The following is a 111,609-nucleotide window of genomic DNA, read 5'->3' on the forward strand; positions in this document are numbered from 1 at the left end:
GCAGGACCCCAGATCGCCGGGAACCAGGTCGCGGGCCGCGAGTCGCAGTACGACGTCGGTCAACGTCACCACCTCCGGCGGGCAAGGATTCCTTCCGGCCGGCGTCCCTGCCAAGCGGATTTCCCGGCCTGGGCGGCACCCCGGCCTCACTCGTTCGGCTGCGCCCGGGTGGCCGCCCCCGCACGTGCCCACCAGGGTCGGTCTGACGTGCAGTTCCACCGGCCAAGGAGTTCCCATGGCAGAGTCAGCGCCCAATCCGGGTACGTCCCGTTCGCACGCCTCCGACCCGGGGGGCGCCAACAACCCCTGGGCGGCCGGCGGGACCATGTTCGCCGGGGTCCTGCTCATGGTCGACGGTGTGCTGGAGGCGATCAAGGGCATCGCCGGGATCGCGACCGACGATGTCTACGCACGGGTCAACAACTACGTCTTCAAGTTCAACGTGACCACCTGGGGCTGGATCCACCTGGCCCTCGGCATCCTCCTCGTCCTGGTCGGCTGGGGGATCCTCCGGGGCTTCGGCTGGGCGCGCGGGATCGGCGTGGGGCTCGCGGCGCTCAACATGATCGCCAACTTCATGTGGCTGCCCTACCAGCCGATCTGGGCCGTGGTCTCGCTCGCCATCGACACCTTCGTGATCTGGGCCCTGTGCACGGACCGCTCGAAACCGGTCGTCTGACGGCCGCCGGGCGCGGTTGGTAGCCTCCACGGATGACAGTGATCTTGGAAGAAGCCGTCCGCGCCCGGCTGCGAGCCGCCAACATCTGGTACGTCGGAACCGTGTTCGCCGATGGAGCGCCGCAGGTCAGCCCTATGTGGGTGGACCTGGAGGGGGAGGGTGAGCTGGCGTTCAACACCTCGGCGGGCCGGGTGAAGGAGGAGAACCTGCGCCGCGACCCCCGGGTCTACCTCTCGCACGCGGATCACGCCGACCCCTTCGACCGGGTGCAGATCAGCGGCGAGGTGGTCCGCTTCGTGGAGGGCGACGAGGCGCACGAGCGGATGGACCGGCTCGCCCGTAAGTACCTGGGCTCCGAGCGGTTCGAGTGGACCATGCCGGGGGAGCGCCGGATCGCGGTGATCGTGCGCCCGCTCAAGGTGCGGCACATCGTCGGGGTGGAGCGGTTCCGGCCCGGGGGCCCCGTTCCCGCTTGACCGGCCCGCGCGGGCACCGGCGTCGCCGGGCGTGAGCGCGGGACGTTGTCAGTGGTGCGGTCCACACTTGACGTATGTGCCGCAGTATCAAGACCCTTCGCCCGCCGGCCCTCCCCGAAGAAGCCACCGAGGAGGACATCCGCGCCGCCGCCCTGCAGTTCGTACGCAAGGTGTCCGGCTTCCGCGCCCCGGCCGCGCACAACAGGGAAGTGTTCGACCGTGCCGTCGACGAGATCACCGCGTCGACCGCCGGACTGCTGGACGGTCTGGAAGTGCGGGGAGGTGTCAGGACGCCGTAGGGACCGAGGCAGGGCCGGCGGCGGTGGCAGCGGCCGCGGCGGCCGCCGCGGCCGGGCGCCGCATGAGCAGCGCGGCGAACGCTCCGGCGACGAACAGCGCGAGGACCGAGATCGCCGTGCCCAGCCAGCTCGCGCCGAGCCACTGGGCGCCGAAGTAGCCGAGCCCCACGCTGTACCCGGCCCAGGCCACACCCGCCACCGCGGACCACGGCAGGAATTCCTTCGCCTTGCGGTGTGCGGCGCCCGCCCCCAGCGAGACGACCGAGCGGCCGGCCGGGGCGAAGCGTGCGATGACGACGAGGACGCCGCCGCCTCGGCTCAGCGCGGCGCCGAGGCGCTCCTGGGCGGAGGTGAGGCGGCGGGAGCGGGCGATGGCCGCGTCCAGGCGTGCGCCACCGCGCCAGGCCAGCCGGTATGCGACGAGGTCGCCCAGCACGGAGGCGCTGGCCGCGCAGAGGACCAGGGCCAGGAGCGAGGGGACCTCGGTGACGTGACGGGCGGCGCCCGCGGCGTCGGCGGCCACCGTGGTGGTGCCCGCGGCGGCGGCCGTGGCGGCGGTGATCACCAGGACACCGCTGGGCAGTACGGGGAGGAAGACGTCAAGAAGCACCGAGAGGGCGACCACAACGTAGATCCATGGGCTGCCGGTCAGCGCGCCCACACTCTCTAGCACTTCTACTCCCCGATTCGTGACAACGCCGCGACGTCGCAGGGGAGCGGCAGGAGCGGCAGGGCCAGCTGTACAGCGTACGCCTGCCGTTCACCTGGAGATCCATATGCATGCGTGATGTTGGGCACCTCACCGGTGTGTCACATGAGCCTTGTGCGGCTCTTGCGTGTGCCTCGACGCGCAGGTGAGCCGCGGCCCGGCAGAGGTGGATCCGAGGACGGCAGCGCGCCGTCGCCTCGGGTACGCCCGGAAGCGGCATTCCCGGCGTACCCGAGGCGGCCCGGCGGTTCCGGGCCCGTCCGGCGCAGAGGTCAGACGGCGACCGGGGCGGCCGGCTCGGGTGCGCGCTCCTCGGCAGGGCGGGTGGCGGTGCGGGGCGTGAACAGCCGGTCCAGGGCCAGGGCGCCGGGCCCCGTGAAGACGAGCAGCAGGAACACCCAGCTGTAGACGGCCGAGGGCTCGCCGCCGTTCTGGAGCGGGAAGAGCGCCCCGGACTGGTGGACGCTGAAGTACGCGTACGCCATGGAGCCGGACGAGATCAGCGCGGCGATGCGGGTGCCGAGGCCCAGCACCACCAGGCCGCCGCCGACGAGCTGGATGACCGCGGCGTACCAGCCGGGCCAGGTGCCGGCGGGTATCGATCCGCCGCCCATGGCGCCGCCCAGGACGCCGAAGATCGAGGCGGCACCGTGGCAGGCGAAGAGCAGGCCTACGACGATTCGGAAGAGCGCGAGAGCGTAGGGCTGGGCCTGATTCAGGCGTGAGTACATGTGGGGAGGCTCCTTCGGTCTAGTGGGGACGTGAACCGACTGAGCGCCATAGGTTAGGTAGACCTGATCAGTACTTGCAAGTTCAACGTTTAGTTGACTGGCTGAAAGTCGATGGCCCGTCATTGGTCAGCGAGCGATCGAATACCTTCTGGAGCTGGGCCCCTGTCCTCTTTGACTTGGCCTGAACCAATGACAGCGCAGCTTTCCGGCCATGCAACGTAAGTGTCATCAGCTGATTGCCGAACCATGGCCCATCCGTCTTCTGCCACTGGACCGGAGCTGTACCAGTGCGTCCGTGCCGCGCCAGCAGCCGTCCGAACCTCCGCCCCGCCCGGCTCCAGCCGAAACGGAAGGTCGCCTTGAGCGGGCCCGGGATCGAGTTGTGCACGGGGGAGCAGGTCAGTTGCAGGACGCGCGCGTCCGGCCCGCCGCCGGAGGTCCCGGCGGGCCAGGCGGCGTCCGCGATGTACGCATGGTGCACATCGCCCGAGAGCACGCATATCGTCGCCGGGGCGTCCGGGCCGCTGCCCACCTCCCGAATGAGCTCCGTCAACTCCTCGAACGAATCGGGAAAGGCGGCCCAATGCTCCAGGTCGGCGCGCTGTCGCAGGTACTCGCCGACCCGCGCCCAGCGGCCGTCGGGCCCGCCCCGCTCGCCCCGGCACAGTGCCGAACTCCACTGCTCCGCTTCGTGTACCAATGGAGGCAGCAGCCACGGGAGCGATGTGCCGATCAGGACATGGTCGAAGGAACCGGGCCCGGAGAGCAGTTCCTCGCGCAGCCACCGCATCTCCTCGGGGTGGATCATCGCCCGCTGCGGCTCGTCGAGCACCCGGGCCGCCCGGCTGTCGACCATGAGCAGCCGTACTCGGCCGAAAATGCGTCGGTAACTCCAGCGGGCGGAGGTGGGGTCCGCGTCGGCCCCGGCCGCGAACCGGCGCACCGCTTCGGTGCCGTCCGGGGTGGCGTGCACCGCCGCGTAGAGCGGGTCCGCCGCAAGCTCGGCCGGGGAGAGGTTGCCCAGGTGCTGATAGACCCAGTACGACATCAGTCCGCTGACGATCCGCTCGTTCCACCAGGGCTCGGCGCGGATCTCGGTGAGCCAGGCGGAGCTGGTGTTCCAGTCGTCGATGACGTCGTGATCGTCGAAGATCATGCAACTGGGGACCGTCGAGAGCAGCCAGCGGACCTCGGGGTCGCGCCACGACTCGTCGTACAGGCAGGTGTACTCGTCGTAGTCCGCGACCTCCGCCCCCGGCGGCTCGTCCAGATCGCGCCGTGCGGCGAGCCGCTGCCGGGTCTCCCGCGAGGTCTCGTCCGCGTACACCTGATCGCCGAGCAGCAGCAGGACATCGGGGCGTACGGCGTCGGGATCGGCGGCGAGCCGGGCGGCGAGGGTGTCCAGCGCGTCCGGCCCGACGGGGTCGGACCGCACCGAGGCGTGTCCGCCGGCGGGGGGCGCCGCCCAGCGGCAGGAGCCGAACGCGACCCGGACCGGCGCGGGGCCGTCGCCGTCGGGGTCGTCGCCGGTGGACAGGGGTGGTGTGGTGATCGTGCTCGCCGGGAAGCGGTGGTTCTCGGGCGGCCACACCCGGCGGTCGTCGAGCAGTACCTCGTACGCCGTGGTGGAGCCGGGGGTCAGCCCGGTCACCACCACCAGGGCGTAGTGGTGCCCGGCGACCGCGAAGGTCCGGGACGAGCCCGACCCCCCGTCCGCGCACCGGACCACGGCCGTGCACGGCCGGTCCGCCTCGACCCAGACGGTCGCGGTGGAGGCGGTCTCCCAGTCGACGTACCGCAGTAGCGGTCCCAGGCGCAGCCCGGCTGCCATGTAGTGCTCCTCGCGTCGTTCCGTACGGAGGGTTCCGTACGCGTTGTTCGTGCGGCGGCTTCGTACCGTACGGAACGACGGGGGAGTGCGGGGCGGTTCCGGGAGCTGTAGCCGGTGGCCCGGGGCCCGGGGGCAGCGGGCCGGCCGCTGTTCAGCGATTGTTCAGCAGCCGTTGAGCACGGACTGCAGTGCGACCTGAACGTTTCCGGTTGCTCGTCCGTCATAGCGGGACCACTCAGAAGGGACGGTTCATGAGAGGACGCCGCACACCTCATGCCGCTGAGAGTTCGACGCCGGCGACGGCTGGCGCCGCTCGATCGGCGGAGGGGCCAGAACCGCCTGGCGACGACATTGACGTATCACGCGTGCGGGCGGTCCTGGCTCTGGGAGGCGTGCCCTGGGGCCACCTGGACGACGGGGTGCAGGAGGTTCGGCTGAAGATGCTGGAGCAACAGGCCGACCCTGGGCGCGCGGCAGTGCGCAATCCGTCGGCGTGGAGCAGCGTCGTCGCCTCCCGCATCGCAGCTGACTGGCACCGTTCGGGAAAGCGGGAGGGCGGTCTGCAGGAGCGCCTCGCCGCCCGCTGGGCGAGGCAATCGGCAACGGAGCGGGAGGATGAACAACGAACCCTCGCGCTCGCAGTAGCCGCCGGCCTCGCCCGTCTGCCCGCCCAGCAACGACAACTGTTGACCCTCCGCTACTACAGCGACCTGACGGTGCGTGCCATCGCTGAAGTGATGGACATACCCGAAGGCACGGTCAAAAGCCGTCTGCACAAGGCCGTTGACGCGCTGCGTACACAACTCAGCGAGACGAAGGTGATCCACGATGACTCGACCGACTGAGGACGAGGAGAGCCAGCTTCGCCGAGCGTTCGCGCTCATCGGCGAAGAGGCGGCCCGCCCGGAGTCCGCCGAAGAATCCGGGCAGGGCGCGATACGGCGCAGAGCCGTGTACTCCCGGCGGGAACGGAGAAGGGGGCGAGCGGCCCTCCTGGCCGCAGCGGCTGCCTGCGCGGCCACTCTTGTTGTTGGGGTGGCTGTAGCAACGAGCGGCGGCTCCTCCGTTCCCGATGCTGACGGGGCGACCCGTGGACAGACATTCCCTGAGCTCGTGGCGTGCTCGAGAACCATCGTGGAGGGCACGGTGAAGGATGTCCGTCCCGCAGGCAAGGCGCATGTGCGGGTGACTGTGTCGGTGGACCGATGGCTCAAGCCCGGGACGGGACCCGGCACAACCACCCTCGACCTTGCCGACCCCGCCGTGCGAGACCCGGCAGAGGCTTATGGCCGGGGCGACCACGTGCTCATGGTGATCCCGTCGAACCGCGACCTCATCGCTACGACCTTCCCCTTCCAGGGGCAGGAAATCCCGGCGACGCGGGACCTGATCATCCGCACGCTGCCGGGAGTAACCGACGCCGACTGCCCGACTGCCTTCCGCTGACCCGCGAACCCCGAACGATGGCAGAGCCGGGAAGGGCCTGAGATCGCGGAGTCGGGTGGGCGCCTGCGAGCGGCGGCGGGTGGCAGGTTCGCGATCGGCGGTGAGCTGCCGACCGCGAACGACGTGCCCCTGCGGCCGGTCTCAGCAGCCGTTGAGCACGGACTGCAGTGCGGTCTTCTCGGCCGCGTCGACGGTCAGGTCGTAGTAGTGCTTCACGTGCACCCAGGCGCGGGCGTACGTGCACTTGTAGGCGGCGCGCGACGGGAGCCACTTGGCCGGGTCCTTGTCGCCCTTGGACTGGTTGACGTTGTCGGTGACCGCGATGAGCTGGGGGCGGGTCAGGTCGTTGGCGTACGACTGGCGTTGGGCGGTGGTCCAGCCGGAGGCGCCGGAGCGCCAGGCCTCGGCCAGCGGGACCATGTGGTCGATGTCCAGGTCGGATGCGGCGGTCCAGGTGGCGCCGTCGTACTCCGAGTACCAACTGCCGCTGACCGCGCTGCAGCTGGAGTTCTGCGAGACGTTCGTGCCGTCCCGCTTCAGCACCACCTCGCGGGTGTCGCAGGCGCCCGACTGGGTGATCCAGTGCGGGAACTTGTCCCTGCTGTATCCGCTGGAGGAACCTTCCGCCTGCACGGTCAGCTCGCTCAGATAGGTACGGGCGGTGGAGGCGGCGACCGGGGTGGGCATGGCGGCCTGGGCGCTGGGAGCCGTGAGCAGCCCGGTGGTTGCGGCGAGGGCGGCTGATGCGGCGAGGACGGCTATGCGACGCGCGTAGATACCTGACATGCGAACTCCCTTGATGTGGGGGGACCTTGGGCGGGTCGTCCGAAACGGCCCGGCCATCGTGGCGGCGCCAGGTTTCCGTGGGGTGGGCGCCAGGTAACAGAGTGGCGACATGGGCACGTCACATCAAGGGTTCTGACGAAGAGGGTCGGGGTGCGGGGGCGTGCGCAAGTGAGTGCGCGGGCGTACGGAACTGATGAGACGGCAGGCCCGCGCCGGGCCCGGGGCGTGCCTAAGGTGGCCGCGTGCTGCTACCGGTCACCATCACGCTCGGGGTCGTGCTCGCCCTGCTGCTCGCGGCGGCCGCGGGCATCGCCGCCTCCGCCTCGCTCGGCCGGTCGCGTCAGATCGTCCTGGCCGGGCTGCGGGCGGCGGTCCAGCTCGCCGCGGTCTCCTCGCTCATCGGCTGGGTGGTGCACGCCTTCGCGCCGACGTTCGCGTTCATCGCCTTGATGTTCGGCGTCGCGGTGTGGACCGCGGGGCGCCGCGTCACCGGCAACCGCACCTGGTGGTGGGTGGCCGTGCCGATCGGGGCGGGGGTCGTGCCGGTGGTCGCGGTGCTGCTGCTCACCGGCCTGGTGCCCGTCCGGGGCATCGCGCTCATCCCGGTGACCGGCATCCTGATCGGGGGCGCGCTGACCGCGACGGTACTCGGCGGGCGGCGCGCGCTCGACGAACTGGCCACCCGGCACGGGGAGGTGGAGGCGGCGATGGCGCTCGGCTTCCCGGACCGCGACGCGCGGCTGGAGATCGCCGGGCCCGCCGCGTCGGACGCGCTGCTGCCGGGGCTCGACCAGACCCGGACGGTCGGGCTCGTCACGCTGCCCGGGGCGTTCGTCGGCATGCTGCTGGGCGGCGCCTCACCCGTACAGGCGGGCGCCGTGCAACTGTTCGTGCTGGTGGCGCTGATGGCGGTGCAGGCGGCGGCCGTCGCGACCGTGCTGGAACTGGTGGCGCGCGGGCGCCTGCACCGTGACGGGGTGGGGGCCTCGGCTACCGGGCGCTGATGTGCAGCAGGACCGATCCGTCGGCCGCCGACTCCACCCGGATCCGTGTCAGGTCCTCGACGTGCGCGTCCGGGGAGAGCGCCGCCGCGCGCGGGCCGACGCCCACGACGCGCATGCCCGCCGCCCGGCCGGCCGCGATGCCCGCTTCGGAGTCCTCGAAGACGACGCAGTCCGCCGGATCGAAGCCCAGCCCGGCGGCGCCCTTGAGGAAGCCCTCCGGGTCCGGCTTGCTGGCGCCCACGCTCTCGGCGGTCACCTTCAGCTCGGGCATCCGCAGCCCGGCCGCGGTCATCCGGGCCTGCGCCAGTGCCAGGTCGGCCGAGGTGACCAGGGCGTGCGGCAGCGCGGCGATCGCGTCCATGAAGGTGCCCGCGCCGCCCACCGGGACGACGCCCTCGGTGTCGGCGGTCTCCTCGGCGAGCATCACCCGGTTGTCCGCGTAGTTCTGCTCCACCGGGCGGTCCGGGAGGAGCACCGCCATGGTGGCGTACCCCTGCCGGCCGTGGACCACCTTGAGCGCGGCCTCCGGGTCCAGCCCGTTCCGCAGCGCCCAGCGCCGCCAGCAGCGCTCCACGACGGCGTCGGAATTCACCAGGGTCCCGTCCATGTCGAGCAGAAGGGCGCGGGCGGACAGAACGGTGGCCGGCATGGGCGGGCTCCAGGCGGGGTGACGGTGCGGGGCGCGTGAGGCCCCGGGAAAGAGATCAAGCGGCCCCCGCCCGCCGGTCAGGGAGTGCGGTTGGGGGCCACTTTGTTTCATCACGATACAAAAACCTGCCGGGGAAAGCGAATCCCTGGCGGAGGCGGCGGTGCGGCCGCGACGCAGGGGTGCGGCAGCCGCGTCAGTAGCGTCCCCGGCCCGTCGTGATCGCCTCCAGCGCCCGCCGGGTGTTCGGCCCGTAGACCCCGTCGTCGTCGCCCTGGATGTACATGTACCGCTGGTAGCGGTGCACGGCGTCCTCGACGCGGTCCGTGTAGTCGGCGTCGGCGGCGCTCATGAAGAGCCCGATCTCCTGGAGGCGGCGCTGCAGCTCGGCCACCTCCGGGCCGTGGTCGCCGCGCCGCAGCGTGCCGCCCTCCTCCGCCAGTGCGGGCGGGGCCGCCGACTCCGGGTCCTCGGCGCCCGCGGTGGACGCCGGGGAGGACTCGGCGGCCGGGGCCGAGGCGGCGGTGGATGCCGGGGAGGACGCCGAGGTGCTCGCCGAGGGTGACGTGGACGCCGATGCCGAGGCGGACGCGGACGCGCCGGATGAGGCGGACGGGGACGCCGGGGCGGACCGGGAGGGCGGTGCGGAGGCGGAGGCCTTCGTGGAGGCCGACGGCGGGGCGCTCTCCTCGGGGAGGCTGGTCACCGCGGAGGGCAGGACCGGGTCCAGATCGGCGTCCCCGTTGTTGTCCCCGTTGAACAGCCCGCCGACGAAGGCCGCCGTGCCGACCACCGCGACGACGGCCGCCCCCACGGCCAGCGCCGCGAAGGGCCTGCGGCGGCGCGGGCGCACCGGGTCCGGCTCCGCCGTCAGGACCGGGGCGCCCGGGTGACCGTCAACGCCGACCGGGCCGTCCCTACCGTCCCCTCCGACCGGGCCGTTCCCGCCGGCCGCACCGCCGAAGCCGCCGGGAGCACCTGAAGCACCTGAAGCACCCGGAGCGCCCGGCCCGCCCAGCGCACCCGGCCCGCCCTGCGCATTCGGCCCGCCGGACGCCGGTCCCGCCGGGTCCAGGAACAGGGGCATCGTGGTGGCCGCGTCCCCCGCATGGCCGTCCGCCGGGTATCCCGTCGAGCCGTCCCGGCCGGCCGCCGGCCCCTCGCCGCCGGTCCCGGTCCCGGCCCCCGCCGGCTCCTCGCCGCCCAGCGTCACGTACGGCCGGATGCGCAGCGGGTCGAAGTCCTCCGCCGCCGCGAACTCGGCGGTCCGTCCGGCGTGGTGCTCCTGGACGACGCGGTGCCGCTCGGCCACCCGCTGTTCCTCGGTGACGTGCCGCTGTCCGCCGTCCCGCCGCGGCCCGGTACTGCCCCGGGCCGCGCCTTCCGCGCAGCCGCAGCCCGGTCCGGCGCCGGGTCTGCCGCCCGTACCGCACTCCGGGCACATATGTCCGGTCATTGTGGGTCCCCTCCCCTTGAACTGCCTGCGATTATGCAGCCCGCCGCCGGGAAGCCCAATCGTGCGGCCCCTCGGCAGGCCATAACTGAGCAAACCGGACAGGATGGGTGTCCAGCGGATCCGAGGAGATGTCTCATGGCCCAGCAGTTGAGCCCCCCGGCCCCGGCCCCGGGCGAAAACCGCTCCACACGGTCGGTCCTGGTGGCGATCGGTGCCCTGCTTCTCGGCATGCTGCTCGCCGCACTCGACCAGACCATCGTCTCCACCGCGCTGCCGACCATCGTCAGCGACCTCGGCGGCCTGGAGCACCTGTCGTGGGTGGTCACGGCCTATCTGCTGGCATCCACGGCCGCGACCCCGCTCTGGGGCAAGCTCGGTGACCAGTACGGGCGCAAACGGCTCTTCCAGATCGCCATCGTCATCTTCCTGATCGGCTCCGCGCTCTGCGGCATCGCCCAGAACATGCCGCAGCTGATCGGTTTCCGCGCCCTCCAGGGGCTCGGCGGTGGCGGTCTGATCGTGCTGTCGATGGCGATCGTCGGCGATATCGTCCCGCCGCGCGAACGAGGCAAGTACCAGGGTCTCTTCGGTGCCGTGTTCGGCGCGACGAGTGTGCTCGGCCCGCTCCTCGGCGGCTTCTTCACCGAGCAGCTCAGCTGGCGCTGGGTCTTCTACATCAACCTGCCCATCGGGGTCATCGCCCTCGCCGTGATCGCCGCCGTGCTGCACATCCCGGTCCGCCGGACGAAGCACACCATCGACTACCTCGGCACCTTCCTCATCGCCTCGGTCGCCACCTGCCTGGTCCTGGTCGCCTCGCTCGGCGGCACCACCTGGCCCTGGGGCTCGGCGCAGATCATCGGCCTCGCCGTGCTCGCCGTGCTGCTGCTGATCGTCTTCGTGTACGTGGAGCGGCGCGCGGCCGAACCCGTACTGCCGCTGAAGCTGTTCCGGATCAGGACCTTCAGCCTCGTCGCCGTGATCAGCTTCGTCATCGGCTTCGCGATGTTCGGCGCGATGACCTACCTGCCGACCTTCCTCCAGGTGGTGCACTCCATCACGCCGACGATGTCCGGCGTCCACATGCTCCCGATGGTGTTCGGCCTGCTCCTCACCTCGACCGGGTCCGGCCAGATCGTCAGCCGTACCGGCCGCTGGAAGATCTTCCCGATCCTCGGCACCGGCATCACCGCGATCGGCCTGCTGCTCCTGCACCGGCTCACGGAGAACAGCAGCACCCTGGAGATGAGCCTCTACTTCTTCGTCTTCGGCGCGGGACTGGGACTGGTGATGCAGGTCCTGGTCCTGATCGTGCAGAACGCCGTGAGCTACCAGGACCTCGGCGTCGCCACCTCGGGGGCGACCTTCTTCCGCTCCATCGGCGCCTCGTTCGGCGTCGCCATCTTCGGCACCATCTTCACCAACCGGCTCACCGACAAGCTCGAAGCGGCGCTCTCCGGCCGCACCCTGCCGCCCGGGGTCGACGCGGGCAGCCTGTCCGCCGACCCGCGCGCCATCGGCCAGCTGCCCCCCACGCTCCGGGGACCGGTGATCCACGCGTACTCGACGTCGATCACCGACGTGTTCCTGTACGCGGCCCCCGTCGTCCTGATCGCCTTCGTCTTCGCCTGGCTGCTCAAGGAGGACAAGCTGCGGGGATCGGTGACCGCCCCCGACCCCAGCGAGACCCTGGCGTCCAACCCGGTCGAGCGCTCCTCGTACGACGAATGCGCCCGCGCGCTCTCGGTGCTGGCCACCAGGGAGGGGCGCCGGGAGGTCTACGTGAAGATCACCGAGAAGGCCGGCCTCGACCTGCTCCCCGCCGCGAGCTGGATGCTGCTGCGTATCAAACGGCACGGCACCGTGGAGCCCGCCCGGCTCGCCGAGATCGCTCCGGTGCCGCTGCGGGTGATCAGCGAGGCGGGCCGGCAGCTGGAGGAACGCGGGCTGGCCCGCCGGGTCGGCGTGCAGCTGGTGCTCACCGAACCCGGCGCGGAGGCCGTCGTGAAGCTCTCGCACGCCCGGGAGGAGTCCCTGGCCGAGCTGCTGGGCGACTGGTGGGGCCCCGACCGGCCGACCGACCTGGTCGCCCTGGTGTCGGAGCTGACCGCCGAGACGAGTGGATCGAGCAAGGAGCGGCCGCACAGCCCCGAGCCGAGGCGCGACCACCAGGCCTGAGTGCCGGCGCCCGTCACACGGTGGCGCCGAGCTCCTTGGCGAACCAGTGCTCGGCGTACTGGCGGTGGTGGAACGCCGGGACCTCCAGATAGCCGTGTTTCGCGTACAGCCCGCGTGCCTCGACCAGGTCGTTGCGGGTGTCGAGCCGGATCTGCCGGATGCCGAGGGCCCGTGCCCGGCTCTCGACCGCCGCGAGCAGCAGCCCGCCACCGCCCGTGCCGCGCGCCTGCGGCCGTACGAACACCCGGGTCAGCTCCGCGACCCCGTCGCCCTTCACGAGCAGCCCGGCGCAGGCGGCCGCCCGCCCGCCGAAGCGGCCCACGACGAACTCACCGGTCGGCGGGACCAGCAGCTCGGCGCCGTCGTCGGTGAGCCCCTCGTCGATCTCGTCGGGGGTCGCGGGCCGCTCCCAGTAACGGCTGGCGACCTCGTCGTAGTAGTCCCGGCGCAGCAGCGCGGCATCGGGGGAGTCGAAGCGTTCGGGCGTCACGGTCCACGTCATTGGTTCATTCTGTCTTCCGCACAACCGTGCGGAGAAGCGATTTTGGTGCAGGGGGCATCGGTGGCACAGGAGACGGGACCGACGACGGGGGCCGGGGCGGTCCAGCGGCTCGGCGAGCGGTGGATACGGGAGCTGGCCGGGCCGGGCGGCGGGAGCTTCGTCTGCTCGCCGGCCGGGCTCTGGCTGGCCCTGGCCGTGGTCGCGGCGGGGGCGCGCGGGGAGACCGCCGACGAACTGCGCGCGGTGCTGGGGGTGGCGGAGCGGCAGGCCGCCGACGCGGTGACGGCCCGGGTGCGCGAGCTGGCGGTCACCGACGCGCTGGGGGTGGCGACCCGGGTGTGGACCCGGGTGCCGGTCTACCGGGAGTACCGGGAGGCGCTGCCCGGCATCGGCTTCGGGCCGATGGACACCACCGGGGTCGACGCCTGGGTACGGGAGGCCACCGGCGGCCTGATCGAGCGGCTGCCGCTGGACATCAGCGACGAGATGCTGCTGGTGCTCGCCAACGTACTGGCGCTGAAGGCGCGGTGGGACGAGCCGTTCGATCCCGAGGAGACCTGCGACCTGCCGTTCACCGACGCGGCCGGGGCGCGGCGCGCGGTGCCGACCATGTACACCACACGTGCGCCGTGGGACGGCTGGACGGTGCGTGGCACCCAGGTCGTCGAGCTGCGCTGCCGCACCGAGCGCAGCGGCGGCGCCCCGGCCCGGGTCCGACTGGTGCTGGGGGCGCCGGGCGCGGGCGCGGCGGACGTACTGCCTGCGGGCTGGGCGCCGCAGGAGCTGCGCACCCCGCTGGAGACGGACGTCCTGAGTATCGCGGTCCCGCGATTCACCTTGCGTACGAACGTTCAGGTGACCGAGCAGCTGGCGGCGCTCGGGATCCGGGTCGCCACCACTCCCCTCGCGGATTTCGGGTGGATCTCGCCCGAGCCGCTGATGATCTCCCAGGTGGTGCAGGAGGCCGTGGTGAAGGTCGCGGAGGAAGGTGTGGAGGCTGCGGCGGTGACCGTCATCGCCGCGCCGGGGGGCGCGCCGCCCGTGCCGCGGCGCTACCTGCACATCGCCTTCGACCGGCCGTTCGGGATCGTGGTCCTGGACGGCAGCGGCGAGGTCCCGCTGTTCACGGGCTGGCAGGCGGACATCCCGGCCGAGGAGGACTGAGCCCGGCGGTGCCCCGCGCTCACCGCAGCGGTGGCGGCGCGAGGACGGGCGGCGGCGGTGTCACAGGGCGTCGCCGCCGCGCCCGCGCCACCAGCACCGCCGCCGCGACCGCCACCGCCACGGCACCGAGCAGCGTCAGTACCCAGGCCGGTACGGGCCCCGCGGTCAGCATCTCGTCGCGGTAGTACGTCGTCCGGTACGGGGTGTCGGCGGCCGTCGCCCGCAGGTGGTGGTCGCCGTCGATCAGCTCGGGCCGGGGGAAGGACTGGCTGATCGCCGTGAGGAACACCGGTTTCCCGCCCGTCAGCCTGTCCAGCACCGGGTGATCGCCGCCGTCCTGCCCGGCGCCGACCCGTCCCGCGTACGTCACCTGCGGCGCCGGCCCGCCGATCCGGCCGCGCGGCTCCATCCGGTGCGCCGCCAGCACGTAGAGCCCCAGCGACTGCGGCGTCGTGGCGAGCCGGGACAGCCGCATCGGGTAGACCGGCTCGTCGCTGGCGAAACGCAGCCGCAGTGGGTCGAGCCGGCCGAGCAGCGGGCCGCCCTTCTCCTGCGGGGCGAGGCGGATCGCCACGTACTCCCACTTCTGCTCGACGTAGGGCCGCAGCGCCGTCGACAGCCGGTCCGGGAGCTCGAAGCCGTTGTCCGTCAGCCAGCCCTCCAGGGCCGCGGGATCCGTCGCGGTCAGCCGGGCCACGTCGAACGGGCCGAGCCGCTCCCGGCCCACCACGCCGACGGGTGCGGCGGCCGAGGGGGCGGCGGAGTCCCCGGAGGAGTCGCCCGAGCCGCCGAACGGCCAGTCGTCGGCGTGTGGCCAGAAGTAGTGCCGGGTCTCGCGGACCGGCGCGGTGAGGGTTTCGAGCTCGGAGAAGAGAGAGGCATCACCCAGCTCGACCGTGGCGCGGTGCGGCACCGGCATGATCCACGCCGCGTCCGGCGCGTTCCCGCGGACCGTGAGCTGCATCACGATCTGCTCGGCGCCACCCGACCAGCTGACCACGGAGGTCTCCCGCTCGACCGAGACCTGACTGTCCCGGTCCACCACCATCGCCCCGCAGCCGCAGGCGTACGCCGGTGCTATCAGCGAGCCGATCTGCAGCGACACCAGCATCATGACCAGTGACAGCGCCCGGACCGCCCACGCACGCGATCCGGCCCGCACCCCTTGACCCGTCCCCGCCCACCGCATGCCGGCTCCTCCCCCGTAGGCACTGGATACGGGCTCAGACGTGGGGGCGGCCGGGCCGGTTCCGGCCACCCGGCACCGGTCCGGCCGGACCGCCGAGCATTCTTTCGGACAAAAGCCGGATGACAGTCAGGCGAAGAGGGGGTTGATTGTGTCTACCTCATAGCGCAATGCGAAGGTTTCACAGCATGCCCGAATCGAGGGCCGGCACAAGACGGCGGGAGGGTCGGCGCAGCGTGGCGAATGCGGAGCACAGTGTGCGCGGAGATGCGACGACAGAGGCGAGGACCGGGGCGGCCCGGGTGGTTCTCTGGCTGGTTGTGGCCGCGTTGGCCGTACGGCAGATGGCGGTGGTGCTGCGGCAGCAGCCTGGCGAACGGCTCACCGATCTGGAGACCTGGACCGGTGAGAACGGTGTGCTTCATGTGACGGGCTCGCTGTACGACACCGACCGGTTCACCGGAACCCCCTTCGCCGGGCTGGTGCTCAAGCCGCTCACCCGGAGCGCCGAACAGAGCCTCGGGGTCGCCTGGACCTTCGGCTCGCTGCTCCTCGTCGCCGCCCTCGGCGTCATCGTGGCACGCGCCCTGCCGGGCCCGGTCAACCGGCGCACCGCGCTGTTCGCGGCGCCCGTCGCGATCACCCTGCTGATGCTCTCGCTGCCGGTCCGCAACACCCTCTACCTGGGCCAGACCAGCATCCTGCCGGTCCTCCTGGTGCTCGTCGGCTGCTTCGTGGTCCGCGGGGAGCGCGCCTCGGGCGTCCTGATCGGCATCGCCGCCGCGCTCCAGCCGACCGTGCTGCTGTTCGCCGCGCTGCTCTGGCTGACCGGCAGACGCCGGGCCGCCCTGACCGGTGGCGCCGCGTTCGCCGCCTGCACGGCCCTGGCCTGGGCGGCGATGCCGCACGACTCGTGGACGTACTGGGTGCACCACGTCGCCGGGGCCGGCCTCGGCGACCAGGCCGACAGCCTCGCCAACCAGTCCCTGCACGGCGCGCTGCTCCGGTTCGGTCTTGAGGGCCCGCTGGAGATCGCGCTCTTCCTCGTCCTGGCGGCGGCCGTCTGCTTCGTCGGTCTGCGCCGCGCCGTTCGGTACGCGCACGACGGCCAGCTGCTGCTCGCCGTGGCCGTCACCGGCTGCGTCGCCGTCGCCGTGTCGCCGACCGCCTGGCAGCACCAGCTGCTGTGGGTGCTGCTCGCGGTGGTCGGCCGGGTCGGCACGCGCGCCTCGGACCGGATGGTGTGGCCGGCGGTCGTGGTCCTCGTGATCACGCTGCCCGGCAAGATGCTGCTGCCCAACATCGAGGCGATGTTCCCGGTGCGCGACAACGTGCTGCTGATCGCCGCGCTCGGTGCCGCGTGCGCCGCCCCGTTCCTGCCGCGCACCTCGCCGTACTGGCAGCAGCCCGTCCCGACCGACTACGCGGCCCCGGTCCCGGCCCGCTGGAGCCGGGTGCCGCTGGTGCCGTTCTGGCGGCGGGTGCTCAGCCGGCCCAACCTGCTGCTGGAACTCCTGCTGATCAGGGTCGTCTACTCGGCCTACCAGCACGTCAGGCTGGCCGCGACGGCCGGCCGCGCCACCGCCGAGCACCACGGCCGGCAGATCCACACGGCCGAGCAGTGGCTGCACATCGACATCGAGCACTGGGCCAACCACGCGGTCGTCAAGGTCGGCTGGCTGCGGGACTTCTTCGACTACTACTACTCGACGTTCCACTTCATCGTGCCGCTGTCGATCCTCGCCGTGCTGTACGTGCGCCGCCCCGCGGACTACCGCTGGGTCCGCAGTTCCATCGGGTTCGCCACGGTCCTGGCCCTGGTCGGGTTCTGGCTCTACCCGCTGGCCCCGCCGAGGCTGATGCCGGGGCTCGGCTTCATCGACACCGTCCACGGCGTCCAGGACTTCGCGAAGCCCGACTACGGCACGCTGACCGGGGTGACCAACCAGTACGCCGCGATGCCCTCGCTGCACTTCGGCTGGTCGCTGTGGTGCGGTGTGGTGATCGTGATGCTCGCCCCGAAGGCCTGGATGAAGCTCCTCGGGGTGCTGCACCCGCTGTTCACGGTCTCCGCGATCATCGCGACGGGCAACCACTGGGTGCTCGACGCGGTGGGCGGCGCAGCGGTGGTCGCGCTCGGCTTCGGGCTGACCCACGTGCTGTCCGGACCGCGCCGGCTCCAGGAGCCCGTGACGGCGGCGAACGCCGGGAGGGCGGGACGGGCCGGGACGACGGAACCGGACCCGGAACGGGAACCGCTCCCGGAGCCGAAGGTGGACGGCGGGGCGGTGGCCGGCAAGCCGTAGCCACCGGCGGCCGCCCGTACCGCAGGCCGAAGGGGCGGCGGGGACACGTACACGTCCCCGCCGCCCCTTCGGCAGGTGGATCGTCGCGCGAGCTGCATCCGTCCACCGGGCCCGCCCGCCACCGCGAGCTGCATCCGTCCACCCGGCCCGCCCGCCACCGCGAGCTGCACCCGTCCACCGGGCCCGCCCGCCACTCGGACGGCTCAGCGGCCCGGCCCCAGGGCCCAGGCGGCGAAGGACAGCGTGAGCATCGAGACCACCGTGGAGGCCACCACGGCATTGCGGGCGAGCGCGGTGTCCAGGCCGTACTCCCGGGCGTAGATGAAGGCGTTCTGAGCCGTCGGGAGCGCCGAGCAGAGCACCACGGCCAGCACCTGGTGGTCCGACAGCCCCAGCAGGGGACCGGCGACGAGGAAGGCGACCAGGGGCTGCGCCAGCGTCTTCAACGCGACCGCGACCCCGACCTCGGCACGTCCCGAGCCCCGTCCGCCCGCCTCCGGCACCCCTTCGCTCCCGCCTCGGGGGCCGCCGTGCAGCGACAGGCCCAGCGTGACCAGCGCCGTCGGCACGGCGGCGGCACCCAGCAGGTCGCAGGAGTGGGTGAGGGCGGCCGGCAGCCGCAGCCCGGCGGCGGAGACGGCGACCCCGAGCAGCGACGCCATGATGACCGGATTGCGGACCGGCATGGTCAGCATCCGCCGCAGACCGCCGCCGGGACGCCCGCCGCCCGGTCCGCCGGCCGCCCGGGTCCCCGAGTCCAGCAGGGTCAGGATCACCGGTGAGACCAGCAGCACCTGGAACAGGATGACCTGCGCGACGAACGAGGCGTCACCGAGCACCCGCACCGCCACCGGGATGCCGAGGTTGGCGGAGTTGACGTAGCCGGAGGCCATGCTGCTGACCGCCCCGTCGGCCCGCCCGCGGCCGAAGAGCCGCCGGGCCACCACGTACCCCAGGCCGGACACCAGCGCGGTGGCCGCCCCGAACGCCACCACCGACAGATGGGCGAAGTCGGCGGGCCGGGAACCCGACACCATCCCGAACAGGGCGGCCGGCATGGCCACATGGAAGACGAACCGGCCGAGTACCGCTTCGGCGTGCACCCCGAGCAGCCTGCTGCGGCCGACCGCGTAACCGGCGGCGGTCAGCAGCCAGATGGGCGCGAAGGCGGAGAGCAGGGCATGCATACCCGCCATGATCCCGTCACGTCCGTCCGGCACCCGTGCGGGGTGCGGACGGACGTTCGGGACGGTCTGACCGGGCCGTTCGGGGAGGTCGGGGCGCCCGGACCGCTGAGCTCAGGCGTTCGTGGTGCTCACCTGGAGCTGCTTGATGCCGTTCAGCCAAGCCGACCGCAGCCGTCGCGGATCGCCCACCAGGCGCAGGCCGGGCAGCACGTCGGCGATGGCGTTGAAGATCAGGTCGATCTCCATGACGGCGAGGGACTTGCCCAGGCAGAAGTGCGGACCGCCGCCGCCGAAGCCGAGGTGCGGGTTGGGATCGCGGGTGATGTCGAACTCCTCCGGGCTCTCGAAGACCTCGGGGTCGTTGTTGGCCGAGGAGTAGAACATCCCGACCCGGTCGCCCTTCTTGATCTGCTGCCCGCCCAGTTCGAGGTCCTGGGTGGCGGTCCGCTGGAAGGAGACCACCGGCGTGGCCCAGCGGACGATCTCCTCGGCGGTCGTCCCGGGCCGCTCGCGCTTGTACAGCTCCCACTGCTCGGGGTGGGTGAGGAAGGCGTGCATGCCGTGGCTGATCGCGTTGCGGGTGGTCTCGTTTCCGGCCACGGCGAGCAGGATGACGAAGAAGCCGAATTCGTCCGAAAGCAGGTTGCCCTCGCCCTCCGCGGCGACCAGCTGGGAGACGATGTCCTTGGCCGGGCACTCCTTGCGCGCCGCCGCGAGGTTCATCGCGTACGAGACCAGCTCCATGGCCGCCTCGGCGCCGATCTCCTCGGTGATCGCGTACTCCGGATCGTCGTACGAGGCCATCTTGTTGGACCAGTCGAAGATCCGGCTGCGGTCCTCCTGCGGTACGCCGATCAGCTCGGCGATGGCCTGGAGCGGCAGTTCGACGGCGATGTTGTTGACGAAGTCGAAGGAGCCGTCGTCGTCCGAGGCGGCCAGCGCCGTCTCGACGATCGAGCGTGCCCGGCTGCGCAGCGCCTGCTCCAGCGAGCGGACGGCGCGCGGGGTGAAGCCCCGCTGGACGATCTGGCGGACCCGGGTGTGCTCGGGCGGGTCCATGTTCAGCATGATCATCTTCTGGACGTCGATCTGCTCGCGGCTGATCGTCTCGTTGAAGCGGATGACCGCGGTGTTGGTGTTCGACGAGAACAGCTCGGGGTGGGTCGACACGTACTTGACGTCCGCGTGCCGGGTGACGGCCCAGTAACCCTCGTCGTCGAAGCCGGAGATGCCGGCGGGCTGGGTGCACCACCAGACCGGCGCGGTCTCCCGCATCCGGGCGAACTCCGGGTGCGGGATGCGGGATTGGAGCAGATCGGGATCGGTGAAGTCGAACCCTTCGGGCAGATGGGGGCAGGGCATCGGCAACTCCAGGTCGGTCCGAGAGCCGCCCGAGCGATGCCTGACGACCCATCAGAAGTTGCCCGAAAGGTAGTAACGAGTTCTACAACTGACAAGGGGTGTGGCCCGATCTGTTGCGTGAAGCATCCGTGAACCAGGCCGGTTTGTGGTGGGTGCTGGCAGTGAAGCATGGGCAAGGTCCGTGCAAGCCCCTTGCGTACCGGGGGTAATCCTCATAAGACTGCACGAAGAACTAGAACGCGTACTAGTTCCTTCCGTGGGCGCCGGGACGCCTCTGCGGAAGTGTGAGGAGAGGACGAGCTCATGGCCGCGGAACCCGTCATCGTCGAAGCCGTACGCACTCCCATCGGCAGGCGCGGAGGCGCGCTCGCCAACCTGCACCCCGCCTATCTGCTGGGTGAGACCTACCGTGAACTTCTCGGCCGGACCGGCATCCACGCCGACTGCGTCGAACAGATCGTCGGCGGCACCGTCACCCACGCCGGCGAGCAGTCCATGAACCCCGCGCGCAACGCCTGGCTCACCGTGGGGCTCCCGTACGAGACCGCCGCCACGACCGTGGACTGCCAGTGCGGCTCCTCGCAGCAGGCCTCCCACATGGTCGCCAACATGATCGCGGCCGGGGTCATCGACGTCGGCATCAGCTGCGGGGTCGAGGCGATGTCGCGGGTGCCGCTGGGCAGCGGCTCCAAGCACGGTCCCGGCAAGCCGTGGCCCGACGAGTGGAACGTCGACCTGCCCAACCAGTTCGAGGCCGCCGAGCGCATCGCCCGCAAGCGCGGCCTCACCCGCGGGGACGTCGACGCGCTCGGCCTCGTCTCCCAGGAGCGGGCGGCCGCCGCCTGGGCCGAGGAGCGCTTCAAACGCGAGACCTACGCCGTCCAGGTGCCCACCACCGAGGCGGAACAGGCCGCCGGACAGGGCATGTGGCGGCTGGTCGACCGGGACGAGGGGCTGCGCGACACCACGACCGAGGGGCTCGCCGGCCTCAAGCCGGTGATGCCCACCGCCATCCACACCGCGGGCAACTCCTCGCAGATATCCGACGGCGCCTGCGCGATCATGTGGGCGTCCAAGCGCATGGCGCGGGCCCTCAAGCTCAAGCCGAGGGCCCGGATCGTGGCCCAGGCGCTGGTCGGCTCCGACCCGCACTTCCACCTCGACGGCCCCGTGGACGCCACCCGCGCGGTGCTCGGCAAGGCCGGGATGTCGCTCAAGGACATCGACATCGTGGAGATCAACGAGGCCTTCGCCTCGGTGGTCCTGAGCTGGGCCCAGGTCTTCGAACGGGACCTCGACGGGCTCGCGAAGGTCAACGTGAACGGCGGCGCCATCGCGCTCGGCCACCCGGTCGGCGCCACCGGGGCCCGGCTGATCACCACGGCCCTGCACGAACTGGAGCGCAGGGACAAGGAGTTCGCGCTCATCACCATGTGCGCGGGCGGGGCGCTCGCCACCGGGACGATCATCCAGCGGTTGTAGCGCCCGGCCGCGCGGGGGCCGGCCCCCGGCCCGGTGGTGCGGTCAGGTGCACCCCGGTGCGGGGGCGTACGCGGATGTCGGCGGCGCCCCCGGCTGCCTAACTTCATGGTCATGGAAAACAACGCGAGCAACTCCGCCCGGACGACCGCCGCCCGACGCCTCCTGGCCGCCGCCACCGTGGTGGTCCTCGCCGCACTGGGCACGGTTCCCGCCTCGGCGGCCGGGCACTCCGGGTCCGGCCGCCAGGCCCCGGCGCGCCACACGCCCGCACCCGCCGCCGCCCACCACGACGAGCGCGGCGGACTCCTCGCCCTCACCCCGGTGGCCCGCGTCGGCCGGGCGGGCGTCGCGGACTTCCTCGCCACGGCGGGCATGGACACGGCCACCGTCCGGCACGGTGTCCTGGCCTACCGCCTCACCTACCGCACCGTCACCCCGCAGGGCGCTCCCACCACCGCCACCGGCCTCCTCGTGCTCCCCGAGGGCGGCGCGCACCGGCTGGACCTGGTCTCCGACACCCACGGCACGATGGTCCACCGCGACTACGCGCCCTCGGTCGGCGAGGACTCCGGCCGCTACGCCTCCTACCTCCAGGCCTCGGCCGGGCGGGCGGTCGCCGCGCCGGACTACCTGGGGCTCGGCAAGGGACCCGGATTCCACCCGTACATGGACACCCGGTCCGCCGTCACCGCGACGCTCGACATGCTCCGCGCCTCGCGCACCGCCGCCCGGCGGCTGGGCCGGCCGCTCACCGGCGACGTGTACGCGAGCGGCTTCTCGCAGGGCGGCCAGGTCGCCATGGCGCTCGGCAAGGCCCTTGAGGGCGGCGCCGACCGGCGCTTCACCCTGCGGGCCCTGGCCCCCGTCTCGGGGCCCTACGACATCGAGCACGCCGAGATGCCCGGCACCTTCGACGGCAGCATCAACGACACCAGCGCCCTCTTCTACATGACGTACTTCCTCACCGCGCAGAACCGGATCCACCCGCTCTGGAAGGACCCCTCCGAAGCCTTCCGGAAGCCCTACGCGGACATCGTCGAGGGCCTCTTCGACTCCGGCCACACGGAGGAGGAGATCTTCATGTCGCTGCCCGGGACGCTGAGGGAACTGCTCACGGACGACTACTACGAGGCGATCCGGCACCCGGCCGGCGCCCTGCTCGCCGCCGTCCGCGCACAGGACGGCAACTGCGCCTGGAAGCCGGACGTCCCGGTGCGGCTCTACTCCTCGTCGGGCGACACCGACGTACCCATCGCCAACGCCCGCAACTGCGCGGCCGACCTGGCGAAGCGGGGCGTCCGGGCGCCCGTGACCGACCAGGGCCCGGCCGGCCACAACGAGACGTACCTGAAGTCGGGTCCGCAGATCGTGCGCTGGTTCGACGCCGAGTCGGCCCGGCACTGATCCCGGGCGCGCACGCCGACAGCCCCGGCCGCGTTGCGGTCGGGGCTGTCGGGTTCACCGGCGGACGGAGTCCGGGCCGGCTCAGTACCAGCTGTTGGCCTGCCAGAACGACCAGGCGCCGCACGGGCTGCCGTAGCGGGAGTTCATGTAGTCCATGCCCCACTTGATCTGGGTGGAGGCGTTGGTCTGCCAGTCGGAGCCGGCGGACGCCATCTTCGAACCGGGCAGGGCCTGGACCAGGCCGTAGGCGCCGGAGGAGGCGTTGGTCGCGCTCGGGTTCCAGCCGCTCTCGTGGCTGACGATGTTGCTGAAGCACTGGAACTGCGACTCGTCACCGATCATCTGCCTGGCCGTGTCCTGGGCACTGCCGCCGGAGGACGTCGGCGCGGCGGACGGGGCCGCCATGGCTGAGGTCGCGCCCACGGCCACACCGCCGACGCTCAGGAGGACGGCGGCGCCGGCCATGACGGTCTTGCGACGGGCGTTGCGGGGCTTGGCGACAAGGGTGCTGGCGAACGACACATTGAACCTAACGTCGGGAACGGATGGGCCGCCTGCCGGTCCGAATCCTGCCTGGCCCGGTGCTCGTTGACCGCTGTCCGTATCCGGTGGACGCTGCGGTGCTCGGCGACGTCAACCAGTGTTAGCGGCGCCGTTCAGCCACCGCAACGACCCCCGTTACGACCCCGCATCGCACCCAGGACCGAAGGTCCCGAACCACCCCAAAACGCTTCATAGCAGGTCGGAGGGGATGCCAGGGAGGCCGCAGCACCTGCGCGACGGCTCCTATTCCGCTTCGTACAGGACCAAGGTCCTGTGGGTGCCCTCACTCGCCCGGGACGTCGAATGTGACCTGGGCCTCGAAGTTGGCGCGCCTGGTGGCCCGCCGCAGCGCCTTCAGCAGCGCCGCCCCGACCGTCAGCGTCAGTACGACGGTGAGCACGGCCCGGCCCAGGTCCCAGCCGGCCGAGGTGGCCGTGCAGTAGGCGAGGAAGCGCACCAGGTTGTCGCCCAGCGGGTCACCGGGGTGGAAGGAGATTCCCGAACCGAGGCCCGGCACGATGGTCCAGCCGTACAGATTCATGACCGTCCCGTACGCGAACGCCGCCACCGCCCCGTAGCCCGCCAGCATCAGCAGCTCGGCCCGCCCGCGCAGCCGGTCCGGTGCGGGCAGCAGGCCCGCGCCCATCGTGAACCAGCCCATCGACAGCATCTGGAACGGCATCCACGGGCCCACCCCGCCGGTCAGCAGCGCGGACGCGAACATCGTCACCGAGCCGAGCACGAAGCCGAAGCCCGGCCCCAGCACCCGCCCGCTCAGCACCATCAGGAAGAACATCGGCTCCAGCCCCGCCGTGCCCGCCCCCAGCGGCCGCAGCGCCGCGCCGACCGCGGCCAGCACCCCCAGCATCGCCACCGCCTTCGCGTCCAGCCCGGCGTCCGCGATCATCGCGACCACCACCCCGACCAGCAGCGGCAGCAGCGCGGCGAACAGCCACGGCGCGTCCTGCGCGTGCGCGAGACCCGAATCGGCCCCGGCCAGCAGCGGCCAGCCGAAGGCGACCACGCCGATCGCGCTGATCAGCACCAGCGCGGCGACGGCCCGCGGCCCGAGCCGCACCGGCCGGGCACCCCGGCCCGTCGTGCCGCTCACGCGCCACCCCCCAGCGCCGCGCCCACCTGGGACACGGTGAGCCACTCCTGCGGGGCGAGGATCTTCGAGATCTGCGGGGCGAACGCGGGGGACGACACCACGACCTCCGGGGTCGGCCCGTCCGCCACGACATCGCCGTCGGCCAGGATCACCACCCGGTGCGCCAGCTCGGCGGCCAGCTCCACGTCATGGGTGGCCAGCACGATCGCGTGGCCCTCGGCCGCCAGTGCGCGCAGCACCCCGACGAGCCGGGCCTTCGCCGCGTAGTCCAGACCCCGGGTCGGCTCGTCCAGGAGGAGCAGCGGGGGCCGGGCGGTGAGTACGAGGGCGAGGGCCAGGGCGAGGCGCTGGCCCTCGGAGAGATCACGGGGGTGGGTGTCGTCCGGTACGCCGGGCAGCAGCTCGGACACCAGGGCCCGGCAGCTGCCCGGCGCGGCGCCCGCGTCGGCGTCCGCCGCCGCGCACTCGGCGGCGACCGTGTCCGCGTACAGCAGGTCGCGCGGCTCCTGCGGTACGAGGCCGACCCGGCGCACCATCTCGCGCGGCGGCGTGCGGTGCGGGGTCCGGCCGCCGACCAGGACGCTGCCGGAGGTGGGCTCGACCATGCCCACGAGGGCGGCGAGCAGGGTGGACTTGCCGGCGCCGTTGCGTCCCATGAGCGCGACGGTCTCGCCGGGCGTGACGGTGAGCGTGACCCGGCGCAGCGCCTCGATCCGGCCGCGCCGCACCCCCAGGCGTTCGATCCGGGTGGTGGCGTCGGTGACCGGTCCGGGCGCGGCGGTCACCTGCGGGCCGCGCCCGAGGAGCCTGGCCAGGCCGGAGCGCCGGGCGGCGGGGCGGGGCGCGGGGCCCGTCCCGGCCGGCAGCCGGGGCCCGGCCGTGCCGGAGACCGGTCCGGGCCGCTCGCCCGCCAGCGCCTCGCGCATGCCGGCGGCCCGCCGCCGGGCGTCCCGCACCGAGAGCGGCAGCGGGTCCCAGCCCGCGAGGCGCCCCAGCGCCACGACCGGCGGGTGCACCGGCGAGAGGGCCATGACATCGGCGGGGGTGCCCATCACGGGGGCGGCGCCCGGCGCGGGCAGCAGGACGACCTGGTCGGCGTACTGCACGACGCGCTCCAGCCGGTGCTCGGCCATCAGGACCGTCGTGCCCAGGTCGTGGACGAGCCGCTGGAGCACCGCGAGGACCTCCTCGGCCGCCGCCGGGTCCAGCGCGGACGTCGGCTCGTCCAGGACCAGCACCCGGGGGTGCGGGGTGAGGACGGAGCCGATCGCGACCCGCTGCTGCTGGCCGCCGGAGAGCGTGGCGATCGGCCGGTCCCGCAGCCCGGCCAGGCCCAGCAGGTCGAGGGTCTCCTCGACCCGCCGCCGCATCACGTCCGGGGCCAGGCCCAGCGACTCCATGCCGTACGCCAGCTCGTCCTCGACCGTGTCGGTCACGAAGTGGGAGAGCGGGTCCTGGCCCACCGTGCCGACCAGATCGGCCAGCTCGCGGGGCTTGTGCGTACGGGTGTCGCGCCCGTCCACGGTGACCCGGCCGGTCAGCCGGCCCCCGGTGAAGTGCGGCACCAGCCCCGACACGGCACCCAGCAATGTCGACTTGCCGACGCCCGATGGGCCGACGAGCAGCACCAGCTCACCCTCGGGAACGGTCAGGTCGACCCCCGACAGGGCGGGGCGCCCGGCCCCCTCGTACCGCACCGAAACATCGTCGAACCGGATCACACCTGCTCCTCGAAGCCTGTGGGGGAAGGCGGGACGGGCGCGACCAGCGCGGGCAGCAGACCGATCAGCACCGCGGCGGCGGGCCACAGCGGCAGCACCGGTGCGGTCAGCGGTACGACCCCGGGGTGCAGCGCCGCCGGATCCACGGCGCCCGCCCGGATCATCGCCACCGCGACCGCCGCACCGGAACCCGCGACCAGCCAGGCCCGTACGCCCCACCGGTCGGGCCGGTAGCGGGTCCGCACCGAACGCGCCCCGCCGAGCCGCAGCCCGGCCATCGCCGCCACCAGCCCGGCGATCAGCAGCGGCAGCCCGTACACGGCGCCCTGCGCGGCCAGCAGCCCGTAGGTGCCGGCGCAGACCCCGAGCAGCCCGCCGAGGGTGAGGACGTTGGTGGTGTGCCGGACGGCGGCGGGCACCTGGGCGGTACGCCCGTAGCCGCGCGCGTCCATCGATGCGGCCACCGCGACCGACCGTTCCAGCGCGCCCTCCAGGACCGGCAGCCCGATCTGGAGCACGGCCCCGACCCCGCCGGTCGCCCGGCCCCGAAGCCGCCGGGCGGTGCGCAGCCGCACCACGTCGGCGACCAGGTTCGGCGCGAACGTCATCGCGACGACGACCGCCACCCCGGCCTCGTACAGCGCACCGGGCAGCGACTTCAGCAGCCGGGCCGGATTGGCGAGCGAGTTCGCCGCGCCGACGCAGATCAGCAGGGTGGCCAGCTTCGCGCCGTCGTACAGCGCGAACAGCAGTTGCTCGGCGGTGACCCGGCCGCCGATCCGCACCCCCTTCGCCCAGTCCGGCAGCGGCACCTCGGGCAGGGTGAACACCACGTGCGTGCCGGGGATCGGTGAGCCGAGGAAGACCGAGAACAGCAGCCGCACCCCGATGACGAACAGCCCGATCTTGATGAACGCCGCGTAGGAGCGGGCCCAGGGCGCGTCCGTGCGGCGCGCGGCCACCACGTAACCCGCCACGCCCACCAGCAGGCCGAGCAGCAGCGGATTGGTCGTCCGGGACGCGGCGGTGGCGAGTCCCAGCGCCCACAGCCACCAGGCCCCGGCGGGCAGCGCGTTGCTCCGGGTCGCGGCGGGGGCGCGCCAGACCGGGGCCGGGGCGACGGCCGCCGGGGCGCTCCCGGTGCCGTCCGTCGAGCCGTTCATCCGCGGCGGCGGCGGGCCTGTGCGACTGCGGCGATGCCGAGCAGGAGGACGGCGCCGACCCCGAACAGCACCCCGGCGGACGGACCGCCGCCGGAGCCGCCGCTGCGGGCGGCGGCGGAGGAGGCCGACGCGGGTGCGGACGGGTCCGCGGTCGCCCGGCCGCTCTCGGTGCCGGTGGTTCCCGAGACCTGCTCACCGCAGCCCGCGACCGGATAGCCGGAGATCGCGCACAGCAGCGCGTCACTCCCGTAGCGCAGCGGCTTGGCCACCGATGCGAGGGCCTCCGCGCTGCTGGCGTCCTTCGGGACCCGCGCGCACGCGGTGCGCAGCGCGGGCGGGGTCTCGCCCTGCGGCGCGTCGGCGGCGGTGCCGGAGTCGATGACGAGTGCGATCCGCTTGGCGTTGTCCCGGGCCGGGGTGCCGGCGCAGATCGCCCCGAAGTCGGGGGAGCGGCGCGGCTTCGCCGCGTCCTGCGAGTCGGCGCTCACGGCGAACCGGAAGCCCTGCACCGAACCGTCGTCCGGCCGGACCAGGGACGGCCCCTGGGTGGCGTACGCCCACCCGCTGCCGGAGCCCTCCCAGAAGGACCAGTAGCGGTAGCCCGCGGCCTGGGCCGTACCCGTGCCGAGCACGGCCAGGACGGCGCCCAGGACCACCAGCAGCACGGCGGTCCGGCAGCCCCTCACAGCTGCTGGTTCTTCCGGCGGCCGCTGATCAGGAAGCCGGCGCCCGCGCCGACGGCGAGGCCGATCCCGACGAACCACCAGACACCGCCGATCCCGTCCCCGTCGCCGCTGTCCTTCTTCTCCTCGTCCTCGGTGGCGGTCGGCTTCGGCGTCGAAATGGAGGCGGGGGCCGGCCCGGTCGCGTTCAGCCGGGTGACGAGGTCGGCGCCGCCGAAGTCGTGCACGTCGGCGCCGGTGGAGTGGGCGGCCATGACCAGCTGGGCATAGGCGGCCGGGCCGCTCTGCTCGGCCCAGGCGGCGGAGTTCTTCGCCAGCCAGTCGACGGAGGCGGCGGCCTTGTCCTTGTGCCCGGAGGCGGACAGGGCGACGACCGCGTCGGCGGTGTTGCCGAAGTCGGGCTGCGGGGCGCTGTCCTCGGCCCCCGGCATCGGCGGCTGGTCGAGGTGGCCGGTCTTCGCGAGGGCCCCGGCGAGGTAGTGGGCGCCGTTCTGGGCGGCCCGCTCCGGCCTGAGCGGGGCGCTGCCCTTCTCGCAGGTGGGCGCCTTGGCCGCGGCGGTGTCGCCGACGACGAGCCCCTTGCCGAGCGCGGCGAGGACGCCTGCGGCGGTGGCGTCGGCGTTGGCGACGAGCTTGCCGGCCTTGTCGGGCTGGTAGGCGAAGGCGCCGCCGTCCTTGCCGCCGCAGGGGATGGCGAAGCCGAGCAGCGCGTTGTAGGGGGTCTTGCCGCCGTGCGTCGTGATGTCCCCGAGCCGCTCGCCGGCGCGGGAGAGGGCGCCGATCACGATCGAGGTGGAGTTCGCGTCACTGGGCCCGCCGGCGGTGTATCCCCAGCCGCCGTCCTCGTTCTGGACGGACTTCAGCCAGTCGAGCCCGTTGGCGACGAGCTCCTGGTGCTTGCCGACCTCGTGCAGCGCCTGCACGGCGGCCGCCGTCGCGTTGGTGTCGATCACGGTCTTGGCGTCGCACGGCACGGAGGGGTCGGGGCGGTACGCGGGAAACGCCCCGCTGTCGCACTGCTGTCCGACCAGCCAGTCCACGGCCTTCGCGGCGGGCATGACGCCCACGGCCCGCTGCGACACGAAGGCCAGTGACTGCCGCCACACCCCGTCGTACGTCGGGTCCGTCGTGCCGTACAGCCCCGAGGGCAGCGCCGCCGACGGGGAGGGGGACGGTGCGGCGACCGCGGCCGGGGCTGCGGCTGCGGCCGCGCAGAGCACGGCAGCGGTGGCGGCGAGCGCGGCTGCGCTGCGGCGTACGGTCATGGCGGGCGGGGCCTCTCCTGCGGGAACCGGGCTCAGGCGCACTCAGGCACCGGGCTCCGGCTCCGTATACCTCGACGGTGCCGGCCACCGGGGTCCCGATGGCACGAGCCGGTCACGACCCGGACAGGGCATTCCGGCTCCCGCCGGGGGCGGTCACGGGATGGGGTGTCCCCTGCTCGAGCGAAGTCGAGAGCTTGGGGAACGGCCAGTGCCGGATTCGCACCGGCTTCCCCCTGAACGGGCATGATGACGACTCGCACACTCTACCGGGCGGGCCCGTCGGGAGCCCTGGCCGGGCGGTGGCGCCGGGGGAGAACGCGAGGCGGGGCGGCCGTACGCCGCCGGGAGGGCAGGGGCGGGGACGAGGCGGGCAGCGCTCTCGTCGTCATGGCGGCCGCCGTCCGCTGCCCCTCGCACTGGGGGCCCTGTGCGCCTGGTGGCTGCAGCGCCGCTCGGCCCGTCCCGCCGGCACGCGTGACATCGTCCCGGCCCCCGTCGAGGGCAGACACTGCGTACGCGCGGCCATCCGCGCCGTCCCCTGCCGCGTGTCCGGCTCCGGCCACCTGGTGCCGGGCGGCGGCCGCCCGGCGGCCACCCCGGACCCGGAAGACCGCCGGGCCCGCAGGGCGCTGCCGGAGACCCTGACCGTGCGGGGTGTGTCCGGGCCGCGGGCCGGCGGCCCGGAGAACAACAGGCGACAGCGGGCCCCTCCGGTGACAAGATCGGCTCAACTCACTCATGAAGTGGGTTCGTTGGCCGACCGCCCTTTGGAGATGTCGTGTCCGAACGTTCCATGCTGTGCCTTCTGGCCACCGCGACCGCCGTTGCCGTACTCACGGGCTGCACGAGCACCAAGCCCTCCGCCCCGGGCGGCACAGAGGTGGAGTTGGTGAAGTCCGGCAAGCTCATGACCTGCACCCATCTGCCCTATGAGCCCTTCCAGATACGCAAGGGCAACGCCATCGTCGGGTTCGACGTGGACCTCGTGGACCTGGTCGCCAAGAAGCTGAAGGTCACCCAGGAGATCGTGGACACGCCCTTCGAGGGCATCCAGAGTGGGGAGGACCTCAACACCCGCAAATGCGATCTGGCCGCGGCAGGCATGACGATCACGCCGGTGCGTGCGAAGAACCTGGACTTCTCCGCCGGCTACTTCGACGCCACGCAGGCCCTGATCGCCAAGAAGGGCTCCTCCCTCACCTCGCTGGCCGCCCTCAAGGGCAAGAAGCTCGGAGTCCAGCAGGGCACCACCGGAGAGACGTACGCGCAGAAGCACGCGCCGGGGGTGACCGCCGTCCAGTTCGAGGATCTGGCTCTGATGCTCACGGCCGTGAAGACCGGACAGGTCGACGCCGCGGTGGGCGACAACGGTGTGCTCTTCGAGTACGTACGGAAGAACCCGGATACCGAGGTCACCGCTGAGTTCGACACGGGCGAGAAGTACGGCATCGGGGTCCGTACCGGAAATGACGCCCTGAGAAAGGAGATCAACTCGGTCATCAGCAAGGCGAAATCCGACGGCAGCTACGACCGCATCTACAAGAAGTGGTTCCCCGCCGCTCCCAAGAAGTGAGGAAGCGCATACCGATGCCGATATCACGCCGACAACGGACCCGCTCCATTCGGGGTGTTCAGTACGCTGTCCTCGCCGCCGTCCTGCTCGTAGTCGCCCTGGCCGCCGACTGGGGCGAGATCGGGCGGGCGTTCTTCGATGTGGACGTGGCCAAGGCGCAGTTCCCCGACATCATCACCACCGCTCTCGTCAACACCGTCGTCTATACGCTGCTCGGCTTCAGTTTCGGGCTGGCTGCCGGACTCGTCCTCGCGCTGATGAGGCTGTCGCACGTACCTCCGTACCGCTGGCTGGCCGTTGCCTATATCGAGTTCTTCCGCGGGGTTCCCACTCTGCTGGTCTTCATCGCCCTCGGATTCGGCGTCCCGCTCGCCTTCCAGGTGGCGCTCAACCAGTACGTGACCGTGATGCTGGCTCTGGGACTCGTCGGCGCCGCCTACATGGCGGAGACGATTCGGGCCGGAATCCAGGCGGTCCCCAAGGGGCAGACGGAGGCGGCGCGTTCGCTCGGGATGTCGCAGGGCCGGGCCATGGTGTCCATCATCATTCCGCAGGCCCTGCGTATCGTTCTGCCCCCGCTCACCAATGAACTGATCCTGCTGACCAAGGACTCGTCCCTGGTGTATCTGCTGGGCCTGTCGCTCTCCCAGTACGAGTTGGCGAAGTTCGGCCGGGATGCCCTGAACCAGAATCGCAGCCTGACCCCGATCCTCATCGCCGGACTCTGCTATCTGATCATTACCCTGCCGCTCGGCCATCTGGTCCGGCTGCTCGAAGCGCGTACGGCGAGGGCGAGGTGAACGCGATGAAGGACGTTCCTGTGGCGGACGGCGAGGCGGCGTCGAACACACCGGCGATCGAAGTGCGGGGCCTGCACAAGTCGTTCGGCAGGCTGGAGGTGCTCGCGGGCATCGACTTCACGGTCGGCCGGGGTGAGGTGGTGTGCGTCATCGGCCCGTCCGGCTCGGGCAAGTCCACGCTGCTGCGCTGTGTGAACCTGCTGGAGGAGCCGACCTCGGGGACGATCACGGTGGCCGGCACCGAAGTCACCGACCCGGATGTGGACATCGACAGGGTGCGCAGGCGGATCGGCATGGTCTTCCAGTCGTTCAACCTCTTTCCGCATCTCACAGTGCTGGAGAACCTGACGCTTCCGCAGCGACGGGTGCTGGGGCGCGACAAGGCAGAGGCGGCCCGGGTCGCCCGCGAACGGCTGGCCCGGGTGGGCCTGACCGACAAGGAGTCCGCCTACCCGGCGCAGTTGTCCGGCGGCCAGCAGCAGCGGGTGGCCATCGCGCGGGCGCTGGCCATGGACCCGGAGCTGATGCTCTTCGACGAGCCCACCTCCGCCCTCGACCCGGAACTGGTGGGGGACGTCCTGGCGGTGATGCGCTCACTGGCCGACGAGGGAATGACCATGCTCGTCGTCACCCACGAGATGAGCTTCGCCGAGGAGGTGGCGGACCGTGTCGTCTTCATGGACGGTGGGGTCATCGTCGAGGAGGGCACCCCGGCGCAAGTGATCGGCGCGCCGGGTCATGTCCGTACCCGGTCCTTCCTCGCCCGCCTGCTGACCCCGGCCGGCGCGCGCCTGCGTGAGGACGCGGCCGCGGATGCCGAAGGGCCGGGAAGGCGGTCGGGTCCGCTCTGAGGGCCGCTCGCGTCGGGGGCCGAGCTCGGTACCGGGATCGCCGTGGCGGACTGAGCCACCAGCCATCCATCGGTCGGGACCGGGACCGGGACCGGGGCCGGGCCCGGGTCCGCGACGCGTTCCGGGGTGCCCGCGAAGAAGGCCCGCACGGCTGCCAGGAGCCGGTCGACGGCACGGGACGGCGCGGCGTCGTAATGCCCGGCGCGCCGAACCTCATGCCGAGGGATTCGCCCCGTCCCGCGCCTGTCGTCGCCCACAGCCGCCTCACACGGCGACGAATGTCACCGGCTCGCTCCCTGCCACCGCCTCCGCGCGCCCCAGCTTCACCAGCCGGCGCACATGCGCCTCGGCCTCCGAGACCGCGATGTTCCGGGAGCCGTAGGGGATCTGCTCCCAGGGCCGGTTCCACTCCATCCGTTCGGCCAGCTGCCACGGCGTGAGCGGTTCGGCCAGCAGGGACAGCAGGCCGGTGAGGCGCTCCTCGTGGTGGACGAGGAGTTCCTGCACGCGGCCCGCCGCGTCCGCGAACGCGTGCTGGTGGGCGGGCAGCACCTCCGCGACCCCCAGGGCTTCGATCCGCTCCAGGGAGGCGAGGTAGTCCCCGAGCGGGTCGGTCTCCGTCGCGCTGTCCGGGTCCTCGTAGAGGCCGACGTGCGGGCTGATGCCGGGGAGCAGGTGGTCGCCGGAGAAGAGCCGGCCGCGGCCGGGCAGATTGGCCGGGTGGTCCTCCTCCAGGTGCAGGCAGACATGGCCCGGGGTGTGGCCCGGGGTCCAGATCGCGCGCAGCCGGCGGCCCGCCAGGTCGAGGAGCTCGCCGGGCACGATCTCCCGGTCCGGGAGCGCGGCCCGCAGACCGGGCAGGGTGCGCATCCGGCCGCCCTTCTCGCGGGCGGCCAGGAGCGGGGCGATGTGGTCCTCGGGGGCGCCGACCGTCGCCAGTTTCGCCGCGAGGTACGACAGCCAGGTGCCCGGCTCGGACTCCCGGGTCCGGCGGACGATCGCCGTGTCGGCGGCGTGCATCGCGATCCAGGCCCCGGACGCCTCGCGCACCTGCCCCGACAGGCCGTGGTGGTCGGGGTGGTGGTGGGTGATGACCACACCGTGGATGTCGGCGATGTCCACGCCGACCGCCGTGAGCCCGGCCGTCAGGGTCTCCCAGGCCTCGGGGTCGTCCCAGCCGGTGTCGATCAGGACCGGACCCCGGCCGGTGTCCAGGACATGGACCAGCGTGTGGCCCAACGGGTTGTCCGGGATCGGGACTTTGATGCTGTGGACGCCACCACCGTGGTTCATCACCTGCGTCATGGACTCCCCAATCTCCGCGGCCTCGGCGGCGTGCTGGTCCCGGCCACGACGCGCCGCGTCCACTGTAACGAGAACTTGTTCCAGTGGTAGCCCCGGTCGACCATCTGGTCGGGACGGCCGGTCGTGTCCCGGCCGTGGACTCCTGGAACTGGAACTGGTATCAGTTCTGACATGGAGTCAGATCGAACTCGGCCGCATGTCCGATGTGTGTCGGATGTACCTCGGGTGCACGTCGGGCACCGCACGCACAGTTCAGTCAACGAGTCGGGTCACGTGCCGCGTCGCGGGAGGCAGCAGCCATGAGCGAGCTTGTCGAACACGGAAAACTGTTCATCGGCGGGGAGTTGGTCGATCCGCTGGGGCGGGAAGTCATCGAGGTCATCTCCCCGCACACCGAGCAGGTCATCGGCCGCGTGCCGCACGCCGCCGAGGGGGACGTGGACCGGGCCGTCGCCGCCGCCCGCCGGGCGTTCGACGAGGGGCCGTGGCCCCGGATGACACTGGACGAGCGGATCGCCGTCGTCACGCGGATCAAGGACGCGTTCGCCGTGCGGTACGAGGAGATCGCCCGCGTCATCAGCTCGGAGAACGGCACCCCGTACAGCTCCAGTGTCATGGTGCAGGCCCTCGCCGCGATGATGGTGTGGGACGCGGCGATCACCGTCGCCCGCACCTTCCCCTACGAGGAGCGCAGGGACGGGGCGCTCGGGCCGCTGCTGGTGCGCCGCGAGCCCGTCGGGGTGGTCGCGGCCGTCGTGCCGTGGAACGTGCCGCAGTTCACCGCTGCCGCCAAACTCGCGCCCGCGCTGCTCGCCGGGTGCTCGGCCGTCCTGAAGGTGTCGCCCGAATCACCGCTCGACGCCTACATCCTGGCGGAGATCGCCGCCGAGTCCGGGCTGCCCGAAGGCGTGCTGTCGATCCTGCCCGCCGACCGCGAGGTCAGCGAGTACCTGGTCGGGCACCCGGGCGTGGACAAGGTCTCCTTCACCGGGTCCGTCGCCGCCGGACGGCGCGTCATGGAGGTCGCATCCCGCAACCTCACCCGCGTCACCCTGGAACTGGGCGGGAAGTCGGCCGCCGTGATCCTCCCCGACGCCGATCTGGAGACCGCCGTCGCGGGCATCGTGCCCTTCGCCTGGATGATCAACGGGCAGGCCTGCGTGGCCCAGACCCGGATCCTGGTGCCGCGCTCCCGGTACGAGGAGACCGCCGAGGCCTTCGCCGCCGCCGCAGGCGCGCTCAAGGTCGGCGACCCGCTCGACCCGGCCACCGAACTCGGCCCGCTCGTCGCGCGGCGCCAGCAGCAGCGCTCCCTCGACTACATCCGGATCGGCCAGGAGGAGGGCGCCAAGATCCTCACCGGCGGCGGGCGCCCGGCCTCCCAGGAGCGCGGCTGGTACGTCGAGCCGACGCTCTTCGGGGACGTCGACAACTCCATGCGCATCGCCCGCGAGGAGATCTTCGGCCCGGTCATCTGCCTGCTGCCGTACGGCGACGAGGACGAGGCCGTGAAGATCGCCAACGACTCCGAGTACGGGCTCAGCGGCAGCGTCTGGACCGCCGACACCGAACGCGGCATCGACATCGCCCGCCGGGTCAGGACCGGCACGTACAGCGTGAACACCTTCAGCCTCGACATGCTCGGGCCGTTCGGCGGCTACAAGAACTCCGGTGTGGGCAGGGAGTTCGGACCCGAGGGGTACGGGGAGTACTTCGAGCACAAGATGATCCATCTGCCCGCCGGATACGGGGGAGCGGCCTGATGGGGGACCGCTGGAGCGTCGAGGTCGACCGGGGCGTGTGCATCGGGTCGGGGATGTGCGTCAACCACGCACCGGACGGCTTCCGGCTGGACTCCGCCCGGCAGTCCCATCCCGTCGACCCGGAGACCGACGCCAACGAGCGGGTCCTCGCGGCCGCCGAGGGGTGCCCGGTCGAGGCGATCACGGTGGCCCTGGCCGACTCGGGGGAGGTCGTGTTCCCGCCGGAGGACTGAGAGCCCTTCCGTGAGCCCCGCCACCCGCTCGGGGTGTGGCCTGCCACACCCCGGGCGGATGGCGGACCGCAGTGACCCGGCGGGGGGCGCCGCGACAGAGTCACCAGCATGTCCACAACGACACCACCCACCACCCGGCCCGGACCGTCCCGCACCGCGGGTGTACCCGTCCGCACGGCCACCGTGCTCACCGCTCTCGCCGTGGCCCTCGGCACCGCCTTCGTGCTCGCCCCCGCTCCGGTCGCCGGGAGCCTGTCCGGCGGCGGCTACGACGGCCGGCGCGGGCTCGAGGACCACCTCTCCGCCTCCTTCGCCGACTACTGGGCGGCCGGTGAGCGGGGCTTTCCCCCGGGCCTGAGGCACGCCGTCGACTACTGGTCGCGCTATCACCTGGTCAAGGCCGTGGTCGCCGCGGTCCTGCTCGCCGTGCTCCTCGCGCTCGGCGTGCTGCTCCGCAAGGCGTACCTGCGCGCCGGCGGGCTCACCGCCGGGAGGCGGGCCGCCCTCGCGTCCGCCGGGGCGGTCGTCACGGCGCTCGCGCTGTTCTCGCTGGCGCTGGTGATGGCGAACGTCCAGGGGACGCTGGCGCCCTTCTCCTCGCTGCTGTCGATGCTGCCGCTGCACGCGCCGCACGGGGAGCTCGCCGGCACGATCGCCGGGATCACGGAGCAACTGGCCGGATACCCGGACGCCGGCGGCGCCACCTCGCCTCCAGTCGAGGTGATGGTCAGCGACTTCGGGCGTTACCACGCCGTGCAGGCCGCGGCCGCCACGGCGGTGGCGCTCACCGCCGCCGCGATGAGCGCGGTGTCGTGGCGGCGGTTCGCCGCGGCAGCGGCCCGCGACCGGTGGACCAGGCGCGTGCTCCGGTCGTCCGGCCTGCTCCGGGCCCTGCTGGCGGCAGCCGTCGCCGTGATCGCCGTGGCGAACACGGCGACCGCGGCCGACCCGGCCCCCGCGCTCCTGGCCTTCTTCGAAGGCGGCTGGTGAGGGGAGGCCCTCAGCCGTTGAGGTGGGCGAGGACGGCGAGCACCCGGCGGTGCCGCGTGTCGTCGGGCGGCAGGCCGAGCTTCGCGAAGACGTTGCCGATGTGCTTCTCCACCGCGCTGCCGGAGAGCACCATGCGCCGGGCGATGGCCGTATTGGAATGCCCCTCGGCCATCAGCGCCAGCAACTGCCTCTCGCGCGCGGTCAGCTTCTCCAGCGGGTCGTCCCGCCGCTGCCGGGCCAGCAGCTGGGCGACGACCTGCGGATCGAGCACCGTCGCGCCCCCGGCGACGCGGACCAGGGCGTCCAGGAACTCCTCGACCTTGGCGACCCGGTCCTTCAGCAGGTAGCCGACCGCGCCGGCCCCGTCCGCGAGCAGATCGGCGGCGTAGGACACCTCCACGTACTGGCTGAGCACCAGCACAGGGGCGCCGGGCAGCCGGCTGCGGGCGGTGGCCGCCGCCCGCAGTCCCTCGTCCGTGTGCGTCGGCGGCATCCGCACATCGACGACCGACACGTCCGGGCGGTGCGCGAGCACCGCCTCGACCAGGGCGGGGCCGTCACCGACCGCCGCCACCACCTGGTGACCGTCCTCCGAGAGCAGCCGGACCAGCCCCTCGCGCAGCAGCACCGCGTCATCCGCGACGACGATCCGCAGCGGCTCCCGGAAGGCGGGGACCACCGGTGCTCCCGGCGCCGCGCCGTCGCCCATCAGGGACATGGCAGCTCAGCCGTGACCGTCGTCGGGCCGCCCTCGGGACTGTCCACCCGCAGCCGGCCGCCGACCGCCCGTGCCCGGTCGGCCAGACCCCACAGCCCGTGCCCCTCGGCCGGCGCGGCACCGCCCACGCCGTCGTCCGTCACCCAGACCCGCAGGATCCCCCCGGTGTGGCGCAGCCCGACCGTGCACCGGCGGGCGTGGCTGTGCTTGGCCGCGTTCGTCAGCGCCTCGGCGACCACGAAGTACGCGGCCGTCTCGACGCCGGGCTCCAGCCGTCCGCTCAGGGGCGCGGCGTCGAGCCCGGCGGGGACGACGCTGCGCGCGGCCAGGGCGCGCAGCGCCTCCCGGAGCCCCCGGTCGGTGAGGACGGGCGGGGCGATGCCCCGGGACAGGGCCCGCAGTTCGTCCAGGGCCTCCTGGGTCCGCAGGACCGCGTCCGCGAGTGCGGCCCTGACCAGTTCCGGCCTGCGGTCGAAGTGGTGCTGGGCGCGGCCCAGTTCCATCGCCAGCCGGACCAGCTGCTGCTGGGGCCCGTCGTGGATGTCGCGCTCCAGCCGCCGCAGCGCGGCGGTCTCCGCCGTCACCGCGGCGACGGCCTGCGCGCGGGCGGTGTCGCGCTCCTGCTCGAGTCCGCTGATCCGGCGGTGCAGCGCCGACATGTTCGACAGGAGCGCCTGCCCGAGACCGGCCTGGGCGGCGACGCACACCCGGGTCACCAGCGGCAGGGCCGCCAGCACCAGCACGCCGACCGAGAGGGCGAACGCGATCCGCCCGGACGGTGACGTCAGGCCCAGGCTCAGCGCGACATGGGACCGGTCGCTGCCCGCGTACAGGGTCATGGGCCGCAGCGAGCCGGGCGCGACCTCGTTGCGCAGCGGGTACGTGAGGGTCGCGAGGCCCACGAACCACCACAGTGCCGTCACCACCCAGGTGACCAGCACGACGGGGAGCACCAGCACCGCGTGCGCCAGGTCGAGCCACAGCTCCGGGTCGGCCGCGCCGCCCGTCTCCTTCGACCCCGGCCGCCGGCCCGCACCGCGCGCCCCGCCGGTCCGGGCCCGTACCGCGCCGATCCGCCACCACTCCAGATCGCCGGGCCACCGGGCCAGTGCCAGGGCGCGGGCCGTGCCGGGCGACCCGCCCGGCACCAGCGAACCGGCCGTCGCGGCGCACAGGCCGCCGGCCACCAGCAGCAGACCGGCGGCCGCGCTCAGCGGCGCGGTGAGGAGATAGAGGGATTCCACGAGCGTGCGACGCCCGGCGCGGACAGCGGGGCCGGCGCCCGGCCGCCACCGGCCCGCGACCACGGAGGGCAGCGACTCAGCCATGACCTCAGCATAAGCGCGCAGGCCGGCGGCGCTCCGGCACGGCGGCCCGGCGCGGGGCCTCAGCGGTCCGGGGCTGCCGACAGCAGGTGCAGGCGCAGCGCCAGCTGGAGCTCCAGCGCGCGGTCCGGCTCGTTCCAGTCCCGTCCCAGCAGCACCTGTATCCGGTCCAGCCGCTGCACCACCGTGTTGACGTGTACGTGCAGCTCGTCCTTGGCCCGGATCAGGCTGCCGCCCGCGCCGAAGTACGCGCCCAGCGTCCGCACCAGGTGGGTGCCGCGCTGTGCGTCGTACTCCAGCAGCGGCCCGAGCGCCGCCGAGACGAAGCCGCCGACGTCCTGCCCGTTGCCCAGCACCACGCCCAGGAAGCCCAGTTCGTCCACGCACGCGCCCTCACCCGTGCGCCCCAGCACCCGCATCGCCCGCAGACAGCGCGCCGCCTCCGCGTAGGCGGCGGCCAGCCCCCGCGCGCCCCTGGCCGGGCCCGCGGCGGCGACGGTGACCGGCGTCTGGGCCAGCTGCCCGAGCTGGGCCGCCGCCGAGCGGGCCACGGCCCCGGCCGCCGGGCCGGAGCCGCCCGCCTCGATCAACAGCACCACCGCGCCCGCGTGTTCGGCGCTCACCCCGTGGATCTCCCCGCCGAACAGATAGCGCGTCGCGGCCGGGGCCAGCCGCTCCCGGGCGGCGGTCTCCGCGACCAGCAGCAGCTGCGGGCGGTCCAGGTCGATGCCGAGACGGCGGCCGCGCTCGACGAGGCCGGCCGGGTCGCGGCCGGTGTCCGTCAGCAGGTCGGCGATCAGTTCGCCCCGGATGCGGTTCTCGGTCTCGGCCACCGTGCGCCGCAGCAGCAGGAGCAGCCCGGTGACCACCGCCGACCGCTCGAACAGCCGGCGGTCGGAGTCGTCGAGGTGCCGGCCGCGGTGCAGCACCAGACCGGCGAGCAGCTCCTGTCCGGCGAGCACCGCGCAGACCACCCGCCCGTCGCGGTGCACCGCACGCGCCCCGGTGCGGGACTCCTCGGCCGCCTCCGCCAGCCAGCCGGCGTCCATGCTGTCGGCGGCGAAGCCCGTACCGTCCGGGCGGACCGCGGCCAGCGGGCGGCCGCCCGGGTCGTGGATGGTCAGGGGGGAGTCGAGGAGTCCGGCGACGGCCGCCGCCACGTCCCTGACGTCCCGGCCGCGCAGCACCAGGTCCGTCAGCCGGTCGTGCGACTCCTCCGCCCGCCGCATGGCCGCCGAGTGCGCCCGTACCGAGGCGTTGGCCTCGGCCAGCTCCGCGTTCGCCCCGGCCAGTTCGGCGAGGGCGGAGGTGGTGTCGGCCAGGGCGCGGGCGGTGTCGATGGCGATCGCGGCGTGCGCGGCCAGCGAGCACAGCAGGGCGACCTCGTCGGGGCTGAAGACCCGGGGTGCCCGGTCGGCCGCGAAGAGCACGCCGATCACCTTGCCGGCGCCCCCTCGGCTGGAGCCGAGCAGCAGCGGCACGCCCAGGATGGCGACCAGGCCCTCGTCCAGCACCCCGGCATTGATGTTGCGGGTGTGGCGGAAGCGCTCGTCGGTGCGGTAGTCCGGGGTCGCGTACGGGCTCGCCGTCTGCGCCACGAGACCGCCGAGGCCCTCGCCGAGTTCGAGGCGCAGCCGCTGGAAGAGCAGCGACACCGACCCGTCGGTCACCCGCATGTAGGTGTCGCCCGCCTCCTCGTCCGGGAGGGTCAGGTAGGCCGTGTCCGTCCCCAGCAGCATCCTGGCCCGCCGCACGATCGCCTTCAGCACGTCGTCCAGATCGCGGGAGGCCGCCAGGTCGCCCGCCGTGTCGAAGAGCGCGGTGAGCTGGAGCTCGCGCCGCCGGTGCTGGCGCAGGGCGCCCCTGATCCGCAGCGCGGTGGCCGTGGCCCGCTCCACCTCGGCCAGCTCGCCCGCCGGCACCCCGTCGGCCCGCGCCGTCGCCAGGACCGCGCCCAGCGCCTCGGCGGGTGCGTCGTCGCTCAGCAGGTCGAACAGGTGCCTCAGATGGGGTGCGGCGGAGGGGGGCGGTTCAGACATGGCGGCCGTTCGTAGACAGGGGGGCGGGAGGGCTCAGTTGGCGGTCCAGCCGCCGTCCATGGAGAGCGAGGTGCCGGTGATGTGGCCGGTACGCGGACCGCACAGCCACAGGACGGCCTCGGCGACATCCGCCGGCTCGATCAGCCGCTTGATCGCGCTGCGCTCCAGCATCACCCGCCCCACCACCTCCTCCTCCGAGATGCCGTGGTTGCGGGCCTGGTCCGCGATCTGGTCCTCCACCAGGGGGGTGCGTACGTAGCCGGGGCAGACGCAGTTGCTCGTCACCCCGTGCTCCGCCGCTTCGAGCGCCACCACCTTGCTCAGCCCCTCCAGTGCGTGCTTGGCCGTCACATAGGCCGACTTGTACGGGCTGGCGCGCAGCCCGTGCACCGACGAGATGTTGACCACGCGCCCCCAGCCGCGTTCGTACATGCCCGGCAGGGTCCGGCGCAAGATGCGGAACGGGGTTTCCACCATCACGCGCTGGATCAGCGCGAAGCGCTCCGGCGGGAACGCGTGGACGGGGGCGACGTGCTGGAGCCCCGCGTTGTTGACCACCACGTCCGCGTCGGCCGGCAGCGTGTCGACGACCGAGGGGTCGGCCAGGTCCACCACCCAGGCCGTCCCGCCGATCTCCGCGGCCAGGCTCCTGGCCGCCTCACCGGCCTTGTCCACCACGTGCACATGGGCGCCGGCCGCCGCGAGCGCCAGCGCACAGGCCCGTCCGATCCCGCTCGCCGCACCGGTCACCAGCGCGGTCCGCCCGGCCTGCGGGGGTGCCGGGGGCGCCTGCGCCGGTCCGCCGCCGGGGGAGGGCGCGGAGGGTTCGTGATCGGGTCTGCGGGAAGTCTCCATGGCCGTCACCGTAGGTACGCGGCGGCCCTTGTCACACGGGGTCGGTGCACACACCCTCCCGCCCCGGCATGGTGGCGGCGTACATGGTGCGTGGACCGGCCGGGGGCCGTCAGTGCGCGGCGTCGAGCACCGCCCGCTGCTCCGGGGTCAGCTCCAGGTCCACCGCCGCCAGGCTCTCGTCCAGCAGCGCGACCGACGAGGCGCCGACCAGCGGGACGACCGGCACCTCGCCGCCGATGAGCCAGGCCAGCACCACCTGGTTGGGGGTGGCCCCGGTCTCCTCGGCCACCGCCCGCAGCGCCGCCTGCCGGGCGGGCGTGCCCGGGTGGTCGAACTCCGGTCCCAGCGGCCGGTCCGCCCGGCCGTACGCGCCGTTGAGCAGCGGTGAGTAGGCGACCGGGACCAGGGCCGGTTCCTGGCGGAGGTAGCTCAGCAGATCGCCCGTCAGCACCCCCTCCTGGCCGTCGGGGGAGCGCGGGCTCGGCTGGTCCGTGCGCTGCCGCAGATAGCTGTGGTGGTACTGGAGGACCTCGTACCCGGGCAGACCGGCGGCCGCCGCGAGCGCCCGCGCCCGCTCGACCTGCCACGCCCAGTGGTTGCTCACGCCCAGCAGCCCGACGGTGCCCTCCGCGACCAGCTCCGCGAACGCCCCGACGGTCTCCTCGGGCGGCACGCCGCGGTCCTGCACATGGGCGTAGAGCAGGCCCAGCTTCTCCACCCCGAGGTTCTCCCGGCTCCGCTCGGCCGACTCCCGGACGGCCTTTGCGGACAGGCCCTCGATATCGCGGGTGAACCCGGTGCCCGGGGCGTTCGGACGCGCCCCCAGCTTGGTCGCGATGACGATCCCGTCGGTGGCCGTGCCCCGGCTGCGGCGCCAGCGGCCCAGCAGCCGCTCGCTCTCGCCGCCCCGGGTGCCGTCGACCCAGAACGCGTAGTTGTTGGACGTGTCGACGAAGGTGCCGCCGGCCTCGGCGTACCGGTCGAGGATCGCGAACGAGGCCGCCTCGTCGGTGAGCGTGCCCATCCGCATGGCACCGAGGCTGAGCACGCTCACCTCGCGACGGGTCTTCGGACCGGTGCCGACGGTGCGGTAGCGCATGCGGGTCCCTTCCCCAGCAGCCCGTTGCCGTACGGGCGTCGGGCGGCAGTCTGCGTGCTGGAGCGCACTCGATGTCAACCCGTCCGGCCCGCCGCGCAAGGGCGGCGGCGCACACAGCCGGGGCCCGGGAGTGGCCGCCGGTCCCATGGGCGCGGGCGGGCGCTGCTCGTAGGTTCCGGCAGCAGCCCGTACCCCCGCACGTACCGACCAGGGAGGCACCCGTGCGCCCACCGATCCTGAGACGTCTCTTCCGCCGCGCCGCGTCCACGGCCGTCCTCGGCCTGCTCGCGGCCACGCTGAGCACCACGGCCGCCCAGCCGGCCGCCGCGGCCGGGGGCCTCCAGCAGGTCACCGGCTTCGGCTCCAACCCCGGCAACCTCCAGATGTACGAGTACACGCCGGCCGGTCTCCCCGCGAACGCGCCCCTGGTCGTCGCCCTGCACGGCTGTACGCAGACGGCCGACGCGTACTACGCCGACTCCGGCTGGGCGGAGCTGGCCGACCGGTGGGGCTTCGACGTCGTCTTCCCGCAGACCACGGCCGCGAACAACGCGCTCTCCTGCTTCGGCTGGTTCGACCCGGCCGAGGACAGCCGGGGCAAGGGCGAGGCCGCCTCGGTCGTGCAGATGGTGGAGAAGGCGAAGCAGAGCCGGGGCTCGGACGCCGGCCGGGTGTACGTCACCGGTCTCTCGGCGGGCGGCGGCATGACCGCGGACCTGCTGGCCGCCTACCCGGACGTGTTCGCGGGCGGCTCGGTGGCCTCGGGGCTGCCCGCGCAGTGCGCGACGAGCCAGGCGGCGGCCTCCGGCTGCCAGACCGGGCCGCAGAAGCTCAGCCCCGCCCAGTGGGGCGACAAGGTCCGCGCCGCCTATCCCGGCTACAGCGGCCCCCGGCCCCGGGTGGCGATCTGGCAGGGCACCTCGGACTACACCGTGTACCCGGCCAACGCCACGGCCCTGCGCGACCAGTGGACGGACGTCTGGGGCATCGGCCAGACCCCGTCCGCCACCGACACCCTCCCCGGCAGCACCACGCGCAGCGTCTACAACGACTCGGCGGGCCGGCCGGCCGTGGAGACGTACACCGTCTCCGGCATGGGCCACGGCCTTGCGGTGAGCCCCGGTTCGGGGGCCGAGCAGTGCGGGAGGACGGCCGCGTACTTCCTGAACGCGATCTGCTCCTCGTACTACACGGGCGTCTTCTGGGGACTGGACGGCGGCACCCCGGGCGGGGGCGACGACGGGCTGCCGGCCCCGGCCGGCGTGACCGTCACCGGCACCACCGGCACCACCGCCTCCCTGTCCTGGAACGCGGTCGGGGGAGCCGCCTCCTACGCGCTCTACCGCGACGGGACCAAGGTCGCCTCGCCGGCCGGCACGACCCACACGGACACCGGCCTCACCGCCGGGACCGCCTACCGCTACACCGTGGCGGCCGTGGACTCCGGGGGCACGGCGGGCACCGCATCGGCGCAGGTGACGGCGACCACCACCGGCGGCAGCGCACCCGCCCGGTGCTGGACGGCCACCAACTACGCGCAGGTGGCCGCGGGCCGGGCCCGCACCACCGGCGGGTACGTCTACGCCAACGGCTCCGGGGCGAACATGGGCCTGTACAACGTCTTCGTCACCCACACGCTCAAGGAGTCGCCCGCGGGGTACTTCGTGATCGCGGACAGCGGCTGCACCGCGGGCTGACACGTGCGGTGGGCGGGGCCCGGCCGGCAACCGCCGGGCTCCGCACGCCTGTTCAGGCCCGCGCGTACGCCACCAGCCGGTCCGCGATGTCGCGCGCGCCCGCCTCGCCGGTGAGCACCGTGTAGTGGTTCACGTCCCCCGCCGCCACCGGCGTCAGCCGGGTCCCGGCGAGATCCGCCGCCGCGAGGCGCTCCTCGTCGTACAGGCCCTGCTCCTCGTCCATCAGGCCGCGCGCCGCCCACAGCAGCGTCGCCCCGACGGGCAGCTTCCGTACCGCCGAGAGCACCTCCTCGTCGAAGAGGCCGACGCCGTCCGTGCGGACCGCCTCGATCCGGCACGACGAGCGCAGGGCCGGTTCCGCGCCCGTCAGGTCGCGCTGGATGTAGGCGTCCACCTCGTCCGACCAGGCGCCCGCGAACGCCGGGTGCGCCCGCCAGAAGGCCCGGTAGGCGGCCCGGTCCGCGAACGTCATCGACAGCCGGTCCATCGCCGGGCCGATCACCGCCGTCATCAGCTCGTCCGGCGACAGGTGCGTGGGCGCCGGGAAGCCGATGCCGCCGTCGACGAGCAGCAGCGGACCGAAGCGCTCCGGGTGGCGCACCGAGGCGAGCGCCGCGACGAACGCCCCCATCGAGTGGCCCGCCAGCACCACCCGGTCCGCGCCCAGCGCCTCGGTCAGGGCCGCGGTGTCGTCGGCGTGGGCGGCGATGCCGTACGGGCCGGGCAGCCCCGAACTCCCCGCCCTGCCGCGCAGGTCCGGGGCGACCAGGGTGACGCGACCGGCCAGCTGCCGGGCCACCGTGCCCCAGGAGAGCGCGTTGGCCGTGATGCCGTGCAGGGCGACCACCACCGGCGCGTCCGGCCCGGCGGCCGGCCAGCGCACGGCCGCCAGTTCGCCCCCGGTGACGGGGACCTTGATCTCTTCGTACGGAATCACGGGTTTCCGTTCTCCTTCCGGGGCGGGGTGCGGGGCGGGATCTCCTCGGCGGGCCCGCGCCGGCGCGACGCGGCGAGCCTGGAGGGCAGTCGGGCGAGCCCGCCGGGCAGCAGGCGTACCACGGCCACGAACAGTACGCCCAGCAGGAACAGCGGCTGGGAGAGCGGGATTCGGAGCACCGCCGGGAGACCGGCCACCGCGCCCGAACCGGCCAGGTCGCCGAGCCGGTGGTCGGCCCAGGTGTAGAGGATGCCGCCGGCCATCGGGCCCCAGCGGGTCCCGGAGCCGCCCAGCACCACCATCACCAGCAGCGAGAGCGTGAAGTCGGACGTGGTCGTCTGCGGGGTGGAGCCGCCGGTCAGCAGCAGGTGCACGATGCCGCCGAGCGCGGCGAGAGCGCCCGCGAGGACGAAGGCCGTCAGCTTGAACCCGTACGGCTTCAGCCCCAGCACCTCGACCCGGCGCTCGTTCTCCCTGATGCCCTCCCAGACACGCCCGGTGGGGGAGCGGACCGCCCAGTGGACGACGCCCAGGGTGAGGACGAGGTAGGCGAGCGCGATCCAGTACAGGTTCGCCGTGTTGTCGATGCCGACGAGCCAGGAGGGCAGCAGGCCGGCCGGTGCCGCCCGGCCCTCCTCGCCGCCGGTGATGCCGCCCGGGTTGCGGGAGACCAGGATCGAGCCCGCCTGGGCGAAGGCCAGCGTCACCATGGAGAAGCCGATGCCGGTGACGCGCAGGCTCACCGAGCCCAGGACGAGGGCCAGCGCGATCCCGAAGCAGAGCCCGAGGAGCGCGGCGGCCGCGAAGGGGAGCCCCGCCTCCAGCAGGAACACGTTGGTGGCGTAGCTGCCCGCCGCGAAGTACAGGGCGTGGCCGAAGGAGAGCAGTCCGGTGCGCCCGAGCAGCAGGTCGTAGCCGGTGGCCAGGGCACCGAACAGCAGGCAGGTGGCGATGAGTTGCAGGCTTCCTGCGCTGCCGAGCGGCCCGTCCAGCAGGCCCGGTACGGGTACGGCGCTGTAGGGCGCGACGACCAGGAGGAGCAGGACGGCGGCGGGCCACCAGCGCAGCAGCCGGGGCGGGCCCGGGGGCGCGGGGGCGGCCGGGGAGCGGCCGTCGGTGCGGTCCGGTGTCTCGATGGCGGTGCTCACGCGAGCCTCCCCGTCAGTCCGCGCGGGCGGATCAGCAGCAGCGCGGCGAGCAGGACGACGACCGCCAGGTCGCCGAATCCCGCCGCGGTGTAGTAGTTGGCGAACTGCTGGACCAGGCCGATGACCACGGACGCCGCGGCGGCGCCGGTCACCGAGCCCATGCCGCCGGTGACCACCACGACGAACGCGAAGATCAGCAGCGAGGTGCCCTGGCGGGGGTCGACCGAGCCGAAGTACAGCCCGCCGAGCGCCCCGCCCAGCGCGGCGGCGCAGCCCCCGATCGCGAAGACGAGGGTGAATGCCCTGCGGACGTCGATGCCGAGCGCGGTGACCATCGCCCGGTCCTCGACCCCGGCCCGTACGACGAGGCCGTGCCGGGTCCGGCCCAGGAAGAGGCGCAGCGCCACCAGGACCACGACCGCCGCCGCCACCAGGACGAGCCGGTTGACCGGGACCTGCGCGCCCAGCAGCCCGAAGGTGCCGGACAGCGCCTCGGGCCCGGGGAAGGTCCGGGCGTCCGCGCCCCAGATCCCGGACAGCAGCGCGGGGACCGCGAGCCCCACCCCGACGGTGGCGAGCACCTGCTCGCGCGGCCGGGTGTAGAGGGGCCGGACGACGGCGAGTTCCAGGAGCACGGCGGCCGCGGTGCCCACCGCCGTGCCGAACAGCACCGCGAGGACGAAGCCGGCCCCGCCGGGGCCCGCGCCGGGCAGGTTCCCGGACGCCGCCCACCAGGTGCCGTACGCGCCGATGGAGAGCAGCGCGCCGTGCGCGAAGTTGAGCACGTCCATCAGGCCGAAGATCAGCGAGAGTCCGGACGCGATGAGGAAGTAGAGGGCTCCCAGACCGAGTCCGGTCATGGTGAGCAGCACGATGGTGGACATCAGGAATCCGCCTCCATGAAGGGTGCTCCGGTGGCCGGGCCGTGTCCCACGCCGAGCAGCCGGCGGGCCGCCTCCGCGTCGCCGAGCAGCTCGACGGCCGGGCCCCGGTGGACGGTACGGCCGTCGGCCAGCACCACGCAGTGCCCGGCGAGCCGGCGTACCACGGCGAGGTTCTGCTCCACGAGCAGCACCGGCACCGCCTCGGCGGCCCGCTCCAGCACCCGCGCCACCTCGGTGACCACCTTCGGCGCGAGGCCCTTGGTCGGCTCGTCCGCGATGATCAGCCGGTTGGCGTTGAGCAGGGTGCGGCCGATGGCGACCATCTGCTGCTGGCCGCCGGACAGCGTCCCGGCCAACTGCCTTGCTCGCTGCTTGAGTTCGGGGAAGAGTTCATGGACAAGGGGGTAGTCGGGCTCACCCGCGCCGCGCCGTTCGGCCAGCCGCAGGTTCTCCGCCACGCTCAGCCCGGCGAAGACCCCCCGGTCCTCCGGGGCGTAGCCCACGCCCCGCCGCACCACGGCGTGGGTGGGCAGTGCCACGGTCTCCTCGCCGTCCAGCCGGACGCTGCCGGTGCGCGGGACGAGGCCCATGACGCCCCGGACGGTGGTGGTCTTCCCGGCGCCGTTGCGGCCCAGCAGCGCGGTCACGCCGTGGGCGGCGGCGTCCAGGGCGACGCCGTGCAGGATGTGCCTGCCGCCGATCAGGACCCGCAGGTCCCGTACGTCGAGCAGGGGCGGCTCGCTCACAACCCCTCCCCGAGGTAGGCCTGTTGGACGGTGCTGTCGGCGGTGACGGCCTCCGGGGTGTCCAGGGCCAGCAGCCGCCCGTGGTGCATCACCGCGAGCCGGTCGGCCAGACCGAGGAGCACGTCCATGTGGTGCTCGACCATCAGGACGGTGCGCCCCTCCTCCCGGTGCAGGGTGCGGATCAGTTCGGTGAGCGCGGGGACCTCCTCGGCGCTCACCCCGGCCATCGGCTCGTCGAGCAGCATCAGCCGGGGCTCGCCGACCAGCAGCACGGCCAGCTCCAGCTTCCGCTTCTCGCCGTGCGACAGTTCGGCGGCGGTGGCCCCGGCCCGGTGGCCGAGACCGGTGCGCTCCAGTACGCCGGTCACCTCGGCGGTGAACGGGTCGGCGCGCCGCCAGAACCGGTACGAGCCGCCCCGGGCGGCCTGCGCGGCCAGCCGGACGTGGCCGGCCACCGTCATCGCGGGCCAGAGGCTGGACGTCTGGAACGTCCGGCCGATGCCGCGCCGGGCGCGGACGTGCGCGGGCCGGTCGGTCAGGTCGGCGCCGTCCAGCGTGACCGTGCCCGAGGTCGGCATGACGAGTCCGCTGATCAGGTTGAACAGGGAGGTCTTTCCGGCCCCGTTGGGGCCGATGAAGGCGAGGAACTCGCCCTCGCGGACGTCGAGCGTGATGTCCTTCAGGATCGTCGCGCCACCGACGCTCCAGCCCAGCCCGTCGAGGCGGAGCACGGGACCGGTGGAGTCCGCGGCGTCCGCCCGGCCGTCCCGCCGGCCGAGGGGGTGCGGTGCGGTCATGGTTCAGCCCGCCGAGGGCTTCACCGGCGGCGCCACGGCGTCCATCGGCTCGGTGTCCAGCAGCTCCGGCTTCGCGGCGGCGCCCTTGCCGGTCAGCCGGGCCACGAACATCGGCTGCACCAGGGCGTGGTCCTCGGCCCGGACCTGCTCCCTGCCCTTCACCCCGTCGAAGGTCCAGCCCTCCAGCGCCTTCGCCATCGCGGCCGGGTCGGTGGCGCTGCCCCCGGCCACGGCGCGCACGACCATCTGGGCCGCGGTGAAGCCGTCCGGGGTGAACAGGTCGGGGGTGCCGCCGGCCTTCCGCACCGAGCCGAGCATCGCCTTCTCCACCGCGTTGCCGCCGCCCGCGCCCGGGAAGTAGTGCGCCAGGAACGACACCTTGGCCCCGGCCGCCCCGAACACCGGGTACGAGGCGGTCCCGGCCAGCCCGGTGACGACCTTGCCCGCGCCCAGCACACCCTGCTGGTCCAGCGCGGTCCACAGGGCCGGCGCGGTGGAGCCGGCCCAGGCCACGAAGACCAGATCCGGCCCGCCCGCCTTGACCTGCCGGGCGAACGGCGTCAGGTCCGTCGCGCTGGGCGGCGCCAGCACGGAGCCCACCTTCGCGCCCTTCGCGCCGAGCACCGCCTCGACCGCGGCGACGTTCGCCTGGCCGAAGGTGGAGTCCTGGGCGAGCACGGTGACCTTCTTGTCCTCGGCGTCCCCGAGCATCGCGCCCGCCGTGAGGATGTCCTGGTAGGACTGGCGGCCCGAGCGGAAGGTGTAGTCGTTGATGCCGGTCACCGCGTCGGTGGCGGCCGGCCCGCTGATGTACAGCACCTTGTTCTGGGCGGCGAGCGGCGCCATCTGGAGGGCGACGCCGGAGTCGGTGGTGCCGGCCAGCACCTTGTAGCCCTTGCCGATCAGGTTCTTCGCCGCCGAGACGGCCTTGCCGGGGTCGCCCGCGTCGTCCTGCTCGGTGACCTCGATGCGGTGGCCCGCGACCTCGCCGGTGCCCTTGGTGGCGTAGTCCAGGCCGGCCATGAAGCCGTCCCGGTACTGCTTGCCGTAGTCCGCGAGCAGCCCGGTCCGCGAGTAGACCAGGCCCACCTTCACACTCGACGCGCCGCCGGACTTCCCGGCCCCGGCGTCCTCGCTGCCCGCCTTCCCGGCGGCGCTGCACCCGGTCAGCAGCAGGCCGGCGGCGGCCAGTGCGGCGACGGCCGGCAGGGCTGCGGGGCGGGCGGTGCGGGTGGCCCCGCCGGTTGTGCGGGCTCTGCTCGTACCGCTGGCTCTGCGACGCATGGTGACCGGCTCCTCGGCGTGTTCCTGTGATGTCGCCGAACCGTATGAACACCGTGCCGTCGTCGATATGGTGCAGGGCACCTCACCTGACCGGCGATGCGTGTGGGCGCCGCACATGGGCGGCGCCCGGCCGCTCAGCGGCCCTGATCCGGCGCTGTCACGTCGATCAGCCGGCACACCGTCTCGATGTCTATCTTCACCTGTGCGATCGACGCCCGGCCGGACAGCCAGGTGATCAGCGCCGAGTGCCAGGTGTGCTCGATCACCCGGACGGCCGAGAGCTGCTCGGGCGTCGGGTGCTCAAGGCCCATCGAGTCCAGGATGATCGCCGTCGTGAGCCGCGAGACGGTGTCCACCTCGGGGCTCACGCTGCGGTCCGCGAAGGTCAGCGCGCGCACCATCGCGTCCGCCAGATGCGGTTCCCGCTGGAGCGCGCGGAACGCCCGCATCAGGGTGTCGGCGACCCGGTCCGCGGCGTCGGCCCCGGCGGGGGGACGTTTGCGCAGCGTGCCGTGCATGTGCTGGAGCTGGTCCTGCATGGTGGCGACCAGCAGGTGGACCTTGGACGGGAAGTAGCGGTACAGGGTGCCCAGGGCGACCCCGGCGGCCTCCGCCACCTCGCGCATCTGGACGGCCTCGAAACCGCCCCTGCTGGCGAGCTGCGCACTGGCGTGCAGGATGCGGCGGCGGCGGGCCTCCTGGCGTTCCGTCAGGGGCGGCGATGCCGGTCTGGCTTCCGCTGTCATGTGTCCCATCCCCGTGGCTTCTGTCCGCGACCGCGAGGACGCGAAGGCCGGTCCGGCGGCGCACAGCATGCCAGGGTGTGTGCCGTGGCGCGAATCACCTGATCCGGCCGTTGCACCGTCGCTACCTGCCGGTAGATTCGTAGCTTGTTGAACGATCCGGTCTATAACTTGTTCTAGATTAGCGTGAGCGGTTACGCTCCGGCGAACACGCAGTGAGAAGGGGGCCGAGTGTGACCGCTGAGGCCATAGAGTCGGGCCCCCGCACGGGCGTCGGTACGTCGGACACGGAGGCAGGCACCGAAGGCGACCGGCCGTTGCGCATCGCACTCCTCACCTACAAGGGCAACCCCTTCTGCGGCGGCCAGGGCGTCTACGTGCGCCACCTCGCACGCGAGCTCGCCCGCCTCGGGCACAGCGTCGAGGTGATCGGCGCCCAGCCCTACCCCGTGCTCGACGAGGGCGTCCCGCTCACCGAGCTGCCGAGCCTGGACCTCTACCGGCAGCCCGACCCGTTCCGCACCCCGAAGCGGGGCGAGTACCGGGACTGGATCGACGCCGCCGAGGTCGCCACCATGTGGACCGGCGGATTCCCCGAACCGCTCACCTTCAGCCTGCGCGCCAGACGCCATCTCGTCGCCAGGAGCGGCGAGTTCGACGTCATCCACGACAACCAGACGCTCGGCTACGGGCTCCTCGCCGATCTCGGCGCCCCCCTCGTCACCACGATCCACCACCCCATCACCGTCGATCGCAAGCTCGACCTGGACGCCGCCCCGACCCGCCGCCGCCGCGCCTCCGTGCGCCGCTGGTACGCCTTCACTCGGATGCAGAAGCGGGTCGCGCGCAGGCTGCCGTCCGTGCTCACCGTCTCCGGCTCCTCCAAGCAGGAGATCGTCGAGCACCTCGGCGTGGAGCCCGGCCGCGTCCACGTCGTGCACATCGGCGCCGACACCGACCTGTGGTCGCCCGATCCCGCCGTCCCCGAGGTCGAGGGCCGGATCGTCACCACCTCCAGCGCCGACGTCCCGCTCAAGGGCCTCGTCCACCTCGTCGAGGCGCTCGCCAAGCTCCGTACCGAGAACCCCGAGGCGCACCTCGTGGTCGTCGGCCGGCGGGCCGAGGACGGACCCGTCGCGCAGGCCATCGAACGTCACGGACTCGGGGACGCGGTCGAGTTCGTCAAGGGCATCAGCGACGCCGAACTCGTCGACCTGGTGCGCGGCGCCCAGATCGCCTGCGTCCCCTCGCTGTACGAGGGCTTCTCGCTGCCCGCCGCCGAGGCCATGGCCACCGGCACCCCGCTCGTCGCGACCACCGGCGGCGCGATCCCCGAGGTCGCCGGCCCGGACGGCGAGACCTGTCTGGCGGTCCCGCCCGCCGACGCCGGGGCGCTGGCCGACGCGCTCGGCCGGCTGCTCCGCGATCCCGCGCTGCGCGAGCGGCTCGGGGCGGCGGGCCGCGCCCGGGTCCTCGCCCGGTTCACCTGGAAGCAGGCGGCGATCGGCACCGCCGCGCTCTACCGTGAGGCCATCGCCGCCCGCGCCGCCGCCGGGCCCGACGGCCGCCGCTGACTCCGCACGCCCCCGCGTCCCGCCCCCTTCGAACCCCGACCGCGAAAGCAGGCATTCGTGCTGACCGTGGATTTCACCCGCTTCCCGCTCGCCGCAGGTGACCGAGTGCTCGACCTGGGGTGCGGCGCCGGACGCCACGCCTTCGAGTGCTACCGGCGCGGCGCCCAGGTGGTGGCACTCGACCAGAACGGCGAGGAGATCCGCGAGGTCGCGAAGTGGTTCGCCGCGATGAAGGAGGAGGGCGAGGCCCCGGAGGGCGCCACCGCCACCGCGATGGAGGGCGACGCGCTCAACCTGCCGTTCCCCGACGAGTCCTTCGACGTCGTGATCATCTCCGAGGTGATGGAGCACATCCCCGACGACAAGGGCGTCCTCGCCGAGATGGTCCGGGTGCTCAGGCCCGGCGGACGGATCGCCGTCACGGTGCCGCGCTACGGACCCGAGAAGGTCTGCTGGACCCTCTCCGACGCCTACCACGAGGTCGAGGGCGGCCACATCCGCATCTACAAGGCCGACGAGCTGCTCGGCAAGATGCGCGGCGCCGGCCTCAAGCCGTACGGCACCCACCACGCCCACGCACTGCACTCGCCCTACTGGTGGCTCAAGTGCGCCTTCGGTGTCGACAACGACAAGGCACTGCCGGTGCGGGCGTACCACAAGCTGCTGGTCTGGGACATCATGAAGAAGCCGATGGCGACCAGGGTCGCGGAGCAACTGCTCAACCCGGTCGTCGGCAAGAGCTTCGTCGCCTACGCGACCAAGCCGCACCTGCCCGCCACCGCGGCCACCGACGCCCCGGCGCAGGCCGACGACGCCGCCGGGGCCGGGGCGTGACACTTCCCGAGCGCACCGAACACCTCGTGCTGCCCGGAGTACTCACCGCCGGGCAGGCCACCGAAACCGTCGCCGCGCTGCTCGCCGTGCAGTGCGAGGACGGCGCCCTGCCCTGGTTCCGGGGGCACCACCTCGACCCGTGGGACCACACCGAGGCCGCCATGGCGCTGGACGCCGCCGGTGAGCACGAGGCCGCGGAACGCGCCTACGAGTGGCTGGCCCGGCACCAGAACGACGACGGCTCCTGGTACGCCGCCTACCACGACGGCGATCCGTCCAGGCCCACCGACCGGGGCCTGGAGACCAACTTCTGCGCCTACGTGGCCGTCGGCGTCTGGCACCACTACCTGGCCACCGGCGACGACGCCTTCGTCGACCGGATGTGGCCGACCGTCTTCGCCGCCGTCGAGTTCGTGCTGCGGCTCCAGCAGCCCGGCGGCCAGATCGGCTGGAAGCAGGAGGCCGACGGCACCCCGGTGACGGACGCGCTGCTGACCGGCTCCTCCTCCATCCACCAGGCGCTGCGCTGCGCGCTGGCCATCGCGGAAAGCCGCGAGGAGCCGCAGCCCGACTGGGAGTTGGCGACCGGCGCACTCGCCCACGCGATCCGCAGCCACCCGGAACGCTTCCTGGACAAGAGCCACTACTCGATGGACTGGTACTACCCGGTCCTCGGCGGCGCGCTCGACGGCCCGGCGGCCACCCGGCGGATCGAGGAGGGCTGGGACCGCTTCGTCGTCCCGGACCTCGGCGTGCGCTGCGTGCTGCCCAACCCCTGGGTGACGGGCGGCGAGAGCTGCGAACTCGCCCTGGCACTCTGGGTGATGGGCGAGTCCGACCGGGCCCTGGAGATCCTGCAGTCCATCCAGCACCTGCGGGCCGGGGACGGGATGTACTGGACGGGGTACGTCTTCGAGGGCAACCGGGCGTTCTGGCCCGAGGAACGCACCGCCTGGACCGCCGGTTCGCTGCTGCTTGCGGTGGCCGCGCTCGGTGGGGACGAGGCGACCACCGCGGTCTTCAGCGGGGAGCGGCTGCCGAAGGGGCTGGAGCCGGACTGCTGCGGCTGAGCGGCAGACCGGCTCAGCGGCGGATGCGGCCCGCGACGGCGTGCCCGATGAACAGGTACACGACGGCCGCGAGGCCGTAGCCGGCGACGACCCTGGCCCAGGCCTCGTCGAAGGTGAACAGGTCGTACGACCAGCCGGCGAGCCAGCGGGCGGTGTGCCGTACGAACTCGACCAGGCCGTTGTCCGGGTTGGCATCGAGCAGGTACATCAGGATCCACAGGATGATGATGAAAGCCATGATGTCCGCCACCACGGCTATGACACGTGCTGCGGTGCTGCTTCCGTTGCCTCTTGAGTACGACATGGACTGCGGATTGCCGCTTTCCGTTGAGTGAAACCCGGACGGCGTACCCCGGTGGCGGGCCGTCCGGGCCGGCGCCAGCCTTGCGGGGGAGTGCCGGGCCCCGGCGCCCCGTCGTGATGTGCCCGGCCAGGGAGGCCCGCCGTGCCCCGTTCCGTACCGCTCCGCCGTCTGCTCACGGCGCTGCTGCTGTGCTGCGCCGTCACGATGGGCACCACCGCGTGCGGCGGCGACGACAGCACGACGAGCAGCAGTTCGGCGTCGCCCTCCGGCACGTCCTCCGCCCAGGCCCAGAAGTACGCCAAGACGCGGTTCGTCGCCAACGCGGGGCTCGCCGCGGGCGCCACCTACCAGTGGGTCGTCAAGCCGTACCGGGCCGGCAAGTTCAAGAAGGGCGCCGACGGGCGGACCTTCGCGCTCGTCAAGGCCGGACTCGCGGGCGGCTTCGCCTACAACAGGCTCAAGGCCGCCACCGAGAACGCCAAGGGCGACCCGCTGCTCGCGAAGGCCGTGGCACCGCTGACCGCCGGCATCGCCTCGCTCAAGGGCCTCGCCACCAAACTCCGCAAGGGCGAGGCGGGCGCGGGCGACATCGGCGCCTTCGAGAGCGTCATCAGCGGCATCAAGGACGCCGGGAAGAGCGCGGGCGCCGAGGTGAAGGACAAGGTCCCCTCCACGTCGCAGCTCGGCGGATAAAGGCCGGGAACGGCGCTCGGGGCAGCCCTTAGGCTGCGGGGCATGAGCCAACTCACGCATAAGCGCTACTGCGACGAAATCGTTCTGAGGACCGACGCGTTGAGGGCCGCTGTGGCCGACGGCGACCTCGACGCGACCGTACCGACCTGCCCCGAGTGGACGCTGCGCGACCTCGCCGTCCACGTCGGCGGCGCCCACCGCTGGGTCGGTGAGATCGTGCGCACCCGGGCCACCGAGGAGGTCCCGAACGAGCGGGTGCCGCACTTCACCCCCGAGGGCGAAGACCCCGCCGTGCTGGACGCCTGGCTGGCCCAGGGGGCGGCGCAGACCGCCGGGGCACTGCGTGAGGCGGGGCCGGACCTGCCGGTCTGGTCCTGGTCCTGGGACCACAGCGCCGGGTTCTGGGCGCGGCGCGTGGCGATCGAGACCGTCGTGCACCAGGCGGACGCCGCCCTGACCGCGAAGGTGCCCTACGCGATGGCGCCCGATCTGGCGGCGGACACCATCGACGAATGGCTGGACATCGTCGCCTTCTCCGCCTCCTCGGGATACGACCCGGAGGCGGCCGAGCTGCGCGGCGCCGGGCGCTCCATCCACCTGCACGCCACCGACGCCCCCGGCGCCGAGTGGCTGATCGAGTTCGGTGAGGACGGCTTCACCTGGCGCCGCGCGCACGACAGGGCGACCGTGGCGCTGCGGGGCCCGCTCACCGACCTGATGCTGGTCTTCAACCGCCGCCTCGCCCCGGACAGCGACCGCGTCGAGGTCCTGGGCGACGCGGAGCTGCTGGACTTCTGGCTGGCGCGCTCCTCCTTCGGCTGACCGGACGGACTCCGGCCGGTGTGCGGGCCGGGCCGCACTGCGCCAAGCTGAAACGGCAGCCCGTCCCGTCCGGCGAGGAGGTGGCGATGGACCCGGTCCGGGCCCTGGAACGGATCGCCTTCCTGCTGGAGCGCGGCAGCGCGGACACCTACCGCGTCCAGGCCTTCCGCACGGCCGCCCGCACCGTCGCCGCCATGGCCGACGGGGAGGCCGTCCAGCGGGTCACGAACGGCTCGCTGGAGCGGGTCAAGGGCATCGGCCCCAGGACCGCGCAGGTGATCAGGGAGGCGGTGGCCGGCGAGGTACCCGGCTACCTGGAGCGGCTGGAGACCGAGACCGAGGAGAGCGGACCGCTCGCCGAGGGCGGTGAGCGGCTGCTCGCACTGCTGCGCGGCGACTGCCATCTGCACTCCGACTGGTCGGACGGCGGCAGCCCGATCGAGGAGATGGGCCGCACGGCGGCGGCGCTCGGCCACGACTGGGCGGTGCTCACCGACCACTCCCCCCGGCTGACCGTGGCCAACGGTCTCTCGCCCGAGCGGCTGCGCCGGCAACTGGACGAGGTGGCCGCGCTCAACGAGCGCTGGGCGCCCTTCAGACTGCTCACCGGCATCGAGTGCGACATCAACCCGGACGGCTCCCTCGACCAGGAGGACGAGCTGCTGGCGCGCCTGGACCTGGTGGTCGTCTCCGTCCACTCCAAGCTGCGGATGGACCCCGGACCGATGACCCGGCGCCTCCTCGCGGCCGTCCGCCACCCGAGGGCGAACGTCCTCGGCCACTGCACGGGCCGGCTGCTCACCGGCCGGGGCCGCCCGGAGTCGCGGTTCGACGCGGACGAGGTCTTCGCCGCCTGCGCGGAGGCGGGCACGGCGGTCGAGATCAACAGCAGACCCGAGCGCCTCGACCCGCCCCGCCGGCTGCTGCGCCGGGCCGTCGGGGCGGGCGCCCTGTTCGCCCTCGACACCGACGCGCACGCGCCCGGCCAGCTGGACTGGCAGATCCACGGCTGCGCCCGCGCCGAGGAGTGCGAGGTCCCCGCGGAACGCGTCGTCACGACGTGGACGGCGGACGAGCTGCTGGCCTGGACGGGCGCGGGCACTGTCCCGGACCGCGCCCGGGGACGTCAGAACGGGACAGAAGACGGACAGTAGAACCGAGACGCCCGCACGGGCCGTCTCGCCGGAAGCACGAGCGAGAGGAAAGCGCATCATGACCGACAAGCCCCTGAACGGACACCGCGTGCTGGTCCTCGTCACCAACTACGGAGTCGAGCAGGACGAGTTGCTGGTGCCGCTCCGGCGGCTGCGGGACGACGGGGCCGAGGTCACCGTCGCGGCCGCGTCCGCCGAGCCCGTACAGACCCTGGTGGGTGACAAGGACCTGGGTGAGAGCGTCGCCCCGGACACCACGTTCGACCTGGTGGACCCGGGCGACCGCCAGCTCCTGCTGATTCCCGGCGGCACCCTGAACGCCGACCAGCTGCGCCTCGACGACAAGGCCCTCGCCATCGTCAGGGCCTTCGCCGCCTCGGGCCGCCCGATCGCGGCCATCTGCCACGGCCCCTGGGCCCTGGTGGAGGCCGACCTGGTCCGGGGCAGGACCCTCACGTCGTACCCCTCGCTGCGGACCGACATCCGCAACGCCGGCGCAGCGTCCTGGGTCGACGAGCCCGTCGTCAGTGACAGCGAGGGCGGCGGCACCCTGGTCACCTCCCGGACGCCCAAGGACCTCGACGCCTTCCTCGACGCGATCGGCAAGGCCCTCGTGGGCTCCTGAGCCCCGCGGGGCGTCAGGGAGCCCGGCCCGCTGCGCGGGGAGCCCGTTGCGCGCATGGTGGAGAGGGGACATTTGTCCGGCGCTCCGGGCCGCCACCCCGCCCGGGGCGCCGCACTCCGATGGAGAGGGCGGTGAGCTGTGTGAAAGCACTCGTCTACCAAGGACCCCGCGACGTCGCGGTCGTCGAGGTCCCCGACGCGGGGATCGAACGTCCGACGGACGCGCTGGTGAAAGTCACGTCCACCAATATCTGCGGCTCCGACCTGCATATGTACGAGGGCCGGACCACGATGGAGACCGGGCGGACGCTCGGCCACGAGAACCTCGGGGAAGTGATCGAGACCGGGAGCGGGGTCGACCGGGTGAAGGTCGGCGACCGGGTCTGCCTGCCCTTCAACGTCGGGTGCGGATTCTGCGCCAACTGTGAGCGCGGCTTCACCGGTTTCTGCCTCTCGGTCGACTCCGACACACCCGGTGGTGCCTACGGTTTCGCCGCCATGGGGACCTACGCGGGCGGCCAGGCCGAGTACCTGCGCGTGCCGTGGGCCGACTTCAACTGCCTGGTCCTGCCCGAGGACGCCGAGGAGAAGGAGAACGACTACGTGATGCTGGCGGACATCTTCCCGACCGGCTACCACGCCACGGAACTGGCCGATGTGTCACCGGGCGAATCCGTGGTGGTCTACGGAGGCGGCCCCGTCGGCCTGATGGCGGCGTACTCCGCCCGGCTGCGCGGCGCGAGCCAGGTCCTGGTCGTGGACCGGCAGCCCGACCGGCTGCGACTGGCCGAGGAGGCCGGCGCCGTCGCGGTCGACGACTCCGGGGGCGACCACGTGGACCGGATCCTGGAACTGACCGGGGGCGGCGCCGACAAGGGCTGCGAGTGCGTCGGCTACCAGGCACACGACCCGCAGGGCGAGGAGAGGCCCGAGGCGACCATGAACGACCTGGTGGCCTCCGTGCGGGCGACCGGGGCCATCGGCGTCGTGGGCGTGTTCCTCCCGCAGGACGACGGCGCTCCCAACGACCTCGCGCAGGAGGGCAAACTGCCCTTCGACTTCGGTCAGTTCTGGTTCAAGGGCCAGCGCATCGGCACCGGCCAGGCCAACGTGAAGGCGTACAACCGCCGGCTCGGCCGGCTCATCCGGCACGGGAGGGCGAAGCCGTCGCTCATCGTCTCGCACGAACTGCCCCTGGACGAGGCGCCGTCCGCCTACCGCCACTTCGACGACCGCGATGACGGTTGGACGAAGGTCGTACTCAAGCCCTGAGCGCGTCCAGACCCGTCAGTCACGCCCCCGCAGGTCCGCGACGATGTCCTTGTCCAGTGCCGCGCGTACCAGCGCCGCCGCGAGGACCGCGGGCCCGTGGCGGCCCGCAGGGTGGGCCCGCTCCGCCAGCCGGACCAGTTCCTCCGGTGCGCTGGGCAGCCCCAGCCGCTCCGCGCCCTGCAGCGCCTTCTTGTCGAGGAACGGGGCTGTCTCGGGCCACACCGCCTGCGCCTCGCGCAGGAAGATGTCCGCGCCGGCCGGCCCCATGCCCGGTGTCCGGCGCAGCCCGGCGCGCAGGGCGCCGAGATCGCCGTCGGCGGAGCGGCGAAGGCGCCGCAGGTCGCCGCCGTACTCGTCGAGCAGCAGCCCGGCGCCCTCGCCGAGCTGGTCCGCGGTCCTCTCGTCGTAGCGGCGGTAGCCCCCCTTCCCGAGGGCGTCCACGCGCTGCTGCCACGTGCTGTCGAGCATGCGGCGCGGGGTGCGCATGCCGTCAAAGAAGAGCGCCTCAGCGGCGGCCACGGCGACCGAGGCCCTGATCCGGGCGCTCAGGAGGTGACTGAGCACCAGCAGCTGGTACAGGGGCTGCGGGGTGTCGCGCAGCCGGATGCCCGCCTCGGCGGCGTACGTCGTGCCGTGCTCGGTGAGCAGGGCCTCCATGGTTCCACGGCTGTCCGTCACCAGTGGTCCCCTTCCGATGTCGGGTGGCCCCCCACGTGCGGGCCCGGGTCACTCGCGGTGGCGTGCCCAGGCCGGAAGTACGAACCAGCAGACGCAGAACCAGATCACCATGGCGCCGACGAGCCACAGCGCGAGTGAGTTGTGCAGCGCCACGCGCAGAATCAGCAGCAGCGCCAGGGCCATGGTGCAGAGCAGGAGCCCGAGGCCCAGCAGGGTGAGCCGGGAGGCCCACTTCACCGTCCAGGGCTTCAGCCGGCGGCCCGCGAGCAGGCGGTGCAGCGAGACCGGCCCGATGAGGGCGCCGGTCGTGGCCGCGCCGAACATGACCGTGACCACGTAGATGTTGCGGTCGGTCGCGGACAGGTCCGTGAAGCGCTGCTGGAACACGACGGTGAGCAGGAATCCGAAGAGGATCTGCACACCGGTCTGAGCCACCCGCAGCTCCTGGAGCAGATCCGTCCAGTTGCGGTCGGCCCGCTCCTCCTCGGTCTCCTGGCGCCCGTGCGCGTTGTCGCCCGGCACAGCGGATCTACCGCCGGCACAGGCAGAAGGGATGTCCGACCGGGTCCGCGAAGACGCGGAAGCCGCGCTCACCGCCCCGGTCGTCCAGATCCAGTGCCGTGGCGCCCAGCGCGAGCACCCGCTCCTGGGCCGCTTCCATGTCGTCGACCTCGAAGTCCAGGTGCGCCTGCTGGGAGTTGTCATCGGCGCGGGGCCAGTCCGGCGCCCGGTACCCGGGTGCACGCTGGAAGGCGAGCCGCGTGCCACCGGGCAGGTACAGGTCGTACCAGTCCTCCGTGTAGCGCTTCACCTCGCCCCCGAGCACATCCGCGTAGAAGCGGGCCAGCGGTTCCGGCTCCGGGCAGTCCAGAGCCACCAGGCTGAACGTGGCGACAGCCATCGCGTCCTCCTGAACATCGGTACACAGGGACAGGAACAGAACACGTTCCCTCCATGTCCAAGCTAAACCGCGGTCCTGCGGCCGACACCTCGGCACCAGGGCGTGAGAAGTGCGCCGCCGGGGGTACTGGGCGATGGTTGCAGTGTGACGTGCGTATGTCGCGCAGTGGTGAGAGGTGAGTCGATGCTCGGATTCCTCGGTCTGCTCGGTACCTACGACCGCACCGGCCGGATGATGGTGCCGAGGGGCGTCTACGCGCCCCAGGAGGACACCCTTCTGCTGCGTGAGGCGCTCGCCCGGGAAACCGTCCACGCCGGGACGACGGTCCTGGACGTCGGGACGGGGTCGGGTTTCCTCGCTCTCGCCGCGGCCCGGCGGGGCGCGCGCGTCACCGCCGTGGACCGCACCCGCCGCGCGGTTCTGGCCACCCGCCTGAACGCGGCGCTCGCCGGGGTACGGGCCGAAGCGGTCCGGGGCGACCTGCTGGCCCCGGCGGCCGGCAGGCGGTTCGACCTCATCCTCAGCAATCCGCCCTACGTGCCCGCGCCGGACCCGGCCCTTCCCCGCCGGGGCTCAAGCCGGGCATGGGACGCCGGGAACAACGGCCGCCTGGTCATCGACCGGCTGTGCGCCGGAGCCGCCGGAGTGCTCAGGCCCGGCGGGGCGCTGCTGCTGGTTCACTCCGCCCTGTGCGGGGTAACCGAGACGCTGGACCGGCTGGGGCAGGCGGGCCTGCCCGCCGAGGTGACCGACCGCCGGTCCGTGCCCTTCGGGCCCGTGCTGGCGGAGCGGCGGCAGTGGCTGCTGGACCGTGGCCTGGTCGGACCCGGTGACGACAAGGAAGAGCTGGTGATCATCCGTGCCGAACGCAGCGAGTGACCGGCCCAGGCGAGTGACGCCGACCCGGGAGGGGCCGGTGCTGCTCGAAGGCCCGGTCGAGGTGACCCTCGACGACGGGAGCACGGTGACCTCGGACCGGTTCACCGTGGCCCTGTGCGTCTGCCGGCGCAGCCGCACCTACCCCTGGTGCGACACCAGCCACCGGCGCAGAGCCGGCGCCCGCGCGGACCGCGAACCGCGCACCGCAAGCCGGCCGGGGCCGGACGGCGAGCGGACGGGACACCGGGGCCCCGGTGAGGAGCCCGGCACGTGACCACTGCGGAAAACGCGTCCGCCCACCGGCCGGGGCCGATTCTCCCGGCAGGCCGTGGAGAGCTCAGCCACGCGGTCCTGCGCACGCTGCGCACCCGCCCCGGCGGCGAGCACACCCTGCCCTCGGGCCGGGCGGTCGACGGGGCCGATCCGTACGGCGAGGACCTGCACCTGGCGCTCTACGTCTGTTACGAGCTGCACTACCGCGGGTTCCAGGGCGCCGACCCCGGCTGGGAGTGGAATCCGGAACTCCTCGGGCTCCGGGCGGGCCTGGAACGCCGCTTCCTGGACGCGCTGCGCACCGACACCGGGGCCGCACCGCGCAGCGTGGACGAGGCGTTCGCCGGGATCCTCGTCGAACCGGCGGACGGCAAGGGCCTGTCCCACTTCCTCCGGGACGAGGGCGAGCTGTGGCAGCTGCGGGAGTACGCCGCGCAGCGGTCGCTCTACCACCTCAAGGAGGCCGACCCGCATGCGTGGGTGATTCCCCGGCTGCGGGGCCGTGCCAAGGCAGGCATGGTCGCGGTGGAGTTCGACGAGTTCGGCGCCGGCGCGGCCGACCGGATGCATTCCAGGCTCTTCGCGGACCTGATGACGGACCTGGGCCTGGACACGACGTACGGCCGCTACGTGGACGTGGCGGCGGCGGAGATGCTGGCGAGTGTCAACCTGATGTCGCTCTTCGGCCTGCACCGGGCGCTCCGGGGCGCCCTGGTAGGCCATTTCGCCGCGGTCGAGGTCACGTCGTCCCCGGCCTCCCGGCGGCTGGCGGAGGCGATGCGGAGGGCGGACGCGGGCGCGGCGGCGGTGCACTTCTACGCCGAGCACGTGGAGGCCGACGCCGTCCACGAGCAGGTGGTCCGCCGCGAGGTCGTCGGTGGTCTGCTGGAGGACGAACCCTGGCTGGAGGCGGACGTGGCCTTCGGCATCGAGGCGACGAACCTGCTGGACGCGCGGCTGGGCGGCATGACGCTCTCCGCCTGGCGCCGGGGCCGCTCCAGCCTGCGCGTCCCGCAAGGGAGTTGACCGCCCGCCGGGCTGGTGCGGACGTTGCTGGTGAGGAAGCATGGGTACGCGCGGTACGGGGGTCGCCCGCGCGGCCGATGTACGACCTGAAGAGGACCGATGACTGACGAGCAGGGCACCCGGACGCCGGTGGACGGGATCGACACGGGCACGCCGCATTCGGCGCGGGTGTGGAACTACTGGCTGGGCGGCAAGGACAACTACGAGGTGGACCGCCGCCTCGGGGCGACGATGGCGGAGCTGTACCCGCAGATCATCGACATAGCGCGCGCCTCCCGGGCGTTCCAGGCGCGAGCGGTGCGCTATCTGGCCGCCGAGGCGGGGGTGCGGCAGTTCCTGGATCTGGGCACCGGCCTCCCGACGGCGAACGCGACGCACGAGGTCGCCCAGGACGTCGATCCGGCCGCCCGCATCGTGTACGTGGACAACGACCCGATCGTCCTGGCACACGCGCGCGCCCTGCTGACCAGCCGGCCCGAAGGGGCGACGGACTATGTGCACGCGGATCTGACGGACGCGAAGACGGTGCTGCGGGAGGCCGCCCGGACACTGGACCTCGACAAGCCGGTGGCCGTGATGCTGCTCTCGACGCTGGGCCACGTCGCGGACTCGGGCGAGGCCGCGGCGCTGCTCCGCGGCTACCTGGACGCGCTGCCCGCGGGCAGCCATCTGATGCTGTGCGACACCATCGGGACTCCGGAGACCGAGGCCGGTTCCGAGGAGTACGCCAGTGGCGGTGCCGTGCCGTACATCTCGCGCCCCAGGGAGGCCGTGGCATCCTTCGCGGACGGACTCGACCTGGTGGAGCCGGGCTTCGGCTCGATCAGCCTGTGGCGCCCCGATGAGCCCGTCGCCGGTGAGCCGGTCGACCAGTGGGGATTCGTGGCCGCCAAGCGGTAGGGGCGAGGCGGGGTCCGGCTCAGGAGGCGGTTACTGGTTGAGCTCCGCCAGCACCCGCAGGGTGTGCGGGTCCGGGGCGGTCACCAGGAGGTCGGTGACAGGGCCCTTGCGCCACAACTCAAGCCGTTCCGCGATCCGTTCGCGGGGGCCGACCAGTGAGATCTCGTCGGCGAACGCGTCCGGGACGGCCAGTACCGCCTCCTGCTTGCGGCCCTGGAGGAACAGTTCCTGGACGTGCCTCGCCTCCTCCTCGAACCCCATCCGCGCCATCAGATCCGCGTGGAAGTTGCGGGCGGCGGCGCCCATGCCGCCGATGTAGAAGCCGAGCATCGCCTTCACCGGGAGCAGCCCCTCCGCGACGTCGTCGCAGACCTGGGCGCGGGCCATCGGCGCGATCATGAACCCGTCGCGGAGGCCGGTGAGGGAGGCCTCGTACACATCGGTGCGCAGCGGCGACCAGTACAGCGGCAGCCAGCCGTCCGCGATCCCGGTGGTCTGCGCGATGTTCTTCGGGCCCTCCGCGCCGAGCAGCACCGGAAGCCCGGCCCGCAGCGGATGGGTGATCGGCTTGAGCGGTTTGCCGAGCCCGGTGGCGTCCGGGCCGTTGTACGGGTGCGGGTGGAAGCGGCCGTCCAGCTCGACCGGTCCCTCGCGGCGCAGCACCTGACGCACCACGTCCACGTACTCGCGGGTCGCGGTCAGCGGGCTGCGGGGGAACGGCCGTCCGTACCAGCCCTCGACGACCTGTGGTCCGGAGAGCCCGAGGCCGAGCATCATCCGGCCGCCGGAGAGGTGGTCCAGGGTCAGGGCGTGCATCGCGGTCGCGGTAGGGGTGCGGGCCGCCATCTGAGCGATGGCGGTGCCGAGGCGGATGCGGGAGGTGTGGGCGGCGATCCAGGTGAGCGGGGTGAAGGCGTCCGACCCCCAGGCCTCAGCCGTCCACACCGAGGAGTAGCCGAGGTCCTCGGCCTGTCGGGCGAGGTCGAGGTGGGCCGGGTTCGGGCCGCGGCCCCAGTATCCGAGAGCGAGTCCGAGCCGCATTCCGCTGCCTCCCAGCATTTCTGACGCTGCATCAGATATAGCCGGAGGGTACGACAGCGGCCCCCCGCCCGGAAGGGGGCGGGGGGCCGCTGTCGATGGTGCGTGTGCCGGTGATCAGCCGCGCTGGATGCCCGTGGTGTCCTGGAGCACGCCACGACGGCCGTCCTGGGTCTGGGCGATGAGGCCCGGACCGCGCTGCTCGACCGCGAGGTACCAGGTACCCGGAGCCAGTTCGGCGATCGGCGTCGGCGAACCGTCCTCGCCGTACAGCGGACGGGCCACCGGAACCGCGAACCAGAACGGGGTGAAGTCACCGGCCGGCGCGGCGTCGGCCGCCGGGGCCTGCTGGGCCGGCGCCGCCTGCTGCGGCTCGGGCTGACCGGGCTGACCGGGGTGACCGGGCTGCGGGGCGCCGTACGGCTGCGGCTGGCCCGGCTGCTGGCCGCCGAAGGACGGCTGCTGCGCGCCCGGGTAGCCGTAACCCTGGCCGGGCTGCGGCTGACCGCCGTACGGCGGGTGCACGGCCTGCGGCTTCGGGGCGCCCGTGAGCGGGGCCTTCAGCGCCGGAAGCAGCGGCGACGCGACCGCGCCGCCGGCCAGCACCAGAGCGGCGATCAGGCCGAGGATCAGACCGGCGCCGGCGTCGATCTGACCGAGGTCGATGATCGTCCAGAACAGGTTCCACGCGGTGAACACCGTTGCGGCCACGCCGAACTGGGCCAGGTCCAGGCCGGCGACCTTGCGCGGCTGGGGCTGCGAGCGGGAGAGCACGATCAGCGCGGCACCGGCCACCCCGACCAGGTAGACACCGATCGCATTGCCCAGCGAATCCCAGGAGTTCGGTGCGTCGATGTCGGAGTTCCCGTAGGAGAAGTAGTCGAGGAAAGAGGCGATGAACAGCACGACCGCTGCTCCGATCACCACGCCATCGCCTCGAGTGAGGGAGCGGATATTCACGTGAAGGTCCTTAGTGGGTCGTCTCGTCGGGGCGGTCGTCGCTGCCACCGGTACGGCGGGCACGGCGCGAAGCTCGGGGGCGGCTCCCCATCGTACGGATGAATCTATCGTCTGCCCGAGCGGGTTGTGCCCCCCGTCCGGACGTTGGTCGGGCATCCTCCCGAATTCATCGCAGAACCACCTCTTACTACCCGTTGAGGTAGCTGCTGATGCCGTCGGCGATGCCCTGAGCCGCCTTCTGGCGCCAGCCCGCACTGGTGAGCAGGGCCGCGTCCTTCGGATCACGCATATTGCCGCATTCGATGAAGACTTTGGGCACGGTAGACAAATTAAGTCCACCCAGATCCTTGCGGGTGTCCAGTCCGGTATTGCCGCCGATGTAATTGGAAGGCGCACTTCCGGTAGTGCGGACGAAGAGTCCGGCGATACGCGTACCGAGATCGCGCGACGGGCCGACGATCTCCGTGGTGTCCGCGATGCCGCTGCGCACCGGTGCGGGAAGAATCACATGGAAGCCTCGGTTGCCGGCCGCCGAGCCGTCCGCGTGGACCGAGACGACCGCGTCGGCCCCGGCCTTGTTGCCGATCCGGGCCCGTTCGTCCACGCAGGGGCCGAACGCCCGGTCGTTGTCGTGGCTCAGCACCACCTTCGCGCCCTGCGCCCGCAGCAGTGTGCGCATCCGGTGCGCCACGTCGAGGGTGAACTCGGCTTCTGCGTAACCGGAGTTGGTGGAGGTCCCGGTGGTGTCGCACTCCTTGTGCGTGGTGCCGATGTCCACCTGCCGGGCGATCTCGGCGGTGTGCAGGTGGTTGCGCGGGTTGTGCCCGGGGTCGATCACGACCGTCTTGCCCGCCAGCGGCCCGGACGGGCCCTTTGCCGCCGAAGCCGACGCGGCGGGCCGGTGCTTTGCCGGAGCCGGGCTGCTGCGCACCGGCGACGGGGAGGCCGGGACCGGCGAGGAGGCCGTCGCCGCGGACGGCGAGCCGGCGGCCGCACCGGGCCGGGCCTGCGCGGTGTCGCCGGCGCCGCAGCCGGCCGCGCCCAGACACATGACGGTCAGCGTCGCGGCGGCGAACAGGGCCGGGCGGCGCGGGGTGGGGGGAACGCTCTCGTCGTCACGCACCCGGCGATGCTATCCGGCGCCCCGTCCGGCGTCCGGCGGCCCGGCGGCCTCCCCGGCGGGGGCCGCTGTCAGATCCCAGGCCCGGTCCGCCGCAGGACGCGCAGCGAGTCGGTGACCGAGACCTCGGTGAACGCCCCGGAGGCCAGCGCCCGCAGATAGATCCGGTAGGGGGCCTGGCCGCCGTGCGCCGGGTCGGGGAACACGTCGTGGATCACCAGCAGCCCGCCGTCGGCCACATGCGGGGCCCAGCCCTCGTAGTCGCCGTTCGCGTGCTCGTCGGTGTGGCCGCCGTCGATGAAGACCAGGCCGAGCGGCCCGCCCCAGACGGCGGCGACCTGCGGGGAGCGCCCCACCAGCGCCACCACGTGCTCCTCCAGACCGGCCGCGTGCAGTGTCCGGCGGAAGGTGGGCAGGGTGTCCATCCGGCCGACCTCCGGGTCCACCACGGTCGGATCGTGGTACTCCCAGCCGGGCTGCTGTTCCTCGCTGCCCCGGTGGTGGTCGACGGTGAGGGCCGTGGTCCCCGCGGCGCGGGCGGCGTCCGCGAGCAGGATGGTGGAGCGCCCGCAGTACGTGCCCACTTCAAGGAGCGGCAGCCCGAGCGCGGCGGCCTCGGCGGCGGCCGCGTACAGGGCCAGCCCCTCCACTACCGGCATGAAGCCCTTAGCGGCCTGGAACGCGGCAAGAATCTCCGGCTTGGGCTCGGCGGCCACGGGGTTCCTCCAGTTGGGGCGGGATACGGGGACGGGGCATGTCAACGGCGCCCCATCGTGCCGCACGCCCGCGCAGCCGGTGCGCGCGGGGGCTCACCGCGGGGGCGGCGTGCCCCCGCGGCCACGTCCGCCGGCTCAGCCGGTGAAGGTCAGCGAGACGGGGCGGGAGGCGTTCCCGCAGGCGTCGACCGCGACAGCCTCCGCCCGGTAGCGGTGGCCCGCCACCGCGTCCGGGACCGGGATGTCCAGGGCGTTGGGGCGCGGCATGAAGTAGTAGTCGGACAGCACCTTGGAGGAGAGGACCTTCGCGCCGGTCACCGTGTCCGTGACGTCGACCCGGTAGTGGTGGACCAGCTGGTCGTCCACGGCCTGCGCGACCCGCAGCGCCGTGCCGCCCCCGGTGAGGCGCACCTGTGTGAGCGGCCTGCGGGTGGTGAACTGCGGGGCCACCGTGTTGCGACGGGCGGCGGTGTAGCGGAAGTTGTCCTTGATCTGCTGGTTCGTGCTGCCCTTCAGGCGTACGGTCCAGCCCGGACCGGCCAGTGTGCCGGCGCTCGCGTACGGCGGCTGCCAGCTCGCCGACCACTGGCCGCCGGTGTAGATGTCGTGCTTGTCGGCGGCCATGTTGATCCGGTCGATCTCGGTGCGGTCCTTGTAGACCTCGACGAAGAGCGCCTGCGCGGTCGGCGCCTCGAAGCGGTCCGCGAGCCCGTTGTCCGTCACCATCTGATAGCCGTGGTCGACCTCCACGTACGACATCGAGCCGTCGTTGACGGAGGTGAAGTCGCGCTGGTGCACGGACCGGTCGTCGTTGACGTTGAGGTGCGAGTGGCCGGAGAAGAGGATCGCCTGCGGGAAGGCGCTCAGGTCTGCGGCCAGCCCCGGATTGCTGGCCTGCTGGCCGTCCATCGTGGTGCCGGCCGTGGGCCGGTGGCCCTGGACCAGGACCGGCTTGCGGGAGGCTGCCGGCCCGGTGGTGAGCGCGGCCAGCCGGTTCTTCAGCCAGGTGCGCTGCGCGGCGTCGCCGTCGTAGGTCTCGGTGTTCACCGTGAGCAGGTGGACGCCCTTGACGTCGGACTCGTAGTAGCCGCCGCCCGAGTCGGGGAACCAGGCCTTCGGGTAGCCGGCCCGGATCATGGCGAGGCTGTCGTCGTGGTTGCCGTTGGACAGCAGCACCTGGGTGCCGGTCATGCCCTTGCGCTTCAGGTTCGCCTGGAAGATGTCCGAGACGATCCGGTGGTCGGGGCCCTTGCCGTCGCCGTTGTCGTTGATCATGTCGCCGTTCGACAGGATCGCGTCCGGGTGCGGGAAGACCGAGCCGATGGTGTCGAAGAAGCTCTCGTACTTCTTGTCGTTGTGCTCGTGGTCGCCGACATGGACGTCCGACATGACGACGAGGCGGGCGAGCGGCTTCTCCTTCGTCCTGATCAGGTAGCCGTACGCGACGGCCACACTGGCCCGGCCGCCCCGGAAGGCGACGGCCGTCACGTTGGTGTCCTCGGTGATCCGCAGCGGCCGGCCGGGGGAGTAGGCCCGGCTCGCCCGGGTCGGGGTCGTACCGTCCAGCGTGTAGCGGACGGTGTCGCCGCGCCCGGCGCGGAACGTCAGGGCCACCGTGTGGTCGTACCGTCCGCCGGGGACGCTGACACCGGGTGCGGCCGGCGGGGCGGAGTGCGGCCGGGCCTGGGCGGCGGCCGGGACGACGGCCGGGGCGGCGAGCGCCAGGGCGGCCGAGGCGATCACGAGCGGGGTGAGTCTCACGGGGGGTTCCTTGTCTGCGCGACGGCGTGACGGTGTGATAACAGAGCGGTAACCGGTCTGAACCATCGACGTTAGGCAGCGCGGACCAGCCGGAGGGGTGAGCCGGACGGCCTTCCGGTGAAGCGCCCGTGAATGTCCGTGGTGCGGCCCCGCCGCACGCCGTACGCCCCCGCCGAAGGAGTCGGCGGGGGCGTACGGGAGGGGTGAGCCCGGGTCGGGGCGGGCCCCTGGCAGGGCTGTGACGCAGCGGTCAGCAGCTCTGCCAGAGTCGGGTCATGACGCGGACGCCGAAGCGCAGTCCCTCCAGCGGGACGCGCTCGTCCACGCCGTGGAAGAGGCGGCCGTAGTCCAGGTCGTGCGGGAGCTTCAGGCCCTTGAAGCCGAAGCAGCGGATGCCCAGGTGGGTGAAGGCCTTGGCGTCCGTACCGCCGGGGTTGCAGTACGGCACCGGGTGGCCGTCCGGGTCCTCGGCGCGCACCGCGTCGCACATGGCGTCGACGAGCGGGCCGTCGAACGTGGTCTCCATCGCGATGTCGTGGTTGACCCACTCGCGGCTGATCGAGGGGAGCAGCAGCCGGTCGATCGTGTCGATCAGCTCCTGCTCGTGGCCGGGCAGGAAGCGGCCGTCGACGCGGGCGGTGGCCTTGCCGGGGATGACGTTGGTCTGGTAGCCGGCGTTGAACATGGTGGGGTTCGCGGAGTTGCGGAGCACCACCTGCATGAAGTCGGAGACCGGGCCGAGCTTCGCGAGGCTGCCCTCGATGTCGTTCTCGTCGAACTCGACGCCGTAGAGGCGGGCGGCCTCTTCGAGCAGGGCGCGGACCGGTTCGATCAGCCGGACCGGGAAGGTCTCGCGGCCGATCCGGGTCAGCGACTCCGCGAGGTCGGTGACCGCGTTCTCGTCGTTGGGGGACGAGCCGTGGCCGGCCCGGCCGGTGGCGGTGAGCTCCATCCAGGCCATGCCGCGCTGGGCGTTCTCGATCGGGTACAGGCGCCGGGTGTCGTCGATGGCGAAGGAGAACCCGCCGCCCTCGCCGATCGCCTCGGTGACCCCGGCGAACAGCTCCGGGCGGTGCTCGACCAGCCAGTGGGCGCCGAACTTGCCGCCCGCCTCCTCGTCCGCGAGGAAGGCCAGGACCAGGTCGCGCGAGGGCTTGGTGCCGGTGCGGGCGAAGTGCCGGGCGGTGGCCAGCATGACGGCCACCGTGTCCTTCATGTCGATCGCGCCCCGGCCCCACAGGTAGCCGTCCCGGATCTCGCCGGAGAACGGCGGCACCTGCCACTCGGAGGCGTCGGCGGGGACCACGTCCAGATGGCCGTGGACCATCAGGGCGCCCCGCTCCGGGTCGCTGCCGGCGATCCTGGCGATGACGCTGGCCCGGCCCGGCGCGGACTCGATGAGCTCCGATTCGATGCCCACCTCCGCGAGGCGGCCCATCACCCATTCGGCACTCGCGCGCTCGTCGCTGGTGGGGTTGGAGGTGTCGAACCTGATCAGTTCGGCGCAGAGGTCGACGACCTCGGCCTGGGCCTCGTCGGAGGCCGGGACCAGGGGTGCGGTGGTGCTCATGCTGCTCCCACGGAGGTGGTGGTGCGGGCGTCGGGGACAGCGCTGTCCTCGTCGTCCTGGGTGGTGGAGGTGCCGTACGGCTTCACCCAGCCCAGCAGGCCGAGTACGCAGTACAGGACGAAGGCGGTGGCCAGCGAGTTCAGGGCCGGTATGCCGCCGTCGTAGAACTTGCCGACGCAGAAGGCGACGATCCAGATGACGATGGACATCGGCACCCAGGTCGGGGAGGTCGCCGGCAGGGTCTCGGCCTCGCGGGTCTCGTCCAGCGGCTTGCGCATCTTCTTCACGACCCAGTACTCGGCCACGATGATGCCGCCGATCGGCGGGATGGCGACGCCGAGGATCGTGAGGAACTCGGTGAAGTGGGTCATGATCCCGACCGCGGACAGGAGCGTGCCCGCGATGCCCAGGACGATGGTGACGGCGCCTCGGTGGATCCGCTTGCCGAAGACGACCTGGAAGAAGTTGACGACGCCGAGCGAGGAGCCGTACAGGTTCCAGTCGTTGATCTTCGCCGTGGACATCAGGACCACGATGACGCCGAAGGCGCCGGAGGTGGAGAGCACGATGTGCGAGACCTCGTTGCTCTTGACCAGGTGGCCCAGGAGCACGCCGGTCAGGCCGACGATGTACTCGGAGAGGATCATCGAGGACGCGCTCTGCAGGAAGACGTGCGAGCCCTTGCGGTTGTAGCGGGTCATCTCGGGGGAGACGATCGCGCCCGTCATGTAGCCGCCCGCGATGGCGGTGGCGGCGACGGCCAGCGGGATCGTGTCGCCGGGCGGCGGCGAGTGGACCAGGTCGCTGAAGGAGTGGTCGTTCAGGGTGCGGATGACGGAGAAGGCGACCATGGCGAAGAAGAGCGGGGTGACGATCTTCGCGAAGTTGGCCATGTACTTGAAGCCGAAGATCACCAGGGCGGTGATGGCTATGCCGGCCAGCACGCACCACATCCAGGACGGTCCGCCGACCAGCTCCGAGACGCTGTTGCCGAAGATCGTGTTCTGGACGCCGAACCAGCCGACCAGGCTGACCGCGATGACGAAGCTGACCAGCGCGGAGCCGTTGCGGCCGAAGCCCACCCAGCGGGTCAGCATCGGGGTCGCGAGACCCTCGCGCATACCGGCCAGGCCGATCGCGAAGATCACGATCTCCAGGATCACCGCGCCGAGCGTGAAGGCGAGGAAGGCGTTGCCGAAGGTCATGCCGACGCCGATGGTGGCGCCCAGCGTGAACTGCGAGATCGAACCGGACTGGGCCAGCCACTGGAGCAGCATGGACCAGAAGCCGAACCGCTTGTCGCGCGGGACGCGCGAGAGCGAGTAGTCGTCGCTGCCGATGCTCTTGGTCTCGTGGACCGGGGCGTCGGCCTGCGGGGCGGCAGCCATCAGGACTCCTGGGGTGTGCGGCCGAAGGTCTGCAGGTGGGACAGCGACCCGTAGCGGTTGACGAGGTTGTCGAACTCCACCGCGTCGTGGAAGTCCAGGTGGCCCGCGCCGAAGGCCTTGGCGACCTCGACGGCGTAGCGGGCGGCGGAGGCGATGTCGCTCTCGTGACTCGCGCCCGTCTGGCAGCCCGGCACCGCGGCGGCCGAGGTGACCGCCAGACCGACCACGGGAGCGGCCGTGGCGGTGGAGGGCTGGAGGATCGAATTGATGTGGTGTGCCCCATTACCGTACGGCGTGATGTCCTGTGTGGTCACGGGGTACGTGACCAACGGCTCACCGGTCACCACGGCCAGCAGCTCACCGAGCTGCTCGCTGACCCGGAGCACCCAGCCCTCCTTGACGGTGGGCGACAGGGCGAGGCCCTTGTGGTTGATGATGCGGTTGCCCTTGGTCGTGTCGACGGAGAGCACGGCCTCCATGGCGTCGCTCACCTCGTGGCGGTTCATGGTGGCGATGTCCACGGGCGAGCCCATGAACGGCACCGGGTCGTGCGGCTCGGTCGGCGCGTCCGGGCAGATGTGGGTGGCGACGATCACATCGCCGGGCAGCACGTCGCCGCGGCGGCGCATGTCGAGCAGCTTCGCGGCGGTGGCGACGGCACAGACGGCCCCGTCGGCGTCGGAGACCAGCCCGGTCATCTCCGGCCGGGCGCCGATGCCGCCGAGCCGGCCGACCACACCGAGGGTGCGGGCGGTGCCCCCGGCCGTGCGGCCCCGGGAGCCGGGGATGCGGACCATCACGAAGTCGGTCGAGCCCCGCTCGCCGGCGACCGTGGTGACCTCCGCCGACGAGCCCTCGGCACCGGCCACGGAGTCGAGGTACTCGACGACCGTCTTGCCGTTGGCCTGCGGGTCGTCGAGGAGGTCGACGATGTCCAGTACGTACTTCAGCATGGGGGGCCTTTCTCGCGCATCCATCACACCCGTCCGGCGCCCGGCAGGGAGTGGGACGCCGGACGGGGTGCTGAGAGCAGATTCGGGATCGGATAGCGTTGAGCGCAACCATTTCCCGTTATCTGCAACTCAGGTCTGAATGGTGAGATCACATGGCGGACTTCGATCTGGACCGGCGCACCCCCGCCGGGGCCCTGCAAACCGTCGACCGGGCGCTCCTCGTGCTGCTCGCGTTCGAGCGGACCAGACCCGACTGGGGTGTCACCGAAGTCGCGGAGGAGTTCGGCTGGGACACCTCGGTGGCCCAGCGGCTGCTCGCCACCCTCGCGGGGCGCGGCTTCCTGGTCTCCGACCCGGCCACCCGGCGCTACCGTATCGGCCCCGCCGTGCTGCGCCTGGGCAGGCTCTGGGAGCGCTCGGGCTCGCTGGAGCTGCTCGCCGGACCCGTCCTGGAGGAGCTGCGCCGGGTCACCGGGGACACCGTGCTGTTCTGCCTGCCGGACAGCTTCCACATGCGGTGCGTGGCCGCCGAGGAGGGCGAGACCGGGCCGCTGCGCTACTACCCGCTGGTCGGTGAGCTCTACCCGGCGCACGCCGGGGCGACCAGCAAGTCCTACTACGCCTATCTGCCGGACGAGCAGCGCCACCGGCTGTTCCGGGGCCGCCCGATGGCCCGGTTCACCGACCGGACGGTGACCGATCCGGACCTGCTGGAGGCGGAGCTGCTGAAGGTGCGCGCCCAGGGGTACGCCTGGACGGTCGGGGAGTACGACACGGGAATCGCGACGCTGGCCGTACCGGTCTTCCTGGGACGCGAACCGTACGGCAGCCTCAGTCTGGGCGGCGCGGAGGAACGGTTCGAGGGGGCGCCGGAGAACCGGCTCGAAGCCCTGCGGAAGGCGGCCGAAATGCTGGAGCGGCGCCTCACCCATCCGCCGCAGCGTCCGAAGCCCCGGTCCCGCCGCACCGGCTGAACCGTGAACACCCGCTCCGTCCGGGCGACCTGACCACCAGTCACCCGTACCGCCCGCACGACCTGACCCGAAGAGAACCCAAGAGGAACCCCGTGAATCTGCTCCTGCTCTCCAACTCGACCCAGTACGGCTGCGGTTACCTGGAACACGCCCTCGACACCGTGCAGGCGTTCCTGCCCTCCGGCGCCAGCCTCGCCTTCGTGCCGTACGCGCTCGCCGACTACGCGGCGTACACCACCCGGGTCCGCGACGCCCTGGAGCCGGCCGGCATCAGCGTCCGCGGCGTCCACGAGAACGCCGACCCGGTCGCCGAACTCGCCGCTTCCGACGCCGTGTTCATCGGCGGCGGCAACTCCTTCCGGCTGCTCAGCGCGCTCTACCGGACCGGGCTGCGCGAGGCCGTGACCGGGGCGGTGCGCGAGGGGCTGCCGTACATGGGGGCCAGTGCGGGGACGAACATGGCGGCGCCCACCCTGCGCACCACCAACGACATGCCCATCGTGCAGCCGCCGTCCTTCGAGACGCTCGGCCTCGTCCCGTTCCAGATCAACCCGCACTACCAGGACCCGGACCCGGACAGCACCCACAAGGGCGAGACCCGCGAGGAACGGCTCACCGAGTTCCTGGAGGAGAACGACGTCCCCGTGCTCGGCCTGCGCGAGGGCTCATGGCTGCGGGTCAACGGGCGCCAGGCCCGGGTCCAGGGCGCCCGCCCCGCACGGCTGTTCGCCCGGGGCGCGCAGCCGCAGGAGCTCCCGGCGGGGACGGACGTCTCTCATCTGCTCACGACCGCACCGAGGTTCGACGCTCCGGTGCGCTGACGCTCAGCACCAGATCGGTCTCGGCGGGCCGGCCGCTCGCCGGATGCGCCGCCGGGTAGGCGCGCGGCGCGTATCCGGCGGCCGATCCGGCCAGTACGAAGCTGCCGCCGGCCGGGGCGGCGAGCGCGTACCGGCCCTCCGCGTCCGTCGTGGTGAGCCCGGCCTGCCGGCCCTGCCGGTCGATCAGGGTGACGTTGGCACCGGCCACCGGGGTGCCGTCCGCCTCGGTGACCCGGCCCCGGAAGCCGGAACCGGGGAGCGGGAGCGGCAGGCCGGAGAGCCGGGCCGTGGCGTCGCCCGCACTGCTGGCGAGCAGGACCGGCGCGGCGGCCGCCCGCTGCGACGGCAGGAACGCGGCCAGCACCAGGCCGATCAGCACCGCACCCGTCGCGATCATGAACGAGGTGCGGAACCCCTGCATGGTGGGCACCGCGACCGGCCCCATCTGGGTCGACGTGTGCGCCAGCACCATGCCGATCACCGCGCTCGACACCGAGGTGCCGATCGAGCGCATCAGGGTGTTGAGCCCGGTGGCCGCGCCCGTCTCCGAGGCGTCGACGGCCCCGATGATCAGTGCGGGCAGCGAGGAGTAGGCGAGCCCGATGCCCGCGCCGAGCACCACCGCGATCACGATCGTCTGCCAGGCGGCGCTCATCAGGCCGAGCCCGGCCCCGTAGCCGATCGCGATGACCGCCAGGCCGAGCATGAGTGAGACCTTGGGGCCGTACCGGGCGGACAGCCGGGCGTACAGCGGGGCGACGAGCATCATCGTCAGGCCCAGCGGCGCCACGCACAGTCCGGCGACCACCATCGACTGGCCCAGTCCGTATCCGGTGGACAGCGGCAGCTGGAGCAGCTGCGGCAGGACCAGCGAGACGGCGTAGAAGGCGACCCCGACCATGATCGAGGCGAGGTTGGTGAGCAGCACCTCGCGGCGGGCGGTGGTGCGCAGGTCGACCAGGGGTGCTTCGCTGCGCAGCTCGAACACGCCCCACAGCAGCAGCACCACCAGGCCGGCGGCGATCAGTCCGAGGGTGGTGACGGAGGTCCAGCCCCAGTCGCTGCCCTTGGTGATGGGCAGCAGCAGCAGGACCAGTCCGGCCGAGAGGCCGAGGGCGCCGATGACGTCGAACCGGCCGGGGGCCCGCAGTGCGGGCTCCGGCACGGCGAGGACGGTGAGCCCCATGGCCAGTACGCCGAGCCCGGCCGAGCCGAAGAAGAGGGTGTGCCAGTCGGTGTGCTGGGCGACCAGTGCGGCGGCGGGCAGTGCCAGTCCGCCGCCGACGCCGATCGAGGAGCTCATCAGGGCCATCGCCGAGCCGAGCTTCTCGCGCGGCAGCTCGTCACGCATGATGCCGATGCCCAGCGGGATGGCGCCCATGGCGAAGCCCTGGAGCGCCCGGCCCACGATCATGATCACGAGGTCGTCGGTGAAGGCGCATATCAGGGAGCCGATCACCATGACGGCGAGGCTGGCCAGCAGCATCTTCCGCTTGCCGTTGAGGTCGCCGAGCCGCCCCATGATCGGCGTGGAGACGGCTCCGGCGAGCAGCGTCGCCGTCATGACCCAGGTGGCGTTGGACGGGTCGGTGTCGAGAAGGGCGGGCAGGTCCTTGATGACGGGGACGAGCAGGGTCTGCATCACCGCGACGGTGATACCCGCGAAGGCGAGTACGGGGACGATCCCCTTGCCCGTCTTCGACGTCCGCGGATCAGGGAGCTCCGAGGACTGCTGTTCGTGCGTCGTCTGTGGCATACGTGCGGCCTCCGGGCGGCGGAAGAGGGAGGTACGGGGGCAGGGCGTGCGGGCCGTGCTGCGGGCAGCGCTGCCCGCCAAGTGTGTGCAGGGTGAAACCTTCCGCATGTCCGGGGTATTCCGGTGAACGAGGTGCGAACAGGACACACCCGCGGCCCGGCCGACCGGCCGGAAACAGATGCTCATCTGACCTTCCGTCAGATTGGAACGTGTTCTACTCTTGCGCCGTTCCAGTGGCTGCGACCGGCGAGGATCCGCATGGGCATCGGAATCACCGAAGAACACAGGGAGCTCGCGCAGGCCGTACGGGGGTGGCTCGCGCGCGCCGTACCGCCCGGGGAGATCCGTAAAATTCTTGACGCGGACGCCCCCACCGCAACCGGCGCACGCCCCGAGTACTGGGACGGCCTCGCCGAACAGGGCCTGCTCGGCATCCACCTCCCCGAGGAGTACGGGGGAGGGGGCGGCGGACTGCTCGACCTCGCCGTCGTCCTGGAGGAGGCGGGACGGGCCGCACTCCCCGGCCCCTTCCTGGCGAGCACCCTCGCCTCGGCCGTGCTGCACGCGTCGGCGCCGCGCACCCCCGGGACGGACGAGCTGGTACGGGGCCTGGCCACCGGCCGCCGCACCGGCGCCGTCGCCCTCGGTCCCGGCGGCCTCACCGCCGTCGAGCAGGGGGACGGGCACCTGCTCGACGGGGAACTCCCGCCGGTCCTCTCCGCCGCCGGCGCCGATCTCCTGCTGCTCCCCGCCGCCTCGGTCACCGGCACCCGCTGGTTCGCCGTCGACACCGCGACCCGGGGGCTGACCGTCCGCCCGCACCGCTGCGCCGACCCGACCCGGCCCACCGCCGAGGTCCGGGCCGACGGCGTCCTGGTCCCCGCCGGGCGGCTGCTGCCCACCGACTCCGGCCTCGTCCGCGACCTCGCCGCCGTACTCCTGGCCGCCGAGGCGTGCGGCACCTCGGCCCGGTCCCTGGAGACCGCCACCGAACACGCCAAGGTCCGCGAGCAGTTCGGTCGCCCCATCGGACAGTTCCAGGGCGTCAAACACCTCTGCGCGGACATGCTCGTACGGGTCGAACAGGCCCGCGCGCTCACCTGGGACGCCGCCCGCGCGGCCGGCGAGGCCCCGGAGGTACGGTCCATGGCCGCGGCCCTCGCCGCGTCGGCCGCCCTGGACGCCGCGTACACCTGCGCCAAGGACGCCATCCAGATCCTCGGCGGCATCGGCTTCACCTGGGAGCACGACGCCCACCTCTACCTGCGCCGGGCCCTGGTCGCACGGCAGCTGCTCGGCTCCGGCGACGTCCACCGCCGGCGCGCCGTCCGGCTCGCCGCCGCCGGAGCCCGCCGCGGCCTCACCCTGGAGCTCCCGCCGGAGGCCGAGGCGCACCGCACGGCCGCCCGCGAGGCCGTCGCCGCCGCCCGGGGCCTGGACCCGAAAGCCGCCCGCCGCGCCCTCGCCGCCACCGGCTACGCCGCCCCGCATCTGCCCGCGCCCTACGGACTGGACGCCGGCCCCGTACAACAGCTCGCCGTACAGCAGGAGTTGCGCGAGCAGGGGGTGAAGCTGAGCGACCTGTCCATCGCCACCTGGGTGATCCCGTCGCTCATCGCGCACGGCACCGCCGAGCAGCAGGACCGCTACCTCCTGCCGACCCTGCGCGGCGAACTCCAGTGGTGCCAGCTGTTCTCCGAACCCGGCGCGGGCTCCGACCTCGCCGCACTGCGCACCCGCGCCGAACGCGTCCCCGAAGGCTGGCGGATCAACGGCCAGAAGGTGTGGACGAGCGCCGCCCAGTGGGCCGACCACGGCATCCTGCTCGCCAGGACCGACCCGGACGCCCCCAAGCACCGGGGGCTCGGCTACTTCCTGGTCGACATGAAGAACGCCCGGGGCATCGACATCCGCCCGCTGAAGGAGATCACCGGCGAGTCCCTCTTCAACGAGGTCTACTTCGACGACGTGATCCTGCCCGCCGACGCCCTCGTGGGCGAGGCCGACGGCGGCTGGCGGGTCGCCCGCAACACCCTGGGCAACGAACGCGTCCACATGGCCGACCAGATGTCCTTCGACACCGGCCTGGAGGCCCTGATCGAGCGCTCCGCCGGACTCGACGGCGCCTGCCGGGTCCGGATCGGCGCACTCGCCGCCGAGGCCCACGCGCTGGCCTGCATCGGGCTGCGCACCACGCTGCAACAGGTCTCCGGCCTCGAACCGGGCGCGGGCGCCTCCGTACGCAAGCTCGTCCAGACCGTCCACCAGCAGAAGGTCGCCGAACTCACCCTCGAACTCCTCGGCCCCGCAGGGGCGGTCGCCGAAGGAGCCGGGGAGCGGGCCGTGCACGGCTTCCTGATGTCCCGCTGCCTGACCATCGCGGGCGGCACCACGCAGGTCCAGCTCAACGTCGTGGCCGAGCGCATCCTCGGCCTCCCCAGGGACTGAAGGGAACCCATGATGAGGTCATACATCGTCGGCGTCGGGATGACGAAGTTCGAGAAGCCCGAGACCCGCGAATGGCAGTACTGGGACATGGCGAGGGAGGCCGGCACCGCGGCGCTCGCCGACGCCGGCGTCCGGTACGAGGACGTACAACAGGCCGCCGTCGGCTACTGCTTCCAGGCCTCCACCGCCGGACAGCGCGCCGTGTACGAGCTCGGCCTGAGCGGGATACCCGTCTACAACGTCAACAACAACTGCGCCACCGGCTCCACCGCGCTGATGATGGCCCGGCAGTTCGTCGAGGGCGGCGCCGGCGACTGCGTCCTCGCGCTCGGCTTCGAGAAGATGGCGCGCGGATCGCTCGGCGGCGGCGGGGCCGACGGCGGCGCGGGCGACTTCAAGACGTCCCCGGTCGCCCGGCACTACGGGATCATGGCCGCCGCCCACGGCTTCGAGATGACCCCGCCCACCGCCCAGATCTTCGGCAACGCGGCCCGCGAGCACATGAAGCGCTACGGCACCACCGAGGCGCAGCTCGCCGCCGTCGCAGCGAAGAACCACCGCCACTCCACGGGCAACCCGTACGCCCAGTTCCAGGCCCCGTACACCGTCGACGAGGTCCTCGCCGCCAAGCCGATCCACCATCCCCTGACCCGGCTCCAGTGCTCACCGACCTCCGACGGGGCGGCGGCAGCCGTCGTCGTCTCCGAGCGCTTCGTCGACGAGCACGGACTCGGCGACCGGGCCGTCGAGATCGCCGCCCAGGCCATGACCACCGACACCGAGGACTCCTTCGCCTCCGGGACCTGCATCGACGCGGTGGGACTGCCGATGTCGCGGGAGGCGGCCCGGCAGGTGTACGAGAGCGCGGGCATCGGCGCCGACGACCTCGACGTCATCGAACTCCACGACTGCTTCTCCATCAACGAACTCCTCACCTACGAGGCGCTCGGGCTGTGCGGCGAGGGCGAGTCCGGCCCGCTCGTCGAGTCCGGCGCCACCACCCACGGCGGCAGCTGGGTGGTCAACCCCTCCGGCGGCCTGATCTCCAAGGGCCACCCGCTCGGCGCCACCGGAATCGCCCAGGCCGCCGAGCTCACCTGGCAGCTCAGGGGAGAGGCCGGCGCCCGCCAGGTGCCGGACGCCCGCACCGGACTCGCCCACAACATCGGTCTCGGCGGCGCGGCGGTGGTGACGCTGCTGCGCCGCTGACCCCGTGGGTTCGCCCGCGCCCCGGTCCTACGCCGTTGGACGGACCCGGGCACGGTCCGGAAACCGATGTACGGGGTGCGGGGCGGCTGCGACTATGACGTCATGGTTGACGTCTCGACGCCCACACGCCGTACCGCCCGGACCCGTACCCGCACCTGGGCGGTGGTGCTCGCCGCCTGTGTCGGCCAGTTCCTCGTCGTCCTCGACGTGTCCGTCGTCAACGTCGCCCTCCCCTCGATGCGCACCGACCTGGGGCTCAGCACCGCCGGGCTCCAATGGGTGCTCAACGCCTACTCGATCACGTTCGCCGGGTTCATGCTGCTCGGCGGCCGGGCCGCCGACCTGTACGGCCGCAAGCGGATGTTCCTGGTCGGCCTCGGCCTCTTCACCGCCGCCTCGCTGGGCGGCGGACTCGCCCAGGAGGGCTGGCAGTTGCTCGCCGCCCGCGCCGCGCAGGGCCTCGGCGCCGCCGTCCTCGCCCCCGCCACCCTCACCCTGCTCACCGCGGCCGTCCCCGAAGGACCCGCCAGGACGAAGGCCATCGGCACCTGGATGGCGGTCGGCGCCGGTGGCGGCGCGGCCGGCGGGCTGATCGGCGGGGTGCTCACCGACTGGCTCTCCTGGCGGTGGGTCCTGCTGATCAACGTCCCGGTCGGCGTCATCGTCCTGGCCGGCGCCGCGATCTACCTGGCCGAGGGCCGGACCGGGGAGCGCAGCCGGATCGACTTCCCGGGCGCGCTGCTCGTCACGGCGGGCCTCGCCTCCGTCGCCTACGGCATCGTGCAGACCGAGAAGTCGGGCTGGACCGCGGCCGCGACCCTGCTCCCGCTGCTCGGCGGAGTGGCGCTGCTCGCCCTGTTCGTCCTGGTGGAATCACGTACGGCGCTGCCGCTGATGCCCCTGCGGGTGCTCGGTGCACGGGCGGTGGCCTCGGCGAACGTGGCGATGTTCGTGGTCGGCTCGGCCACGTTCTCGATGTGGTACTTCATGACCGTGTACGCGCAGAACGTGCTGGGCTACAGCGCGCTGGAGGCCGGACTCGCCCTGATGCCGACCTCGGTGGCCATCGTCGTCGGCTCCAAGAGCGCACCGCGGCTGATGGCCCGGGTCGGCGCGAAGAACCTGGCGCTCGTCGGCACCGTGCTCGCCGCCGCGGGCTTCGGCTGGCAGTCCACGATGACCGCCGACGGCGACTACCTCACCTCCATATGCCTGCCCGGCATACTGATGATGACGGGCGCCGGCCTCGCGTCCACCCCGCTCGCCTCACTGGCCACATCGGGCGCGGCCCCCGGCGAGTCGGGCCTGGTCTCCGGACTCGTCAACACCTCCCGCACGATGGGCGGCGCACTCGGCCTGGCCGTACTCTCCACCGTCGCCGCAGCCCGCACGGACGGCGGAACGGCCCCGGCCGACCTCACGGCCGGCTACGCCCTGGCCTTCCGGACCTCGGGCTGGGTCCTGCTGGCCGGCCTGCTGCTGATGATCCTCTGGCTGCCGCGCCACCGTTCCGTACAGAGCTGAGGGCGGCCCTCCCAAACCGGCCCTCAGAGCCAGCCCTGCTGCCGCGCGGCCCGGACCGCCTCCATCCGGTTGCGGGTGGCGGTCTTGCCGATCGCGGACGAGAGGTAGTTGCGCACCGTCGACTCCGACAGATGCAGCTTCACCGCGATGTCCGCGACCGTCGCCCCGTCCACCGAGGCCATCAGCGCATCGCGCTCCCGGGCGGTCAGCGGACTGGGGCCCGCACTCAGCGCGGCGGCGGCCAGCGCAGGATCGATGACGGTCTCCCCGGCCAGCACCCGCCGGATCGCCTCGGCCAGCTCCTCGACCGGCCCGTCCTTCACGAGGAACCCCGCCGCGCCGGCCTCCATCGCCCGCCGCAGATACCCGGGCCGCCCGAACGTGGTGAGGATCAGCACCCGGCAGTCCGGCACCTCCTCGCGCAGATCGGCGGCCGCGTCCAGCCCGCTGCGCCCCGGCAGTTCGATGTCCAGCAACGCCACGTCGGGCCGCGCCGACAGGGCCGCCGCCACGATCTCGTCCCCGGCCCCCACCTGGGCGACCACCTCGATGTCCGGTTCGAGCCCGAGCAGCAGGGCGAGCGCGCCCCGCATCATCCCCTGGTCCTCGGCGAGCAGCACTCGTACGGACTTGACCGGCCGGTGATCCTGCGGCATCTCGTTCACGGGGACAGGGTATGGGCCGGTGCGCTGCCGGGTCGGTGCGACGCGTGTGCGGCCCCGTACGGAGGCCCCGCCGTCGCGAAGCCCACCGCCCCTGCGGGGGAGACGATGTGATGACCCGTCAACGACAGTGTGCTTGAGCTGCAACGAAGCCGATTCGTCGCCGCTTGGTGGAACCGATTCGCTGCAACAGAACCTGGACAATCACGCGATCATTTCAGGATCGGCGCGACCCTAATGTCGTCGGTGTCAGCAGGAAACACCGCACCGACACTCGCTGGAGATCATGATGCGCTCGCGTCTCGCCACCCGTTCCGCCCGTCTCGTCCTGGCCGCCGCGGCGGTCACGGCACTCGCCGCCACCGCCACTGCCTGCGGCCCCGAGGACATCACGGGCTCCGGCAGCCCCGCGGCCCCCTCCGCCGCGGCCTCCGAGGGCAGCGGCGGCAGCCAGAGCCCCGCCGGCAACGGCCCCTCCAGCAACGGGAACAACGGCTCCAAGGTCACCGAGGACTCCGGTTCCGGTGACTCCAGCGCCGAGTCCAGCGGGGAGTCCGCCGCGGATTCCGCCTCCGACAGCGGCGACAAGAGCGGCTACGGGCAGTCCTGCGGCACCAATGACCTGGACTTCACGGTCACCTGGGAGGCCCAGCCGATCAGCTACTACCTGGTCACCGCGAAGGCCAAGCCCGGCATCACCTGCTACCTCGACGTCAACACGCCCAGCGTGTCCTTCGGCTCCGACGCCGACGGCGTCGCGTCCCCCGTCGGACAGGGCGGCGAGGACCCCATCAAGCTCTCGGGCACGTCCGTCGCCTATGCGGGCATCAACCCCAAGACCTCGGGAGGCGAAGGCGGCACCGAGTTCGACCACGTCATCGTCTCGACGACCGAGGACGACCCCAACCCCGCCGAGCTCGAACTCCCCGACATGGCCACCGTCGACAAGCCCATCGTCACCAACTGGTCCACCGACCGCAACGAGACCATCCCGCGCGTCATCTGACCGAGCGGTGGTGAGGCGTCAGTCGTGCGGAAGGTCATCGAACTCCCAGGAGTGGCCCGGCACATGGCCGACGAACAGAGTGCAGGCCTGCTGGTACAGCGGGGCGAGCGCGAGGTCCACCGTCTCGCACGGCTCGGCGCAGACGTAGGCGAGGTCGCCGCCGTCCCAGCGCACCCATACCTCGAAGGTGCCGCGCCCCATGTCCTCCAGCTGGTCGGCGTGTGCGTCGGAGTGTCCCCAGGCCAGTTCGCAGACGAGCCATTCGGGCAGCCCCGCACTACCCGCCTGCATATGAGCCTGCGCGGCCTCGAACCAGGGCGGGCGGGTACGGGAATTGCAGTGGATCACGACGAGGACTCCGGTTCGGGTGACGAGAGGACCGGCCCGTGCGCCACACGGCGGCACGCGGTCGGGGAGGGGCTTCGGGGGCGCCGTACCCGGCCACAGCGCGGCGCGAGCGGACGGGCCACCCGGCGAGCGTCAACAACAGGCCGGCAGCCGGGTCGAGCACGGTGACCACGTCGGGCCCGCCGGCCTCCAGCCGCGCCATCGCGTGGTCCTGCTGGTCCGGATCGCCCGCCCACGCCCGGAGGCCGTCCGGGATGATGTTGCTCCCGAAGCCGATCGGCCGGGCGTCGCTCGTTCCGGAGGTTCGGATCCCAGGGGTGCCGACCCCATCCGCGAGCCGGTGCGCCTGCCGTCGAAGCCACCGGAGCGCGAGCCGCCGGTTCGGCAGGCCGGCCCGGCCGAGCGAGACGGCCCTGCCGCCACTCGTCGCGGTGACCTCCGCGACGTAGGGAACGCCGTTCACGCGGCGTGCTCCCCGCCCGGTAGCCGGAACACGACTTGCAGCGCTTCGGTTGCCGCTTCCGTGAAAGCTGCCGACTCGGCCTCGTCCGAGCTGAGTTCGGCAATCGCACGGTCCAGCTCGGCGCGGAACAGCGCGCGGGTCTCCGGGTCCGACGCGATGCGGTCCAACTCGGCGTCCAGGTCGTGCGCCGGGACTCTCACAGCACCTCACCCCGACTCCGCGCGTTGCACCGGGCGTTCTCGGCTCGCAGCCGCTCTATGGGGTCCGCGGGACGCACGTGCTCGGGCTCGGCTTCCCATTCCCGCCCGCCGCACATCGGTCGCAGTGACCAGTACGGGCCGGCAAGCCCTCGGAACTCCCCGATCCGGTTCGCGCGGCCCGTGTCCACCATGAGTGTGCCGGGGGCGGGTGCGGGGGTGGGTTCCTGTCCGTCCGTGGGAACGATGTGCGCACTCATCGCCGCTCCTCTCCGTAGCGGTTTCGCTACTCAGGGCGTCCAGAGTGGCCTAGAGTTGGAGTGTCCTCAACTTGGCTGTTTTGCTTGATGAGTTAGGAACGCACGTGGTCAACCGGAAGGCGCTGGACCCCGAGACATCGCCGGCGCAGGCATTTGGCCAGCGCTTACGGCAGGCGCGGGACGAGCGCGGGTGGACACAGGACGAACTAGGCGTGCGCATGGGCCTGACCGGGTCGCATGTTTCCGCAGTCGAAACTGGTCGCCGCCCACCAACTAAACGCTTCGCGCGTAGTGCTGACAGCGCACTCGGCACCGGAGACAAGTTCGAGCGTATGACCCGCGCGCTGCTGAACACCTCGCTGCTGGAGGGGTTCACGGACTTCGTCACCCACGAGGTGCGAGCCGCGGAGATCAGGCTGTTCGAGCTCGGGATCGTTCCGGGTCTCCTCCAGACTCCGGAGTACGCGGCGGCGATCACTACGGGCGCGGTGCGGCGCGGTGCGATCACGGAGCAGCAGGCGGATGAACGGCTGACACTCCTTGCGAAGCGGCAGGCATCACTGGAGCGGACGCCCCCACCGCTTGTGTACGTGGTCCTCGACGAGAGCTGCATTCGGCGCGTGGTGGGCGGCCCCCGTGTCATGGCGGAACAGCTCGACCGGCTCGTCGCGTTCGCCGAGCTGCCGTCCACCGTCGTGCAAGTCGTTCCGTTCGATCTTGGTGAGCGGCGGTCGTTCGACCTGCCGGTCCATTTGCTGACGTTGCCGGACCGGGCTCAGCTCGCCTATGCCGAATCCGCACAGCAAGGTCGACTGGAGCGCGATATGAGGTTCGTGCAGCCTCTGTTGACGGCCTACCATCAACTACAGGCCGAAGCGCCGTCCCAAGCGGCATCCGTGGCCATGATCCAGAAGGTAAGAAAGGGCACCTCGTGACGACCGAATCCCCCCGCTGGTTCAAGTCCTCCTACAGCAGCAACGGCGGCGCGTGCGTCGAGGTCGCGGCCAACCTTGCCGTCTCGCGCGGCGTGGTACCCGTCCGCGACTCCAAGGATCTGCGCGGCCCCGTCCTGGACGTCCCGGCCCACGCGTTCACATCCTTCGTGGCGGGCGTCAAGGCCGGAGACTTCGGCACCGTCTGAGCAATTGGTTCAGCGCCGCCCCACCGCGCCCCGCACGGTGGGGCTCAGCGTGGTGTTTGACCTCGGCTTTCGTGACCCGCTGATTCTGGTTCGTTCCCGGGACAGCAGGACGGCCGTTCTCCTTGCGCGCCAGGGACAGCGAAGTTGGACCGGGCGGCTCAGGCGGTCGGCGTACTCAGACGCGAGGGTCGGTGCCCCGGTTCGACGCCGTGGCACCGCGGCTGAGCAAGTGGCGCACCATCCGTACGTGGCCGAACCCTGTCGCCCAGTCGAGAGCGGTCTTGCGCTTCATCACCGCGTTCACGTCCGCTCCGCGGTCCAGCAACAGATCCACCGTCTCCGGGAACCCCTCATCCCCGGCCGTGGCGGCCAGTACCAGCGGCACCCAGTTCATTCTGCCCTGGGCTCCCGTGTGGGCACCGGCATCGAGCAGTACCTCCACCACAGCCCTGTGCCCGCGGCTCGCCGCCAGGCACAGTGGCGTCGACTCCTGGTGCTCTCCGGCCCGTTGCTGTGGATCGGCCCCTGCCCCGAGGAGCAGGCGGACGACATCGGCATGTCCCCGCTCCGCCGCCGTATCCAGCGCCGTGCGCCCTCCGGTGCCGACTGCGTCCACCGCAGCGACATGCTTCAGCAGCCGCGCTACCGAGACCGCGTCGCCGTCGTCGGCAGAGCGCACCAGCTGATCCGTCATGTCCATGCTGCGCATCCTTCCGCGCTACCGGCTCCCGGGCCAGAGCGAAAACCCGGGGCGCCATCCATTGCCGGAGATTTCGGCGCCGTCTGAGTAATCGGTTCAGAGCCGAGCCCCACCGTGTCGCGCACGACGGGGCGTCCCGAGCCTCGGTCAGGTGCTCGCGGCGGGGATGTTCGTTGTGGTGTCAGCCGGGGACATGGGCGGTCCGGCCTTCTTCAGCGGGACTTCGATGACGAAGAGCGCGACGAGGAACGCGAGCGCGCACAGGACCGCTGCCGTCAGGAAGATGCGGGCGGCCGGCCGTGACCGCGTCGAGGTAGGCGGCCTCGGCCCCGGCGGGCAGGTGGTGCAGGGCGCCCGGGTCGTTTCCGGCGCCGGTGAACACGGTCAGCGGCAGCAGCGGTTCGCCGACCCGCTTCTCGACCGTGATGAAGCCGAGCAGTCCGAGCACGGCCACCGCGCCGAGGGCGAGGATCTGCCAGGCGCCCCAGGCGTACGTGGTGCCTGCCCAGGTGGCGGCCAGGACGATCGCGGTGATGGAGAGGGTCAGCAGGCTGATGCCCGCCCAGTCGATCTTCGCCTGGAGGGTGCGACCGGGCCTCCGGGGAGCCGCCGGAGGGCTCCGTTCACTCGCAGCACGCTAGGCGGCGGGGGTGACCGGGGGCGTCACCTGAGCCGACGACCCCGGGGGGCCGTCGCGGGAGCTACGAATGGTCCGCCATCGGCTTTGTGGCGTAGTACCTCGGTGCCCGGCGGACCGGTCACCGGCATTCCGCTTCTGCTCATGGCCCGGAGGGCTCGCCCGCGTCCGGTGCCCCGACCGGGTCCGACGGGAGTTCCGCCGTGACCACGAAGCCGCCGCCGGGGCCGGGGGCCGCCTCCAGGGAGCCGCCCGCCGCCGTGAGCCGTTCGGTGAGGCCCTTGAGGCCGGTGCCGCCGATGCCCGGGGTGGGCGGTGCGGCCGGGGTGCGGCCGTCGTCGGTGACCGTCAGCCGGACCCGGTCGGGGGTGCCGTCGATCACGAAGGAGCAGGTGGTGGCAGTGGAGTGGCGCAGGACGTTGGTGACCGCCTCCCGGGCCACCCAGCCCAGCAGCGCCTCGGTCTGCGGCGGGAGCGGCGGTCCTGAGCGGCGGACCGTGGGTTCGATGCCGGCGGCGATCAGCGCGGACCTGGCCCGGTCCAGCTCGGTGGCCAGGCTGCCCTCGCGGTAGCCGGTGACCGCCTCGCGGATCTCGGTGAGCGCCTGCCTGCCCACCGACTCGATGTCGGAGACCTGCTGGAGTGCCTGGTCCATGTCGTGCGGCGCGAGCCTGCGCGCGGCCTCCGACTTGACGACGATCACCGAGATCGTGTGGCCCAGCAGATCGTGCAGATCGCGGGAGAAGCGCAGCCGCTCCCTCTCCACAGCGCTGCGGGCCAGTTCCTGCCGGGTGGAGCGCAGCTCCATCACCGTCTCCGACAGGGTGAGCAGCGCGGCCGTCACCGCACCGGAGATGAAGGTGCCGTATGCCAGCGTCCACGGGGTCGACGTGCTGTCCTCGCGCCATACGGAGATCACGCACGCGGTCACGGCGAGCACGAGCAGAGCGACCGCCAGCCACTGCTTGCGCAGGATGGTTCCGCAGGCCAGTGAGAGCAGCGGGAAGAACAGCAGCCAGCTGCCGCCGTACCCGGCCGCGAGCCCCACCGTGATGGCTGTCAGCGCGGCCAGCATCGCGTACGTTACGCGGGCCTCGCGTGCCTTCTTGTGGAAGCCCCTGAACACCAGGGAGACGTAGAGGGAGTTGAAGGCGAAGAGGCCGATGCCGCCGACCCAGGGGTTGGGGGTGTCGCCCTGGAACAGATTGGAGAAGGCGCCGAGGCCGAGCAGCAGCCAGGGCAGCAGGACGTAGGGTCCGGGAGGCCCCGGGCGCCGGTGCTCCCTGCGCCACTCCCGTCGCTCCGCACGCCGCTTGCGCCGTGCCTCGCGCGCTTCCGATCCACTCCTGGACATGTTCACTCCCGTCACACGGTCCTCGCGGACCGACGGTATGAGATCACGGCGTATCCACCGAACAGCAGCATCCACGCGGCGAGCACGCCGATGGTGCCGGCGCCGGGCGCGTGGCCCTCGGTGGCCGCCCAGCCGAGTTCCGCGAACCGGTTGGCGGGGGTGAATCCGCCGATGGAACCCAGCCAGTGGGGGAGCAGCTCCAGCGGGAACCACAGCCCGCCGACGATCGCGAAGCCCATCAGGCAGGCGACGTTCACCACGCCGGTGCCCTGCGGGGTGAGCCGGTAGCCGTTGCCGATGCCGAGCATGGTGAAGGGCAGCGCGCCGATCCACAGGAGGAGGACCAGCGCGAGCCACTGCCAGGCCGTCAGTTCGACTCCGTTGACCAGCCCGCCGGCCAGCAGCACGGTCAGGATGGTCGGAAGCACCGTCACCGAGCCGCTGATCGCACGGCCCACGACGGCCTGTGACGGGGAGAGCGGGGTGACCCGCAACTGCTGGAGCCAGCCGAGGGACTTGTCGGAGGCCACGCCCGTACCGATCGACATCGCGGAGCCGAGTGCCCCGTAGGCGGCCATGCCGACCATCGAGGCGGTCTTCCAGCCGTCGTCGCCCCCGTCGCCGCCGATGTTGGTGAAGAGCAGGTACATCATCACCGGCATCCCGGACCCGAAGAGCAGGAAGAAGCCGTCGCGCAGGGTCCGGCGGATTTCGAGCAGGATGTACTGGAACATCAGGCGGTCTCCTTCTGGTTCTGCGGCGCGGCGGACGGCCCTGAGGCCGGTGCGGTGAGGGAGAGGAAGGCGGTCTCCAGCGTGGCGGGGGAGACCTGGAGGCCCCGTATCAGGCCCAGCCGCGCGAGCTCGACGACGGTGGCGTCGGAGTCGTTCGTGCGCAGCAGTGCCCGGTCGCCCGTCACCTCGGCGGTCGCGACGCCGGGCAGCAGGTCCAGGCCCTCGGTGGACCCGCCCGCCAGGTCGAACGAGACCAGGTGCAGACCGGCCGCTTCCTTGATGGAATCGGCGCTGCCGTCCGCGACGATCCGGCCCCGGTCGATGACGACGATCCGGTCGGCGTTCGCGTCGGCCTCCTCCAGGTAGTGGGTGGAGAAGATCACCGTGTTGCCGCGCCCGGCGTAGGCCCGCATGGAGCCCCAGAAGCCGCGCCGGGCCTCCACGTCCAGGGCCGCCGTCGGTTCGTCCAGGACGATGAGTTCCGGATTGCCCGCCAGCGCGACGGCGAACCGGACCCGCTGGAGCTGGCCGCCGGAGAGCTTGTCGATCCGCCGCTTCGCGTAGTCCGCGATCCCCGCCAGGTCCAGCGCCTCGCCGGTCGGCATGGGGCTCGGGTAGGTGGAGGCGACGAAGGTGATCAGTTCGCGAACGGTCACCCGGGGGATGGGCTGCCCCTCCTGAAGCATCGCCCCGATCAGGCCCGCACGGACGGCCTGGCCGGGCGGGCGGCCCAGTACCCGGACGCTGCCGGAGTCGGGCTCGTCCAGGCCGAGCAGCAGGCTGATGGCGGTGGACTTCCCGGCGCCGTTGCGGCCGAGCAGCGCGACGGTCTCGCCCCGCTCCACGGTCAGCCCGATCCCGTCCACGGCCCGCACGCTCTGCGCTCCCCGGCCGAAGGTCTTGACCGCCCCCGTGAAGACCACCGCGGTCCCGTTCCCCGTCGCTGAATTCATGGACATGACGCTACGGAGCGGGGGTGCGGCCCGGCAGAGGCGCATGTACGGACTCAGTGATGACAAATGTCATCGGTCGGCCGAATCGCTTCGGCACAAGGTGATCTGACGCTACGTCAGTGGTCTTCACAACTGCTGGGCGCTGCGTTATACATAGGGCCACCGGCTAGAACGCGTTCTAGAACGGACGCGGCTTCCGGTCCCGCACGACCTCGGTGCGGCCGACGGTGCGGACGGCCGCGCCGAGGTCTTCCCACCATCAAGGAGCAGCTTTCCCATGCCCATTGATGCCGCAGAGGCGGTTGCCGCCGAACCCCGCTCGACCTCGATCAGCTGGGACCACAAGGACGTCCAGCTCTACCACCTGGGTCTCGGGGCGGGTACGGCCCCCGGCCGGCCCGACGACGCCACCGACCCGGACGAGCTGCGCTACACCCTGGAGTCCCGGCTCCACGTCCTGCCGAGCTTCGCCACCGTCGCGGGCGCCGGCCTCGCGATGGCCGGCGGCCTCGCGGCGCCCGGGGTCGACGTCGACCTCGCCGCTGTGCTGCACGGCGGCCAGTCCGTACGTCTGCACCGGCCGATTCCCGTACAGGGAAGCGCCGTTCAGACCTCGAAGGTCGCCGCCGTGTACGACAAGGGCAAGGCGGCGGTCCTCGTCCTGCGTACCGAGGCCACCGACGACGACGGACCGCTGTGGACCAACGACGCCCAGATCTTCGTACGCGGTGAGGGCGGATTCGGCGGTGAGCGCGGTCCGTCGGAGCGGCTCGAACTGCCCGGCCGTGAGCCGGACCGGGTGGTGGAGCGGCCCGTCCGGCCGGAGCAGGCGCTGCTCTACCGGCTGTCGGGGGACTGGAACCCGCTGCACGCCGATCCGGAGTTCGCCAAGCTGGCCGGCTTCGACCGGCCGATCCTGCACGGGCTCTGCACCTACGGGATGACGCTCAAGGCGGTGGCCGACACCCTGCTGGACGGCGAGGTGTCCCGCATCGCCTCCTACCGCACCCGGTTCGCCGGGATCGTGTTCCCGGGCGAGACCCTCCGCATCCGGATGTGGGCCGGTGACGGCCGTGTCCAGGCGCTGGTGACCGCCGCCGAACGCGACGACGCGCCGGTCCTCGCCGACACGCTCGTCGAGCACTCCTGAAGCACGTGACGCACGTACTGCACGTAGCCCACGTGACGCATGTACCGCACCAACCGCACGTACCGACCCCGAGGGGAGCCGCACCATGCGCGCAGCCGTACTGCACGAGACAGGCCAGGACAAGCTCGAAGTGCTCGACGACGTCGAGGCGGTGGGCTTCGGCCCCGGCAAGGTCAGGCTCCGCATCCGGGCCACCGGGCTGTGCCACTCCGACCTCTCCGCGATGAACGGCGTGCTGCCGCAGCCCGCCCCCTTCGTCCCCGGCCACGAGGGCGCGGGCGAGGTGCTCGACGTCGGCGACGGGGTGAGCGGTCTCAGCGCCGGTGACCGGGTGCTCGTCTGCTGGCTGCCGGCCTGCGGCGCCTGCGCGTCCTGCAAGCGGGGCCAGACCCACCTGTGTCTGGCCGGGTTCATGAACGCGGGCACGCCCAACTTCAAGCGCCCCGGCGGTGACGTCTTCGGCTTCGCCGGCACCGGCACCTTCACCGAGGAGGTCGTCGTCGGCGCGGACTGCGCGGTGCCGATCCCCGACGACGTGCCCTTCGAGATCGCCGCCCTGATCGGCTGCGGCGTCACCACCGGACTGGGTGCGGCCATCAACACCGCCCAGGTGGAGGCCGGTTCGTCGGTGGCCGTGATCGGCTGCGGCGGCGTCGGCATCTCCGCGATCCAGGGCGCCCGGGTGCAGGGCGCCGCCCAGATCGTCGCCGTGGACCCGGTGGAATCCAGGCGTGAGGCCGCGCTGCGGTTCGGCGCGACGGAGGCGGTCTCGCCCGAGGCGTTCGCCGACGCCAAGGCGCGGATCACCGCGGGCGAGGGCTTCGACTACGTCTTCGAGGTCGTCGGCAAGTCGGTCACCGCCCGCACCGCGTACGAGAACACCCGGCGCGGCGGCACCCTCTGCGTCGTCGGCGCGGGCGCCATGGACGACAACTTCCAGGTCAACATGTTCGAGCTGTTCTTCGACGAGAAGCGCATCCTGCCCTCCATGTACGGGGGCGGGGACGTGCTCCGCTCGTACGAGCGGGCCATCGCGCTCTGGCGGGCCGGCCGCATCGACCTCGAATCGATGATCACCCACCGGGTAAGGCTCGACGGCATCAACGACGCACTCGACCAGATGCGGACCGGCGAGTCGCTGCGTACCTGCATCGAACTCTGACCCCCTGCGGCACCGCCCCGCCCCCTCCCGAGAGGACCCCGAGATCCGATGTCACTTCCCCTGGACGGACTGTCCGCGATCGTCACCGGCGCCGGCCGAGGCCTCGGACGCGCCGAAGCGCTGGAACTGGCGCGGCTCGGCGCGGCCGTCGTCGTCAACGACTACGGGCAGCCGGGCCGTGACGGCTCCGGCGACGCGTCCGCCGCACCCGCCGAGCAGGTCGCGGCGGAGATCCGGGCGGCCGGCGGCCAAGCGGTCGCACACCTCGGTGACGTGTCCGACCACGAGCAGGCCCGCGCCCTGGTCGAGCTGGCCGTCGAGGCGCACGGTCAGCTCGACATCCTGGTCAACAACGCGGGCATCCTGCGCGACCGGATGATCTTCTCGATGACCGAGGACGAGTGGGACTCGGTCATACGGGTGCATCTCAAGGGCCACTTCAACACCACGCATTTCGCCGCCGCGCACTGGCGGTCCCGGTCCAAGGCGTCCGGTGGACCGGTCTACGGCCGGATCGTCAACACCTCGTCCGAGGCGTTCCTCGCCGGTTCGGCGGGCCAGCCCAACTACGCGGCGGCCAAGGGCGGCATCGTCGGGCTGACCACCTCCACCGCGCTGGCCCTGGCCAAGTACGGCGTCACCGCCAACGTGATCTGCCCGCGTGCCCGGACCCGGATGACCGAGGACGTCTTCGCGGGCTTCCAGGAACCGCAGGACGGGGGACTGGACGCGCTCGCACCCGAGCACGTCTCACCGCTCGTCGGCTACCTGTCCTCCCCGGCGGCCGCCAAGGTCAACGGGCAGCTCCTCGTGGTGCACGGCGGGATGGTCGCGATCGTCGAACGGCCCAAGGTGGCGGCGAAGTTCGACGCGTCGAAGGAGACGTTCTCCTTCGACGAGCTGGACGAGCTGATCTCGCCTTACTACGCGGACCGCCCGCCGAACGAGACCTTCGCGGCGGCGGAGGTGCTCGGCCTGAAGCGGGGCTGACGGGCCGGGGGAAGAGCAGGGGAAGAACAGGGGAGGGCCCCCGCAGCCGGCCGGCTGCGGGGGCCCTCCCTCTCCCCGTTTCCCTCGTTGATGTTTCCGGCGGTCAGGCCGCCCTGCTCTCCTCCTCGGAGGTGCGGCGGTGGCGGCCGAGCGGCTGTGCTGCCGAGTCGTCCGGCGCCACACCCCCTCGGTGCTTTCCGGAGCCACCGGCTTCGGCCCGCTGCGCGTCCGCCCCCGGCGGACGCGTCTGGGTCGTGTCGGTTCGGGCTTCAGACATGTGGGAAGTCACCCCGTTGTGATCGCTTACGTGCTTGTCTCCGGGGTCATCACGCCACCGCCACCCGGGAAGCGGTCACCGTCGGCAACCTCGGTGCGCGAATGCGTGAGCCCCCGGCCCAACTTTAGACCGATGGGTCTAACTACTGGTGGAACGCCCCACGAGTGGCGCCTGACCCAGGGGAACCGGCCTGCACACAGAAGGAGGCGCCCCGGCCCCGGACGGTTGCATCCCGCTTCCGGGGTGTCCTGCCGGGGCCGCTTCCGGGGCGGCGTGCACATCGGCCGGTGCCGTCAGGAACGCCACCGCGCAGTCCGTCTCCCCGTCGGCGTAGGGCAGGGCCAGTACGCCCTCCCGGGACCAGACGCCGCTGCCGGCCAGCCATCCTCCGGGCACCGGGAGCTGGTGCAGCCGGCGGCCGGCCGGCCGCCACACCCCCAGCCAGCTGCCCGTCGCCCCGTCGATCCGCAGGGCGACCGCGCAGCTCTCCGGCATCAGCATCTGTCCCGGCTGCACGGCGAACGGCGTCACCGCGACATCGGGCAGCCGCAGGCACTCCGGGAAGCGCACCGGCAGGCAGCTGCCCAGCACGCCCCAGCCGAGCCGGTCGTGCCCCGGCGCGTCGGAGCGGATCAGCAGCAGACCGCTGTCCGGATCGGCGAGCAGCAGCCGGTCGTCGCTCTCCGGCGCGATCTGGAGCAGCGGTGTCATCTCGGCGCCCCGCCCCAGGTCCACCGCGACCGCCTTCACCGGGCCGCCCCCGGCCGGCTCCCGGTCCAGGGCCAGCAGCCGTCCGGCCCGGTCCAGCCAGACCCCGCCGGAGCAGCGTCCCGGCAGCTCCGCGATCTGCTCCGGCCCGGCCGGGCCGCCCGCCACCAGCCAGAGCCCGGTGGAGTACTCGCCGGTGGACAGGGCGTACGCGCTGACGCCGTCCGGTGAGGGCGGCAGCAGGGTCAGCTCCTCGCACTCGACCGCGCCCAGCAGCAGTTCACCGGTGCCGGGGCCGGTCGGGTAGAGCAGCGAGAGGGTGTGCCCGTCCGCGACCCGGCGCCGGATGAGCACCCGCCCGTCGGCGAGCGGCAGCACCTGGGACGCGGCGTCCTCCGGCTGGTTGAGGGGGAGCGGTACGGCGTACGGCTCGGGTCCGTCCAGCGTCCAGCGCTCCGGGAACCAGGCCGGGTCGGCGCAGGCGCTCATGCCGGTGCCGGTGTGCGCGCCTGCCTCTCCGGTTCCGGTCGTGCCGGCGCGGGCGGTGGTGAGCCGGGCCGCGTACGCGCCGTTCGCCGTGATGGTGAACGCGGGTGCCGGCAGGACCGTTTCAGCGGGCGGTTGCTCCGGTACCGGTGGGACCAACGGGATCTGCGGGACCTGAGAGGTCGGCAGGGCCTGGGGGATCTGTGGGACCTGAGAGTCCGGCGGATCGGGTGCTTCCGCTTCCGGCGTCGGGTCCGCCGCGGCGTCGCGCTTCGCGTCCGTCGCCGGATCCGGGGGCTCCCCGCTCCCGGTCGTCTCGTCGTTCGTCTCGTCGGACCCCGGTTCCACCGTCTCCGCCGTCTCGCCGGCTTCGACCGCCGCCGCGGTCCCGTCCTCGATGGCACAGGCAGTCATCGACTCGTCACCTCCGGCCACCGAAGCTAGTTTTCGCACTTCCTGCCGAACAACACGAGACCCGCCACTTCACACATATGGGTGGCGATGCCCGTATTCACCTGAGAGGGAGGGGGTGGGTGTGCTTCGCGATGGGGACGTGGCTAAGGTTAGGCACCCCTAAGTCCTATCTGTGTAATCCGCAACTGGAGCAAGTGATGTCCCTTCGTCGCCGCGGTACCGCCGCAGTCGGCCTGGCCGTTGTCGCCGCCCTGTCCCTGTCGGCCTGCGGAAGCGACGACGGCGCCTCGGGCGGCTCGGGCAAGTCCGAGGCCGGTGGCGAGAAGAAGGCCGCGGTCGCGACGGGCGGCAAGGACTTCGGTGACGCGGCGAAGAAGACGGCGGAGTACGGGACCGACGCCCCGGCGGGCACGTTCCCCCGTACCCTCACGCACGCCATGGGCAAGACCGAGCTCAAGGCCGCCCCGAAGCGCGTCGTCGTGCTCGACGTCGGCGAGTTCGACAACGTGGTGTCCCTGGGTGTGAAGCCGGTCGGCTACGCCCCTGCCGAGGGTGACGCGGCCATTCCCTCGTACCTGAAGAAGGACGCCGGCAATCCTGCGAGCGTCGGCACGATCAACAACCTCAACCTCGAAGCGATCGCGGGCCTGAAGCCCGACCTGATCCTCGGCAGCCAGCTGCGCGCGGCCGACAAGTACGACGAGCTGTCCAAGATCGCGCCGACCGTGTTCTCCATCCGTCCGGGCTTCACCTGGAAGGAGAACTACCTCCTCAACGCTGCGGCGCTGGACAAGACCGCCAAGGCCAGGTCGGAGCTCGGCGCCTACGAGGCGAACGCGAAGAAGCTGGGCGAGGACGTCGGCCCGAAGAAGCCGACCATCTCGATGGTCCGTTACCTGCCGGACAAGATCCGCCTCTACGCCAAGGCCTCCTTCATCGGCACGATCCTCGACGACGCCGGCCTGCCGAGGCCCAAGAACCAGCAGATCAACGAGCTGGCCGCGGAGATCAGCCCGGAGAAGATCGACGAGGCGGACGCCGACTGGATCTTCACCGGCGTCTACGGCGCGCCGAAGGCCACCAAGCGCGACACCACCCAGTCCAACCCGCTGTGGAAGAACCTCACCGCGGTCGAGGAGGGGCGGGCCAAGAACGTCTCCGACGAGACCTGGTACCTCGGTCTCGGCGTCACGGCGGCCAACCTGGTCCTGGACGACCTCCGCGCGGACCTGGTGAAGTAACGATTCATGACCGGCCGCCGGTCCGGCCCCACAGGTCGCGGCGGCCATGGACTGCGGGGCACGGAGGACAGGTAGCCTTTCCTCCGTGCCCCGTCTGTCTGAAGTCATCTCCGAGCTCGACGCCCTCTGGCCGCCCGAGCGGGCCGAGGGATGGGACGCGGTCGGCACCGTCTGCGGTGATCCGGACGCCGAGGTCGACCGGGTGCTCTTCGCGGTCGACCCCGTACAGGACATCGCCGACGAGGCGCTGAAGCTCGGTGCCCAGCTGATCGTCACCCACCACCCGCTCTATCTGCGCGGTACGACGACGGTCGCGGCCGGCACCTTCAAGGGCCGGGTCGTGCACACGCTGATCAAGCACGACATCGCGTTGCACGTGGCCCACACCAACGCCGACTCCGCGGATCCCGGCGTCTCCGACGCCCTCGCCGGCGCCCTGGACCTGCACGTCGAGCGGCCCCTCGTACCGGACCCGACGGACCCCGCCGGGCGTCGCGGACTCGGCCGGATCTGCACGCTCGGCCACCCCGAGACCCTCGGTGAGTTCGCCGCCCGCGCCGCCGCCCGGCTGCCCGCCACCGTGCAGGGCATCCGGCTGGCCGGCGATCCGGACGCCGTCGTGCGCACCGTCGCGGTGAGCGGCGGGTCCGGCGACAGCCTCTTCGACGCGGTCCGCGCGGCGGGTGTGGACGCCTTCCTCACCGCCGACCTGCGCCACCACCCGGCCTCCGAGGCCGTCCAGCACTCGCCGCTCGGCCTGGTCGATGCCGCACACTGGGCCACCGAATGGCCGTGGTGCGAACAGGCCGCGGCACAGCTAGACGCGATTTCCGACCGCCACGGATGGGACCTGCGGGTCCATGTCTCGAAGCAGGTCACCGACCCCTGGACCACCCACCACTCTTCTGGAGCCCCCAACTGAACGCCGCGCCCGCCGACCAGATCCGACTCCTCGACGTCCAGGCCCTCGACCAGCGCCTCTCCCAGCTCGCGCACAAGCGCGACACCCTTCCCGAGCACGCCGAGATCGAGTCGCTCACGACCGACCTCGCCCAACTCCGCGACCTCCTCGTCGCCTCCACGACCGAGGAGAGCGACACCGCCCGCGAGCAGATCAAGGCCGAGCAGGACGTGGACCAGGTGCGCCAGCGCGCCGCCCGCGACCAGCAGCGGATGGACTCCGGCAGCGTCACCTCGCCCAAGGACCTGGAGAGCCTGCAGCGGGAGATCGTCTCGCTCGCCAAGCGCCAGGGCGACCTGGAGGACGTCGTCCTGGAGGTCATGGAGCGCAGGGAGTCCGCGCAGGAGCGGGTCACCGAGCTGACCGACCGGGTCTCCGCCGTCCAGGCGAAGGTCGACGACGCGACCGCCCGCCGGGACGCCGCGACGAACGAGATCGACGAGGAGCGCGCGACGATCACCAAGGAGCGCGAGGTCGTCGCCGGTTCCGTCCCCGCCGACCTGCTCAAGCTGTACGACAAGCTCCGCGCCCAGCAGGGCGGGGTCGGCGCCGCCCGGCTCTACCAGCGCCGCTGCGAGGGCTGCCGCCTGGAGCTCAACATCACCGAGGTGAACGACGTGAAGGCCGCCTCCCGCGACACGGTGCTGCGCTGCGAGAACTGCCACCGCATCCTGGTCCGCACCGCCGACTCGGGTCTGTAGTGGCCCCTGCGCGCCGGTTCGTCATCGAGGCCGACGGCGGCTCCCGGGGCAACCCGGGGCCCGCCGGCTACGGTGCGGTCGTCATCGACCCGGTGACGGGGGAGACGCTGGCCGAGGCGGCCGAGTACATCGGCGTCGCGACGAACAACGTCGCCGAGTACCGGGGCCTCATCGCCGGTCTGCGGGCGGCGAAGGCCCTGGCGCCGGAGGCCGGGGCCGACGGCGGGCCGCAGGTGCACGTCCGGATGGACTCCAAGCTGGTCGTGGAGCAGATGTCGGGGCGCTGGAAGATCAAGCACCCGGACATGAAGCCCCTCGCGGCCGAGGCCGCCCGGATCCTTCCGGCGTCCGCCGTCACCTACGAGTGGATCCCGCGCGAGCGGAACAAGCACGCGGACCGGCTCGCGAACGAGGCGATGGACGCGGGCAGGCGCGGCAGCCAGTGGGAGCCGTCGTCCTCGACGGCCGCCCTGGACCGGCCCGCCGCCGCGACCCCGCAGACGGCTGACACCGCGCAGGCCCCGGGCGCAACCCCGCAGCCTTCCGCTGCAACCCCGCAGCCCTCGGGCGGAACCCCGCAGGTCGGCTGGGGCGCCGCTCCCGATCTGGGCGCGCCCGCCACCTTCCTCCTGCTGCGGCACGGAGAGACCGCCCTCACCCCGCAGAAGCGGTTCTCCGGCAGCGGCGGCACCGACCCCGAGCTCTCCGCCGCCGGCCGCGAGCAGGCTGCCCACGCGGCCGACGCGTTCGCCGCCCGGGGCACGGTGCAGGAGATCGTCAGCTCCCCGCTGCTCCGCTGCCGCGAGACGGCCGGTGCGGTGGCGGCCCGGCTGGGCCTGGAGGTCCGGATCGAGGAGGGCCTGCGCGAGACGGACTTCGGCGCCTGGGAGGGGCTGACGTTCGGTGAGGTCAGGGAGCGTCACCGCGCCGACCTGGACGCCTGGCTCGCCTCCGCGAAGGCGGCGCCGACCGGTGGCGGTGAGAGCTTCGCGGAGGTCGCCCGCCGCGTCGCCGCCGCCCGCGACCGCCTGATCACCCGTTACGCGGGGCGCACCGTGCTCGTGGTCACGCATGTCACGCCCATCAAGACCCTGGTCCGGCTGGCGCTCGGCGCACCGCCGGAGTCGCTGTTCCGGATGGAGCTGTCGGCGGCCTCGCTGTCGACCGTGGCGTACTACGCGGACGGCAACGCCTCCGTACGGCTGCTGAACGACACGTCCCACCTGCGCTGACCGCCGCGAGCGGCCGGACCCGGGCGGCACCCCGCCCCGGACCTCATCCGCACCCCGACCTCATCCGCCCCGGGACGGCACTCGGCCCCATCGGCGGGGGGAGGCCGATGGGGCCGAGGCGGTTCCGGCGGGCCGGGGGATTGCCTGCCGGAACCCGGGTCACCCGGAGTCCGGGTCACGTGTCCCTGAAGGTCTCGTGCCCCGGCTGCCGGGGAGCATGCGCGCGAAATCGCGCCAGATGTCCCGGGCGGTGTTCAGCCGCGCAGCGCCGCCGCCTCGGCGGCCAGCCGCTCCACGCGGGCCCAGTCGCCGGACGCCACCGCGTCGGCGGGCACCATCCAGCTGCCGCCCACGCAGCCGACGTTCGGCAGGGCCAGGTAGGACGGCGCCGAGGCGAGCGAGATGCCGCCGGTCGGGCAGAACCGGGCCTGCGGGAGCGGGGCGGAGAGGGCCTTCAGATAGGCCGTGCCGCCCGCCGCCTCGGCCGGGAAGAACTTCATCTCGGTGACCCCGCGCTCCAGCAGCGCGACCACCTCGGACGTCGTCGAGACGCCCGGCAGGAACGGCACCCCGGAGGCCTTCATCGCGTCCAGGAGAGTGTCCGTCCAGCCGGGGCTGACCAGGAACCGGGCTCCCGCGGCCACGGTGTCGGAGACGTTGCGCGCCGAGATCACCGTGCCGGCGCCGACCATCGCGTCCGGCACCTCGGCCGCGATGGCCTTGATCGCGTCCAGGGCGGCGGCCGTCCGCAGGGTCACCTCGATCGCCGGGAGCCCGCCCGCGACCAGGGCACGGGCGAGCGGCACCGCGTCGGCGGCGTCCTCCAGGACGACGACGGGCACGACGGGGGCAAGGTCCAGCACGGAGGAGGTCATGCCCTCATCCTGCCGCGAAGACCGCACTCCACGCAACGCGCGTTGCGCATGCTGCAACGCGTGCGGGATTCGGCCCACCTGATCTCCGTGGCGTCAGTGAATCTCCGTCACCACGACATCGAGCTCCCAGGACCGCCCCGCCCGTGCGGGCGCCTCGGCCTCCACCGCGTACCCGAGGTCACGCAGGACGCCCACCAGCTCGGCGGGTCCCTTCGGCGCGGCGCCCGACCGGAGCAGGTCGCGGACCATCCGGCCCTTCGTGGCCTTGTTGAAGTGGCTGACCACCGACCGCTTCTCCACCCCGTCCACCAGCTGGGAGTGCAGCACCCGCACGCTCGCCGTGCGCTCGGCGACCTCACCCTTCGGCTTCCACGCCGCCGCGTACGCGGACGACCGCAGATCCAGCACCAGCCCGTCCCCGGCCGCCTCCGGCATGACCTCCGCCATCGGCGTGCGCCAGTACGCCCCGAGAGCCCCGAGCCCCGGCAGCTTCACCCCCATCGAGCAGCGGTACGACGGAATCCGGTCGCCCACCCGCACCGCGCCCCACAGCCCGGAGAACACCAGCAGCGACTTCCCGGCCCGGCGGCGGGCGGCGGTGTCCAGGGACGCCAGGTCCAGCGCGTCGTACAGCACCCCGGTGTAGATCTCCCCGGCCGGACGGGTGCCCGCGGTCCGCAGCTCGACGTTCTTCGCGATCTCGCCGCGCAGGCCCTCGCTCAGCCCCAGCACCACGCGGGCCTTCTCCTCGTCCGCCACGGAGAGCTCCACGAGGGTGTCCAGCACGGCGGCCCGCGCCTGGGCCAGGCCCGGCAGCGACAGCGACTCCGGCTTCAGCGGCGCTCCCCGCCCCGAGGCGGCCTTTCCTTCGGAGGGCGGCAACAGCACGAGCACGGCGGTTCTCCTTCGTACGTACGGAAAAGGGGGCGCGACCGGTGGTGCGGACCGGTCCACGGCTCCCGGCGGCGTCGCCCGGGTCCGTGAAAACCCCTCGCGCCAGCGTACGGGGAGTCCCGCCGCCGCCCTCCCCGCACCCGGGATGCCGCCCGCCCCGCCCCGCCATACGCTCGGTCCATGCCCCGCCGCCACCTCCACATGACCGGCGCAGCCGGCACCCCGCTGCGGGCGGCCCTGCGCGGGCTGCGCACCGAGCTCGCACTCCCCGACGGCTTCCCGCCCGACGTGCTCGCCGAAGCGGCCGAGGCCGCACGGAACCCGGCGGTCGACGGGCACGAGGACGCCACGCAGCTGCCGTTCCTCACCATCGACCCGCCCACCTCCACCGACCTCGACCAGGCGATGCACCTGGAGCGCCGCCCCCACGGCTACCGCGTGCACTACGCCATCGCCGACGTCGCCGCGTTCGTCCGCCCCGGCGGCGCCCTCGACACCGAGGCCCACCGGCGGGTGACCACGCTCTACTTCCCCGACGGCAAGGTGCCGCTGCACCCCACCTCGCTCTCCGAGGGCGCCGCCAGCCTCCTCCCCGGCCGGACCCGCCCCGCCGTGCTGTGGGAGATCGACCTCGACGCCGAGGGCCGCGCCGTCGCCACCCGGGTGCGCCGGGCGCTCGTACGCAGCCGCGCCAAGCTCGACTACGCGGGCGTGCAGCAGCGGATCGACGCGGGCACGGCCGAGGAGTCCCTCGCGCTGCTCAGGGACATCGGCACCCTCCGTGAGGAACAGGAGGTCGCCCGGGGCGGCATCTCCCTCAACGTGCCCGAGCAGGAGATCGTCGAGCGCGACGGCGGCTACGGCCTCGAATACCGGGCCCCACTGCCCGCCGACGGCTGGAACGCCCAGATCTCCCTGCTCACCGGCATGGCCGCGGCCCACCTGATGACCGAGACCGGAACCGGCATCCTGCGCACCCTGCCGGTCGCCCCGGACGGCGCCGTCGCCCGCCTCCGCCGCTCGGCCGAGGCCCTGCACATCGACTGGCCGCACCACGTCCCGTACGCCCGGCTCGTCCGCTCGCTCGACCCGCGCATCACCAGCCACGCCGCCTTCCTCCAGGACTGCACCACGCTGCTGCGCGGCGCCGGGTACACCGTCTTCGAGCACGGCGAACTGCCCACCCCCGCCGTGCACGCCGCCGTCGCCGACCTGTACACGCACTGCACCGCGCCGCTGCGCCGCCTCGTCGACCGGTACGCGGCCGAACTGTGCGTGGCAGCGGCCGCGGACCGCGAGCCGCCCGAATGGGCCCTGGCCGCGCTGCCCGCCCTGCCCAAGGAGATGGCGGACGGGACCCGGCGGGCCAACACGGTGGAGCGCGACTGCGTGGATCTGGTGGAGGCCGCCCTGCTCAAGGACCGGATCGGCGCCGTCTTCGACGCCTACGTGGTGGACGTGAAGGAGCAGGACCCGACCACCGGCACCGTCCACATCGACGACCCGGCGATCGTCGCCCGCATCGAGGGCGGCAGCACCTCGCTCCCGCTCGGGGAACGGCTGCGGGTCCGGCTCACGCAGGCGGACCCTGGCTCGTCGAAGGTGCTGTTCGCGCCCGCGTGAGCGCGGCCACCGCGGCGCGCGGGTCGTCGGCGTGGAAGCGGACCGTGCCCGCCTGCCCCCGGCCGCCCAGCGGCCGTACGAAGCCGAGCGGTGCGGTCAGCTCCACCGTCACCGTCGTCTGCGAGCCGACCGCGAGATCGAGCACCCCGTCCGGGCCCAGCTGGACCAGCCGGCCCTCCGGGTAGCGGCGTTCCACCCGCGCCGACGCGATCGACGCGGCCGGGATCCGCAGGTCGAAGAGGACCCCGTAGCGAATCCGCAGCGAACCGTCGGCGTCCACGACATGCGGCCGGGTCACGCAGGCGGCATGCATGGCGAGGATCAGCAGCACCCCGTACACGTCCACGACGAGCATGATCCGGTGCACGGCCGGCCAGGGGATCAGCAGCGCCAGCATCACCGTCTCCACCACGGAGACGAAGACCAGGCCGTACATCATCGCGGTCTGCGGCCCGGTGTACGGGACGGCCAGCGCCGACTCCGGTACGGCGTGGCGACGCCGCAGCACCCACAGCCCCAGACTGTGCAGGGCCCGCAGCTCGTGCGCGAACAGCCGCCGCACCCCCATGGGCACGACCGTCCGCAGAGCCCCGCGCACAGCCTCCCGCCGTCCCGCACCCGCCCGGCGCCCCGCCCGCCAGAGCCGCGCCAGCACGACGGCCTCCAGCACGAGGGCCAGCAGAACGATCCCCTCCGCACCCGCCAGCACCGCACCCGGTATCCGCACCCCGGCGACCAGGCACACCATCAGGGCGAGTTCGGCGGGCAGCACCGCCGCGACCACCAGCCGAGCACCACGCACCCCGCTCATCGCTTCGGCCTCCCCTTCATCCGCTCCTCCAGCGCCACCATCACCCGGCGCACCACCTCGGCCTGCGCGGCCGGGTAGTCCGCCAGCAGGGCCTCGCCGAACCCCGTCACCACCGGCCCGTCGCCGGGGATCGCCGCCAGCACCTCGTCCGGCAGGAGCGCGATCATCCGGTCGGCCAGCGGCCCGATGCGCGGATCGTCCACGGGGGCCGCGTCGAGCGCGTCCAGTTCCTCGTACAGCGCGAGCACCGCCGGATCGCCGGCCAGGGTGCGCAGCGCGGTGAAGACCCCGCTGTCGCCGACGGCCGAGTCCAGCAGCTCCAGATGCTCCCGGTCCTTCGCGGCGGCCGGTGAGTCGGTGACCGGACCGGCGGCCAGCAGCGCGGCCAGCGCGGGCGACACGGGCCCGGCCCCGGTCGCGGGCCCCTCCATCAGCCGCGTCAGCCGCAGCCGCCGCTCCCGGATCTCCCGTTCCTGCCGCGCCAGATCGTCGTCCAGCTCACGCAGTACGTCCCCGAGCGGCCGCCCGGCGTCACCGGCGAGCACCTCCGCCACCTCGTCCAGGCCGAGCCCCAGCTCGCTGAGCCGCCGGATCCGGGCCAGGAGCACGGCGTCGCGCACGGTGTAGACGCGGTAGCCGTTGGCCCGGCAGGCGGGCTCGGCCAGCAGGCCGATCTGGTGGTAGTGCCGCACGGCCCTGGGGGTGAGCCCGACGAGCGCGGCGATCTCTCCGATGCGCATGGGGCCAGTAGAAACCCTGACGCTGCGGCAAGGTCAAGCCGCCGGGCCACGCACCCCTGGTACCTGCCGCGCCCTTCCCCGTCTCGTACGATCGCGCCTTCGGCCCCGCACCCCGAGCCCGTAGGAGAGGAAGCCGGCATGACCGATCTCGCGGCCCCGACCGTCACCGACCGCGCCCGTGAGATCCTCGCCGCCGCGCGCGTGCTCCTGGAGCGGGAGGGCCCGGAGGCGCTCACCATGCGCCGCCTCGCCGCCCGTGTGGGTATCACGGCGCCCTCGCTCTACAAGCACTTCCCGGACAAGTCCTCGGTGGTGAACGCCCTGGCCGGGGTGATGCTGCGGGAGACGGCCGAGGCCCTCGAAGCGGCCGAGTCCGCCGCCCCGGGCTCCTTCCCGGCCCTCGCCGACGCCTACCGCACCCACGCCCTGGCCCACCCCCACCTCTACCGCCTCACCACCGGCCGCCCCCTCCCGCAGGACCTGGAGGAGCGCGCCGCGGCTCCGCTGTTCCGGGCCCTGGCGGGCGACGCCGACCGCGCCCGCGCGGCCTGGGCCTTCGCCCACGGCATGGTGACGATGGAACTGAACGGCCGCTTCCCCGCAGGCGAGGTGGCCGCGGCATGGACGGCGGGGATCACGGCCTTCGCCCCGGGCCGCCTCTGACACGTGCGCGCCCTCCTGTGCCACGATCGGGGGAGACTTTCCGATCTCACGGACGGCGGATTCCCCGATGTCCCATTCTGGCGAGCGACCGAGGAAGGGGCGTGACATGTCTGCCATGCCGCACGAACCGCTCTCGCAGGCGGAAGTCCTGCTTGAGGGCTTCCTGGCGCTGGATACGCCGGAGGGCTTCCGGGCCGAGCTGATCGAGGGGGAAATTGTCGTGACGCCGCCGCCGGACGGGGATCATGAGGACTACATCGGCCTGATTCTTGAGCAGGTGATCACCCGTTCCCGAACCAAGATGCAGTTCTCCGGGAACAAGGGCCTGAAGCTGCGCAGCGGTGGCGGGTGCCCCAAGAACCACGCCATCCCCGACGGCACTTTCGCGCCCACCGAACTGCGTCTGTACCGGGGCGCGGACCCGTGGATGCCCTGCGAGGGGGTGGCCCTGGTCGTCGAGGTCACCTCGTCCAAACCTGCGGCCGACCGCACCGGCAAGCGCCACTGCTATGCCCGGGGCCCCGTTCCCCTCTACCTCCTGGTCGATCGCGAAGAGTCCTCGGTGACCCTGTTCAGCGACCCGCAGGGGGACGACTACCGCCAGCACTGCACGGTTCCGTTCGGGAAGTCGATCCGTCTCCCGGCGCCGTTCACGCTCGATCTGGAGACCGACTCGTTCATCTGAGCCGCCTGTTCGCCCTGTCGGCCGGCCCCGGCCGGGCAGGTAGCATGGGCGCCACGGCAGACGAGCCGGGCGGACGGCCGCGTGAGGATCTTCGGACCCTCCCGAGGAACGTCCGGGCTCCACAGGGCAGGGTGATGGCTAACGGCCACCCGGGGTGACCCGCGGGACAGTGCCACAGAAAACAGACCGCCTTGGACTTCGGTCCTCGGTAAGGGTGAAACGGTGGTGTAAGAGACCACCAGCGCCTGAGGTGACTCAGGCGGCTAGGTAAACCCCACCCGGAGCAAGGTCAAGAGGGGCCGTCGCAAGACGGCCCTGCGCGAACGTCCGAGGGCTGCCCGCCCGAGTTCGCGGGTAGACCGCACGAGACCGGCAGCAATGCCGGTCCTAGATGGATGGCCGTCTCCCCGGCCGCCGCGAGGCGACCGGGCGACAGAACCCGGCGTACAGCCCGACTCGTCTGCCGCCACCTGCGGCTCCGCCTGGGAAAAGGGCCTCCGGCCCGGGGCGGAGCCCATCGAGCCGAGGGCCCGCTCGCGAACCGGGCCGACGAGAGCCCGGCTCAGCCAACAGCGCGCAGCACGGACCCAGAGGGCCGTCCGGCGAGGTGCAGTGAACCCCGCCCTGCTGGAGCCGCGACTCGTCTCGCTTCCCTTCGATCTGTTCCGGCACGAGGTTCTTCCGACGCTGCGGCCGGTAACCGCCGAGACCATCGAGCGGATCGTGGACTGGGCTCCTGGCCGCATATGCGGTCCTGCGGAAAACTCTGCCGAGCCGTCGCGGCGCGTGGGACAGTGCTTGGTCGTAGGCCGGTTCGCTGCGGGCCGGGGGAGGCTCGGGACGTCTGGGGGGACGAGTGGAATCCGCAACTGCCAGGACCGGTGGCGATCGGTCCGGCCCGCTGGTGCGTGATCTGGTGCGTGCGGTCGTGGCGGATCTCGCGCCGGACGAACTGCCGCTCGTGGACGGGCTCTGCCGTTTCGACGATGCCACGGTGGTGCGGCGGCTGAACCGCAGGGGCGGGCGCCGCGAGCCGTTGGGATTCGGGTTCGGCGAGGTCGCCGCGCTGGTGACGCCCGTCGTCTGGCTGGTGCTCGACGGCGTGGCGCAGCGGACGGCGGAGTCGACGGCGACGCGTATCTCCGAGGGGATGACGGCCATGGTGCGACGACTGGTGCCGAGGCGGCGGCCCGCCCCGGCAGCCGGGGTCCCGCCGCTGACGCGGGAACAACTGGCGGCGGTACGTGCTCTCGTCCTGGCGGCGGGCGAACAGCGCGGTCTGGAGGCCGCGCAGGCCGAGGCGATCGCGGACGCGGTCGTGGCCCGGCTGGTGCTGGCCGACGAGCTGACGGCACCGGCCGCACCGGAGCCGGAGCCGGGTCCGCCGGTCGAGCCGGATGCTCCTGGGCCGGGCACCGGGCAGGGCGAGGGGCCATAAATGGCCGCCGCACCCGGGCCGGGTGCGCGGCCCCGGATCGACGAGAGGGTCCTCGGCGCGGGAACGGGACCCCGCTTCGTCACCCTGCTGCTTCTGATGCTGACCACGGGCGGCGCCATGATCCTGGCGGTGTTCCAGGTCCTGGCCCACGGGGACCAGGACGGATGCAGCCTCGCCGCAGGTGTGGACCTCAGCGACGGCAGCTACTGGAACCCATCGCTCAGCACCTCCGGCCAGATGACCGCCGCCCGCTTCTGCCTGTCCCTCTGGGCGCCCGCACCGCCCTGGTGGCAGATCGCGGGCTGGCCCCTGGTGCTGATGGTCGCGGCCGGGCTGCTCTTCGCCGTACTGCCCAGGTGGAAGGCCCGGCAGAGCCGTGTCGTCCCGCTGGATGCGGTCGATCAGAGCGGTGAACTCGGGTCTCTGATACGTGAGTTGTGCGCCGTCGCGGGGGTGTCGCCGATGCCCCGGTTCGTGGTCGATCCCGCCGCCACCTCGGTCGGCGCGGTGGTCTTCGGACGTACTCGCCGGCCGGTCGTCTGCCTGCACGGCGGCCTGCTCGTCGTCCGGCGCAGCGATCCCGAACGGTTCCGGGCGGTGCTGCTGCACGAGCTCGCCCACATCGCCAACCGTGACGTCACCCTGACCTACCTCACGGTCGCCCTGTGGCGGGTCTTCCTCGGGCTGGTGCTGCTGCCGTACCTGCTCTGCCTCGGCTACGTGGTCTACAGCGTGGTGGCGGGCGGCGGCGTGCCGAGGATGGGCCGGCCGGCGGTTTCGGTCCTGGTCATGGTCGCGCAGCTGTACCTCGCCCGCTCCGACGCGCTGCGGAGCCGGGAGATCTACGCCGACCTGACCGCGGTGCGCTGGGGCGCGGACCCGCACGGCTGGTCCGTCACCGCTCCGACGCCCGGGGGCCCGGTGCGCCGCGCCCTCGACTCGTTCACCGAACTGTGGCGTACGCATCCGCAATGGGGCCTGCGCCGGGGCGCGCTGGCCGATCCCGCACCGCTGTTCCGCACCGCGGCCCTGCCGATCCTCCTCATCGGTACGGTGCCCGCCCTGGCCGTGCCGCAGGTGCTCCAGCAGATCGCCCAGTACCGCGTCAACTTCACCAACAACCTGATGACGGTCCTGGTGATCGTGCCCGGCGCGCTGGTGACGGGGGTGGTCGTGGTCGCCCTGTGGCGGGCGGTGGTCTACGCCGTGCTGACCGGTACCCGAGTGCCCTCCGGGGCCTGGGTCGGGGGGTGCCTGGGCGCCGGGATGTCGGCGGGCCTGGTCCTGAGCGGCTTCGGCGCGGGCTGGGCCTGGCTGCCGCAGCGCCCGCCGGTCCTGCTCGTCCCGGTGGCGGCGGGGGCGGCCTTCGGCTGGTGGGTGACCCAGTGCGCGCGTCTGTGGACCGGCGCGGCGAGGGGCCGCACCCTGCGTCCCGCGCTCGCGTCCTGCGTGGCGGCCGCCTCCCTCGCCATGATGTCGTGGCTCACGTGGTGGATGTTCGCCGGTGCCGCGAACCTGAACCGGCCCGCACCGAGCGCCGGGATGGAGGCGCGGGCGATCCTGGCATGGCTGCCCTCCGGGGCGCCGGCCGGGGACCTGAGCACGATCCCCGGCCTCGCCGTGGTCCAGCCGCAGCTGGACAGCATCGCCGAGACACCGATGGGCGCCCTCGCGGTCACCGTGCTGTGGGTGGTTCCGCTGTTCGCCTGGGCGAGCCGTCCGGCGGCCGGCGCGTCCCGCTGGGTGCCCGGCCGGACGGATGGCCCGGAAGCGCCCGCGGCCTCGCTGCGCAAGGTCCTGCGGCCCGGACTGCTGGGCGGTGCGCTGGCCTGCCTTGCCGTGGCCGGCGTCCAGGCCTACCTGCACACCGAGCAGCCGGTGCCGGCCGGGCGGGGCGGGCTCTACGCCTACCGCTACCTGGCCCTCCTGCTGTCGGCGCTCTGCCTGCCCGCAGCCGTGGCCGCGGCGGTGGCGAGCACCGCGGACCGCCGCTACCGGCTGCTGGGCGCACTGATCGCCGCCCAGACGACGGCCCTGCTGGGTCTCGCCGCCATGACCCTCCTCGTGTCGGTGGACGGCTGCATCGCCCCCCTCGACGTCCTCTCGGACAGCTGCGCCTGGCGGCCGGCCTGGCGCAGGCCGCTGTTCCCGTTCGACTTCGTGCTGAACAACGCCCTGGTCCTGTCCGCGCTCGCCGCCCTCCTCATCGCGCTCGTCACCACGTCGGCCGCCACGCTCCCGCTGCCGCGCCGTCGACGGCGGCCGGCGGCTCCCGCCCCCGGCCCCGCCCCGGCGTGGGGACGCCGTGCCCGGACCGCGGTGGCGCTGCTGTGCGCGGTGGCGCTCGCCGGCACCGCGACGCAGGGTGCGGTGGGGAGGTACCGGCTCGGATTCACGACCAACGAGCTCACCACCCAGCGCAGGCTGGTGCAGTACTGGGGCCTCCCGGAACCACACCTGTCGGACGCCGTCCGGGTGCGGCAGATCCGGGCCTGGTACCGGCTCAGCGGGGACGAACTCATCAACCTCGCGGTGTCGTACGACCGGCAGCTGAGCGTCGTCATCCGGGCGGCGGAGGCCACCGGGGAACCCTGGCCCGCGTTGAACCGGACGGTTCTGCCGGTCTGCACCAGCTGGGGGAGGGCCGCCTGGTTCGAGACGGTCTGGTTCCGGATACCGGCCGATCCGCTCCTGCGAGCCGACTGGCACCGGATGGTCGTCTGGGCGGACACCGGCAACCGGGGCTGCACGCAAGCCCTGGCAGCGCACGACAACAACGCGCTGCGAAAGGCCCTGCTCGGCCTGCGTTCCGCCGCCCGCTGCGCGGAGAGCGTCAACACCGGGATCGACAGGGTCCTGCGGGCGGGCGGCTACCCGGGCACCTCCCGGCGGGCCGCCACCGGCCGCACGGTCGTCTGCGACCACCCCCCTGCGGCCGAGCCCTGACCCGGTGAACGCGCCCGGACGCCAGCCACCCCCCTGAACCGCCACGCCGGATCACCGCGCCCGCTCGGCATGCGATCACGCCGGGTCGGCGGCAGGATCGAGGTGCGGGCGGCGGCGGGCCCGGCCGGCGCCGTTCGGCCGTTCACCGCGCGTACCGGTCGATCCGGCCCGCACCCGCCACGCGCCTGGAGGTACGGATGCCGCGACCCCTGTGGAGCGGAGCGATCAGTTTCGGCCTGGTCACGATCCCGGTCAAGATGATCAGCGCGACCGAGGACCACGCGATCCACTTCCACCAGTTCCATCTCTCGGACATGGGCCGGGTGCGCACCCGCAAGGTGTGCGACCTCGACGGCGAGGAGCTGTCGCAGGACGAGATCGGCAGGGGTTACGAGGTCGCGAAGGACGAGACCGTCCCGATCTCGGACGAGGAACTCGATCAGATGCCGCTGCCGACCGCGAAGGCGATCGAGATCGTCACGTTCGTCGACGCGGACAGCATCGACCCGGTCCGGATCGCCGACTCCTACTACCTGGCGATCGGCGGCCAGGTGGCGGCGAAGCCCTACACCCTGCTCCGGCAGGCGCTGGAGCGTTCCGAGAAGGTCGCCGTCGCCAAATTCGCCTGGCACGGGCGGGAGCGCCTCGGCATGCTCCAGGTCCGCGAGGAGGCGATCGTGCTGCACGTCATGCACTGGCCCGACGAGGTCCGCAGCCCGGAGTCCCTCGCGCCGAAGGACGTGGAGCTGGACGAGAACGAGATCGAGCAGGCCGTCCAGCTCACCGAGACCATGGCGGCCGACGACAT

General features: G+C 72.6%; 109 protein-coding genes and 1 other RNA gene (2 of these 110 running past the window's edge). 52 read left to right on the plus strand and 58 right to left on the minus strand.

Annotation, left to right across the window (positions count from 1 at the left end; translation table 11 throughout):
* Positions 1-63, minus strand: the beginning of a protein-coding gene (locus tag EDD93_RS19010; RefSeq protein WP_260255778.1) for an N-acetyltransferase. Its footprint begins 435 nt before the window's first position; 63 of the gene's 498 nt are visible here — the first part of the coding sequence; it begins with the start codon at positions 61-63; its stop codon lies beyond the left edge, outside the window.
* 172 nt (positions 64-235) lie between these two features.
* Here EDD93_RS19010 and EDD93_RS19015 point away from each other — a divergent pair, with 172 nt between their 5' ends.
* From EDD93_RS19015 to EDD93_RS19025, 3 genes are all read left to right on the plus strand, one after another.
* Positions 236-679 carry a hypothetical protein gene (locus EDD93_RS19015; RefSeq protein WP_123526271.1) on the plus strand — a complete coding sequence of 148 codons (444 nt, stop codon included), beginning with the start codon at positions 236-238 and terminating at the stop codon, positions 677-679.
* A gap of 32 nt (positions 680-711) precedes the next feature.
* Complete coding sequence (locus EDD93_RS19020; RefSeq protein ID WP_123526272.1) at positions 712-1,155, plus strand: TIGR03618 family F420-dependent PPOX class oxidoreductase; 444 nt, start codon at positions 712-714, stop codon at positions 1,153-1,155.
* 74 nt (positions 1,156-1,229) lie between these two features.
* Entirely contained in the window at positions 1,230-1,454 is a 225-nt protein-coding gene (locus EDD93_RS19025) for a DUF2277 domain-containing protein (RefSeq protein WP_123526273.1), read from the plus strand.
* On the opposite strand, the gene EDD93_RS19030 is transcribed toward EDD93_RS19025, so the two are convergent.
* The 3 genes from EDD93_RS19030 to EDD93_RS19040 form a co-directional block, all read right to left on the minus strand.
* Positions 1,441-2,127, minus strand: a complete 687-nt coding sequence (locus tag EDD93_RS19030; RefSeq protein ID WP_123526274.1) for a DedA family protein — start codon at positions 2,125-2,127, stop codon at positions 1,441-1,443. The genes EDD93_RS19025 and EDD93_RS19030 overlap by 14 nt on opposite strands.
* Positions 2,128-2,435: 308 nt before the next feature.
* Entirely contained in the window at positions 2,436-2,894 is a 459-nt protein-coding gene (locus EDD93_RS19035) for a DoxX family protein (protein ID WP_123526275.1), read from the minus strand.
* Between the two features lie 82 nt (positions 2,895-2,976).
* Positions 2,977-4,725: an alkaline phosphatase D family protein gene (locus tag EDD93_RS19040; protein WP_123526276.1), complete on the minus strand. Its 1,749-nt coding sequence runs from the start codon at positions 4,723-4,725 to the stop codon at positions 2,977-2,979.
* Between the two features lie 251 nt (positions 4,726-4,976).
* Between EDD93_RS19040 and EDD93_RS19045 the strand changes: the two genes are divergently transcribed.
* Both EDD93_RS19045 and EDD93_RS40270 read left to right on the plus strand, forming a co-directional pair.
* Positions 4,977-5,570, plus strand: coding sequence for an RNA polymerase sigma factor (locus tag EDD93_RS19045; RefSeq protein WP_123526277.1), 594 nt, complete (start codon positions 4,977-4,979; stop codon positions 5,568-5,570).
* A gap of 301 nt (positions 5,571-5,871) precedes the next feature.
* The gene (locus EDD93_RS40270; RefSeq protein WP_260255779.1) at positions 5,872-6,171 is read left to right on the plus strand and encodes a hypothetical protein; all 300 of its coding nucleotides are present in this window, start codon (positions 5,872-5,874) and stop codon (positions 6,169-6,171) included.
* A gap of 141 nt (positions 6,172-6,312) precedes the next feature.
* Here EDD93_RS40270 and EDD93_RS19055 read toward each other — a convergent pair whose 3' ends face one another.
* Positions 6,313-6,957 (minus strand): HNH endonuclease family protein, encoded by a 645-nt coding sequence (locus EDD93_RS19055; RefSeq protein ID WP_123526279.1) that lies wholly within the window; start codon positions 6,955-6,957, stop codon positions 6,313-6,315.
* A 242-nt stretch (positions 6,958-7,199) separates the two neighbouring features.
* Between EDD93_RS19055 and EDD93_RS19060 the strand changes: the two genes are divergently transcribed.
* The gene (locus EDD93_RS19060) at positions 7,200-7,961 is read left to right on the plus strand and encodes an ABC transporter permease (protein WP_123526280.1); all 762 of its coding nucleotides are present in this window, start codon (positions 7,200-7,202) and stop codon (positions 7,959-7,961) included.
* Here EDD93_RS19060 and EDD93_RS19065 read toward each other — a convergent pair.
* Together EDD93_RS19065 and EDD93_RS19070 are read right to left on the minus strand one after the other, a co-directional pair.
* Complete coding sequence (locus EDD93_RS19065) at positions 7,948-8,610, minus strand: HAD-IA family hydrolase (RefSeq protein WP_123526281.1); 663 nt, start codon at positions 8,608-8,610, stop codon at positions 7,948-7,950. The two genes, EDD93_RS19060 and EDD93_RS19065, sit on opposite strands and share 14 nt — an antisense overlap.
* A 193-nt stretch (positions 8,611-8,803) precedes the next feature.
* On the minus strand, positions 8,804-10,063 hold the full coding sequence (locus EDD93_RS19070; protein WP_123526282.1) for a peptidoglycan-binding protein: 1,260 nt from the start codon (positions 10,061-10,063) through the stop codon (positions 8,804-8,806).
* Positions 10,064-10,198: 135 nt separating this feature from the next.
* Here EDD93_RS19070 and EDD93_RS19075 point away from each other — a divergent pair, with 135 nt between their 5' ends.
* Positions 10,199-12,241 carry an MDR family MFS transporter gene (locus EDD93_RS19075; RefSeq protein WP_123526283.1) on the plus strand — a complete coding sequence of 681 codons (2,043 nt, stop codon included), beginning with the start codon at positions 10,199-10,201 and terminating at the stop codon, positions 12,239-12,241.
* A gap of 13 nt (positions 12,242-12,254) precedes the next feature.
* Here the strand turns inward: EDD93_RS19075 and EDD93_RS19080 are convergent, their stop codons facing one another.
* Entirely contained in the window at positions 12,255-12,743 is a 489-nt protein-coding gene (locus EDD93_RS19080) for a GNAT family N-acetyltransferase (RefSeq protein ID WP_123526284.1), read from the minus strand.
* 60 nt (positions 12,744-12,803) lie between these two features.
* On the opposite strand from EDD93_RS19080, the gene EDD93_RS19085 reads away from it, so the two are divergent.
* Positions 12,804-13,907 (plus strand): serpin family protein, encoded by a 1,104-nt coding sequence (locus EDD93_RS19085; RefSeq protein WP_123526285.1) that lies wholly within the window; start codon positions 12,804-12,806, stop codon positions 13,905-13,907.
* Positions 13,908-13,926: 19 nt separating this feature from the next.
* On the opposite strand, the gene EDD93_RS19090 is transcribed toward EDD93_RS19085, so the two are convergent.
* Positions 13,927-15,018 carry a DUF2330 domain-containing protein gene (locus EDD93_RS19090; protein ID WP_123527859.1) on the minus strand — a complete coding sequence of 364 codons (1,092 nt, stop codon included), beginning with the start codon at positions 15,016-15,018 and terminating at the stop codon, positions 13,927-13,929.
* 263 nt (positions 15,019-15,281) lie between these two features.
* Here EDD93_RS19090 and EDD93_RS19095 point away from each other — a divergent pair, with 263 nt between their 5' ends.
* Positions 15,282-17,399 carry a bifunctional glycosyltransferase 87/phosphatase PAP2 family protein gene (locus tag EDD93_RS19095; RefSeq protein ID WP_123526286.1) on the plus strand — a complete coding sequence of 706 codons (2,118 nt, stop codon included), beginning with the start codon at positions 15,282-15,284 and terminating at the stop codon, positions 17,397-17,399.
* A 203-nt stretch (positions 17,400-17,602) separates the two neighbouring features.
* Here EDD93_RS19095 and EDD93_RS19100 read toward each other — a convergent pair whose 3' ends face one another.
* Both EDD93_RS19100 and EDD93_RS19105 read right to left on the minus strand, forming a co-directional pair.
* The gene (locus tag EDD93_RS19100; protein ID WP_123526287.1) at positions 17,603-18,595 is read right to left on the minus strand and encodes an AEC family transporter; all 993 of its coding nucleotides are present in this window, start codon (positions 18,593-18,595) and stop codon (positions 17,603-17,605) included.
* 102 nt (positions 18,596-18,697) lie between these two features.
* Positions 18,698-19,948: a cytochrome P450 gene (locus EDD93_RS19105; protein ID WP_123526288.1), complete on the minus strand. Its 1,251-nt coding sequence runs from the start codon at positions 19,946-19,948 to the stop codon at positions 18,698-18,700.
* Between the two features lie 303 nt (positions 19,949-20,251).
* Here EDD93_RS19105 and EDD93_RS19110 point away from each other — a divergent pair, with 303 nt between their 5' ends.
* Together EDD93_RS19110 and EDD93_RS19115 are read left to right on the plus strand one after the other, a co-directional pair.
* Positions 20,252-21,430 (plus strand): steroid 3-ketoacyl-CoA thiolase, encoded by a 1,179-nt coding sequence (locus EDD93_RS19110; protein ID WP_123526289.1) that lies wholly within the window; start codon positions 20,252-20,254, stop codon positions 21,428-21,430.
* A 105-nt stretch (positions 21,431-21,535) separates the two neighbouring features.
* A complete protein-coding gene (locus EDD93_RS19115; RefSeq protein WP_123526290.1) occupies positions 21,536-22,834 on the plus strand; it encodes an alpha/beta hydrolase in 1,299 nt (432 codons plus the stop codon).
* A gap of 81 nt (positions 22,835-22,915) precedes the next feature.
* Here EDD93_RS19115 and EDD93_RS19120 read toward each other — a convergent pair whose 3' ends face one another.
* The 6 genes from EDD93_RS19120 to EDD93_RS19145 form a co-directional block, all read right to left on the minus strand.
* Positions 22,916-23,356: a transglycosylase SLT domain-containing protein gene (locus EDD93_RS19120; RefSeq protein WP_123526291.1), complete on the minus strand. Its 441-nt coding sequence runs from the start codon at positions 23,354-23,356 to the stop codon at positions 22,916-22,918.
* Positions 23,357-23,660: 304 nt separating this feature from the next.
* Positions 23,661-24,488 carry an ECF transporter S component gene (locus tag EDD93_RS19125; protein WP_123526292.1) on the minus strand — a complete coding sequence of 276 codons (828 nt, stop codon included), beginning with the start codon at positions 24,486-24,488 and terminating at the stop codon, positions 23,661-23,663.
* The gene (locus EDD93_RS19130; RefSeq protein WP_123526293.1) at positions 24,485-26,209 is read right to left on the minus strand and encodes an ABC transporter ATP-binding protein; all 1,725 of its coding nucleotides are present in this window, start codon (positions 26,207-26,209) and stop codon (positions 24,485-24,487) included. The genes EDD93_RS19125 and EDD93_RS19130 overlap by 4 nt, the downstream gene beginning before the upstream one ends.
* Positions 26,206-27,372 (minus strand): energy-coupling factor transporter transmembrane component T, encoded by a 1,167-nt coding sequence (locus EDD93_RS19135; protein ID WP_123526294.1) that lies wholly within the window; start codon positions 27,370-27,372, stop codon positions 26,206-26,208. Before EDD93_RS19135 ends, EDD93_RS19130 begins: the two co-directional genes overlap by 4 nt.
* Entirely contained in the window at positions 27,369-28,058 is a 690-nt protein-coding gene (locus tag EDD93_RS19140) for an SCO2322 family protein (protein ID WP_123526295.1), read from the minus strand. Before EDD93_RS19140 ends, EDD93_RS19135 begins: the two co-directional genes overlap by 4 nt.
* Complete coding sequence (locus tag EDD93_RS19145) at positions 28,055-29,320, minus strand: prenyltransferase/squalene oxidase repeat-containing protein (RefSeq protein ID WP_123526296.1); 1,266 nt, start codon at positions 29,318-29,320, stop codon at positions 28,055-28,057. Before EDD93_RS19145 ends, EDD93_RS19140 begins: the two co-directional genes overlap by 4 nt.
* A gap of 778 nt (positions 29,321-30,098) precedes the next feature.
* Here EDD93_RS19145 and EDD93_RS19150 point away from each other — a divergent pair.
* The 3 genes from EDD93_RS19150 to EDD93_RS19160 are packed head-to-tail and all read left to right on the plus strand — an operon-like array spanning position 30,099 to position 32,544.
* Positions 30,099-30,893 carry an ABC transporter substrate-binding protein gene (locus EDD93_RS19150; protein WP_260255780.1) on the plus strand — a complete coding sequence of 265 codons (795 nt, stop codon included), beginning with the start codon at positions 30,099-30,101 and terminating at the stop codon, positions 30,891-30,893.
* A 14-nt stretch (positions 30,894-30,907) separates the two neighbouring features.
* A complete protein-coding gene (locus tag EDD93_RS19155) occupies positions 30,908-31,693 on the plus strand; it encodes an amino acid ABC transporter permease (protein ID WP_123526297.1) in 786 nt (261 codons plus the stop codon).
* 5 nt (positions 31,694-31,698) lie between these two features.
* A complete protein-coding gene (locus tag EDD93_RS19160) occupies positions 31,699-32,544 on the plus strand; it encodes an amino acid ABC transporter ATP-binding protein (protein ID WP_123526298.1) in 846 nt (281 codons plus the stop codon).
* Between the two features lie 264 nt (positions 32,545-32,808).
* Here EDD93_RS19160 and EDD93_RS19165 read toward each other — a convergent pair whose 3' ends face one another.
* Positions 32,809-33,849 carry an MBL fold metallo-hydrolase gene (locus tag EDD93_RS19165; protein ID WP_123526299.1) on the minus strand — a complete coding sequence of 347 codons (1,041 nt, stop codon included), beginning with the start codon at positions 33,847-33,849 and terminating at the stop codon, positions 32,809-32,811.
* Positions 33,850-34,148: 299 nt separating this feature from the next.
* Between EDD93_RS19165 and EDD93_RS19170 the strand changes: the two genes are divergently transcribed.
* The 3 genes from EDD93_RS19170 (at position 34,149) to EDD93_RS19180 (ending at position 36,835) form a co-directional block, all read left to right on the plus strand.
* Positions 34,149-35,612: an aldehyde dehydrogenase gene (locus EDD93_RS19170; RefSeq protein ID WP_123526300.1), complete on the plus strand. Its 1,464-nt coding sequence runs from the start codon at positions 34,149-34,151 to the stop codon at positions 35,610-35,612.
* A complete protein-coding gene (locus EDD93_RS19175) occupies positions 35,612-35,845 on the plus strand; it encodes a ferredoxin (protein WP_123526301.1) in 234 nt (77 codons plus the stop codon). Before EDD93_RS19170 ends, EDD93_RS19175 begins: the two co-directional genes overlap by 1 nt.
* 108 nt (positions 35,846-35,953) lie before the next feature.
* Positions 35,954-36,835: a hypothetical protein gene (locus EDD93_RS19180; RefSeq protein ID WP_260255781.1), complete on the plus strand. Its 882-nt coding sequence runs from the start codon at positions 35,954-35,956 to the stop codon at positions 36,833-36,835.
* Between the two features lie 10 nt (positions 36,836-36,845).
* Here the strand turns inward: EDD93_RS19180 and EDD93_RS19185 are convergent, their stop codons facing one another.
* From EDD93_RS19185 to EDD93_RS19205, 5 genes are all read right to left on the minus strand, one after another.
* Complete coding sequence (locus EDD93_RS19185; protein WP_123527862.1) at positions 36,846-37,490, minus strand: response regulator transcription factor; 645 nt, start codon at positions 37,488-37,490, stop codon at positions 36,846-36,848.
* A gap of 53 nt (positions 37,491-37,543) precedes the next feature.
* On the minus strand, positions 37,544-38,881 hold the full coding sequence (locus tag EDD93_RS19190; protein WP_123526302.1) for a sensor histidine kinase: 1,338 nt from the start codon (positions 38,879-38,881) through the stop codon (positions 37,544-37,546).
* 59 nt (positions 38,882-38,940) lie between these two features.
* Positions 38,941-40,917 carry a GAF domain-containing protein gene (locus tag EDD93_RS19195; RefSeq protein WP_123526303.1) on the minus strand — a complete coding sequence of 659 codons (1,977 nt, stop codon included), beginning with the start codon at positions 40,915-40,917 and terminating at the stop codon, positions 38,941-38,943.
* A gap of 33 nt (positions 40,918-40,950) precedes the next feature.
* Positions 40,951-41,772: a 3-hydroxybutyrate dehydrogenase gene (locus EDD93_RS19200; protein ID WP_123526304.1), complete on the minus strand. Its 822-nt coding sequence runs from the start codon at positions 41,770-41,772 to the stop codon at positions 40,951-40,953.
* 109 nt (positions 41,773-41,881) lie between these two features.
* Entirely contained in the window at positions 41,882-42,871 is a 990-nt protein-coding gene (locus EDD93_RS19205) for an aldo/keto reductase (RefSeq protein ID WP_123526305.1), read from the minus strand.
* A 221-nt stretch (positions 42,872-43,092) separates the two neighbouring features.
* Here EDD93_RS19205 and EDD93_RS19210 point away from each other — a divergent pair, with 221 nt between their 5' ends.
* Entirely contained in the window at positions 43,093-44,568 is a 1,476-nt protein-coding gene (locus EDD93_RS19210; protein ID WP_123526306.1) for a PHB depolymerase family esterase, read from the plus strand.
* Positions 44,569-44,620: 52 nt separating this feature from the next.
* Here the strand turns inward: EDD93_RS19210 and EDD93_RS19215 are convergent, their stop codons facing one another.
* The 7 genes from EDD93_RS19215 to EDD93_RS19245 form a co-directional block, all read right to left on the minus strand.
* Complete coding sequence (locus tag EDD93_RS19215) at positions 44,621-45,505, minus strand: alpha/beta fold hydrolase (protein ID WP_123526307.1); 885 nt, start codon at positions 45,503-45,505, stop codon at positions 44,621-44,623.
* A complete protein-coding gene (locus EDD93_RS19220) occupies positions 45,502-46,653 on the minus strand; it encodes a branched-chain amino acid ABC transporter permease (protein ID WP_123526308.1) in 1,152 nt (383 codons plus the stop codon). Before EDD93_RS19220 ends, EDD93_RS19215 begins: the two co-directional genes overlap by 4 nt.
* Positions 46,650-47,537 (minus strand): branched-chain amino acid ABC transporter permease, encoded by an 888-nt coding sequence (locus EDD93_RS19225; protein ID WP_123526309.1) that lies wholly within the window; start codon positions 47,535-47,537, stop codon positions 46,650-46,652. The genes EDD93_RS19220 and EDD93_RS19225 overlap by 4 nt, the downstream gene beginning before the upstream one ends.
* Positions 47,537-48,283, minus strand: coding sequence for an ABC transporter ATP-binding protein (locus tag EDD93_RS19230; RefSeq protein ID WP_123526310.1), 747 nt, complete (start codon positions 48,281-48,283; stop codon positions 47,537-47,539). Before EDD93_RS19230 ends, EDD93_RS19225 begins: the two co-directional genes overlap by 1 nt.
* Positions 48,280-49,080 carry an ABC transporter ATP-binding protein gene (locus EDD93_RS19235; RefSeq protein ID WP_123526311.1) on the minus strand — a complete coding sequence of 267 codons (801 nt, stop codon included), beginning with the start codon at positions 49,078-49,080 and terminating at the stop codon, positions 48,280-48,282. The genes EDD93_RS19230 and EDD93_RS19235 overlap by 4 nt, the downstream gene beginning before the upstream one ends.
* Positions 49,081-49,083: 3 nt before the next feature.
* A complete protein-coding gene (locus tag EDD93_RS19240) occupies positions 49,084-50,364 on the minus strand; it encodes a substrate-binding domain-containing protein (protein ID WP_123526312.1) in 1,281 nt (426 codons plus the stop codon).
* Positions 50,365-50,498: 134 nt separating this feature from the next.
* Positions 50,499-51,110: a TetR family transcriptional regulator gene (locus EDD93_RS19245; RefSeq protein ID WP_123526313.1), complete on the minus strand. Its 612-nt coding sequence runs from the start codon at positions 51,108-51,110 to the stop codon at positions 50,499-50,501.
* Between the two features lie 230 nt (positions 51,111-51,340).
* Here EDD93_RS19245 and EDD93_RS19250 point away from each other — a divergent pair, with 230 nt between their 5' ends.
* From EDD93_RS19250 to EDD93_RS19260, 3 genes are read left to right on the plus strand one after another with little or no spacing between them, the layout of a single operon-like run.
* Positions 51,341-52,681, plus strand: coding sequence for a glycosyltransferase family 4 protein (locus tag EDD93_RS19250; RefSeq protein ID WP_123526314.1), 1,341 nt, complete (start codon positions 51,341-51,343; stop codon positions 52,679-52,681).
* Positions 52,682-52,738: 57 nt separating this feature from the next.
* Positions 52,739-53,515 (plus strand): class I SAM-dependent methyltransferase, encoded by a 777-nt coding sequence (locus tag EDD93_RS19255; RefSeq protein ID WP_123526315.1) that lies wholly within the window; start codon positions 52,739-52,741, stop codon positions 53,513-53,515.
* Positions 53,512-54,585 carry a prenyltransferase gene (locus EDD93_RS19260; protein WP_123526316.1) on the plus strand — a complete coding sequence of 358 codons (1,074 nt, stop codon included), beginning with the start codon at positions 53,512-53,514 and terminating at the stop codon, positions 54,583-54,585. Before EDD93_RS19255 ends, EDD93_RS19260 begins: the two co-directional genes overlap by 4 nt.
* A gap of 13 nt (positions 54,586-54,598) precedes the next feature.
* On the opposite strand, the gene EDD93_RS19265 is transcribed toward EDD93_RS19260, so the two are convergent.
* The gene (locus EDD93_RS19265; protein ID WP_073735810.1) at positions 54,599-54,889 is read right to left on the minus strand and encodes a hypothetical protein; all 291 of its coding nucleotides are present in this window, start codon (positions 54,887-54,889) and stop codon (positions 54,599-54,601) included.
* A gap of 141 nt (positions 54,890-55,030) precedes the next feature.
* On the opposite strand from EDD93_RS19265, the gene EDD93_RS19270 reads away from it, so the two are divergent.
* The 5 genes from EDD93_RS19270 (at position 55,031) to EDD93_RS19290 (ending at position 59,454) form a co-directional block, all read left to right on the plus strand.
* A complete protein-coding gene (locus EDD93_RS19270) occupies positions 55,031-55,582 on the plus strand; it encodes a hypothetical protein (protein ID WP_123526317.1) in 552 nt (183 codons plus the stop codon).
* Positions 55,583-55,624: 42 nt separating this feature from the next.
* Positions 55,625-56,404 carry a maleylpyruvate isomerase family mycothiol-dependent enzyme gene (locus tag EDD93_RS19275; RefSeq protein WP_123526318.1) on the plus strand — a complete coding sequence of 260 codons (780 nt, stop codon included), beginning with the start codon at positions 55,625-55,627 and terminating at the stop codon, positions 56,402-56,404.
* 86 nt (positions 56,405-56,490) lie between these two features.
* Positions 56,491-57,558 carry a PHP domain-containing protein gene (locus EDD93_RS19280; RefSeq protein ID WP_123527863.1) on the plus strand — a complete coding sequence of 356 codons (1,068 nt, stop codon included), beginning with the start codon at positions 56,491-56,493 and terminating at the stop codon, positions 57,556-57,558.
* A gap of 58 nt (positions 57,559-57,616) precedes the next feature.
* Positions 57,617-58,183 (plus strand): type 1 glutamine amidotransferase domain-containing protein, encoded by a 567-nt coding sequence (locus tag EDD93_RS19285; RefSeq protein ID WP_123526319.1) that lies wholly within the window; start codon positions 57,617-57,619, stop codon positions 58,181-58,183.
* Between the two features lie 140 nt (positions 58,184-58,323).
* A complete protein-coding gene (locus tag EDD93_RS19290; protein ID WP_123527864.1) occupies positions 58,324-59,454 on the plus strand; it encodes a glutathione-independent formaldehyde dehydrogenase in 1,131 nt (376 codons plus the stop codon).
* A 15-nt stretch (positions 59,455-59,469) separates the two neighbouring features.
* Here the strand turns inward: EDD93_RS19290 and EDD93_RS19295 are convergent, their stop codons facing one another.
* Genes EDD93_RS19295 through EDD93_RS40275 form a run of 3 tightly spaced genes read right to left on the minus strand, consistent with a single transcriptional unit; the run spans position 59,470 to position 61,033 of the window.
* Positions 59,470-60,132 (minus strand): endonuclease, encoded by a 663-nt coding sequence (locus EDD93_RS19295; RefSeq protein ID WP_398904159.1) that lies wholly within the window; start codon positions 60,130-60,132, stop codon positions 59,470-59,472.
* 48 nt (positions 60,133-60,180) lie between these two features.
* Positions 60,181-60,654, minus strand: a complete 474-nt coding sequence (locus tag EDD93_RS19300; RefSeq protein WP_311318324.1) for a DUF6328 family protein — start codon at positions 60,652-60,654, stop codon at positions 60,181-60,183.
* Between the two features lie 7 nt (positions 60,655-60,661).
* On the minus strand, positions 60,662-61,033 hold the full coding sequence (locus tag EDD93_RS40275; protein ID WP_123526321.1) for a VOC family protein: 372 nt from the start codon (positions 61,031-61,033) through the stop codon (positions 60,662-60,664).
* A gap of 183 nt (positions 61,034-61,216) precedes the next feature.
* Between EDD93_RS40275 and EDD93_RS19310 the strand changes: the two genes are divergently transcribed.
* The 4 genes from EDD93_RS19310 to EDD93_RS19325 all read left to right on the plus strand — a co-directional run bounded on the left by EDD93_RS19310 (position 61,217) and on the right by EDD93_RS19325 (position 64,111).
* Positions 61,217-61,912 carry a HemK2/MTQ2 family protein methyltransferase gene (locus tag EDD93_RS19310; RefSeq protein WP_185092373.1) on the plus strand — a complete coding sequence of 232 codons (696 nt, stop codon included), beginning with the start codon at positions 61,217-61,219 and terminating at the stop codon, positions 61,910-61,912.
* Entirely contained in the window at positions 61,893-62,186 is a 294-nt protein-coding gene (locus EDD93_RS19315) for a CDGSH iron-sulfur domain-containing protein (RefSeq protein WP_123526322.1), read from the plus strand. Before EDD93_RS19310 ends, EDD93_RS19315 begins: the two co-directional genes overlap by 20 nt.
* Positions 62,183-63,211 carry an iron-containing redox enzyme family protein gene (locus EDD93_RS19320; protein WP_123526323.1) on the plus strand — a complete coding sequence of 343 codons (1,029 nt, stop codon included), beginning with the start codon at positions 62,183-62,185 and terminating at the stop codon, positions 63,209-63,211. The genes EDD93_RS19315 and EDD93_RS19320 overlap by 4 nt, the downstream gene beginning before the upstream one ends.
* A 99-nt stretch (positions 63,212-63,310) precedes the next feature.
* Entirely contained in the window at positions 63,311-64,111 is an 801-nt protein-coding gene (locus tag EDD93_RS19325; RefSeq protein WP_123526324.1) for an SAM-dependent methyltransferase, read from the plus strand.
* Between the two features lie 30 nt (positions 64,112-64,141).
* On the opposite strand, the gene EDD93_RS19330 is transcribed toward EDD93_RS19325, so the two are convergent.
* From EDD93_RS19330 to EDD93_RS19365, 8 genes are all read right to left on the minus strand, one after another.
* Complete coding sequence (locus EDD93_RS19330) at positions 64,142-65,152, minus strand: LLM class F420-dependent oxidoreductase (RefSeq protein WP_123526325.1); 1,011 nt, start codon at positions 65,150-65,152, stop codon at positions 64,142-64,144.
* A gap of 114 nt (positions 65,153-65,266) precedes the next feature.
* On the minus strand, positions 65,267-66,076 hold the full coding sequence (locus EDD93_RS19335; RefSeq protein WP_123526326.1) for a DUF5336 domain-containing protein: 810 nt from the start codon (positions 66,074-66,076) through the stop codon (positions 65,267-65,269).
* A gap of 220 nt (positions 66,077-66,296) precedes the next feature.
* Positions 66,297-67,232, minus strand: coding sequence for an N-acetylmuramoyl-L-alanine amidase (locus EDD93_RS19340; protein WP_123526327.1), 936 nt, complete (start codon positions 67,230-67,232; stop codon positions 66,297-66,299).
* A 68-nt stretch (positions 67,233-67,300) separates the two neighbouring features.
* Complete coding sequence (locus EDD93_RS19345; RefSeq protein WP_123526328.1) at positions 67,301-67,945, minus strand: class I SAM-dependent methyltransferase; 645 nt, start codon at positions 67,943-67,945, stop codon at positions 67,301-67,303.
* A gap of 135 nt (positions 67,946-68,080) precedes the next feature.
* The gene (locus EDD93_RS19350) at positions 68,081-69,706 is read right to left on the minus strand and encodes a chitobiase/beta-hexosaminidase C-terminal domain-containing protein (RefSeq protein ID WP_185092374.1); all 1,626 of its coding nucleotides are present in this window, start codon (positions 69,704-69,706) and stop codon (positions 68,081-68,083) included.
* 250 nt (positions 69,707-69,956) lie between these two features.
* Complete coding sequence (locus EDD93_RS19355; protein ID WP_123526330.1) at positions 69,957-71,276, minus strand: M20/M25/M40 family metallo-hydrolase; 1,320 nt, start codon at positions 71,274-71,276, stop codon at positions 69,957-69,959.
* Positions 71,273-72,664 (minus strand): cytosine permease, encoded by a 1,392-nt coding sequence (locus EDD93_RS19360; RefSeq protein WP_123526331.1) that lies wholly within the window; start codon positions 72,662-72,664, stop codon positions 71,273-71,275. The genes EDD93_RS19355 and EDD93_RS19360 overlap by 4 nt, the downstream gene beginning before the upstream one ends.
* Positions 72,664-73,617, minus strand: coding sequence for a DUF1177 domain-containing protein (locus tag EDD93_RS19365; protein ID WP_123526332.1), 954 nt, complete (start codon positions 73,615-73,617; stop codon positions 72,664-72,666). Before EDD93_RS19365 ends, EDD93_RS19360 begins: the two co-directional genes overlap by 1 nt.
* A 152-nt stretch (positions 73,618-73,769) precedes the next feature.
* On the opposite strand from EDD93_RS19365, the gene EDD93_RS19370 reads away from it, so the two are divergent.
* Together EDD93_RS19370 and pepE are read left to right on the plus strand one after the other, a co-directional pair.
* Positions 73,770-74,591, plus strand: a complete 822-nt coding sequence (locus tag EDD93_RS19370; protein ID WP_123526333.1) for an IclR family transcriptional regulator — start codon at positions 73,770-73,772, stop codon at positions 74,589-74,591.
* 92 nt (positions 74,592-74,683) lie between these two features.
* Positions 74,684-75,412, plus strand: a complete 729-nt coding sequence (gene pepE / locus EDD93_RS19375; RefSeq protein ID WP_123526334.1) for a dipeptidase PepE — start codon at positions 74,684-74,686, stop codon at positions 75,410-75,412.
* Here the strand turns inward: pepE and EDD93_RS19380 are convergent.
* Positions 75,375-77,168 carry an MFS transporter gene (locus EDD93_RS19380; RefSeq protein WP_123526335.1) on the minus strand — a complete coding sequence of 598 codons (1,794 nt, stop codon included), beginning with the start codon at positions 77,166-77,168 and terminating at the stop codon, positions 75,375-75,377. The two genes, pepE and EDD93_RS19380, sit on opposite strands and share 38 nt — an antisense overlap.
* Positions 77,169-77,426: 258 nt before the next feature.
* On the opposite strand from EDD93_RS19380, the gene EDD93_RS19385 reads away from it, so the two are divergent.
* The 3 genes from EDD93_RS19385 to EDD93_RS19395 all read left to right on the plus strand — a co-directional run bounded on the left by EDD93_RS19385 (position 77,427) and on the right by EDD93_RS19395 (position 82,349).
* The gene (locus EDD93_RS19385) at positions 77,427-79,616 is read left to right on the plus strand and encodes an acyl-CoA dehydrogenase (RefSeq protein ID WP_123526336.1); all 2,190 of its coding nucleotides are present in this window, start codon (positions 77,427-77,429) and stop codon (positions 79,614-79,616) included.
* A 12-nt stretch (positions 79,617-79,628) separates the two neighbouring features.
* Positions 79,629-80,825, plus strand: coding sequence for a lipid-transfer protein (locus tag EDD93_RS19390; protein ID WP_123527867.1), 1,197 nt, complete (start codon positions 79,629-79,631; stop codon positions 80,823-80,825).
* A gap of 102 nt (positions 80,826-80,927) precedes the next feature.
* Positions 80,928-82,349, plus strand: coding sequence for an MFS transporter (locus EDD93_RS19395; protein ID WP_123527868.1), 1,422 nt, complete (start codon positions 80,928-80,930; stop codon positions 82,347-82,349).
* A gap of 23 nt (positions 82,350-82,372) precedes the next feature.
* Here the strand turns inward: EDD93_RS19395 and EDD93_RS19400 are convergent, their stop codons facing one another.
* Positions 82,373-83,005, minus strand: coding sequence for a response regulator transcription factor (locus tag EDD93_RS19400; RefSeq protein WP_123526337.1), 633 nt, complete (start codon positions 83,003-83,005; stop codon positions 82,373-82,375).
* Positions 83,006-83,300: 295 nt separating this feature from the next.
* On the opposite strand from EDD93_RS19400, the gene EDD93_RS19405 reads away from it, so the two are divergent.
* The gene (locus EDD93_RS19405) at positions 83,301-84,017 is read left to right on the plus strand and encodes a DUF4232 domain-containing protein (protein WP_123527869.1); all 717 of its coding nucleotides are present in this window, start codon (positions 83,301-83,303) and stop codon (positions 84,015-84,017) included.
* 18 nt (positions 84,018-84,035) lie between these two features.
* Here EDD93_RS19405 and EDD93_RS19410 read toward each other — a convergent pair whose 3' ends face one another.
* From EDD93_RS19410 to EDD93_RS40280, 3 genes are all read right to left on the minus strand, one after another.
* Entirely contained in the window at positions 84,036-84,365 is a 330-nt protein-coding gene (locus EDD93_RS19410) for a hypothetical protein (RefSeq protein ID WP_148083885.1), read from the minus strand.
* Between the two features lie 459 nt (positions 84,366-84,824).
* Positions 84,825-84,995, minus strand: a complete 171-nt coding sequence (locus tag EDD93_RS19420; protein ID WP_260255782.1) for a hypothetical protein — start codon at positions 84,993-84,995, stop codon at positions 84,825-84,827.
* A gap of 29 nt (positions 84,996-85,024) precedes the next feature.
* Positions 85,025-85,285 carry a hypothetical protein gene (locus EDD93_RS40280; RefSeq protein ID WP_123526340.1) on the minus strand — a complete coding sequence of 87 codons (261 nt, stop codon included), beginning with the start codon at positions 85,283-85,285 and terminating at the stop codon, positions 85,025-85,027.
* 104 nt (positions 85,286-85,389) lie between these two features.
* Between EDD93_RS40280 and EDD93_RS19430 the strand changes: the two genes are divergently transcribed.
* Positions 85,390-86,220, plus strand: coding sequence for a helix-turn-helix transcriptional regulator (locus tag EDD93_RS19430; protein WP_123526341.1), 831 nt, complete (start codon positions 85,390-85,392; stop codon positions 86,218-86,220).
* The gene (locus tag EDD93_RS19435; RefSeq protein ID WP_123526342.1) at positions 86,217-86,426 is read left to right on the plus strand and encodes a DUF397 domain-containing protein; all 210 of its coding nucleotides are present in this window, start codon (positions 86,217-86,219) and stop codon (positions 86,424-86,426) included. The genes EDD93_RS19430 and EDD93_RS19435 overlap by 4 nt, the downstream gene beginning before the upstream one ends.
* A gap of 175 nt (positions 86,427-86,601) precedes the next feature.
* Here EDD93_RS19435 and EDD93_RS19440 read toward each other — a convergent pair whose 3' ends face one another.
* The 5 genes from EDD93_RS19440 to EDD93_RS19460 form a co-directional block, all read right to left on the minus strand.
* Positions 86,602-87,126, minus strand: a complete 525-nt coding sequence (locus EDD93_RS19440; RefSeq protein WP_123526343.1) for an ankyrin repeat domain-containing protein — start codon at positions 87,124-87,126, stop codon at positions 86,602-86,604.
* Positions 87,127-87,307: 181 nt separating this feature from the next.
* Positions 87,308-87,580 (minus strand): hypothetical protein, encoded by a 273-nt coding sequence (locus tag EDD93_RS39635; protein ID WP_185092375.1) that lies wholly within the window; start codon positions 87,578-87,580, stop codon positions 87,308-87,310.
* 325 nt (positions 87,581-87,905) lie between these two features.
* The gene (locus EDD93_RS19450; RefSeq protein WP_123526344.1) at positions 87,906-89,117 is read right to left on the minus strand and encodes a sensor histidine kinase; all 1,212 of its coding nucleotides are present in this window, start codon (positions 89,115-89,117) and stop codon (positions 87,906-87,908) included.
* Positions 89,118-89,128: 11 nt separating this feature from the next.
* Positions 89,129-89,851: an ABC transporter permease gene (locus EDD93_RS19455; RefSeq protein ID WP_123526345.1), complete on the minus strand. Its 723-nt coding sequence runs from the start codon at positions 89,849-89,851 to the stop codon at positions 89,129-89,131.
* Positions 89,851-90,804: an ABC transporter ATP-binding protein gene (locus EDD93_RS19460; protein WP_260255783.1), complete on the minus strand. Its 954-nt coding sequence runs from the start codon at positions 90,802-90,804 to the stop codon at positions 89,851-89,853. Before EDD93_RS19460 ends, EDD93_RS19455 begins: the two co-directional genes overlap by 1 nt.
* A 277-nt stretch (positions 90,805-91,081) precedes the next feature.
* Here EDD93_RS19460 and EDD93_RS19465 point away from each other — a divergent pair, with 277 nt between their 5' ends.
* The 3 genes from EDD93_RS19465 (at position 91,082) to EDD93_RS19475 (ending at position 94,106) form a co-directional block, all read left to right on the plus strand.
* A complete protein-coding gene (locus EDD93_RS19465; protein WP_123526347.1) occupies positions 91,082-91,954 on the plus strand; it encodes a MaoC/PaaZ C-terminal domain-containing protein in 873 nt (290 codons plus the stop codon).
* A gap of 85 nt (positions 91,955-92,039) precedes the next feature.
* Positions 92,040-93,116: a Zn-dependent alcohol dehydrogenase gene (locus tag EDD93_RS19470; protein WP_123526348.1), complete on the plus strand. Its 1,077-nt coding sequence runs from the start codon at positions 92,040-92,042 to the stop codon at positions 93,114-93,116.
* 48 nt (positions 93,117-93,164) lie between these two features.
* The gene (locus EDD93_RS19475) at positions 93,165-94,106 is read left to right on the plus strand and encodes a 3-oxoacyl-ACP reductase (RefSeq protein WP_123526349.1); all 942 of its coding nucleotides are present in this window, start codon (positions 93,165-93,167) and stop codon (positions 94,104-94,106) included.
* Between the two features lie 103 nt (positions 94,107-94,209).
* Here the strand turns inward: EDD93_RS19475 and EDD93_RS39640 are convergent, their stop codons facing one another.
* A complete protein-coding gene (locus EDD93_RS39640; RefSeq protein ID WP_185092377.1) occupies positions 94,210-94,383 on the minus strand; it encodes a hypothetical protein in 174 nt (57 codons plus the stop codon).
* Positions 94,384-94,521: 138 nt separating this feature from the next.
* A complete protein-coding gene (locus EDD93_RS19485) occupies positions 94,522-95,991 on the minus strand; it encodes a hypothetical protein (RefSeq protein ID WP_123527870.1) in 1,470 nt (489 codons plus the stop codon).
* A 197-nt stretch (positions 95,992-96,188) separates the two neighbouring features.
* On the opposite strand from EDD93_RS19485, the gene EDD93_RS19490 reads away from it, so the two are divergent.
* The 4 genes from EDD93_RS19490 (at position 96,189) to EDD93_RS19505 (ending at position 100,126) form a co-directional block, all read left to right on the plus strand.
* Complete coding sequence (locus EDD93_RS19490) at positions 96,189-97,232, plus strand: ABC transporter substrate-binding protein (RefSeq protein ID WP_123526351.1); 1,044 nt, start codon at positions 96,189-96,191, stop codon at positions 97,230-97,232.
* 85 nt (positions 97,233-97,317) lie between these two features.
* Positions 97,318-98,154, plus strand: a complete 837-nt coding sequence (locus EDD93_RS19495; protein ID WP_123526352.1) for a Nif3-like dinuclear metal center hexameric protein — start codon at positions 97,318-97,320, stop codon at positions 98,152-98,154.
* Positions 98,151-98,894 (plus strand): zinc ribbon domain-containing protein, encoded by a 744-nt coding sequence (locus EDD93_RS19500; protein WP_185092505.1) that lies wholly within the window; start codon positions 98,151-98,153, stop codon positions 98,892-98,894. The genes EDD93_RS19495 and EDD93_RS19500 overlap by 4 nt, the downstream gene beginning before the upstream one ends.
* Positions 98,894-100,126 carry a bifunctional RNase H/acid phosphatase gene (locus EDD93_RS19505; RefSeq protein WP_123526354.1) on the plus strand — a complete coding sequence of 411 codons (1,233 nt, stop codon included), beginning with the start codon at positions 98,894-98,896 and terminating at the stop codon, positions 100,124-100,126. The genes EDD93_RS19500 and EDD93_RS19505 overlap by 1 nt, the downstream gene beginning before the upstream one ends.
* Positions 100,127-100,380: 254 nt before the next feature.
* Here EDD93_RS19505 and eda read toward each other — a convergent pair whose 3' ends face one another.
* Together eda and yaaA are read right to left on the minus strand one after the other, a co-directional pair.
* A complete protein-coding gene (eda, locus tag EDD93_RS19510) occupies positions 100,381-101,001 on the minus strand; it encodes a bifunctional 4-hydroxy-2-oxoglutarate aldolase/2-dehydro-3-deoxy-phosphogluconate aldolase (RefSeq protein WP_123526355.1) in 621 nt (206 codons plus the stop codon).
* A gap of 93 nt (positions 101,002-101,094) precedes the next feature.
* The gene (gene yaaA, locus EDD93_RS19515; protein ID WP_123526356.1) at positions 101,095-101,895 is read right to left on the minus strand and encodes a peroxide stress protein YaaA; all 801 of its coding nucleotides are present in this window, start codon (positions 101,893-101,895) and stop codon (positions 101,095-101,097) included.
* A 201-nt stretch (positions 101,896-102,096) separates the two neighbouring features.
* Between yaaA and EDD93_RS19520 the strand changes: the two genes are divergently transcribed.
* Entirely contained in the window at positions 102,097-103,518 is a 1,422-nt protein-coding gene (locus EDD93_RS19520; protein WP_123527871.1) for an RNB domain-containing ribonuclease, read from the plus strand.
* Here the strand turns inward: EDD93_RS19520 and EDD93_RS19525 are convergent.
* On the minus strand, positions 103,469-104,329 hold the full coding sequence (locus tag EDD93_RS19525; RefSeq protein ID WP_123526357.1) for a hypothetical protein: 861 nt from the start codon (positions 104,327-104,329) through the stop codon (positions 103,469-103,471). The two genes, EDD93_RS19520 and EDD93_RS19525, sit on opposite strands and share 50 nt — an antisense overlap.
* Positions 104,326-105,069 carry a MerR family transcriptional regulator gene (locus EDD93_RS19530; RefSeq protein WP_123526358.1) on the minus strand — a complete coding sequence of 248 codons (744 nt, stop codon included), beginning with the start codon at positions 105,067-105,069 and terminating at the stop codon, positions 104,326-104,328. The genes EDD93_RS19525 and EDD93_RS19530 overlap by 4 nt, the downstream gene beginning before the upstream one ends.
* A gap of 138 nt (positions 105,070-105,207) precedes the next feature.
* On the opposite strand from EDD93_RS19530, the gene EDD93_RS19535 reads away from it, so the two are divergent.
* The 6 genes from EDD93_RS19535 to EDD93_RS19560 form a co-directional block, all read left to right on the plus strand.
* Entirely contained in the window at positions 105,208-105,732 is a 525-nt protein-coding gene (locus tag EDD93_RS19535; RefSeq protein WP_123526359.1) for a TetR/AcrR family transcriptional regulator, read from the plus strand.
* Positions 105,733-105,847: 115 nt separating this feature from the next.
* Positions 105,848-106,417 (plus strand): Uma2 family endonuclease, encoded by a 570-nt coding sequence (locus EDD93_RS19540; protein ID WP_123526360.1) that lies wholly within the window; start codon positions 105,848-105,850, stop codon positions 106,415-106,417.
* A 61-nt stretch (positions 106,418-106,478) separates the two neighbouring features.
* Positions 106,479-106,880: RNase P RNA component class A (gene rnpB / locus EDD93_RS19545), an RNA gene on the plus strand.
* 393 nt (positions 106,881-107,273) lie between these two features.
* Entirely contained in the window at positions 107,274-107,855 is a 582-nt protein-coding gene (locus EDD93_RS39645) for a hypothetical protein (protein WP_185092378.1), read from the plus strand.
* Entirely contained in the window at positions 107,856-110,801 is a 2,946-nt protein-coding gene (locus tag EDD93_RS19555) for a M48 family metalloprotease (protein WP_123526361.1), read from the plus strand.
* Positions 110,802-110,998: 197 nt separating this feature from the next.
* A protein-coding gene (locus EDD93_RS19560; protein ID WP_123526362.1) for a Ku protein crosses the window boundary here: on the plus strand, positions 110,999-111,609 show its 5' portion. Its footprint extends 370 nt past the window's final position; 611 of the gene's 981 nt are visible here — the first part of the coding sequence; its start codon is at positions 110,999-111,001; its stop codon lies off the right edge, out of view.

Origin of the sequence: Streptomyces sp. 840.1 (assembly GCF_003751445.1) — a bacterium.
Classification (GTDB): domain Bacteria; phylum Actinomycetota; class Actinomycetes; order Streptomycetales; family Streptomycetaceae; genus Streptomyces.

What these genes read in the sequence shown, in the direction of transcription:
- EDD93_RS19380 (WP_123526335.1), bottom strand. Translation starts at nt 77,168, where the DNA reads ATGCCACAGACGACGCACGAACAGCAGTCCTCGGAGCTCCCTGATCCG.
- EDD93_RS19455 (WP_123526345.1), bottom strand. Translation starts at nt 89,851, where the DNA reads ATGTTCCAGTACATCCTGCTCGAAATCCGCCGGACCCTGCGCGACGGC.
- EDD93_RS19465 (WP_123526347.1), top strand. Translation starts at nt 91,082, where the DNA reads ATGCCCATTGATGCCGCAGAGGCGGTTGCCGCCGAACCCCGCTCGACC.
- EDD93_RS19530 (WP_123526358.1), bottom strand. Translation starts at nt 105,069, where the DNA reads ATGCGCATCGGAGAGATCGCCGCGCTCGTCGGGCTCACCCCCAGGGCC.
- EDD93_RS19070 (WP_123526282.1), bottom strand. Translation starts at nt 10,063, where the DNA reads ATGACCGGACATATGTGCCCGGAGTGCGGTACGGGCGGCAGACCCGGC.
- EDD93_RS19555 (WP_123526361.1), top strand. Translation starts at nt 107,856, where the DNA reads ATGGCCGCCGCACCCGGGCCGGGTGCGCGGCCCCGGATCGACGAGAGG.
- EDD93_RS19105 (WP_123526288.1), bottom strand. Translation starts at nt 19,948, where the DNA reads ATGCCCTGCCCCCATCTGCCCGAAGGGTTCGACTTCACCGATCCCGAT.
- EDD93_RS19490 (WP_123526351.1), top strand. Translation starts at nt 96,189, where the DNA reads ATGTCCCTTCGTCGCCGCGGTACCGCCGCAGTCGGCCTGGCCGTTGTC.
- EDD93_RS19045 (WP_123526277.1), top strand. Translation starts at nt 4,977, where the DNA reads ATGAGAGGACGCCGCACACCTCATGCCGCTGAGAGTTCGACGCCGGCG.
- EDD93_RS19240 (WP_123526312.1), bottom strand. Translation starts at nt 50,364, where the DNA reads ATGCGTCGCAGAGCCAGCGGTACGAGCAGAGCCCGCACAACCGGCGGG.
- EDD93_RS19095 (WP_123526286.1), top strand. Translation starts at nt 15,282, where the DNA reads ATGCCCGAATCGAGGGCCGGCACAAGACGGCGGGAGGGTCGGCGCAGC.
- EDD93_RS39640 (WP_185092377.1), bottom strand. Translation starts at nt 94,383, where the DNA reads ATGTCTGAAGCCCGAACCGACACGACCCAGACGCGTCCGCCGGGGGCG.
- eda (WP_123526355.1), bottom strand. Translation starts at nt 101,001, where the DNA reads ATGACCTCCTCCGTGCTGGACCTTGCCCCCGTCGTGCCCGTCGTCGTC.
- EDD93_RS19040 (WP_123526276.1), bottom strand. Translation starts at nt 4,725, where the DNA reads ATGGCAGCCGGGCTGCGCCTGGGACCGCTACTGCGGTACGTCGACTGG.
- EDD93_RS19180 (WP_260255781.1), top strand. Translation starts at nt 35,954, where the DNA reads ATGTCCACAACGACACCACCCACCACCCGGCCCGGACCGTCCCGCACC.
- EDD93_RS19325 (WP_123526324.1), top strand. Translation starts at nt 63,311, where the DNA reads ATGACTGACGAGCAGGGCACCCGGACGCCGGTGGACGGGATCGACACG.
- EDD93_RS19020 (WP_123526272.1), top strand. Translation starts at nt 712, where the DNA reads ATGACAGTGATCTTGGAAGAAGCCGTCCGCGCCCGGCTGCGAGCCGCC.
- EDD93_RS19155 (WP_123526297.1), top strand. Translation starts at nt 30,908, where the DNA reads ATGCCGATATCACGCCGACAACGGACCCGCTCCATTCGGGGTGTTCAG.
- EDD93_RS19195 (WP_123526303.1), bottom strand. Translation starts at nt 40,917, where the DNA reads ATGTCTGAACCGCCCCCCTCCGCCGCACCCCATCTGAGGCACCTGTTC.
- EDD93_RS19065 (WP_123526281.1), bottom strand. Translation starts at nt 8,610, where the DNA reads ATGCCGGCCACCGTTCTGTCCGCCCGCGCCCTTCTGCTCGACATGGAC.
- EDD93_RS19090 (WP_123527859.1), bottom strand. Translation starts at nt 15,018, where the DNA reads ATGCTGGTGTCGCTGCAGATCGGCTCGCTGATAGCACCGGCGTACGCC.
- EDD93_RS19075 (WP_123526283.1), top strand. Translation starts at nt 10,199, where the DNA reads ATGGCCCAGCAGTTGAGCCCCCCGGCCCCGGCCCCGGGCGAAAACCGC.
- EDD93_RS19200 (WP_123526304.1), bottom strand. Translation starts at nt 41,772, where the DNA reads ATGGAGACTTCCCGCAGACCCGATCACGAACCCTCCGCGCCCTCCCCC.
- EDD93_RS19475 (WP_123526349.1), top strand. Translation starts at nt 93,165, where the DNA reads ATGTCACTTCCCCTGGACGGACTGTCCGCGATCGTCACCGGCGCCGGC.
- EDD93_RS19035 (WP_123526275.1), bottom strand. Translation starts at nt 2,894, where the DNA reads ATGTACTCACGCCTGAATCAGGCCCAGCCCTACGCTCTCGCGCTCTTC.
- EDD93_RS19135 (WP_123526294.1), bottom strand. Translation starts at nt 27,372, where the DNA reads ATGAACGGCTCGACGGACGGCACCGGGAGCGCCCCGGCGGCCGTCGCC.
- EDD93_RS19310 (WP_185092373.1), top strand. Translation starts at nt 61,217, where the DNA reads ATGCTCGGATTCCTCGGTCTGCTCGGTACCTACGACCGCACCGGCCGG.
- EDD93_RS19540 (WP_123526360.1), top strand. Translation starts at nt 105,848, where the DNA reads ATGCCGCACGAACCGCTCTCGCAGGCGGAAGTCCTGCTTGAGGGCTTC.
- EDD93_RS19160 (WP_123526298.1), top strand. Translation starts at nt 31,699, where the DNA reads ATGAAGGACGTTCCTGTGGCGGACGGCGAGGCGGCGTCGAACACACCG.
- EDD93_RS19170 (WP_123526300.1), top strand. Translation starts at nt 34,149, where the DNA reads ATGAGCGAGCTTGTCGAACACGGAAAACTGTTCATCGGCGGGGAGTTG.
- EDD93_RS19245 (WP_123526313.1), bottom strand. Translation starts at nt 51,110, where the DNA reads ATGACAGCGGAAGCCAGACCGGCATCGCCGCCCCTGACGGAACGCCAG.
- EDD93_RS19190 (WP_123526302.1), bottom strand. Translation starts at nt 38,881, where the DNA reads ATGGCTGAGTCGCTGCCCTCCGTGGTCGCGGGCCGGTGGCGGCCGGGC.
- EDD93_RS40280 (WP_123526340.1), bottom strand. Translation starts at nt 85,285, where the DNA reads ATGAGTGCGCACATCGTTCCCACGGACGGACAGGAACCCACCCCCGCA.
- EDD93_RS19080 (WP_123526284.1), bottom strand. Translation starts at nt 12,743, where the DNA reads ATGACGTGGACCGTGACGCCCGAACGCTTCGACTCCCCCGATGCCGCG.
- EDD93_RS19110 (WP_123526289.1), top strand. Translation starts at nt 20,252, where the DNA reads ATGGCCGCGGAACCCGTCATCGTCGAAGCCGTACGCACTCCCATCGGC.
- EDD93_RS19485 (WP_123527870.1), bottom strand. Translation starts at nt 95,991, where the DNA reads ATGACTGCCTGTGCCATCGAGGACGGGACCGCGGCGGCGGTCGAAGCC.
- EDD93_RS19175 (WP_123526301.1), top strand. Translation starts at nt 35,612, where the DNA reads ATGGGGGACCGCTGGAGCGTCGAGGTCGACCGGGGCGTGTGCATCGGG.
- EDD93_RS19535 (WP_123526359.1), top strand. Translation starts at nt 105,208, where the DNA reads ATGACCGATCTCGCGGCCCCGACCGTCACCGACCGCGCCCGTGAGATC.
- EDD93_RS19055 (WP_123526279.1), bottom strand. Translation starts at nt 6,957, where the DNA reads ATGTCAGGTATCTACGCGCGTCGCATAGCCGTCCTCGCCGCATCAGCC.
- EDD93_RS19470 (WP_123526348.1), top strand. Translation starts at nt 92,040, where the DNA reads ATGCGCGCAGCCGTACTGCACGAGACAGGCCAGGACAAGCTCGAAGTG.
- EDD93_RS19015 (WP_123526271.1), top strand. Translation starts at nt 236, where the DNA reads ATGGCAGAGTCAGCGCCCAATCCGGGTACGTCCCGTTCGCACGCCTCC.
- EDD93_RS19520 (WP_123527871.1), top strand. Translation starts at nt 102,097, where the DNA reads ATGACCGGCGCAGCCGGCACCCCGCTGCGGGCGGCCCTGCGCGGGCTG.
- EDD93_RS19100 (WP_123526287.1), bottom strand. Translation starts at nt 18,595, where the DNA reads ATGGCGGGTATGCATGCCCTGCTCTCCGCCTTCGCGCCCATCTGGCTG.
- EDD93_RS19400 (WP_123526337.1), bottom strand. Translation starts at nt 83,005, where the DNA reads ATGCCGCAGGATCACCGGCCGGTCAAGTCCGTACGAGTGCTGCTCGCC.
- EDD93_RS19390 (WP_123527867.1), top strand. Translation starts at nt 79,629, where the DNA reads ATGAGGTCATACATCGTCGGCGTCGGGATGACGAAGTTCGAGAAGCCC.
- EDD93_RS19275 (WP_123526318.1), top strand. Translation starts at nt 55,625, where the DNA reads ATGAGCCAACTCACGCATAAGCGCTACTGCGACGAAATCGTTCTGAGG.
- EDD93_RS19330 (WP_123526325.1), bottom strand. Translation starts at nt 65,152, where the DNA reads ATGCGGCTCGGACTCGCTCTCGGATACTGGGGCCGCGGCCCGAACCCG.
- EDD93_RS19145 (WP_123526296.1), bottom strand. Translation starts at nt 29,320, where the DNA reads ATGACCGTACGCCGCAGCGCAGCCGCGCTCGCCGCCACCGCTGCCGTG.
- EDD93_RS19365 (WP_123526332.1), bottom strand. Translation starts at nt 73,617, where the DNA reads ATGCTGAAGTACGTACTGGACATCGTCGACCTCCTCGACGACCCGCAG.
- EDD93_RS19280 (WP_123527863.1), top strand. Translation starts at nt 56,491, where the DNA reads ATGGACCCGGTCCGGGCCCTGGAACGGATCGCCTTCCTGCTGGAGCGC.
- EDD93_RS19405 (WP_123527869.1), top strand. Translation starts at nt 83,301, where the DNA reads ATGCGCTCGCGTCTCGCCACCCGTTCCGCCCGTCTCGTCCTGGCCGCC.
- EDD93_RS19285 (WP_123526319.1), top strand. Translation starts at nt 57,617, where the DNA reads ATGACCGACAAGCCCCTGAACGGACACCGCGTGCTGGTCCTCGTCACC.
- EDD93_RS19235 (WP_123526311.1), bottom strand. Translation starts at nt 49,080, where the DNA reads ATGACCGCACCGCACCCCCTCGGCCGGCGGGACGGCCGGGCGGACGCC.
- EDD93_RS19165 (WP_123526299.1), bottom strand. Translation starts at nt 33,849, where the DNA reads ATGACGCAGGTGATGAACCACGGTGGTGGCGTCCACAGCATCAAAGTC.
- EDD93_RS19440 (WP_123526343.1), bottom strand. Translation starts at nt 87,126, where the DNA reads ATGGACATGACGGATCAGCTGGTGCGCTCTGCCGACGACGGCGACGCG.
- EDD93_RS19395 (WP_123527868.1), top strand. Translation starts at nt 80,928, where the DNA reads ATGGTTGACGTCTCGACGCCCACACGCCGTACCGCCCGGACCCGTACC.
- EDD93_RS19355 (WP_123526330.1), bottom strand. Translation starts at nt 71,276, where the DNA reads ATGAGCACCACCGCACCCCTGGTCCCGGCCTCCGACGAGGCCCAGGCC.
- EDD93_RS40275 (WP_123526321.1), bottom strand. Translation starts at nt 61,033, where the DNA reads ATGGCTGTCGCCACGTTCAGCCTGGTGGCTCTGGACTGCCCGGAGCCG.
- EDD93_RS19225 (WP_123526309.1), bottom strand. Translation starts at nt 47,537, where the DNA reads ATGTCCACCATCGTGCTGCTCACCATGACCGGACTCGGTCTGGGAGCC.
- EDD93_RS19265 (WP_073735810.1), bottom strand. Translation starts at nt 54,889, where the DNA reads ATGTCGTACTCAAGAGGCAACGGAAGCAGCACCGCAGCACGTGTCATA.
- EDD93_RS19115 (WP_123526290.1), top strand. Translation starts at nt 21,536, where the DNA reads ATGGTCATGGAAAACAACGCGAGCAACTCCGCCCGGACGACCGCCGCC.
- EDD93_RS19025 (WP_123526273.1), top strand. Translation starts at nt 1,230, where the DNA reads ATGTGCCGCAGTATCAAGACCCTTCGCCCGCCGGCCCTCCCCGAAGAA.
- EDD93_RS19205 (WP_123526305.1), bottom strand. Translation starts at nt 42,871, where the DNA reads ATGCGCTACCGCACCGTCGGCACCGGTCCGAAGACCCGTCGCGAGGTG.
- EDD93_RS19385 (WP_123526336.1), top strand. Translation starts at nt 77,427, where the DNA reads ATGGGCATCGGAATCACCGAAGAACACAGGGAGCTCGCGCAGGCCGTA.
- EDD93_RS19370 (WP_123526333.1), top strand. Translation starts at nt 73,770, where the DNA reads ATGGCGGACTTCGATCTGGACCGGCGCACCCCCGCCGGGGCCCTGCAA.
- EDD93_RS19525 (WP_123526357.1), bottom strand. Translation starts at nt 104,329, where the DNA reads ATGAGCGGGGTGCGTGGTGCTCGGCTGGTGGTCGCGGCGGTGCTGCCC.
- EDD93_RS19360 (WP_123526331.1), bottom strand. Translation starts at nt 72,664, where the DNA reads ATGGCTGCCGCCCCGCAGGCCGACGCCCCGGTCCACGAGACCAAGAGC.
- EDD93_RS19460 (WP_260255783.1), bottom strand. Translation starts at nt 90,804, where the DNA reads ATGAATTCAGCGACGGGGAACGGGACCGCGGTGGTCTTCACGGGGGCG.
- EDD93_RS19450 (WP_123526344.1), bottom strand. Translation starts at nt 89,117, where the DNA reads ATGTCCAGGAGTGGATCGGAAGCGCGCGAGGCACGGCGCAAGCGGCGT.